This window comes from Janthinobacterium sp. JC611, assembly GCF_018682595.1.
Classification (GTDB): domain Bacteria; phylum Pseudomonadota; class Gammaproteobacteria; order Burkholderiales; family Burkholderiaceae_D; genus Janthinobacterium.
Map to the genome: position 1 here is coordinate 115,344 of NZ_JAFLJN010000037.1, position 112,031 is coordinate 227,374.

Annotated in this window: 111 protein-coding genes (2 of these 111 cut by a window edge); 75 read left to right on the top strand and 36 right to left on the bottom strand. The window is 63.2% G+C overall.

What is annotated here, in order from left to right; genetic code table 11:
* A protein-coding gene (gene gcvP / locus J0O65_RS23035; protein WP_215409529.1) for an aminomethyl-transferring glycine dehydrogenase crosses the window boundary here: on the top strand, positions 1-1,066 show its 3' end. The gene continues 1,835 nt to the left of window position 1, outside the view; only the last 1,066 of its 2,901 coding nucleotides appear in the window; its start codon lies off the left edge, out of view; it ends in the stop codon at positions 1,064-1,066.
* 79 nt (positions 1,067-1,145) lie between these two features.
* Here gcvP and J0O65_RS23040 read toward each other — a convergent pair whose 3' ends face one another.
* Positions 1,146-1,304, bottom strand: coding sequence for a hypothetical protein (locus tag J0O65_RS23040; protein ID WP_215409530.1), 159 nt, complete (start codon positions 1,302-1,304; stop codon positions 1,146-1,148).
* A gap of 147 nt (positions 1,305-1,451) precedes the next feature.
* On the opposite strand from J0O65_RS23040, the gene J0O65_RS23045 reads away from it, so the two are divergent.
* The 5 genes from J0O65_RS23045 (at position 1,452) to J0O65_RS23065 (ending at position 7,251) form a co-directional block, all read left to right on the top strand.
* Positions 1,452-2,669, top strand: coding sequence for a Bcr/CflA family efflux MFS transporter (locus J0O65_RS23045; RefSeq protein WP_215409531.1), 1,218 nt, complete (start codon positions 1,452-1,454; stop codon positions 2,667-2,669).
* A 21-nt stretch (positions 2,670-2,690) separates the two neighbouring features.
* Positions 2,691-3,302, top strand: a complete 612-nt coding sequence (locus J0O65_RS23050) for a TetR/AcrR family transcriptional regulator (protein WP_215409532.1) — start codon at positions 2,691-2,693, stop codon at positions 3,300-3,302.
* Between the two features lie 383 nt (positions 3,303-3,685).
* Positions 3,686-6,370, top strand: a complete 2,685-nt coding sequence (mgtA, locus tag J0O65_RS23055) for a magnesium-translocating P-type ATPase (RefSeq protein ID WP_215409533.1) — start codon at positions 3,686-3,688, stop codon at positions 6,368-6,370.
* Between the two features lie 36 nt (positions 6,371-6,406).
* Positions 6,407-6,748, top strand: a complete 342-nt coding sequence (locus J0O65_RS23060) for a DUF6677 family protein (RefSeq protein WP_215409534.1) — start codon at positions 6,407-6,409, stop codon at positions 6,746-6,748.
* Positions 6,745-7,251 carry a ribonuclease HI family protein gene (locus J0O65_RS23065; protein WP_215409535.1) on the top strand — a complete coding sequence of 169 codons (507 nt, stop codon included), beginning with the start codon at positions 6,745-6,747 and terminating at the stop codon, positions 7,249-7,251. The genes J0O65_RS23060 and J0O65_RS23065 overlap by 4 nt, the downstream gene beginning before the upstream one ends.
* On the opposite strand, the gene J0O65_RS23070 is transcribed toward J0O65_RS23065, so the two are convergent.
* The 3 genes from J0O65_RS23070 to J0O65_RS23080 all read right to left on the bottom strand — a co-directional run bounded on the left by J0O65_RS23070 (position 7,248) and on the right by J0O65_RS23080 (position 11,316).
* Positions 7,248-8,885: a methyl-accepting chemotaxis protein gene (locus J0O65_RS23070; RefSeq protein ID WP_215409536.1), complete on the bottom strand. Its 1,638-nt coding sequence runs from the start codon at positions 8,883-8,885 to the stop codon at positions 7,248-7,250. The genes J0O65_RS23065 and J0O65_RS23070 overlap by 4 nt on opposite strands.
* 86 nt (positions 8,886-8,971) lie before the next feature.
* On the bottom strand, positions 8,972-10,591 hold the full coding sequence (locus J0O65_RS23075) for a methyl-accepting chemotaxis protein (RefSeq protein ID WP_215409537.1): 1,620 nt from the start codon (positions 10,589-10,591) through the stop codon (positions 8,972-8,974).
* A gap of 233 nt (positions 10,592-10,824) precedes the next feature.
* A complete protein-coding gene (locus J0O65_RS23080) occupies positions 10,825-11,316 on the bottom strand; it encodes a chemotaxis protein CheW (RefSeq protein WP_034752308.1) in 492 nt (163 codons plus the stop codon).
* 328 nt (positions 11,317-11,644) lie between these two features.
* Here J0O65_RS23080 and J0O65_RS23085 point away from each other — a divergent pair, with 328 nt between their 5' ends.
* The 4 genes from J0O65_RS23085 (at position 11,645) to J0O65_RS23100 (ending at position 15,482) form a co-directional block, all read left to right on the top strand.
* A complete protein-coding gene (locus tag J0O65_RS23085) occupies positions 11,645-12,295 on the top strand; it encodes an HD domain-containing protein (protein ID WP_215409538.1) in 651 nt (216 codons plus the stop codon).
* 119 nt (positions 12,296-12,414) lie between these two features.
* Positions 12,415-13,695: a TCR/Tet family MFS transporter gene (locus tag J0O65_RS23090; RefSeq protein WP_215409539.1), complete on the top strand. Its 1,281-nt coding sequence runs from the start codon at positions 12,415-12,417 to the stop codon at positions 13,693-13,695.
* A gap of 100 nt (positions 13,696-13,795) precedes the next feature.
* Positions 13,796-14,617 carry a substrate-binding periplasmic protein gene (locus J0O65_RS23095; protein ID WP_215409540.1) on the top strand — a complete coding sequence of 274 codons (822 nt, stop codon included), beginning with the start codon at positions 13,796-13,798 and terminating at the stop codon, positions 14,615-14,617.
* A 7-nt stretch (positions 14,618-14,624) separates the two neighbouring features.
* Positions 14,625-15,482 (top strand): EamA family transporter, encoded by an 858-nt coding sequence (locus J0O65_RS23100; protein WP_215409541.1) that lies wholly within the window; start codon positions 14,625-14,627, stop codon positions 15,480-15,482.
* Here the strand turns inward: J0O65_RS23100 and J0O65_RS23105 are convergent.
* Positions 15,479-17,422: a CocE/NonD family hydrolase gene (locus J0O65_RS23105; RefSeq protein WP_215409542.1), complete on the bottom strand. Its 1,944-nt coding sequence runs from the start codon at positions 17,420-17,422 to the stop codon at positions 15,479-15,481. The genes J0O65_RS23100 and J0O65_RS23105 overlap by 4 nt on opposite strands.
* Before the next feature lie 316 nt (positions 17,423-17,738).
* Here J0O65_RS23105 and trpS point away from each other — a divergent pair, with 316 nt between their 5' ends.
* The 4 genes from trpS to J0O65_RS23125 all read left to right on the top strand — a co-directional run bounded on the left by trpS (position 17,739) and on the right by J0O65_RS23125 (position 22,545).
* Entirely contained in the window at positions 17,739-18,815 is a 1,077-nt protein-coding gene (gene trpS, locus J0O65_RS23110) for a tryptophan--tRNA ligase (protein WP_251373927.1), read from the top strand.
* A 131-nt stretch (positions 18,816-18,946) separates the two neighbouring features.
* Positions 18,947-20,536, top strand: a complete 1,590-nt coding sequence (locus J0O65_RS23115; RefSeq protein WP_215409543.1) for a pyridoxal-dependent decarboxylase — start codon at positions 18,947-18,949, stop codon at positions 20,534-20,536.
* A gap of 36 nt (positions 20,537-20,572) precedes the next feature.
* Positions 20,573-21,817 carry a voltage-gated chloride channel family protein gene (locus J0O65_RS23120; protein WP_215409544.1) on the top strand — a complete coding sequence of 415 codons (1,245 nt, stop codon included), beginning with the start codon at positions 20,573-20,575 and terminating at the stop codon, positions 21,815-21,817.
* The gene (locus tag J0O65_RS23125) at positions 21,814-22,545 is read left to right on the top strand and encodes a class I SAM-dependent methyltransferase (RefSeq protein WP_215409545.1); all 732 of its coding nucleotides are present in this window, start codon (positions 21,814-21,816) and stop codon (positions 22,543-22,545) included. Before J0O65_RS23120 ends, J0O65_RS23125 begins: the two co-directional genes overlap by 4 nt.
* A 6-nt stretch (positions 22,546-22,551) precedes the next feature.
* Here the strand turns inward: J0O65_RS23125 and J0O65_RS23130 are convergent, their stop codons facing one another.
* Positions 22,552-23,109: a helix-turn-helix domain-containing protein gene (locus J0O65_RS23130; protein WP_251373928.1), complete on the bottom strand. Its 558-nt coding sequence runs from the start codon at positions 23,107-23,109 to the stop codon at positions 22,552-22,554.
* 51 nt (positions 23,110-23,160) lie between these two features.
* On the opposite strand from J0O65_RS23130, the gene J0O65_RS23135 reads away from it, so the two are divergent.
* The gene (locus tag J0O65_RS23135; RefSeq protein ID WP_215409547.1) at positions 23,161-24,072 is read left to right on the top strand and encodes a DMT family transporter; all 912 of its coding nucleotides are present in this window, start codon (positions 23,161-23,163) and stop codon (positions 24,070-24,072) included.
* Here the strand turns inward: J0O65_RS23135 and J0O65_RS23140 are convergent.
* The 5 genes from J0O65_RS23140 to J0O65_RS23160 form a co-directional block, all read right to left on the bottom strand.
* The gene (locus J0O65_RS23140) at positions 24,069-25,016 is read right to left on the bottom strand and encodes a cupin-like domain-containing protein (protein WP_215409548.1); all 948 of its coding nucleotides are present in this window, start codon (positions 25,014-25,016) and stop codon (positions 24,069-24,071) included. The two genes, J0O65_RS23135 and J0O65_RS23140, sit on opposite strands and share 4 nt — an antisense overlap.
* A gap of 226 nt (positions 25,017-25,242) precedes the next feature.
* A complete protein-coding gene (locus J0O65_RS23145; RefSeq protein WP_215409549.1) occupies positions 25,243-25,986 on the bottom strand; it encodes a DNA-binding protein in 744 nt (247 codons plus the stop codon).
* 142 nt (positions 25,987-26,128) lie between these two features.
* Positions 26,129-26,746 carry an LON peptidase substrate-binding domain-containing protein gene (locus J0O65_RS23150; RefSeq protein ID WP_215409550.1) on the bottom strand — a complete coding sequence of 206 codons (618 nt, stop codon included), beginning with the start codon at positions 26,744-26,746 and terminating at the stop codon, positions 26,129-26,131.
* A gap of 67 nt (positions 26,747-26,813) precedes the next feature.
* A complete protein-coding gene (locus tag J0O65_RS23155) occupies positions 26,814-28,052 on the bottom strand; it encodes a DEAD/DEAH box helicase (RefSeq protein ID WP_215409551.1) in 1,239 nt (412 codons plus the stop codon).
* Positions 28,053-28,171: 119 nt separating this feature from the next.
* On the bottom strand, positions 28,172-30,253 hold the full coding sequence (locus J0O65_RS23160; RefSeq protein WP_251373929.1) for a TonB-dependent receptor plug domain-containing protein: 2,082 nt from the start codon (positions 30,251-30,253) through the stop codon (positions 28,172-28,174).
* Between the two features lie 393 nt (positions 30,254-30,646).
* Here J0O65_RS23160 and asd point away from each other — a divergent pair, with 393 nt between their 5' ends.
* Entirely contained in the window at positions 30,647-31,495 is an 849-nt protein-coding gene (gene asd, locus J0O65_RS23165) for an archaetidylserine decarboxylase (RefSeq protein WP_215409552.1), read from the top strand.
* A 17-nt stretch (positions 31,496-31,512) separates the two neighbouring features.
* On the opposite strand, the gene J0O65_RS23170 is transcribed toward asd, so the two are convergent.
* Positions 31,513-32,418 (bottom strand): LysR family transcriptional regulator, encoded by a 906-nt coding sequence (locus J0O65_RS23170; protein ID WP_215409553.1) that lies wholly within the window; start codon positions 32,416-32,418, stop codon positions 31,513-31,515.
* Between the two features lie 125 nt (positions 32,419-32,543).
* Between J0O65_RS23170 and J0O65_RS23175 the strand changes: the two genes are divergently transcribed.
* The 3 genes from J0O65_RS23175 to J0O65_RS23185 all read left to right on the top strand — a co-directional run bounded on the left by J0O65_RS23175 (position 32,544) and on the right by J0O65_RS23185 (position 35,152).
* A complete protein-coding gene (locus J0O65_RS23175; RefSeq protein WP_131685955.1) occupies positions 32,544-33,143 on the top strand; it encodes an FMN-dependent NADH-azoreductase in 600 nt (199 codons plus the stop codon).
* A gap of 57 nt (positions 33,144-33,200) precedes the next feature.
* The gene (locus J0O65_RS23180; RefSeq protein WP_215409554.1) at positions 33,201-34,076 is read left to right on the top strand and encodes a pirin family protein; all 876 of its coding nucleotides are present in this window, start codon (positions 33,201-33,203) and stop codon (positions 34,074-34,076) included.
* A gap of 119 nt (positions 34,077-34,195) precedes the next feature.
* Positions 34,196-35,152 (top strand): cation diffusion facilitator family transporter, encoded by a 957-nt coding sequence (locus tag J0O65_RS23185; protein WP_215409555.1) that lies wholly within the window; start codon positions 34,196-34,198, stop codon positions 35,150-35,152.
* A gap of 41 nt (positions 35,153-35,193) precedes the next feature.
* On the opposite strand, the gene J0O65_RS23190 is transcribed toward J0O65_RS23185, so the two are convergent.
* From J0O65_RS23190 to J0O65_RS23200, 3 genes are read right to left on the bottom strand one after another with little or no spacing between them, the layout of a single operon-like run.
* Entirely contained in the window at positions 35,194-37,446 is a 2,253-nt protein-coding gene (locus tag J0O65_RS23190; protein ID WP_215409556.1) for a RelA/SpoT family protein, read from the bottom strand.
* Between the two features lie 30 nt (positions 37,447-37,476).
* Positions 37,477-37,827: a RidA family protein gene (locus J0O65_RS23195; RefSeq protein WP_070221557.1), complete on the bottom strand. Its 351-nt coding sequence runs from the start codon at positions 37,825-37,827 to the stop codon at positions 37,477-37,479.
* A 46-nt stretch (positions 37,828-37,873) separates the two neighbouring features.
* Positions 37,874-38,755: an alpha/beta fold hydrolase gene (locus J0O65_RS23200; protein ID WP_215409557.1), complete on the bottom strand. Its 882-nt coding sequence runs from the start codon at positions 38,753-38,755 to the stop codon at positions 37,874-37,876.
* 215 nt (positions 38,756-38,970) lie between these two features.
* Between J0O65_RS23200 and J0O65_RS23205 the strand changes: the two genes are divergently transcribed.
* Both J0O65_RS23205 and J0O65_RS23210 read left to right on the top strand, forming a co-directional pair.
* Positions 38,971-40,308 (top strand): dicarboxylate/amino acid:cation symporter, encoded by a 1,338-nt coding sequence (locus J0O65_RS23205; protein WP_251373930.1) that lies wholly within the window; start codon positions 38,971-38,973, stop codon positions 40,306-40,308.
* A 235-nt stretch (positions 40,309-40,543) separates the two neighbouring features.
* Positions 40,544-40,954, top strand: coding sequence for a DoxX family protein (locus J0O65_RS23210; protein ID WP_215409559.1), 411 nt, complete (start codon positions 40,544-40,546; stop codon positions 40,952-40,954).
* Between the two features lie 49 nt (positions 40,955-41,003).
* On the opposite strand, the gene J0O65_RS23215 is transcribed toward J0O65_RS23210, so the two are convergent.
* Both J0O65_RS23215 and J0O65_RS23220 read right to left on the bottom strand, forming a co-directional pair.
* Entirely contained in the window at positions 41,004-41,654 is a 651-nt protein-coding gene (locus J0O65_RS23215; protein ID WP_077403229.1) for a CoA transferase subunit B, read from the bottom strand.
* 20 nt (positions 41,655-41,674) lie between these two features.
* A complete protein-coding gene (locus J0O65_RS23220; protein WP_215409560.1) occupies positions 41,675-42,376 on the bottom strand; it encodes a CoA transferase subunit A in 702 nt (233 codons plus the stop codon).
* Between the two features lie 147 nt (positions 42,377-42,523).
* On the opposite strand from J0O65_RS23220, the gene J0O65_RS23225 reads away from it, so the two are divergent.
* The 3 genes from J0O65_RS23225 (at position 42,524) to J0O65_RS23235 (ending at position 45,197) form a co-directional block, all read left to right on the top strand.
* Complete coding sequence (locus J0O65_RS23225; RefSeq protein WP_215409561.1) at positions 42,524-43,090, top strand: LuxR C-terminal-related transcriptional regulator; 567 nt, start codon at positions 42,524-42,526, stop codon at positions 43,088-43,090.
* A gap of 106 nt (positions 43,091-43,196) precedes the next feature.
* Positions 43,197-44,009, top strand: a complete 813-nt coding sequence (locus J0O65_RS23230; protein WP_215409562.1) for a phytanoyl-CoA dioxygenase family protein — start codon at positions 43,197-43,199, stop codon at positions 44,007-44,009.
* 132 nt (positions 44,010-44,141) lie between these two features.
* Positions 44,142-45,197, top strand: coding sequence for a class I SAM-dependent methyltransferase (locus J0O65_RS23235; protein ID WP_215409563.1), 1,056 nt, complete (start codon positions 44,142-44,144; stop codon positions 45,195-45,197).
* Between the two features lie 50 nt (positions 45,198-45,247).
* Here J0O65_RS23235 and J0O65_RS23240 read toward each other — a convergent pair whose 3' ends face one another.
* Positions 45,248-46,024, bottom strand: a complete 777-nt coding sequence (locus J0O65_RS23240) for an SDR family oxidoreductase (RefSeq protein WP_034752351.1) — start codon at positions 46,022-46,024, stop codon at positions 45,248-45,250.
* A 264-nt stretch (positions 46,025-46,288) separates the two neighbouring features.
* Here J0O65_RS23240 and J0O65_RS23245 point away from each other — a divergent pair, with 264 nt between their 5' ends.
* The 14 genes from J0O65_RS23245 (at position 46,289) to J0O65_RS23310 (ending at position 62,531) form a co-directional block, all read left to right on the top strand.
* Positions 46,289-47,965, top strand: a complete 1,677-nt coding sequence (locus J0O65_RS23245) for an electron transfer flavoprotein-ubiquinone oxidoreductase (protein ID WP_215409564.1) — start codon at positions 46,289-46,291, stop codon at positions 47,963-47,965.
* Positions 47,966-48,243: 278 nt separating this feature from the next.
* Positions 48,244-51,411 carry a tetratricopeptide repeat protein gene (locus tag J0O65_RS23250; protein WP_215409565.1) on the top strand — a complete coding sequence of 1,056 codons (3,168 nt, stop codon included), beginning with the start codon at positions 48,244-48,246 and terminating at the stop codon, positions 51,409-51,411.
* Complete coding sequence (locus tag J0O65_RS23255) at positions 51,411-52,562, top strand: DegT/DnrJ/EryC1/StrS family aminotransferase (RefSeq protein ID WP_215409566.1); 1,152 nt, start codon at positions 51,411-51,413, stop codon at positions 52,560-52,562. Before J0O65_RS23250 ends, J0O65_RS23255 begins: the two co-directional genes overlap by 1 nt.
* On the top strand, positions 52,562-53,290 hold the full coding sequence (locus J0O65_RS23260; protein WP_215409567.1) for an LbetaH domain-containing protein: 729 nt from the start codon (positions 52,562-52,564) through the stop codon (positions 53,288-53,290). The genes J0O65_RS23255 and J0O65_RS23260 overlap by 1 nt, the downstream gene beginning before the upstream one ends.
* Positions 53,291-53,349: 59 nt before the next feature.
* A complete protein-coding gene (locus tag J0O65_RS23265; RefSeq protein ID WP_215409568.1) occupies positions 53,350-54,366 on the top strand; it encodes a 3-oxoacyl-ACP synthase III family protein in 1,017 nt (338 codons plus the stop codon).
* Positions 54,367-54,433: 67 nt separating this feature from the next.
* Complete coding sequence (locus tag J0O65_RS23270; RefSeq protein WP_215409569.1) at positions 54,434-54,652, top strand: acyl carrier protein; 219 nt, start codon at positions 54,434-54,436, stop codon at positions 54,650-54,652.
* Between the two features lie 2 nt (positions 54,653-54,654).
* On the top strand, positions 54,655-55,710 hold the full coding sequence (locus J0O65_RS23275; RefSeq protein WP_215409570.1) for a ketoacyl-ACP synthase III: 1,056 nt from the start codon (positions 54,655-54,657) through the stop codon (positions 55,708-55,710).
* 7 nt (positions 55,711-55,717) lie between these two features.
* The gene (locus J0O65_RS23280) at positions 55,718-56,473 is read left to right on the top strand and encodes an SDR family NAD(P)-dependent oxidoreductase (RefSeq protein WP_215409642.1); all 756 of its coding nucleotides are present in this window, start codon (positions 55,718-55,720) and stop codon (positions 56,471-56,473) included.
* Positions 56,474-56,513: 40 nt separating this feature from the next.
* Complete coding sequence (locus tag J0O65_RS23285; protein ID WP_215409571.1) at positions 56,514-57,146, top strand: acetyltransferase; 633 nt, start codon at positions 56,514-56,516, stop codon at positions 57,144-57,146.
* 5 nt (positions 57,147-57,151) lie between these two features.
* The gene (locus tag J0O65_RS23290; protein ID WP_215409572.1) at positions 57,152-58,159 is read left to right on the top strand and encodes a Rieske 2Fe-2S domain-containing protein; all 1,008 of its coding nucleotides are present in this window, start codon (positions 57,152-57,154) and stop codon (positions 58,157-58,159) included.
* 162 nt (positions 58,160-58,321) lie between these two features.
* Complete coding sequence (locus J0O65_RS23295; RefSeq protein WP_215409573.1) at positions 58,322-59,197, top strand: flagellin N-terminal helical domain-containing protein; 876 nt, start codon at positions 58,322-58,324, stop codon at positions 59,195-59,197.
* 243 nt (positions 59,198-59,440) lie between these two features.
* On the top strand, positions 59,441-60,316 hold the full coding sequence (locus J0O65_RS23300) for a flagellin N-terminal helical domain-containing protein (RefSeq protein ID WP_215409574.1): 876 nt from the start codon (positions 59,441-59,443) through the stop codon (positions 60,314-60,316).
* Positions 60,317-60,497: 181 nt separating this feature from the next.
* On the top strand, positions 60,498-61,373 hold the full coding sequence (locus J0O65_RS23305; protein ID WP_215409575.1) for a flagellin N-terminal helical domain-containing protein: 876 nt from the start codon (positions 60,498-60,500) through the stop codon (positions 61,371-61,373).
* A gap of 57 nt (positions 61,374-61,430) precedes the next feature.
* Positions 61,431-62,531: a hypothetical protein gene (locus J0O65_RS23310; RefSeq protein WP_215409576.1), complete on the top strand. Its 1,101-nt coding sequence runs from the start codon at positions 61,431-61,433 to the stop codon at positions 62,529-62,531.
* A 63-nt stretch (positions 62,532-62,594) separates the two neighbouring features.
* Here J0O65_RS23310 and J0O65_RS23315 read toward each other — a convergent pair whose 3' ends face one another.
* The 7 genes from J0O65_RS23315 to J0O65_RS23345 all read right to left on the bottom strand — a co-directional run bounded on the left by J0O65_RS23315 (position 62,595) and on the right by J0O65_RS23345 (position 68,975).
* Positions 62,595-64,682: a flagellar biosynthesis protein FlhA gene (locus tag J0O65_RS23315; RefSeq protein ID WP_215409577.1), complete on the bottom strand. Its 2,088-nt coding sequence runs from the start codon at positions 64,680-64,682 to the stop codon at positions 62,595-62,597.
* Positions 64,679-65,818, bottom strand: a complete 1,140-nt coding sequence (locus J0O65_RS23320; protein WP_215409578.1) for an EscU/YscU/HrcU family type III secretion system export apparatus switch protein — start codon at positions 65,816-65,818, stop codon at positions 64,679-64,681. Before J0O65_RS23320 ends, J0O65_RS23315 begins: the two co-directional genes overlap by 4 nt.
* Positions 65,819-65,955: 137 nt before the next feature.
* Positions 65,956-66,753, bottom strand: coding sequence for a flagellar biosynthetic protein FliR (locus tag J0O65_RS23325; RefSeq protein ID WP_215409579.1), 798 nt, complete (start codon positions 66,751-66,753; stop codon positions 65,956-65,958).
* Between the two features lie 11 nt (positions 66,754-66,764).
* On the bottom strand, positions 66,765-67,037 hold the full coding sequence (locus J0O65_RS23330; protein WP_034757874.1) for a flagellar biosynthetic protein FliQ: 273 nt from the start codon (positions 67,035-67,037) through the stop codon (positions 66,765-66,767).
* Between the two features lie 3 nt (positions 67,038-67,040).
* The gene (gene fliP / locus J0O65_RS23335; protein WP_077403187.1) at positions 67,041-67,811 is read right to left on the bottom strand and encodes a flagellar type III secretion system pore protein FliP; all 771 of its coding nucleotides are present in this window, start codon (positions 67,809-67,811) and stop codon (positions 67,041-67,043) included.
* Complete coding sequence (locus tag J0O65_RS23340; protein WP_152252601.1) at positions 67,808-68,173, bottom strand: FliM/FliN family flagellar motor switch protein; 366 nt, start codon at positions 68,171-68,173, stop codon at positions 67,808-67,810. The genes fliP and J0O65_RS23340 overlap by 4 nt, the downstream gene beginning before the upstream one ends.
* Before the next feature lies 1 nt (position 68,174).
* Positions 68,175-68,975 (bottom strand): FliM/FliN family flagellar motor switch protein, encoded by an 801-nt coding sequence (locus J0O65_RS23345; protein ID WP_215409580.1) that lies wholly within the window; start codon positions 68,973-68,975, stop codon positions 68,175-68,177.
* Between the two features lie 628 nt (positions 68,976-69,603).
* Here J0O65_RS23345 and fliE point away from each other — a divergent pair.
* The 17 genes from fliE to J0O65_RS23430 all read left to right on the top strand — a co-directional run bounded on the left by fliE (position 69,604) and on the right by J0O65_RS23430 (position 83,280).
* A complete protein-coding gene (fliE, locus tag J0O65_RS23350) occupies positions 69,604-69,942 on the top strand; it encodes a flagellar hook-basal body complex protein FliE (protein WP_215409581.1) in 339 nt (112 codons plus the stop codon).
* A gap of 60 nt (positions 69,943-70,002) precedes the next feature.
* Positions 70,003-71,736: a flagellar basal-body MS-ring/collar protein FliF gene (fliF, locus tag J0O65_RS23355; RefSeq protein WP_215409582.1), complete on the top strand. Its 1,734-nt coding sequence runs from the start codon at positions 70,003-70,005 to the stop codon at positions 71,734-71,736.
* Positions 71,714-72,754: a flagellar motor switch protein FliG gene (locus J0O65_RS23360; RefSeq protein ID WP_215409583.1), complete on the top strand. Its 1,041-nt coding sequence runs from the start codon at positions 71,714-71,716 to the stop codon at positions 72,752-72,754. Before fliF ends, J0O65_RS23360 begins: the two co-directional genes overlap by 23 nt.
* Positions 72,751-73,440, top strand: coding sequence for a flagellar assembly protein FliH (gene fliH / locus J0O65_RS23365; protein WP_215409584.1), 690 nt, complete (start codon positions 72,751-72,753; stop codon positions 73,438-73,440). Before J0O65_RS23360 ends, fliH begins: the two co-directional genes overlap by 4 nt.
* Entirely contained in the window at positions 73,437-74,747 is a 1,311-nt protein-coding gene (gene fliI / locus J0O65_RS23370; RefSeq protein ID WP_215409585.1) for a flagellar protein export ATPase FliI, read from the top strand. The genes fliH and fliI overlap by 4 nt, the downstream gene beginning before the upstream one ends.
* Positions 74,748-74,755: 8 nt before the next feature.
* The gene (fliJ, locus tag J0O65_RS23375; RefSeq protein WP_096235040.1) at positions 74,756-75,193 is read left to right on the top strand and encodes a flagellar export protein FliJ; all 438 of its coding nucleotides are present in this window, start codon (positions 74,756-74,758) and stop codon (positions 75,191-75,193) included.
* A gap of 89 nt (positions 75,194-75,282) precedes the next feature.
* Complete coding sequence (gene fliD, locus J0O65_RS23380; protein ID WP_215409586.1) at positions 75,283-76,695, top strand: flagellar filament capping protein FliD; 1,413 nt, start codon at positions 75,283-75,285, stop codon at positions 76,693-76,695.
* A 50-nt stretch (positions 76,696-76,745) separates the two neighbouring features.
* Positions 76,746-77,135 carry a flagellar export chaperone FliS gene (gene fliS, locus J0O65_RS23385; RefSeq protein WP_034757830.1) on the top strand — a complete coding sequence of 130 codons (390 nt, stop codon included), beginning with the start codon at positions 76,746-76,748 and terminating at the stop codon, positions 77,133-77,135.
* On the top strand, positions 77,128-77,445 hold the full coding sequence (locus J0O65_RS23390) for a hypothetical protein (RefSeq protein WP_215409587.1): 318 nt from the start codon (positions 77,128-77,130) through the stop codon (positions 77,443-77,445). The genes fliS and J0O65_RS23390 overlap by 8 nt, the downstream gene beginning before the upstream one ends.
* Positions 77,442-78,587 carry a flagellar hook-length control protein FliK gene (locus J0O65_RS23395; protein ID WP_215409588.1) on the top strand — a complete coding sequence of 382 codons (1,146 nt, stop codon included), beginning with the start codon at positions 77,442-77,444 and terminating at the stop codon, positions 78,585-78,587. The genes J0O65_RS23390 and J0O65_RS23395 overlap by 4 nt, the downstream gene beginning before the upstream one ends.
* 5 nt (positions 78,588-78,592) lie before the next feature.
* Positions 78,593-79,060: a flagellar basal body-associated FliL family protein gene (locus J0O65_RS23400; RefSeq protein ID WP_251349230.1), complete on the top strand. Its 468-nt coding sequence runs from the start codon at positions 78,593-78,595 to the stop codon at positions 79,058-79,060.
* 33 nt (positions 79,061-79,093) lie between these two features.
* Positions 79,094-79,837, top strand: coding sequence for a FliA/WhiG family RNA polymerase sigma factor (locus J0O65_RS23405; protein ID WP_215409589.1), 744 nt, complete (start codon positions 79,094-79,096; stop codon positions 79,835-79,837).
* Between the two features lie 57 nt (positions 79,838-79,894).
* On the top strand, positions 79,895-80,809 hold the full coding sequence (gene motA, locus J0O65_RS23410) for a flagellar motor stator protein MotA (RefSeq protein WP_034757817.1): 915 nt from the start codon (positions 79,895-79,897) through the stop codon (positions 80,807-80,809).
* Positions 80,736-81,797 (top strand): flagellar motor protein MotB, encoded by a 1,062-nt coding sequence (locus J0O65_RS23415; RefSeq protein WP_215409590.1) that lies wholly within the window; start codon positions 80,736-80,738, stop codon positions 81,795-81,797. The genes motA and J0O65_RS23415 overlap by 74 nt, the downstream gene beginning before the upstream one ends.
* Positions 81,798-81,813: 16 nt before the next feature.
* The gene (flgM, locus tag J0O65_RS23420) at positions 81,814-82,104 is read left to right on the top strand and encodes a flagellar biosynthesis anti-sigma factor FlgM (protein WP_215409591.1); all 291 of its coding nucleotides are present in this window, start codon (positions 81,814-81,816) and stop codon (positions 82,102-82,104) included.
* A complete protein-coding gene (flgN, locus tag J0O65_RS23425; RefSeq protein WP_215409592.1) occupies positions 82,101-82,541 on the top strand; it encodes a flagellar export chaperone FlgN in 441 nt (146 codons plus the stop codon). The genes flgM and flgN overlap by 4 nt, the downstream gene beginning before the upstream one ends.
* On the top strand, positions 82,528-83,280 hold the full coding sequence (locus tag J0O65_RS23430) for a glycoside hydrolase family 73 protein (RefSeq protein WP_215409593.1): 753 nt from the start codon (positions 82,528-82,530) through the stop codon (positions 83,278-83,280). The genes flgN and J0O65_RS23430 overlap by 14 nt, the downstream gene beginning before the upstream one ends.
* A 6-nt stretch (positions 83,281-83,286) precedes the next feature.
* On the opposite strand, the gene flgA is transcribed toward J0O65_RS23430, so the two are convergent.
* On the bottom strand, positions 83,287-83,934 hold the full coding sequence (gene flgA, locus J0O65_RS23435; RefSeq protein WP_215409594.1) for a flagellar basal body P-ring formation chaperone FlgA: 648 nt from the start codon (positions 83,932-83,934) through the stop codon (positions 83,287-83,289).
* 254 nt (positions 83,935-84,188) lie between these two features.
* On the opposite strand from flgA, the gene flgB reads away from it, so the two are divergent.
* The 13 genes from flgB to J0O65_RS23500 all read left to right on the top strand — a co-directional run bounded on the left by flgB (position 84,189) and on the right by J0O65_RS23500 (position 95,425).
* Positions 84,189-84,551: a flagellar basal body rod protein FlgB gene (gene flgB, locus J0O65_RS23440; RefSeq protein WP_034758109.1), complete on the top strand. Its 363-nt coding sequence runs from the start codon at positions 84,189-84,191 to the stop codon at positions 84,549-84,551.
* A gap of 8 nt (positions 84,552-84,559) precedes the next feature.
* Positions 84,560-84,976 carry a flagellar basal body rod protein FlgC gene (gene flgC / locus J0O65_RS23445; protein WP_034757795.1) on the top strand — a complete coding sequence of 139 codons (417 nt, stop codon included), beginning with the start codon at positions 84,560-84,562 and terminating at the stop codon, positions 84,974-84,976.
* Between the two features lie 3 nt (positions 84,977-84,979).
* Positions 84,980-85,633 (top strand): flagellar hook capping FlgD N-terminal domain-containing protein, encoded by a 654-nt coding sequence (locus tag J0O65_RS23450; protein WP_215409595.1) that lies wholly within the window; start codon positions 84,980-84,982, stop codon positions 85,631-85,633.
* A 58-nt stretch (positions 85,634-85,691) separates the two neighbouring features.
* Complete coding sequence (locus J0O65_RS23455; RefSeq protein WP_215409596.1) at positions 85,692-86,882, top strand: flagellar hook protein FlgE; 1,191 nt, start codon at positions 85,692-85,694, stop codon at positions 86,880-86,882.
* 26 nt (positions 86,883-86,908) lie between these two features.
* Complete coding sequence (locus tag J0O65_RS23460; protein WP_215409597.1) at positions 86,909-87,637, top strand: flagellar basal body rod protein FlgF; 729 nt, start codon at positions 86,909-86,911, stop codon at positions 87,635-87,637.
* A 32-nt stretch (positions 87,638-87,669) separates the two neighbouring features.
* Complete coding sequence (flgG, locus tag J0O65_RS23465; protein WP_170909686.1) at positions 87,670-88,458, top strand: flagellar basal-body rod protein FlgG; 789 nt, start codon at positions 87,670-87,672, stop codon at positions 88,456-88,458.
* Between the two features lie 11 nt (positions 88,459-88,469).
* Positions 88,470-89,132, top strand: a complete 663-nt coding sequence (gene flgH, locus J0O65_RS23470; protein ID WP_215409598.1) for a flagellar basal body L-ring protein FlgH — start codon at positions 88,470-88,472, stop codon at positions 89,130-89,132.
* Positions 89,133-89,141: 9 nt separating this feature from the next.
* On the top strand, positions 89,142-90,254 hold the full coding sequence (locus tag J0O65_RS23475; protein ID WP_215409599.1) for a flagellar basal body P-ring protein FlgI: 1,113 nt from the start codon (positions 89,142-89,144) through the stop codon (positions 90,252-90,254).
* Between the two features lie 108 nt (positions 90,255-90,362).
* Positions 90,363-90,758 carry a rod-binding protein gene (locus J0O65_RS23480; protein ID WP_502793587.1) on the top strand — a complete coding sequence of 132 codons (396 nt, stop codon included), beginning with the start codon at positions 90,363-90,365 and terminating at the stop codon, positions 90,756-90,758.
* A gap of 81 nt (positions 90,759-90,839) precedes the next feature.
* Positions 90,840-92,201 (top strand): flagellar hook-associated protein FlgK, encoded by a 1,362-nt coding sequence (flgK, locus tag J0O65_RS23485; RefSeq protein ID WP_215409600.1) that lies wholly within the window; start codon positions 90,840-90,842, stop codon positions 92,199-92,201.
* A gap of 10 nt (positions 92,202-92,211) precedes the next feature.
* Complete coding sequence (gene flgL, locus J0O65_RS23490; RefSeq protein ID WP_215409601.1) at positions 92,212-93,123, top strand: flagellar hook-associated protein FlgL; 912 nt, start codon at positions 92,212-92,214, stop codon at positions 93,121-93,123.
* 5 nt (positions 93,124-93,128) lie between these two features.
* Positions 93,129-94,172: a hypothetical protein gene (locus J0O65_RS23495; RefSeq protein WP_251373932.1), complete on the top strand. Its 1,044-nt coding sequence runs from the start codon at positions 93,129-93,131 to the stop codon at positions 94,170-94,172.
* Between the two features lie 152 nt (positions 94,173-94,324).
* On the top strand, positions 94,325-95,425 hold the full coding sequence (locus J0O65_RS23500; RefSeq protein ID WP_215409602.1) for a glycosyltransferase family 9 protein: 1,101 nt from the start codon (positions 94,325-94,327) through the stop codon (positions 95,423-95,425).
* Here the strand turns inward: J0O65_RS23500 and J0O65_RS23505 are convergent.
* Together J0O65_RS23505 and J0O65_RS23510 are read right to left on the bottom strand one after the other, a co-directional pair.
* Positions 95,410-97,566 carry a putative bifunctional diguanylate cyclase/phosphodiesterase gene (locus J0O65_RS23505; protein WP_353056236.1) on the bottom strand — a complete coding sequence of 719 codons (2,157 nt, stop codon included), beginning with the start codon at positions 97,564-97,566 and terminating at the stop codon, positions 95,410-95,412. The genes J0O65_RS23500 and J0O65_RS23505 overlap by 16 nt on opposite strands.
* Positions 97,567-97,683: 117 nt before the next feature.
* Positions 97,684-98,136 carry a hypothetical protein gene (locus tag J0O65_RS23510; RefSeq protein WP_215409603.1) on the bottom strand — a complete coding sequence of 151 codons (453 nt, stop codon included), beginning with the start codon at positions 98,134-98,136 and terminating at the stop codon, positions 97,684-97,686.
* A 182-nt stretch (positions 98,137-98,318) separates the two neighbouring features.
* On the opposite strand from J0O65_RS23510, the gene J0O65_RS23515 reads away from it, so the two are divergent.
* Positions 98,319-98,786, top strand: coding sequence for a PACE efflux transporter (locus tag J0O65_RS23515; RefSeq protein WP_215409604.1), 468 nt, complete (start codon positions 98,319-98,321; stop codon positions 98,784-98,786).
* Here the strand turns inward: J0O65_RS23515 and J0O65_RS23520 are convergent.
* A complete protein-coding gene (locus J0O65_RS23520; protein ID WP_215409605.1) occupies positions 98,762-99,643 on the bottom strand; it encodes a LysR family transcriptional regulator in 882 nt (293 codons plus the stop codon). The genes J0O65_RS23515 and J0O65_RS23520 overlap by 25 nt on opposite strands.
* A 62-nt stretch (positions 99,644-99,705) precedes the next feature.
* On the opposite strand from J0O65_RS23520, the gene J0O65_RS23525 reads away from it, so the two are divergent.
* Positions 99,706-99,909 carry a DUF3460 family protein gene (locus J0O65_RS23525; protein ID WP_215409606.1) on the top strand — a complete coding sequence of 68 codons (204 nt, stop codon included), beginning with the start codon at positions 99,706-99,708 and terminating at the stop codon, positions 99,907-99,909.
* A gap of 14 nt (positions 99,910-99,923) precedes the next feature.
* Here J0O65_RS23525 and J0O65_RS23530 read toward each other — a convergent pair whose 3' ends face one another.
* On the bottom strand, positions 99,924-100,673 hold the full coding sequence (locus J0O65_RS23530; protein WP_502793588.1) for a YcbK family protein: 750 nt from the start codon (positions 100,671-100,673) through the stop codon (positions 99,924-99,926).
* 99 nt (positions 100,674-100,772) lie between these two features.
* Positions 100,773-101,609, bottom strand: a complete 837-nt coding sequence (locus tag J0O65_RS23535) for an EAL domain-containing protein (protein WP_215409607.1) — start codon at positions 101,607-101,609, stop codon at positions 100,773-100,775.
* Positions 101,610-101,841: 232 nt separating this feature from the next.
* Here J0O65_RS23535 and J0O65_RS23540 point away from each other — a divergent pair, with 232 nt between their 5' ends.
* Positions 101,842-102,654: a class II glutamine amidotransferase gene (locus tag J0O65_RS23540; RefSeq protein WP_215409608.1), complete on the top strand. Its 813-nt coding sequence runs from the start codon at positions 101,842-101,844 to the stop codon at positions 102,652-102,654.
* A 66-nt stretch (positions 102,655-102,720) separates the two neighbouring features.
* Here J0O65_RS23540 and J0O65_RS23545 read toward each other — a convergent pair whose 3' ends face one another.
* On the bottom strand, positions 102,721-103,251 hold the full coding sequence (locus J0O65_RS23545; RefSeq protein WP_215409609.1) for a GNAT family N-acetyltransferase: 531 nt from the start codon (positions 103,249-103,251) through the stop codon (positions 102,721-102,723).
* Between the two features lie 300 nt (positions 103,252-103,551).
* Here J0O65_RS23545 and J0O65_RS23550 point away from each other — a divergent pair, with 300 nt between their 5' ends.
* A complete protein-coding gene (locus J0O65_RS23550; RefSeq protein WP_285896818.1) occupies positions 103,552-104,607 on the top strand; it encodes a sulfate ABC transporter substrate-binding protein in 1,056 nt (351 codons plus the stop codon).
* A 163-nt stretch (positions 104,608-104,770) separates the two neighbouring features.
* Complete coding sequence (locus J0O65_RS23555; RefSeq protein ID WP_034757699.1) at positions 104,771-104,989, top strand: TOBE domain-containing protein; 219 nt, start codon at positions 104,771-104,773, stop codon at positions 104,987-104,989.
* Between the two features lie 56 nt (positions 104,990-105,045).
* On the opposite strand, the gene J0O65_RS23560 is transcribed toward J0O65_RS23555, so the two are convergent.
* Positions 105,046-105,795: a LytR/AlgR family response regulator transcription factor gene (locus J0O65_RS23560; protein ID WP_215409610.1), complete on the bottom strand. Its 750-nt coding sequence runs from the start codon at positions 105,793-105,795 to the stop codon at positions 105,046-105,048.
* On the bottom strand, positions 105,792-107,045 hold the full coding sequence (locus tag J0O65_RS23565; RefSeq protein ID WP_215409611.1) for a sensor histidine kinase: 1,254 nt from the start codon (positions 107,043-107,045) through the stop codon (positions 105,792-105,794). The genes J0O65_RS23560 and J0O65_RS23565 overlap by 4 nt, the downstream gene beginning before the upstream one ends.
* A gap of 427 nt (positions 107,046-107,472) precedes the next feature.
* Between J0O65_RS23565 and J0O65_RS23570 the strand changes: the two genes are divergently transcribed.
* On the top strand, positions 107,473-108,351 hold the full coding sequence (locus tag J0O65_RS23570; protein ID WP_215409612.1) for a serine hydrolase: 879 nt from the start codon (positions 107,473-107,475) through the stop codon (positions 108,349-108,351).
* Here the strand turns inward: J0O65_RS23570 and J0O65_RS23575 are convergent, their stop codons facing one another.
* Positions 108,352-109,284, bottom strand: coding sequence for a DMT family transporter (locus tag J0O65_RS23575; protein ID WP_215409613.1), 933 nt, complete (start codon positions 109,282-109,284; stop codon positions 108,352-108,354). It lies immediately after the preceding gene.
* A 109-nt stretch (positions 109,285-109,393) separates the two neighbouring features.
* Between J0O65_RS23575 and J0O65_RS23580 the strand changes: the two genes are divergently transcribed.
* Positions 109,394-110,293, top strand: coding sequence for a LysR family transcriptional regulator (locus J0O65_RS23580; protein WP_215409614.1), 900 nt, complete (start codon positions 109,394-109,396; stop codon positions 110,291-110,293).
* 14 nt (positions 110,294-110,307) lie between these two features.
* On the opposite strand, the gene J0O65_RS23585 is transcribed toward J0O65_RS23580, so the two are convergent.
* On the bottom strand, positions 110,308-112,031 hold the 3' portion of the coding sequence (locus J0O65_RS23585; RefSeq protein WP_215409615.1) for a methyl-accepting chemotaxis protein. Its footprint extends 199 nt past the window's final position; the window shows 1,724 of its 1,923 coding nt (coding positions 200-1,923); its start codon lies off the right edge, out of view; it ends in the stop codon at positions 110,308-110,310.

The following is a 112,031-nucleotide window of genomic DNA, read 5'->3' on the forward strand; positions in this document are numbered from 1 at the left end:
CCCCGCATCGGCCAATATGGTCGGCATGCAGGTGGTCGTCACCAGCTGCGACGCCAACGGCAACGTGGACCTGGCCGACCTGAAGGCGAAAGCGGAAAAACACAGCGCCAACCTGGCTTGCGTGATGGTCACCTATCCATCCACCCACGGCGTGTTTGAAGAAGGCATCCAGGAACTGTGCGAGATCATCCACTCGCACGGCGGCCAGGTCTACATCGACGGCGCCAACATGAACGCGCTGGTCGGCGTGGCCGCTCCCGGCTCGTTTGGCGGCGACGTATCGCACCTGAACCTGCACAAGACCTTCTGCATTCCGCACGGCGGCGGCGGACCGGGCGTCGGCCCGATCGGCGTGGGCGCGCACCTGGCGAAATTCCTGCCGAACCAGCGTTCCTCGGGCTACCAGCGCGACGTTGCCGGCATCGGCGCCGTCAGCGCCGCGCCATTCGGCTCGGCCAGCATCCTGCCGATTTCGTGGATGTACATCGCCATGATGGGCGCAGAGGGCTTGACGGCAGCCACCGAGACGGCGATCCTGGCGGCGAACTACATCGCGCGCCGCCTGGCGCCGCACTACCCGGTGCTGTACTCGGGCCACGACGGCCTGGTCGCGCACGAGTGCATCCTGGACCTGCGCCCGATCACGGACGCCACCGGCATCAGCAACGAAGACGTGGCCAAGCGTTTGATGGACTTCGGTTTCCATGCGCCGACCATGAGCTTCCCCGTGCCGGGCACCTTGATGATCGAGCCGACGGAAAGCGAATCGAAAGTGGAGATCGACCGCTTCATCGACGCCATGATCGCCATCCGCGCGGAAATCGCCAAGGTCGCCAGCGGTGAATTCGACCACGACGACAACCCGTTGAAAAACGCGCCGCACACGGCGCAGGTGCTGATGTCGGACAACTGGGAACGCAAGTACAGCCGCGAAATCGCCGCCTACCCGGTCGCTTCCCTGCGCCAGCGTAAATACTGGCCACCGGTCGGCCGCGCCGACAACGTGTACGGCGACCGCAACCTGTTCTGCGGTTGCGCGCCTATCAGCTCCTATGAAGAAGAGTAAACCTGATTTGCCCGGCTAGCCGCGCAAGAGGAAAACAGAACGGCAGGCCGCAAGGTCTGCCGTTTTTTCATGCGCCGCCTTATATCGCCAGCAAGACCGCGCCCGGCAATCCCAGCACGGTGCCCAGCACCGTCAGCAACGCGACATCGCGCCGCTCGCAGCGGGCGCGGTGCGAACTCCAGGCGGCGAACAACAGGGCCGCGGCCACGCCGCTGAGCGAAATGCCCACTTCTGTCATGTCAATTCTCCCGTCATTGTTTCTTTCTTCATTGCTCTCATCCTTTTCAAATGATTGAACAAGCTACCTACCGGTAGGAAGTAAGTGTACAATAAAAAACACGGTGGCGTCCATGCCCCGTTTTTTTGCCGACACGAAGGAATCGCAATGCAGCAGCAAACCCCTCTCCCCGCCGCCAGTCTCGGGCTGGCCGCTTCCCTGGCTCTGGTGGCCGTGCTCGGCCCGGCCGGCATCGACATGTACCTCGCATCCATGCCCGCCATGGCGCGCGAGCTGCACACCTCGTATGCGAACGTGCAGCTGAGCCTGACCGTCTTCCTGCTGGCCCTGGGCGGCGGGCAACTGCTGTGCGGCCCGCTCACCGACATGCTGGGCCGGCGCCGTCCGCTGCTGGCAGGCATCGCCGTGTACATCGTCGCGGCCGTGTGGGCGGCGCAGGCGGATCAACTGGCCACCCTGCTGCTGGCGCGCACCCTGCAGGGCCTGGGCGCGGCGCTGACCCTGGTCGTGGTGATGAGCATGGTGCGCGACGTGGCCGATGGCGTGCAGGCGGCGCAGCTGTTTGCCCTCTTGATGACCATCGTCGGCCTGGCGCCCGTGCTGGCGCCGGCCGTGGGCGGCTTGCTCGACGCGCATTATGGCTGGCGCGCCGTGATGCTGGCCCTGGCCGCGCTGGGCGGCGTCACCTTGCTCAATAGCGCCTTGTTGCTGCCGGAAACGCTGCCACCCGCGCGCCGGGTCTCGCCGCGCGGCATGCACCGCACGTATGCGCGCATCGCGCTGGAGCGCGCCTTCCTGCTGCCCGCGCTGGCCCTGTCGGCCACCTTCTTCTTCCTGTTCGCGTATATCGGCGGCGCGTCGCTCGTCTACCAGCGCGATTTCGGCCTGTCCGCCGGCACCTTCGGCCTCGTCTTCGGCGCCACGGGCGTGGCCGTGCTGCTGGGCGCCATGGCCAGCGGGCGTCTGGTGGAAAGGCACGGCGTGGCGCGCCTCTGCGTGACGGGCAGCATGGCCATGCTGGGCGGCGCCGCGCTGGCCCTGCTGGGCGCCTGGGCGGGAGCGGGCATCGCCGCCGTCGTGCCGGGCATGTTCCTCGCCCTGTTTGGCCTGGGCATCGCGGAAGCGGCGCTGATGGCCATGGCCATGGGTTCGCAGCAGCGCGCACTCGGCTCCACGGCCGCGCTGCTGGGCGCCATCCAGATGACCTTGTCGTCCCTGGCCACGCCGCTGGCGGCCAGCCTGTCCGAATGGGGGCCCTTGCCCTGGCTGCTGTTCTTGACCGTGGCCGGCCTGCTGGTATCATGGCTGACCCTGGCCACTGCGCGCGTCCATCCGGCACCCGCCAGCAGCCTGGGAGCGCACTGACGCCTCACCCACTCTCACCCCATGATGAAAAAACGCTCGGCCTCGGCCGATAACATCTGTGCCATCGCCGTCGTGCACTTTTCCGAACACGGCTACGACGCTTCGTCCCTCAGCGACATCGCCGCGCAGGCGGGCATGCGCAAGGCGTCGCTGTATTCCCACTTCACCGGCAAGGACGCCCTCTTCCTCGACGTGTTTGCCGACGCGCTGGCCGAAGAGCAAGCCTTCATGGACAGCTGCTTCGCCGACGAAGCGGTGCTGGCCACGCCCGGAGGCCAGCAGGCCGGCGCCCTGTACTGCGAGCGCATGGCGCAGCGCTATGCCGATTCGGCCCATTTGCGCTTCCTGCTGCGCACCGCATACTTGCCGCCCGCGCCCCTGCGCGTGGAAGTCGGCACGGGCTACGAAGCACTGCTGGCGCAACTGCAGCGTCATTACGTGCAGAGCCTGGCCCGTCTCGCGCCCACGTTATCGCCGCAGCGCATCGACCTGTACGCGCAAGCCTACCTGGGCATCGTCGACAGCCTGCACGTGGAGCTGATCTACGCGGGCGGCGCCGCACTGCAGCAGCGCCATGCGGCGCTATGGCAGATTCTTGCCGATTCGCTGGCGATGGCGGCGCAACCTGGCTGAGCATGCGGTCTGCAACAGGTAAATTACACTTTGGAAACCTAAGATTTCTTCAGTTGACACGCTTGCAGTCCATCCATAAGATGCCCTCATTATTCATTTACGGAGTCCCACGTGGGTACTTGTTCTAGTGACAGTAGCCGATCTTGTATCGGTGATTGCCTCGGCAGCTAAGCAGCAAGCAACGCGGAATTCCGTTTCCTCCGTGCCTTGCTGAGCAAGGTGCGGTGTCTCGCGCGGCCAGTCTGGCCGCACGCCTCCTCCCCCTTTCCGATCGCGACCGGCTACTGACCCGGATTGCCCGCCAGCACGATTGTGTGTTGGCGGAACGCAAGTCTTGCCTGCGGCTGCGCCGCCCGTCAACACCTCGTCGTGAAAGGAAGAGCATGAATCTCTTCACCCGCCTGTTCGAATCGTTCCTGCGCAAGCGCCATACGGCCGGCAACTTCCGCCGCCGCGCCATGCCATTGGAAAACAGCACGGCCCGTCCCGTGCCCGACCACCTGGCGCGCCAGCTGCTGGCCGCCGCCCATGAAGACCTCGATAGCGCCCTGAACCGCCTGCACACGCGCCTGGAAGGCTTGCGCGATGCCGAAGCGCAAGTGATCGGCGCGCAGACGGGGCCGAACGAGGTCGAGCATGAAAAACCGCTGGCCTGGTACCAGCACCTGTGGCTGTGCTACAAGAATCCGTTCAACCTGCTGCTGACCGTGCTGGCCATCGTTTCCTACCTGACCGAAGACCCGAAAGCGACCATCGTCATCGGCACCATGGTGATTTTGTCGACCCTGCTGCGCTTCGTGCAGGAAGGCCGCTCGAACCGGGCCGCCGAGCGCCTGAAAGCCATGGTCAGCAATACGGCCACCGTGCTGCGCAATGGCCAGCAGGTCGAGCTGCCGATCCGCCAGCTGGTGCAGGGCGACCTCATCGTGCTGTCGGCCGGCGACATGATCCCCGCCGACTGCCGCCTGCTGTCCGCGAAAGACCTGTTCGTCAGCCAGGCCGCCATGACGGGCGAATCCTTGCCAGTGGAAAAGATGGCCGAGCTGGCCGACGGCGTGGGCCGCGACCCGATGGAACTGGCCAATCTGCTGTTCATGGGCACCAACGTGATCTCGGGCGCCGCCACGGCGCTGGTGCTGGCCACCGGCAACCGCACGTATTTCGGCACCATCGCCACGCGCGTGACGGCCACCGAGCGCACGCCCACCGCGTTCGAGGCGGGCGTCAACAGCGTCAGCTGGCTCTTGATCCGCTTCGCCCTCGTGATGGCGCCGCTGGTGTTCCTGATCAACGGCTGGACCAAGGGCGACTGGATGGAAGCGTTCCTCTTCGCCCTGTCCGTGGCGGTCGGCCTGACGCCGGAAATGCTGCCCATGATCGTCACCAGCACCCTGGCCAAGGGCGCCGTGAAACTGTCGAAAAAGAAAGTCGTCGTGAAACGCCTGGACGCCATCCAGAACTTCGGCGCCATGGACGTGCTGTGCACGGACAAGACAGGCACCTTGACGCAGGACAAGATCGTGCTCGAACGCCATACCGACGTGTTCGGCCAACCGTCCGACGAAGTGCTGCAATTCGCCTACCTGAACAGCCACTACCAGACGGGCTTGAAAAACCTGCTGGACCGCGCCGTGCTCGACCATGTGGAATTGCAGACGGAAATGCAACTGGCCCGCGATTACGTGAAAGTCGATGAAATCCCGTTTGATTTCGTGCGCCGCCGCATGTCCGTCGTCGTCTCCGAAAAGAATGACCACCATGAACTGATCTGCAAGGGCGCCGTCGAGGAAATCCTCGCCGCCTGCAGCCACCTTCGCCTGGGCGGCGTGAATATTCCGCTCGACGCCGCCCTGCTGGACAAGGTGCTGGACACCACGCATGGCTTGAATGCGGAAGGCTTAAGAGTGGTGGCCGTGGCCGTCAAGGAAGTGCCGCCGCATAAAACCGTGTACGGCGTGGCCGATGAAACGGCACTGACCCTGATCGGTTATGTCGCTTTCCTCGATCCGCCGAAGGAGTCGACGGCGCCGGCCCTGCGCGCGCTGGCGGAACATGGCGTGACCGTGAAAGTGTTGACGGGCGACAACCACCTGGTAACGGCGAAGATTTGCCGCGAAGTGGGCCTGGCCGTGCACGGCGTGCTGCAAGGCCCGCAACTGGACGACATGGACGACGCCACCCTGGCCCGCGCGGCCGAAGACAACACCGTGTTTGCCAAGCTCAGCCCCCTGCACAAGGAGCGCCTCGTGCGCGCCCTGCGCGGCAACGGCCACATCGTCGGCTTCATGGGCGACGGCATCAACGACGCGCCCGCCCTGCGCGCGGCCGACATCGGCATTTCCGTCGATTCGGCCGTCGATATCGCCAAGGAAGCGGCCGACATCATCCTGCTGGAAAAGAGCCTGATGGTGCTGGAAGAAGGTGTGCTGGAAGGCCGCCGCACCTTCAGCAACATGCTGAAATATATCCGCATGACGGCCAGCTCGAACTTCGGCAATGTGTTTTCCGTGCTGGTGGCCAGCGCCTTTTTACCGTTCTTGCCCATGCTGCCGCTGCACTTGCTGGTGCAAAACCTGCTGTATGACGTGTCGCAGATCGCCATCCCGTTCGACAATGTCGACGCCGAACTGATCCAGCAACCGCTGAGCTGGAACCCGCGCGACATCGGCCGCTTCATGGTGTTTTTCGGGCCCATCAGCTCGATCTTCGACATCAGCACGTTTATTTTGATGTGGCATGTGTTCGGCGCGAATACGCCTGAGCAGCAGACCCTGTTCCAGTCCGGCTGGTTCGTCGTGGGGCTGTTGACGCAAACCCTGATCGTGCACCTGATCCGCACGCCCAGGCTGCCCTTCATCGACAGCATCGCCTCCGTGCCCCTGCTGGTGGCCACCACCGCCATCATGGCCGTGGGCGTGTTCTTGCCGATGGGTCCGCTGGCAAGCTACTTCAAGCTGCAAGCCTTGCCCTTGGGCTACTTCCCCTGGCTGCTGGGCATCCTCGTCTGCTACACCCTGCTGACGACCTTGATGAAACGCTACTATCTGCGCAAATTCGGCTGGCAATAGTATGATGGGCCGCTCTTTCCTCTACACAAGGCGCGCATGAGCGGCTCCCCTACTTCAAAACGCACGCTGGCCCTGTTGCTGTCGGCCCTCGTGTTTCCCGGCACCGGGCATTTCTTATTAAAACGCCAGGCGCGCGGCTGCCTCTTCCTCGTGCCCGCCCTCGCTGCGCTGGCGCTCGTATTGCGCCAGATCATGGCACGCTTGGACCAAATAATGGCACAGATCGACAGCGGCGCCCTGCCCCTCGACGTGCAGCTGATCATGGAAAAGGTCGATGCGCTCTCCGCCAACGACGGCCCCGCCATGACGGTGGCCGTGGGTGTGCTGGTGGCGTGCTGGATCGGCAGCCTGATCGATACCTGGCTGATCAAGCCATGACGGCGGAAGCGCAGGCGCGCAAACTGCGCAAGGAGGCCAAGATGCAGGCGCGCCGCGCGCAACTGGCGCTGAGCCGCCAGGACCACGGCGGCCCGCTGGCCTGGCGCGGCTGGTTCGACGGCTCCGCCCACCCGAACCCGGGCAAGCTGGGCATAGGCGCCCTGCTGCTGGGACCGGACGGCGAGCGCATCGAAGTGAGCGAGGCGGCCGGTTATGGCAGCAGCAGCGATGCGGAATATGCGGCCCTGACGGCCGTGCTGCGGGCGGCGCTGGGCGTGCGGCCGGTACAGCTCTTGCTGTACGGTGACAGCCAGGTGGTGATCAATGACGTGCTGGGAACGACGCCGGCCGGCGCCAAGGGGCTGGAAGTACAAAGGGCCACCGTGGTGGCCCTGTTACAACAATTTCCTGACGTCAGCCTGCGCTGGCTACCGCGCCACCGCAATGGCGAGGCGGACCGGCTGTCGCAGCTGGCGATCGCCGGCTCGGTCGAGAAAGATTAAGCGGCGCGGCCGATCTGCAAGGCAGGCTTGACTTCCTTGCTTGCAGGACGTGTTACACCTTTCAAACCGCTGACCGTGGCCTGATGGCCACTCAGTTTAAACACGCTGACCACTTGCGCCAGGTTATGTGCCTGGTGCTGCATCGATTCGGCGGCCGCCGCCGACTCTTCCACCAGGGCCGCATTTTGTTGCGTCACGGCATCCATCTGGCCAATGGCGCGGTTGATCTCGTCGATGCCCACGCTTTGTTCGCTGCTGGCCGCGGTGATTTCCGTGATGATGTCGCTCACGCGCTGCACGCTGTCGACGATGTCGTTCATGGTCGAACCGGCCTGCGCCACCAGCATGCTGCCCGCGTTGACTTGCTCCACCGACGCGCCGATCAGGGTCTTGATCTCTTTCGCGGCCGAAGCGGAACGCTGGGCCAGGTTGCGCACCTCGGACGCCACGACGGCGAAGCCGCGGCCCTGCTCGCCCGCACGCGCCGCTTCCACGGCCGCATTCAGGGCCAGGATATTCGTCTGGAAGGCGATGCCGTCGATCACGCTGATGATATCGACGATCTTGTTCGACGACGCATTGATCGATTCCATCGTGCCCACCACCTGCGCCACGACTTCGCCGCCCTTGACGGCCACTTGCGCCGCCGAGGCCGCCAACTGATTCGCCTGGCGCGCATTGTCCGCATTCTGTTTCACGGTGGAAGTCAGCTCTTCCATCGACGACGCCGTCTCTTCCAGCGAGCCGGCCTGCTCTTCCGTACGGGAAGACAGGTCCTGGTTGCCGGCGGCAATTTCCGTCGACGAGGTGGCGATGCTGTCCGTGCCCGTGCGCACTTCGCTGACGATGTTGAGCAGGCTGCTGTTCATGTCCTTCAACGCTTGCAGCAATTGACCCGTTTCATCCCTGGCGCCGGCGTCGATCTGCGCCGTCAAGTCGCCATCGGCCACCTTGCGGGCGATCTCCACGGCCGTGCGCAGGGGACGCACGATGCCCATCGTCAACAGCCAGGCACAGACGACGCCAAAGCCCAGCGCCAGCAGTGCCAGGGTCAGCAGCAAGTTGCGGCTCGTCTTGGCGACGGCGTCGATCTCGCGCGCCGTCTTGTCGATGCTGGCGCGCTGGTGCTGCAGCATGTCATTGACCACTTTCAGGTATTTCGTCGAGCCGGGCACGAAGATGCCCTGGAACGCTTGCTCCGCTTCGGCCTCGTGTCCATCCGCCTTCAGCTTCGACACTTGCGCGCGCGAGTCGAGGTAGACCTTGCGCTGCTCGCTCACCAGGCGGAACAGTTCCTTTTCTTCCGGGCTGGAAATCAAGGCTTCGATTTTCTTTTGCAATTCGCCCGAGACGACGGACGATTGCTTGGCCTCTTCCGCAAAATACGCGCCCAGTGTCGTGTCGCTGCTGCGCGCGATGGCCGTGGTGCGGCGCACGCCGCTGTCGATCTTCGCGTACCAATCGGAAATATAGCGTTCCTTCGCCAGCGGCAATTCCATCATGGTGCGCGTGGCCATGGCGACGTCGTGCAAGCGCCACACGCTGATGCCCGTGATGAGCATGGAAAACAGCAAGATCACGGCAAAACCCAGGCCGAGGCGCACACCAATACTGACGTTTCTTAACAAATTCATGTGAATATCCTAAAAAAGCGGAACCAGACTATATAAAAAGGGAATAGCGAAGGGGACAGCGGCTGCACGAGGCAGCCGCGACGGCATCAGCGCGTGCCGATGCGCAAGGCCGTTTGCGGCGCAGCCGGGCGTTTCAAGCCGCCGGCGCCTGCCTGCTGGCCATTCAATTTAAACACGCTGACGACCTGCGCCAGCTTGTGCGCCTGGTGCTGCATCGATTCGGCGGCCGCCGCCGACTCTTCCACCAGGGCCGCATTTTGTTGCGTCACGGCATCCATCTGGCCGATGGCGCGGTTGATCTCGTCGATACCCACGCTTTGCTCGCTGCTGGCCGCCGTGATTTCCGTGATGATGTCGCTCACGCGCTGCACGCTGTCGACGATGTCGTTCATGGTCGAACCGGCTTGCGCCACCAGCATGCTGCCCGCATTGACTTGTTCCACGGAAGCGCCGATCAGGGTCTTGATCTCTTTCGCGGCGCTGGCCGAACGCTGGGCCAGGTTGCGCACTTCGGACGCCACGACGGCAAAGCCACGGCCCTGCTCGCCCGCACGCGCCGCTTCCACGGCCGCGTTCAAGGCCAAAATGTTCGTCTGGAAGGCGATGCCGTCGATCACGCTGATGATGTCGACGATCTTGTTCGACGACGCATTGATCGATTCCATCGTGCCCACCACCTGCGCCACGACTTCGCCGCCCTTGACGGCCACTTGCGCCGCCGAGGCCGCCAACTGATTCGCCTGGCGCGCATTGTCCGCATTCTGCTTCACGGTGGAAGTCAGCTCTTCCATCGAGGACGCCGTCTCTTCCAGGGAACCGGCCTGCTCTTCCGTACGGGAAGACAGGTCCTGGTTGCCGGCGGCAATCTGCGTCGACGACGTGGCGATGCTGTCCGTGCCGCCACGCACTTCGCCGACGATGTTGAGCAAACTCGTGTTCATGTCCTTCAGCGCGAGTAAAAGCTGCCCGGTTTCATCCCTGGCGCTGGCGTCGATCTGCGCCGTCAAGTCGCCATCGGCCACCTTGCGGGCGATGTCCACGGCCGTGCGCAGGGGGCGCACGATGCCCATCGTCAAGACCCAGGCGCAGACGACGCCAAAAGCCAGCGCCAGCGCGGCCAGCGCCAACATCAGGTTGCGGCTGGTATTGGCGACGGCGTCGATCTCGCGCGCCGTCTTGTCGATCGTGGCGCGCTGGTGCTCCAGCAAGTCCGAGACCATCTTCTGGTATTTCGCGGCGGCCGGCACGAACGTCTTTTCAAACACCTCGTTGGCGGCCTCGACCTGCGCTTCGCCCTTCAGCTTGTAGACCTGGTCGCGCGAGCCGATGTACACCTTGCGCTGCTCCAGCAAACCGGCGAACATGGCTTTTTCCTCGGGCTTGTCGATCAGCGCCTCGATTTTCTTTTGCAGCTCCGCCGAGCTGGACGACGAGACTTTCGATTCTTCGGCGAAATAGCCACTGAGCGACGTGTCGCTGCTGCGGGCAATGGCGATGGTGCGGCGTACGGCGCTGTCGATGCGGCCATACCAGTCGGAAATATAGCGTTCCTTGGCCAGCGGTTGCTCCATCATGACGCGCGTGGCGCTGGCCACGTCGTGCAGGCGCCAGACGCTGATGCCCGTAATGAGCATGGAAAACAGCAAAATCACGGCAAAACCGAGTCCGAGGCGGACACCGATGCTGACGTTGCGTAATACATTCATGTGACTATCCTAAAGAGCCTGACGCCATGGCGACAAGCTGGCAGTTTCGCGCTGCTGCTGGCTGGCTGACGTGGCGAAACGGGCGTAAAAAGTGAAACTCAAGTGAAACTGGCGCACGGTTCGGCTGAACCGTGCGCCAGGAAATGCGCTAGCGTGCGCCTTGCAGAAAAAGCAAACAATGCTTGGGGTCAATTGTTTCCTACAAACTTGGCCGACTGACCTTCCGCAAGAATTTAAGCAGCCAATTTTTCGATCAAGCCCATGTCGGCGCTGGACATCAGCTGGTCGATATCGACCAGAATCAGCATGCGCTCGTCAATGGTGCCCAGGCCGATCACGTATTCCGTGTTGATCGAACGGCCCATGTCCGGCGCCGGCTTGATCTGTTCCGGCATCAGGGTGGTGACGTCGGAGACGCGGTCGACGACCATGCCGACGACGCGGTTGCCGATATTGAGGATGATGACGACGGTAAACTGGTCATAGCTGGGCGTGCCCAGGTTGAATTTGATGCGCATGTCGACGATGGGCACGATGATGCCGCGCAGGTTGACCACGCCCTTGACGAACTCGGGCGCGTTGGCGATGCGGGTCGGCGTTTCATAGCTGCGGATTTCGCTGACTTTCTGGATGTCGATGCCATACTCTTCCTGGCCCAGGGTAAAGGCCAGGTATTCGGCAGCCTTGGCAACGGTTGCGCCGGTGTCGCTGGAATTGGTGTTCATGATAATCCTTTCGTTAACTCGCCTGGGGCGCAGACCAAGGCACGCTGCGCGCTAGCCTTGGACGTGACGGGCCATACATGATGGAACGGCCGCCACTGGTATGTTGTGCAAATACTTTCTCGCAATTAGCTTATGCCTCTAATTTCCGTGCGGCAATGTTACCCCATGTAAATTTTACATGCACTAAAAAAGAGCGATCAGCTGACTGGATCTTTCCAAGAATGCAAGTTGTGTGGTGAATACGGCACGCAGCAGTGCCAGGCTTGCCACCGCACGCGGCGGCGTTTTATGCCACACTGGCGGCCCCTGCTTTTTACGACCTTGCACCATGCACTCTTTGCTTTCTCAATGGCAGCCACGCCTGCTGGCGCTGGCCACGGCCGGCCTGGGCGATGACGGCGCCCACGACCTCAACCACCTGCACCGTGTCTGGCGCAATGCCTGTGTCCTGCTGCAGGAGCATGTGCAGGCGGACGCCCTCACCGTGATGGCCGCCTGCTATCTGCACGACCTGGTCAACTTGCCGAAAAACCATCCCGAGCGCCACCTGGCCTCGCGCCAGGCGGCCGCGCTGGCTTGCCGCCAGCTGGCGGAACTGGATTTTCCACCAGAGAAACTGGCCGGCGTGGCCCACGCCATCGAGACGCACAGTTTTTCCGCCAACCTGCCGCCGCACACGATCGAAGCGCAAATCGTGCAGGATGCCGACCGCATCGACGCGCTGGGCGCCGTGGGGCTGGCGCGCCTGTTTTACACGGCCGCGCGCATGGAGAGCGCGCTGGCGCATGGCAGCGATCCGCTGGCCCAGCATCGCGAACTCGACGACAAGGCGTATGCGCTCGACCATATCGTCACCAAGCTCGACAAACTGCCCGGCAAGATGCAGACGGCGGCCGGCCGCGCCCTGGCCGAACAGCGGCTGGCCGTGCTGACGGATTTCCGCGCCGCCTTTGCCGACGAATGGGGCATTGCGCACTGACATGGGTGGCGATAGCCAGCATGGCCCATGCTGTCTATAATGCAAGCCTCAGCTATCGCGCCGCGCGCCAGCAGGAACCTGCAACGCGCCGGCGCTTTGCCAACGCGCCGAAAGCATGCATGTCCGATAAAACCAGCCCCGACAGCCTATCCCCGTCCGCCGCCGCGCCCGCGCGCGCCGGCAACCTCAATTTCATCCTCGTCTGCGTCTTCATCGACATGCTGGGCATCGGCCTGGTGGTGCCCGTGCTGCCCATCCTGATCGGCGACTTTGTCGGCGGCAAGGATGAGCAAGCGTTCTGGTACGGCATCATGGCGGCCGTGTTCGGCTTGCTGCAATTCATCTTCATGCCCATGCTGGGCGCCATCAGCGACCGCGTGGGACGTCGTCCCGTGCTGCTGTACTCGATGGCCGGCATGGGCATCAACTTCCTCGCCACGGGCTGGGCGCCGAACCTGGCCTGCCTGTTCATCGGCCGCATCATCGGCGGCGTCTCGTCGGCCAGCATGTCGGTCGCGTCCGCTTACGCTTCCGACGTTTCCACGCCCGACAACCGCGCCAAGAGTTTCGGCAAGATCGGCGCCGCCTTTGGCCTGGGCTTCATTTGCGGGCCCATGCTGGGCGGACTGCTGGGCGAGATCAATCTGCACCTGCCGTTTTACGTGGCGGCGGGCCTGTCGGCGGCCAATTTCATCTACGGCTATTTCTGCGTGCCCGAATCGCTGCGGCCCGGCCCCCGCGCGCCCTTCACCCTGGCGCGCATCAATCCGTTTGCCGCCCTGCTGAAGCTGGTGCGCCGCGTGGAAATCCGCGGCCTGGTGCTGGCCTTCGGCCTGATGACGTTCGCGCAAATGATGCTCAACACCACCTGGGTGCTGTACACGCATTTCCGCTTCGACTGGACGCCGCGCCAGAACGGCATCGCCCTGTTCTGCGTGGGCCTGTGCGCGGCCGTCGTGCAGGCAGGCTTGCTGGGCATACTCATCAAGCGTTTTGGCGAAGTGCGGCTGTCCTTGCTGGGCATGGCGTCGGGCGCCCTCACCTATTTGCTGTACGGCCTGGCGACGCAGGGCTGGATGATGTATGCGCTGATCCTGTGCAACCTGCTGGCCTTCGCCGCCGGACCGGCCCTGCAAGGCATCATCTCGAAGTCATCGAACGCCAGCGAACAGGGCGAACTGATGGGTTCCCTGCAATCGATCAGCAGCCTGGGCATTATCATCATGCCTTTGCTCGGCAGCATGATCCTCGGTGAAGTGAGCCATTTGCCGCCGCAGGACTGGCGCATCGGCAGCACCTTCTTCCTGTGCGCCATCATGCAAACCCTGGGCATCGTGGTGGCCTGGCGCTACTTCAAGGCGCAACGCCAGACAAGACTTGCGGTTTCCACCACAAAGTAGTCGGCAGGATAATATTGCATTTGAGAAATAAATAGGCGAGAATGGGATAATCAAGCGGACGTTGCCAACGCCCGCGATACGATGGTGAGCAAGGATGGGTATGACTGACTTTTATTCCAGCGCCTGGCGCCGAAGCGTGGCCATGCTGGCGCTGGCGCTGCCGTCGCTGGCGGGCGCACAATGCTCGCGCGACATCCAGGTACCCGTCTCGGCCATCGGCGCCAGCGTGGTGGTCACTGGCGCCACCATCAGCGGCATCTATCCCGACTTGCTGCGCAGCATGGGCGCCAAGCTGGGCTGCAATTTCATCTTCACGGCCGTGCCCCGTGCGCGCCTGGAAGCGATGTTCGAGGCGGGCAAGGCAGACTTGCTGATCCCGGCCAGCAGCACCTTGCGGCGCGACCAGCACGGCCTGTTCATTCCCATGCTGGGCAGCCGTCCGCTGCTGATTTCGCTGCAGGGCGCGCGCGCGCCCATCAACACCATGCAGGAATTGATCGAGCGGCGCGAATTGCGCGTGGCGCTCGTGCGCGGCTACGACTATGGCGCACCGTACCAGGCGCTGGCGAAGGAGCTGAGCAGCCAGGGACGCCTGTTCTACGAAGTCGACGCGCTGTCCGTGGCGCGCCTGATGCAAAGCGGCTTCATCGATGCCACCATCATGGCGCCCACCATCCTGGCCGGCGTGGCGCAGAACGATGCGCGCGTGTATGGCCTGGCCGACCGCCTGCGCCTGGAAGCCTTGCCGGAATTACCATGGGGCATGAGCGGCGTCTACCTGTCGCGCAAGTCGCTCACGGCGGAAGACCAGGCGACCCTGCGCGACCTGCTGGACAAGGCGGGCCGCTCGGGCAACGTGATGGAAGCCTTCCAGCGCCATCACCGCCAGGAATTGCTCTCGCTCAGCATCCGTCCGCGCTAAGGCTTGCATGTCCGGTTTTGTCGTCGCCGTCGTCCTGTTCGCCGCCCTGTTGCACGCCAGCTGGAACGCCATCGTCAAGTCGGGCAAGGATACCTTTCTCAGCACGGTACTCGTCTGCGTGGGCGCGGCCCTGATCTCGCTGGCCGTCTTGCCCTTTGTCGATGCTCCCGCGCCCGCCAGCTGGCCCTGGCTGGCCGCCTCGGCCGTGGCGCAGCTGGCCTATTACTCGCTGCTGGCGGCCGCCTACAAGGCGGGCGACATGAGCCATGCCTACCCCCTGATGCGCGGCAGCGCGCCGCTCATCGTGGCGCTGGCCAGCTGGCCGCTGATCGGCGAGCGGCTGTCTTCCATGCAGATGGGCGCCGTCGCCTGCATCTGCGCCGGCATCTTCGCGCTGTATTTCGCCGCGCGCCCGCCCGCCACGCCCGCCGCGCGGAAAAACACGGGACGCGCCACGGCATTCGCGCTGGGCAACGCCTGCGTCATCGCCAGCTATACCTTGATCGACGGCATCGGCGTGCGCCTGTCCGGCGCGCCTGCCGCCTACACCATGTGGATTTTTGTCTTGAACGGTACGGGGCTATTGCTGTGGACGCTGCTGCGCCGCCCCGCCGACCTGCTTGCGTATGCGCAAACGCAATGGCGGCTGGCCGCCATCGGCGGTGTCGGCACCCTCGCCTCGTATGGGCTGGCCCTGTGGGCCATGACGCAGGCAAGCGTGGCCGCCATCGCGGCCCTGCGCGAAACGTCGATTTTATTCGCCATCGCCATCGCGGCCCTGTTCCTGCGCGAAAAAATCAGCCCCCGCCGCTACCTGGCCATCGGCCTGATCGCGGCGGGGGCAGTGCTCATGCGGGCCGCCTAGCGCGCGTCGAGCGGCGCCATCGGCAACTCGATCGCGCTGGCCGCCCCTGTCGCGTGGTACACGCGCTGCGTGGCCTTTCTATAATGGCTTGGGTCGGCCAGGAAGATGTTCGGCACGTAGTTTTGCGGGTTGCGGTCGTACAGGGGGAACCAGCTCGACTGCACTTGCACGGCGATGCGGTGGCCGGGCAGGAAGACGTGATTCGCGTTCGGCAAAGCGAAGCGGTAGCGCTCCACCTTGCCCGCCGGTATAGGCGTCGGGTGCTCGAAGCTGTCGCGGTAGCGCCCGCGGAAGATATCCATCGCCACGCCCAGCTGATACCCGCCCATGGCCGGCTGCGACGGCACTTCATCCGGATACACGTCGATCAGTTTCACCACCCAGTCGGCATCCGTGCCGCTGGTGGAGGCGAACAGGTTGACCACCGGTGCGCCGGCGATCCGCACGGCCGTTTTCAAGGGCTCGGAAACATAGCTGAGCACGTCCGTGCGGTCACTGTAGCCGCGCTGGTCGCTGACCAGCCATGGCTTCCACTGATCGCCATCGCCGAGGCGCACGGGACGAGGCACGAACGGCACGGGTTTCGCGGGATCGGCCACGTATTCATCGAAGGCGCCTTCCGCCGCATCCGCAGCGCCCGATGGCGCCGCAAAGCCCAGCCTGGAACCGTCCTGCAGGTAGATCGGCGTCAGCCTGGTGTCGCAGGTCTCGCAGGCCAGCGGCCATTGCCGCAGGCGCTGCCACTGGTTCGTGCCGCTCTGGTACGACACCACGGGCGCCGTGTTCGCCTCCGGCGCGCCATCCTTCAGGTATTGGTTGAGGAACGGCTGCATGACTTTTTCACGGAACTGGCGCGCCGTATCGCCGTCGAATTTCAAGGCGCCCAGGCTGGAACCGTCATAGTTGACGCCGCTATGGCGCCACGGGCCGATGGCCAGGTAATTGAGGTTGTTGCGCTTGTCGCGTCCCTCCATCGCCGCATAGGTGGCGTAGGGGCCATAAATGTCTTCCTGGTCCCACTGCCCCACCACGTGCATGGTCGGCACGATCAAGGGGCGTTTCGCGAGGATTTTATCCAGCGCCTGTTCCTGCCAGTAACTGTCGTAGGCCGGGTGTTCGAACAGCTTTTTCGTGTAGGTCAGCTTGTCGATGCCGAATTTCTTCGCGTAATCCCCGGCCGAGCCGATGCGCAAATACGCCTCGTAATCGTCATAGACGCCCAGCGCGGGCGCTTCGCCGTTGCCGCGCACGCTCGTCTGCCACGCCAGGTAAGACAGGCTCGGCATGCGGAAGGCGCCGTTATGGAACCAGTCGTCGCCGCGCCAGCCATCGACCATGGCGCTCATGGGAATGGCCACCTTCAGCGCCGGATGCGGGTCGACCAGGGCCATCAGCACCGTATGTCCCTCGTACGAGGAACCCAGCATGCCCACCTTGCCATTGCTTTCCGGAATATTCTTCACGAGCCAGTCGATCGTGTCCCACGCATCCGTGACGTTGTCGACCTTGGTATGGTTGAGCGGGCCGCGCACCGGGCGCGTCATCACATAGTCGCCTTCCGATCCATGCTTGCCGCGCACGTCCTGGAAGACGCGGATATAGCCATTCTCCACCAGGGTGTCGTCGCCTTGCGGCAAGGTGGCCAGCATGCTGGGGCTGCTCGCGCGCTGGGCGCGGCGGGCCGCATTGTACGGCGTGCGCGTGAGCATGATCGGCGCTTTTTGCGCGTCTTTCGGTACGACGATCACCGTGTACAGCTTGACGCCGTCGCGCATGGGGATCATCACCACGCGCTTGACGTAGTCATTCATGTCGGGCATCACCAGCTTGGCGCCGATATCGGGCGCCATCGGCGGCGTTTGCGCCATCGCGGGCGCAGCAAACAGGGAACTCACAAGCAGGGCCAGGCCGGTGAGCCGGACGGGGGACGACACGCGCATACTGTTCTCCAATGATTCATGCCACGCAAAAGTGGCCGAACGGCAATAGTACCCGGAAAGCAAGTTCCGCAATAGGCCAGCTGCTGACGCGGCGCAGCAGATAAATCCGGGCGCAACTTGACAGAACGCGCACGAACTGCAACCATAACGCCATGAAATTTATCCCGTCACAACACGCCTGCTTGAATTGGTGGTCCCGCTCACTTTCGCGCGGCCACTGCATAGTGATGTGAATTTGATCCACGCCGCCTCGATCGGTGGCGTAACAGGCTCAGCCTGGATCATCCCCGATGCAGGCGGCTCAAAAGGAAACTTGATGAGCTTGCCTAACACTCCCGATACCCCCGACACCGAGAATACCCCGGCCGCGCCGCTGTCGGCTGCCGCCATCGCCTCGCAATCCGTGATCCTGACGGGCGACCGCCCCACCGGCCCCTTGCACCTGGGCCACTACGTGGGCAGCCTGCGCGACCGCGTCGCCTACCAGAACAGCTACAAGCAATTCATCATGCTGGCCGACGCCCAGGCGCTGACGGACAATATGGATGACATCGACAAGGTGCACCGCAACGTGGTCGAAGTGGCGCTCGACTACCTGGCCGTCGGCATCGACCCGAGCAAGACCACGGTCTTCATCCAGTCGCAAATCCCGGAACTGGCCGAGCTGACCTTTTACTACCTGAACATCGTCACCGTGGCGCGCCTCGAGCGCAACCCCACCGTCAAGGAAGAAATCCGTTTGCGCGGCTTCGAACGCGATATCCCGGCCGGCTTTTTGACCTACCCTGCCAGCCAGGCGGCCGACATCACGGCCTTCAAAGCCGGCGTGGTGCCCGTGGGCGAAGACCAGATCCCGATGATCGAGCAGACGAATGAAATCGTGCGCCGCTTCAACCGCATGTACAACCGCGAAGTGCTGATGGAATGCAAGGCGCTGGTGCCGGACATCGGCCGCCTGCCCGGCATCGACGGCAAGGCGAAGATGAGCAAGTCGCTGGGCAACACCATCAACCTGGGCGCGACCGCCGCCGAAATCACGGCCGCCGTGAAAAAAGTCTATACCGACCCGCTGCACCTGCGCGTGGAAGACCCGGGCCACCTGGAAGGCAACATCGCGTTTACCTACCTCGATGCGTTCGACCCGGAAAAAGCGGCGCTGGCCGACATGAAAGCCCATTACGTGCGCGGCGGCCTGGGCGACAGCATCGTCAAGAAGCGCCTGGACGTGGTCTTGCAGGAAATGCTGGCGCCGATCCGCGCCCGCCGCGAAGAGTTCGCCAAGGACAAGGGCCAGGTCATCCAGATGCTGAAGGAAGGCACCTTCAAGGCACGCGAAGTGGCGGCCCGCACGGCCGATGAAGTCAAGTCGGCGCTGGGCCTCAATTACTTCTGATCGCCAGCAGCAATAGCAAACTGATATAGCAAACTGATGCGCCCAGGCGGAGTCGGGTAAAATCCCGCTTTCGCCTGGGCGCAATTCGTTTGTCACCGTGGCATCAGCAATCCGTAGAGAGACACCGCGCCATGACCGATACCCCTGTCGAACAACTGCTGCAGCAGCATTTTTCCATCGATGCGCTGCAACAAGCCCCCGCCCCACTGCGGCAGGCGCTGGGCATGCTGGGCGGCTGGCTGGCCGCCGAACGCGACACGCCGTACCCGCACACGCCGTATGCGGAACTGCTGACGCAACTGTCCGATACCCGCCTGCCCGCGCACGGCATGGCCGTGGCGGATTTCCTGCAAGAACTCGACACCACGGTGCTGGCCAATACGGCCCAGCTGAACCATCCGCAATACATCGGCCACATGACGCAAGCCCTGCCCTGGATCAGCGTGCTGGCCGAAGCGTTTACTGCCACCCTGAACCAGAACCAGGTCAAGATCGAGACGGCGTACGTGTCGACCCTGATCGAAAAGCAGATCCTCGGCTGGCTGCACCGCCAGGTGTACCAGTTGCCGGACGCCGTCTACACGCAGGCCATGGCCGCCACCAGCGGCGCGCTGGGCAATGTCGTCAATGGCGGCACCATGGGCAATCTGACGGCGCTGGCGGTGGCCTTGGAGAAACAATTACCCGGCACGCGCAAGCGCGGTTTGTTTGCCGCCATGCAGGAATCCGCTTATGCGGGGCTGGCCGTGATCGGCTCGGCCCGCAGCCACTATTCCGTGAAAAAGGCGCTGGCGACCCTGGGCCTCGGTGAAAACGCCTTGCACCTGGTGGCCGTCGACCGCGACAACCGCATCGACGTCGCCGCGCTGGAAGCGACGATTGCCGATTTGAAATTGCGCAAGATCAAGGTCGTCGCCATGATCGGCATCGCCGGCACGACGGAAACGGGCGCCATCGACCCGCTGGCCGCCATGGCGGCCATTGCCGCGCGGGAAAGCATCTGGTTCCATGTGGACGCGGCCTGGGGCGGAGCGCTGTTGATCGCGGAACAGTACCGCGCGCTGTACGACGGGATTGCCCTGGCCGACTCCGTCGTCATCGACGGGCATAAACTGCTGTGGGTGCCGATGGCGCAAAGCATGGTGCTGTTCAAGGACGGCGCCAGCCTGAACTTGCTGAAACATAACGCCAACTACATCTTGCGCGACAACTCGGGCGACCTGGGCCAGACATCGCTGGAAGGCTCGCGCCGCTTCGACGCCTTGAAACTGTGGACCTCGTTCAAGGTGCTCGGTGTGTCCGGCTACACGACCTTGCTGCGCCAGGCGGCCACCTTGTCCGGCCAGTTGCAGCAGCTCTTGGCCGACCAGCAGGACTTTGAGCTCGTCACGCGCTCCGACACCTTCATTCTGACCTACCGCTACGTGCCCGCGCACTTGCGCCAGCGCATGGAAGCCTTGCTGGCCAGCGAGCAGGTGGACGCGGCGACCGAGCTGAACAAGCAGCTGAACACGCTCAACGCCAAGCTGCAAAACCGGCAAAAGGCGCAGGGCCACAGCTTTGTGTCGCGCACTGTGCTCGAATCGACGCGCTACCCCGGCCCGACCAACGTGTTGCGCGTGGTCATGACGAATGTCAAGACGCGCCCGCACCACCTGCGCGCCATCCTGGCCGAGCAGCGCGCCATCGGCCAGGCGCTGGTGGCCGAGCTGGGCCTGTAAGGAAACACCCAACCGTCAACCTGGACTGGATGCACTATGCACCGCCTCAGCGCCCTCGCCGATCTGTTGAAGCATCTGTTGAAATGGCTGCTGCTCGCGGCCATCGTGGCCGCGCTGGCAGGGTCGGCCTCGGCCGGCTTCCTGTTCGCCCTGGACTGGGCCACGCGCACGCGCCTGGCGCACGCCTGGCTGATCTGGCTGCTGCCCGTGGCGGGCTTTGCCGTCGGCTGGCTGTATCTGCGCTACGGCAGCAGTGTCGAAGGCGGCGCGAACCTGCTCATCGATGAAATCCACGACCCGAAAAAAATCATCCCCCTGCGCATGGCGCCGCTGGTGCTGGGCGGCACCGTCATCTCGCATGTGTTCGGCGCCTCGGTCGGGCGCGAAGGCACGGCCGTGCAGATGGGCGGCGCGCTGGCCGACCAGCTCACGCGCATGTTTCGATTGAATAATGAAGACCGCCGCATCATCCTGATGGCCGGCATCAGCGCCGGCTTCGCCTCCGTCTTCGGCACGCCGCTGGCGGGCGCCCTCTTCGGCCTGGAAGTGCTGGCCATCGGCCGCCTGCGCTATGAAGCCATGCTGCCCTGCCTGGCTGCTGCCGTCATCGCCGACCAGGTGGGCCTGCTGTGGGGCGTCCAGCATACGCATTACGCCGTGCCGCTGATTCCCGCCCTTTCAACCTGGACCTTGTGCGCCATGGTGATCGCCGGCGTGCTGTTCGGCATCACGGGCAAAGTATTCGCGCAAGCCACGCACGGCTTGAGCGGCTGGATGAAACGCAAGATCGCCTACGCCCCGCTGCGCCCGCTGGCCGGCGGTCTCATCGTCGCGCTTGCCGTATGGCTGCTGGGCACGGACAGGTATATCGGCCTGGGCATTCCCACCATCGTCGAGGCCCTGCAAGGGCCGCTGCCCGCGTATGACTTCCTCGGCAAGATGGCGTTCACCATCGTTTCACTCGGCACGGGCTTCAAGGGCGGCGAAGTGACGCCCTTGTTCTTCATCGGCGCCACCCTGGGCAATGCGCTGGGTCCGCTGCTGCACCAGCCCGTCACCCTGCTGGCCGCCATCGGTTTTGTTGCCGTGTTTGCGGGCGCCGCCAACACGCCCATCGCCTCGACCCTGATGGCGATGGAACTGTTCGGCGCCGAGATCGGTGTGTACGCGGCCATCGCCTGCGTCGTGGCCTATCTGTTTTCCGGCCACGCGGGCATTTACCGGGCGCAGCGGGGTGGGCACGCCAAGCGCGCGGCCAACAAGGATTCAGCAGACACATGACACAGAATATCTACGACAACGACGCCTTCTTCACGGCCTACAGCCAGCTGCCGCGCTCAATCGGCGGCCTCGACAGCGCGCCCGAATGGCCAGCCCTGCGCGCCATGCTGCCCGCGCTGCAAGGGAAACAAGTGCTGGATCTGGGCTGCGGCTATGGCTGGTTCTGCCGCTGGGCTGCCGAGGCTGGCGCGACATCCGTGCTGGGCGTGGACGTGTCGGAAAAGATGCTGGCGCAGGCGCGCGCCATGGGCGAGCATCTGGCCGCCAGCTATGCCCGGCTGGACCTGGAACAACTGGCCTTGCCACCCGCCAGCTACGATCTCGTCTACAGCTCGCTGGCCTTCCACTACATCGCCGGCTTTGACGCCCTGCTGGCCGCCATCCGCCACGGCCTGAAGCCGGGCGGCAAGCTGGTGTTTTCCATCGAGCACCCGATCTTCATGGCCCCGCGCCAGCCCGGCTGGCTGACGGATGCGCAAGGCCGCAAACACTGGCCCGTCGACAGTTACCAGCAGCAAGGCCCGCGCGTGTCGGACTGGCTGGCGCCCGGCGTGATCAAACAGCACCGCACGCTCGGCACGACCATCAATGCGCTGCTGCAAACGGGTTTCCAGCTGGACCATGTGGAAGAATGGGGTCCCAGCGAAGAGCAAGTCGCCCTGCAGCCGGCCCTGGCGGAAGAGCGCGAACGGCCGATGCTGCTCCTCATCGGCTGCGGCCTGGCGTAGGCTCCCTCAGCTGGCCACGTTGCGCGTAAAGCGCAAGGTGGATGTGCCAACGTTGACATAGCTGTACGCTTGCGCGCTGCTGAACACAAAGAAATCGCCCGTGGCCAGCGTTCTCGTCCCGGCCTCCAGCTGCAACTGCAGCTCTCCTTCCAGCACATACAGCATTTCGCTGAAGCCGGCCGGGTCAGGCTCGGCATCGTAGCGCTCGCCCGGCGCCAGTATCCACGACCATAGCTCCACTTGGCGGCTGGCGGGCGCCGCCCCCAGCAGCACGGCCTGGCTCGCTTGCGATACGCTTTGCCACATCAGCACGCGCAAGCTGTCGTGCGGCTGCCGCGGCGGCTGGACCAGGTCGACGAAGGCCACGTTCAAGGCGGCGGCCACGTGGTCGAGGTTGGCCAGGCTGATGTTGGTGCCGCCCGCCTCGACGCCGTTGACCATGCGCCGGCTCAGGCCCGACTTGCGCGCCAGCTCATCCTGGCTGAGGCCGGCGGCCAGGCGCAAGCGCCGCAGATTTTTAGCCAGGTGTTCCAGCACGCCACCGGCCTCGACTTGACTGCGCAATATATTGCTCCTATTATGATGGGAAATATTTTGCTCATAGCATAGCTCCCCATGAAAACACACGCAAGTCCCCTGCCCGCCCTCGGCATGCCCGAACTGGCCCTGATCGCCATCACCTTCATCTGGGGCGGCACTTTTCTCGTGGTGCAACATGCCATGACGGTCAGCGGGCCGCTGGCCTTTGTCGCCGCCCGCTTTGCCGTGGCCGCCAGCATCGGCGCCCTGATTTGCCGGGGCCAGTTGCGCCAGCTGACGAAGGCGGAGTTGCTGACGGGCATGGCCATCGGCGTGAGCATCTTCGGCGGCTATGCGCTGCAAACCTATGGCTTGATGTATATCACGAGCAGCAAGTCCGCTTTCATCACGGCCTTTTATGTGCCCATCGTCCCGCTGGTGCAATGGCTGGTCTTCAAGCAGCGGCCCCACCTTGCCATGTGGGCGGCCGTCGTGCTGGCCTTCATCGGCTTGCTGCTGCTCACGGGCACGGATGGCTTGAGCATGGGTTTTGGCACGGGTGAGCTGATCACGGCCGTGGGCGCCATCGCGATCGCCCTGGAAATCATCCTCATCAGCCGCGTCTCGCCGCAGCTGAACATCCTGCGCGTGACTATCGTGCAGCTGGCCACGGCGTCCCTGATCGCCCTGCTGCTGATGCCCGTCATGGGCGAAGCACCGCCAGCCCTGAGCAAGACGTTCATCTTCAGCGTGCTGGCCCTGGGCTGCGCCAGCGCCTTGATTCAATATGTGATGAACTGGGCGCAAAAGCGCATTTCCGCCACCAAGGCCACCTTGATCTATGCGGGCGAGCCCGTGTGGGCGGGCGTGATCGGGCGCATTGCCGGTGAACGCCTGCCCGCGCTGGCCATCGTAGGAGGGATATTGATCATCGCTGCTGGCATCCTCAGCGAGTGGCGGCCGAAGCGCCTGCGCGCCGATGGCAAGGCCATCGCGCCATCAGATTAAGCCTCGGCCCGCCGCAGCACCACGTCCCCCTGCACGGCCAGCGGCACGGCCCTGGCCCAGCGGTTCGACGACAGCGAAAACGTCAGCGCGCGCACCTGGTGGTACCAGCCGGCGGGCACGTACAGCATGTCGCCCGGCTCGACGATGCATTCGATCATGGTCGCCTGGCGCGCCAGGGGAAACCGCTCGAAATCGGGTGCTTCCGGGTCGAAAGGCGAACCGAACAGGATGGCGTTCGCTTCGCTGGGGTAGAGGAATGCGTCGTGGTGCGGCGGCGATAACATGATGCGCTTGCGGCCCCACACTTGGGCGAAGATATTGTCGTCGTAATCGCAATGCAAGGGTGTCACCGTGCCGGCCGGCCCCACCCAGAAACGCGGCGGGCCCATCTTGTCGAAATACGTGGGCCAGTGGCACAAACGGTTCAGCTCACGCAATTCCAGGTTGCCCAGGTACGGCGGCAACGCGTACTTGCCCTCCGCCACCAGGTCCAGGTATTGCCCCATTGACATATCCTGCATGGCGCGGTCGGCCGCGAACGCCGTGTTGATGTAGTCGCCCACCCGCGCGCGCACGGGCACGTGGCTGAACTGTTCGCGCAAGACGTCCGGCTCCAGCCGGGACAAGGGCCAGCGTTGCACCAGCCCGCGCATCAGGAATGGCAAGCCCAGCGCGGCGCGTGCGCGGAAGGCGGCGGCATCCAGCATGGCCAGGCGCGGCACCTCGGTGATGGCGGGCAAGTCACGCGCCGCCTGCTTGATGGCTACGCGCATGGCGTCGATGGAGGTAACGCCGCGCACCTGCGCATCCTTGGCTGCGCGCGCCAGCTTGCGCGCCAAGGCCGCTTCAGGCGAACTGAATTCAGCCGGCGGCCTGGGCGGCAGCGCGCGCGGCGATGGGGGGGCGGCCGCAAGCGGGAGCGGCACTTCTTTTTCTACGGACATAAACCTTCTTTGCGATCAAGGCGTCGCGCGGCATGGCGCGACAGTGCGCCATTTTAAGCCAGCAAGGCCCGTGCAGCACGCATGAGAGATTCCCTACGACGCATCGATACCTGGCAAAACCGTCGCGAGCGGCAGTGATTTGTGGCTAAGAAGCGCAACCGTACTCCAGTACGGTGAGCATCGCAGGCCGCAAAGCGCGACGCGCAGCAGGTTTGGTCAGGTGTCCTCAGACAGGCGTCTTGAAGATCGGATCGACGATGAACTGCTGCGCCTTGATGCGCAAGGTGCGCTCTTCGTCCAGTTCGGCACGCGTTTCGCCCAGCTCTTCGCGTTCCGCTTCCAGTTCCAGGCGCGCGGCCGCCAGTTCCGTTTCCACGCGCGTCAGGCTTTCCAGCTTCAGCTGGGCCTGGATCAGTTCGGCGCGCGCCGCTTCGGCGGCCTCTTCCAGGCGGGGGATGCCTTCGAGCTTGAATTGCGCCTTGGCCAGGTCCATGCGCGCCTGCTCGGCCGCCTCTTCCAGGCGCGGCAAGCCTTCCAGGCGCAGCTGCGCCTTGGCCAGGTCCGTGCGGGCCTGATTCGCCACTTGCCGCTCGCGTTCAAGTTCCTCGCGCAAGGTTTCCAGCTCGCCGGCCTGCTGGTCGAGCAACTCTTGCTGGCGCTCGTTCTCGCTGGCCAGGTCCATCAATTCCTGTTGATTGTCGTTCATCTCGGCTTCATGCGCGCTGTGGCTGGCGCTTAATTCCTGTCCTACATAATCGAGGATGGCTTGCTGCAGCACGGGCGACAGCTCGGCGGCGGCGGCGATCTGGCGCTGCGCGCCCGCCTTGCGGCGCTGCAAGAGCTTGCTGATGGTGCCCAGGCAGGCGCCATTGCCCAGCCTTTCGCGCAAGGCGCGCACCGTGATGGCCTGGCCTTCGCCCGCCATCGCATCCATTGCCGCATTGATCTGTTCCGCGCTTGTTTTTGCCATGTCGTCTACTCTTGAATGTTGCCCAGGGCAATCTTGCCCAGGGGCATTATCTTATGCCAGCGGCGGCAAAGCGTAAAGTATTTCTCAATAGAAATTGCTATTGCACAACGAAACCTTGTGCAAACATGCGGCATCGCGCGTTTTACTCTTCCAGCAAACCATTTTCCGTCAGCATATCCTGCACCAGTTCCAGGCGCAGTACGGGATTGTCCTGGCTCAGCAAAAGCTGTTTCTGCATGGCACTCAGCGACAGCAGCTCGCACCAGCGGTTCGCCACCCAGCCACACTCGTCGAGCCGGTATGGCGGCTGCAAGGGCATTTGTTCGGGTGGAATCTTTTGCTCCTGCAAGGTGCGGATCAGCGCGCCGAGCGCGTCGGCCACGTTCTGCTGCTCTTGCGGGATGGGGATGGTTTTATCGGGTGGCAAGGTTTCGATGCGCGCCATCCACAAGCCGTGCTTCATCTGTTCGCTGGAAACGATGTGAAAGCGCTGCTGGCCCATGCATTTGATTTGCAGCAAGCCCGACAGGGGGGCGGCCCAGTCGACGATGCGCGCCAGGGTGCCCACGGGCGCCAGGGTTTCCTGCTGGCCAGGCTTGCGCACTTCCGCACCGTCCAGCAACTGCACCACGCCGAACGGCTGCTCGCCCGTGATGCACTGACGTATCATGTCCAGATAGCGTACCTCGAATATCTGCAGGGGCAGATAGCCATCGGGATACAGCACCGTATTGAGCGGGAACAAAGGTATCGGGGTCATACGCGCATGATGGCACGAATGGCATATCCGTGCTGCGCGCCTTGCCCTGCCTGGCCAACTTCGCCGATTATTTGTAGAAGCGGCGTTTTTTCGCCCGCTCGGCCGCCTTCGGCGCCAGCACCTTCACGGCCTTCTTCTGGATCGTGCCGCCGGCGGACGTGCCCGGCACGCGGTGCTCGGCCTCGAAACCCGGCTCCTCGTTGCGTTTCAGGGTTTGCCGCGTCAGCGCTTCCACGGCCGACAGCAGTTCCACCTCGTCGGCGCAGACGAGCGAGATCGCCTCGCCCGAGGCGCCCGCGCGGCCCGTGCGGCCGATGCGGTGAATGTAATCTTCCGCCACGGTGGGCAAGTCGAAATTGACGACGACGGGCAATTGGTCGATATCGAGGCCACGGGCGGCCACGTCGGTGGCCACCAGCACCTGCACCTCGGCAGATTTGAAACGGGCCAGCGCGCGCAGGCGGTTTGGCTGGGTCTTGTCGCCATGAATCGCATCGGCGCGCACACCCTTCTCCAGCAAGGTATGCACCAGCAACTCGACACCCTTGCGCGTCTTGACGAAGACCAGGACCTGGCCCCAGCGCTTTTTCTTCAACAGGTGCAAAAACAGTTCCGGCTTGCGTTTCTTGTCGCACACGATGACCGACTGTTTCACGGCCTTGACGGTGCTGTTGCGCGCGCTGACCTCCACCGAGACGGGATCCTTCAACATGGTTTTCGCCATGGCGCGGATGGCGTCCGAGAAGGTGGCCGAGAACAGCAGCGTCTGGCGCTGCTTGGGCATGCTCATCAGCAACAAGTCCAGCTCGCGCTCGAAGCCCAGGTCCAGCATGCGGTCCGCCTCGTCCAGCACCAGGGTCTGCACCTGCTCGAACTTGACGGCGCCCTGCGTCTGCAAGTCCAGCAGGCGGCCCGGCGTGGCCACCAGCACGTCGAGGCCCTTGCGCAGCTTGCTGACCTGCGGCTCGATGGGCACGCCGCCATAGGCGACAAAGCTGCGCAGCGGCAAGTTGCCGCCATAGCTGCGGAAGCTGGCATAGACTTGCTCGGCCAGTTCGCGCGTGGGCACGAGCACCAGCACGCGCACGCACTGGGGCGCCACCACGCCTTCCAAAATCAGGCGCTGCAGCAACGGCACGGCAAAGCCGGCCGTCTTGCCCGTGCCCGTCTGGGCGGCGGCCATCAGGTCGCGCCCGGCAAGCACGGCAGGAATCGCCTGCGCCTGCACGGGCGTGGGCTTGGCATAGCCGAGCTCATCGAGTTTGCGGACCAGGGGATCGATCAGGCCGAGGGAGGAAAACGTCATGGGGAAGGCAATCTTGGCAAATGAAAAGGTGGCGCGCACGGAGGGGCCGTGCGCGCGATTGCCGAGATTATAGGCCAGCGGGGATGCCGGCCGGGGTTTTCAGCACGAAAACATCACGATCAGAACTTCATTTCCAGGGTCGCGCGCGCCTGCGGCGAACTGGGCGAAATGCTGTTGCGCTGTATCGTGCCGCTGGCGTCCGCATAGATGGTGTCGCTTTCGAAGTCTTGCGCCAGCAAGTTCGACACGGCCAGGCGCAGCTGGTTCTTCGCATCGAATTTCCACAGCGCATAAATGTCGAGGTCGCGCCGCGGCGAGGTGTACGCGCTCTGGCGCTCGGTGATGCGCACCGGGCCGCCATTGCGGAAATTAAAACTGCCGCCCGTGGTCAGCACGCCATCGGGCGTCTTGTAGTCGAGGCCGAAGTTGCCGCTGACGGGCGTTTGCTGGTCGAGCCGGTTGTCCGGCCCCGGCACCTGCTCCACCTGCGACCAGTTGCGGCTGATGCTGGCGCGCAAGTCGATGGCGGGCACGGGCGCGGCCAGCACGGCGCGCAGCGGAAACTTCGCTTCCAGTTCCAGTGTCTGCGTATTCGCGCGGCCATCGTTGACGGGCGTGGACACCCAGCGGTCATTGATGAACAGCAAGCCCTGGCGCGTGTAGCCATCGATGCGGCGGGCCGAGGCGCGCGCGCTGAGCAAGGCGCCTTCGGCCCAGTAGTGCTCGTACGAGGCGTCGATGCCCAGCGCCAGCTCCGGCTTCAAATACGGATTGCCTTCGCGGTCGGGGTCCGTCTGGCTGTTGTTGGTCGAGGTATTGCGGCGTGGAATCAGGCTCGACGTGGGCTGCGCCTTGTAGGTGCGCGTCAGGGCCAGGCGTACCTGGTCGCCCTTGGTATCAGGCAACTTCCACAGGGTTTGCAGCAGCGGACTCCACACGCTGGTGCGCTGATTCACTTCGTCATAGGTGTCGCCCGCGCTGCGCGTGTCGATGCCTTCCCAGCGCACGCCCGCATACATCGACCAGCGCGGGCTGATTTCCCAGTCGTCCTGCACAAACAGGGCCAGGCGCTCGATGGTGGCGTCGAAACCTTCGTCGCTGTTGACGGGCGCGCGTGTACCCGACGCGCCCAAGGCCGCTTCGCGCTGCCGGCGCGTTTCCTCGCGCTGCGTATAGGCGCCATCCCAGCCCATGGACAAGGCGTGGCCGGGCAGCAAGGGCGTGGAATACTTGCCGGTCGAACTGACGCCGTTTTCCGTCGCCTTCACGCCCACCTTGCGCTCGAGCGCCAGGCCGCGCCCATCGATAAAGCCTTGCTGCAGGCTGTCGGACGTGTTGCGGGCGGCCGAGGCGCCCACTTTCAATTCCAGCCGGGCACCGCCAGCCAGCTTGTGCATCCACGTCAAGTCGCTGCGGCCGAAGGCATTGTGGTTGCTGGAGCTGCCCGTGTTGCTGTCGTAGTCGGGGCGCAAGCCCTGCTCTGTTTCCGCGCGGCTGACGTTGCGGTGGTTCGAGCGCCCGCCGTTGAAAAAGAATTGCGCCGTCACGTTGTCGCCATTGGCCAGCACCCAGTTCAGGCGCGGCGACAGGTTGATGCCTTCCGGCCGGCCATCGCCCGTGCCGTTCGTGCGACGCAGCAGGTTTTGCCGGCCATCGGGCGCGTAGCCCAGTTCCAGGCCGGGATTGTCGTAATGGTAGTCATAGCGGAACAGCGAGCCGGCCAGCGAATACGAGAAATTGCCATCGCGGTCGGACAGCTGCACATTGACGCTGGGCGAAAAGCTCACGTCGCTGCCCTGCACGCCCAGCTTGAGTTCGCGCTGCGCCGTCTTGACGGCCTTTTTCAGCACCACGTTGATGGTGCCGGCGATCGACTGCGTGCTGTATTCGGCGCTGGCCGCGTGCAAAATCTCGATGCGTTCGATCACGTCGGGCGACAGGGTGTCGAGCGAAAAGCCGGCCGGCGCCCGTTCGCCATTGAGCAATATCTGCGTGTAGCCGCTGCCCAGCCCGCGCATGCGGATTTCGCCGCCCGAACGCCCGGCCGCGCCGGACACGGTAATGCCGGGCAGGCGCTTGAGCACGTCGGTGACATTCGTGTCGCCATACTTGAGGATTTCCTCGCTGCCCACGACCATCTTGCTGGCTGTATCGTCGCGGCGCGGATCGTAGCCGCTGCCCTTGACTTCGACGGTTTGCATGGTGGGCGCGGCGGATTTTTCGGCCTTCTCGGCCTTCAGCGGCGCAGCGGCGGCGTCGGCAGCGGGCGTTTCGGATTGCTGGGCCTGGGCATTCCAGGCAAGTAAAACGGCGGAACAAAGGACGGTAAGGCGAAGGCAACGGCGTGGCATCATGACCTGGCTAAAAAAAGTTGGCTGAATAAAAATGGCTAAAAGCTAAAAAACAGGCCGCCGTATTGTGCTGCAATTTTTTCCGAGTGGCACAGTTTCCTGAAAATATTTCCTACAGCAAATTAAATTCGGCGGCCGGCTGCCATATGCGCCCTTGCATACGGTGCATATCATTGCGCGCCACATCGCCGCTATAATGCGTTTTCATCATTGTTCCCATCACCCCGTCAAAGGCTTCCCATCGTGTCTGACCGTCTTGCCGTTTTGCCTCAATACCTGCTGCCCAAGGGAGCGTTGACCAATTTTGCCGGCCGGATCGCCGGCGCCAAGGGCGGCGCCATGACCACGCGTTTGATCCGCTGGTTCGTCGGCCGCTACAACGTCAACATGGATGAGGCGCTGGACCCGGACATCACGCACTACACGAGCTTCAACGATTTCTTCACGCGCGCGCTGCGCCCCGATGCGCGTCCGCTGGCCAAGGCCGACTACGTCTGCCCCGTCGATGGCCGCATCAGCCAGTTCGGCACGATCGACAAGGACCAGATCTTCCAGGCCAAGGGCCACCATTTCAGCACCACGGCCCTGGTGGGCGGCGACGCGGCCCTGGCGGCGCAGTTCGAACATGGCAGCTTCGCCAACCTGTACCTGAGCCCGCGCGACTACCACCGCATCCACATGCCGTGCGACGGCCGCTTGACGCGCATGATTTATGTTCCCGGCGAACTGTTTTCCGTCAACCCGACGACGGCGCGCGGCATTCCCGGCCTGTTCGCCCGCAACGAGCGCGTCGTCTGCGTGTTCGACACGGCCAACGGCCCCTTCGTCATGACCCTGGTCGGCGCCACCATCGTCGGCAGCATGGCCACCGTCTGGCACGGCGTCGTCAACCCGCCCCGCACGGGTGATATCCGCGACTGGAGCTATGCCAACGACAACGTCGTGCTCAAGCAAGGCGAAGAACTGGGCCGCTTCCTGCTCGGCTCCACCGTCGTCATGCTGTTCCCCAAAGACACCGTGGCATTCAATGCCGGCTGGCAGCCGGCCGGCCCCGTGCAGCTGGGCGAAGTCATGGGCAACGTGCCCAAGTAAAGTATCTGGACGCGCGCCTACACGGGCGCGTCGGTCCGATACATCTCTTCCATCAAATCGAGAAACGCGCGCGTCTTGGCCGGCATCAAGCGCCGACCGGGAAACACGGCCCAGCCCGTGACCAGCGGGAAACTCCACTCCGGCAGCACGCGTACCAATTCCCCCGTCGCCACGTAGGCCTTGGCGAAGCGGTCCGTGCTGGCCGCGATGCCCACGCCAGTGCACGCCATGCGCACCAGCAATTCCGGCGAGTTCGCCAGCAGGCGCACAGGCAAGTCCCGTTCCCACGTCGTCTTGCCGCGGATCAAAGTCCAGTGCACGAGACCATGCACGGCGCGTGGCAAGCTCAATAAATCGTGGCCGTACAGATCGTCGGGATGCTCGGGCAAGCCGTGCACGCTCGTGTATTGCGGCGAGGCATACAGAGCCAGGGTGCTGAAAGCCACGCGGCGCGCGGACAGGCTGGCGTCGTCGGGCAAGTTGCCCATGCGGATGGCCAGGTCGAAGTTCTCTTCCAGTAAATCCACGCGGCGCGCCGACAAGTCCAGTTCCAGCGAAATGGCCGGATAGCGGCGCACGAATTCGGCCAGCACCTGGCGCATCAGCGCATCGCCGAAATCGGCCGGCATGGACATGCGCAGCAAGCCGCTGGGTCCCGCCTGGCGGTGCTGCGCCAGCGCGCCGGCCGCCTCCGTTTCTTCCACCACCTTGCGCGCATGCTCGAGCAGGCTGGCGCCAAACTCCGTCAGCGCCAGCTTGCGCGTGGTGCGCAGCAGCAGCCGTTCGCCCAATTTCGCTTCCAGCTGCGAAATGCGCCGCGACAGGGTCGACTTGGGCAAGTCCACGCGCACGGCGGCGCGCGAGAAACTGCCGCATTCGACGACGCGGGCAAACAGCAGCAAATCTCCGGGATCGATATCCATATATTCCCTTTACACTCGATTGTTCCATCAGTGGATTAATGTTATCCATTTTAACGGCTTCCGGATGTTTTTTGGAATTGCTATAGTTCATCCATCGCAACACACCTGACAACGGAGAAAACAAGATGAACATCCTGCAAATCAATTCCAGCGCCCGCAGCACCGGTTCCGCCTCGACCCGCCTGGCTGACGCCATCGTCGCCCGCGTGCAAGCGGCCAACCCACAAGCAAGCCTGGTGCGCCGCGACCTGGCCGCCGCGCCGCACCCGGTGCTCGACGAGCCGACCCTGCAAGCGCTGTTCACGCCGGCCGACAAGCGCACGCCGGAGCAAGCGGCCCGCATCGCCCTGGACGATGCGCTGATTGCGCAGGTGCAAGCGGCTGACGTCATCGTCATCGGCGCGCCGATGTACAACTTCGGAATCACCGTGCAACTGAAAAGCTGGTTCGATGCGATTGCCCGCGCCAACGTCACCTTCAAGTACACGGAAAACGGCCCCGTTGGCCTCTTGACCGGCAAGAAAGTCTATGTGGGCCTGTCCCGCGGCGGCTTGCACCGCGACAGCGCCAACGATAGCCAGGTGCCTTACCTGAACACCATGTTCGGCTTCCTGGGCCTGACCGACGTGCAATACGTGTATTCGGAAGGCATGGGCATGGGCCCGGAAGCCGTGGCCAAGGCGCAAGCGCAGGCGGACGCCGAGATCAACGCCATCCTGGTGTAATCACAGTAGTGAAAAGGGGCGGCGCAGTGGCGCCGTCCTGGCCTAGAGGAGAGAACAATGAGCGATATCACCACCGTCAACAAGCCACGCGCCGTCGAGCGCGTGATCGCCGGCCAGGCCGTCATGGATGGCGCCGGCGTGAAAATCAACCGCGTGCTGACGCAGCAGTTGCAGCGCCGCCTCGACCCGTTCTTGATGCTCGACAACTTCGCCAGCGACCAGCCGAACGACTATATCGCCGGCTTCCCCGAGCATCCGCACCGCGGCTTCGAGACCGTGTCGTACATGATCACGGGGCGCATGCGCCACAAGGACAGTGCGGGCCACGAAGGCTTGCTGACGTCGGGCGGCGTGCAATGGATGACGGCCGGCAGCGGCGTGATCCACTCGGAAATGCCGGAGCAGGAAGCCGGCGTGATGGAAGGTTTCCAGCTGTGGTTGAACCTGCCCGCGCGCGACAAGATGCGCACGCCGTGGTACCGCGATTTCACGAGCGAGGAAATCCCCCGCTACACGACGGACGCGGGCGTGGCCGTGCAAGTGATCGCCGGCCAGAGCCATGGCGTGACGGGCGCCGTGCAGCGCGAACTGACGGAACCGCTGTACCTCGACATCGACTTGCCGGCCGGCGCCAGCTTCGAGCAGCCCTTGCCGCCAGGCCATAACGCTTTCCTCTACACCTTCCGTGGCGAAGTGCAGGTCGACGGCAAGGCCGTGCCGGCCCTGCGCATGGCGATCTTCGCCAACACGCCGGGCAGCGACGGCGTGCGCATTGAGGCGCCGCAAGGCGGCCGCGTGATCCTCGTCGCCGGCCAGCCCTTGAACGAGCCGATCGCACAATATGGCCCGTTTGTCATGAATACCCAGGCGGAAGTGTTCCAGGCCGTGCAGGACTTCCGCGAAGGGAAGTTTGGCGAGACGGCGACGCAGTAAGTTTGTTTGCCTTGCTAAAAAACCTGCAGCGCCTCCGGGCCTGCGGGTTTTTTTGTCGTGCCGACTACCTTGTTGCTTTTCAATTACACTGACGGCAACCTCATTCCCTAAAGCACTCCATGTCCCAGATGCACGACTCCACCGAACACGACGCCACCCATTTGCACGCCCACAGGAAAGGCGACGCCGCGCACACCCATTCCTTCGAGGGGCGCAGCCAGAGCATCCTCGCGTGGGCGCTGGGCCTGACCCTGTCGTTTGCCGGCATCGAGGTGGTCGCTGGTTTCCTGTCCAATTCGCTGGCTCTGATTTCCGACGCGGGCCACATGGTGACGGACGCGGCCGCGCTGGGCCTGGCCCTGCTGGCGCAACTCATCGCGCGCCGCCCGCCTTCGCCGCGCCACTCGTTCGGCTTTGGCCGCGCCGAGGCGCTGGCCGCCTTCGTCAACGGCCTGGCCATGCTGTGCGTGGTGGGCTGGATCTGCTATGAAGCCGTGCTGCGCTTTTCCGCCCCGCAACCCGTCAAGGGCGGCATGGTCTTCATCGTCGCCTTCATCGGCCTGGCGATCAACGTGGTGGTGGCGTGGGTCTTGTCGAAGGACAAGCAAAGCGTGAACACGCGCGCCGCCCTCGTGCACGTGATGGGCGACTTGCTCGGTTCAGTCGCCGCCATCGTCGCCGGCGCCGTGATTTACTTTACGGGCTGGATGCAGATCGACCCGCTGCTGTCCGTGCTGGTCTCGCTGCTGATTCTGAAGTCGACGTTTGGCGTGCTGCGCGAGTCCTACCACTTCCTGATGGAAGGCGTGCCCATGCACATCGACTACATCCAGGTGGGTGCGGACGTGGAACAGGTGGACGGCGTGATTTCCGTGCACGACCTGCACGTGTGGGACATGTCGCCGGGCCAGCCGGCCCTGATCGGCCACGTGGAAATTCAACACCTCGACCAGTGGCCGAAGGTCTTGCGCGCGATCAAGAAGATGCTGTTGGCCAAGCATGGCATCGACCACATCACCTTGCAGCCGGAGACGGCCACGATGGCGGGGCTGCATGCGAGCGACAAGACGCATTGACAGGGAGACGTGGGAATCCGGGCCGGATTCCCACGGATAAGCTAACTTCTTCTTGCCTCAAGCACGCCACTGACGTCCTTGATCACATTCAGCGCTTTTAACAGCTGCGCCGTCGAACTGATCTCGGCCGTAAACGTCATGCGGGCCTGGCCCTTGGCGCTTTGGGTGTTGACACCGATCACGTTGATCTTTTCGCGCGAGAAGATTTCGGAGATGTCGCGCAGCAAGCCCTGGCGGTCGCCGGCGAGAATGAAGATGTCGACCGGGTACACGGTGTCGTGCCCGCCCGTGCTGCCCCACTCCGTGAAGATCACGCGCTCGGGCGCCTTGGCGCGCATTTCCTCGAAATTCTTGCAGGTGGCGCGGTGGATCGAGACGCCCTTGCCGCGCGTCACGAAACCGACGATGCTGTCCGGCGGCGCCGGCTTGCAGCACTTGGCCAGCACCGTCATCAAGCCTTCCGTCCCCACCACCAGCACGCCGGACTTGGCGCCCTGCTCCACGCTGGAAGCGCGGCTCTTGCCGACGAGGACCGCGTCTTCCGGCACCACCACTTCGCCATTGTCGTGCAGCGCCTGCTCCACATGGCGCAGGCTGAATTCATCCTTGCCCACCGACAAGAACAGTTCGTCGACTTTCGCAAAGCCCAGCTTTTGCGCCAGCGCTTCCAGGTTGACGGCCGTCTTGCCTTCGCGCTGCAAGGACTTTTCCACCAGCGCGCGGCCGTGGGCCAGGGTTTCCTGCATGTCGATGGCGTGGAACCAGGCGCGGATCTTCGAGCGCGTGCGCGTGCTGACGGCGTAGCCGGCGCTGAGCCAGTCGCGCGACGGCCCGGCCGTGCCCGGCGCGCCCTTGGCCGTGATGATTTCGCAGGTCTGGCCGTTTTTCAGCTGGGTATTTAAGGGCACCATGATGCCGTCGACCTTGGCGCCGCGGCAGCGGTGGCCCACGTCCGTATGCAGGTGATATGCAAAATCGACGGGCGTGGCGCCCACGGGCAATTCCAGCACGCGCGCCTGCGGCGTCATGACGAAGATGCGGTCGTCCAGGGCGGCGGACTTGAGCTTTTCCACCCATTCGCGCTGGATTTCTTCCTGGCCCACGACGGCGTCCGCCACCTCGGTCTTCCAGGCCAGCAGCTGGCGCAACCAGGCGATCTTTTCGTCGTATTTCTGGCCGGCAAAGTTCGAGCCGCCCTCTTCCTTGTAGCGCCAGTGCGCGGCCACGCCGTATTCGGCAAAGCTGTGCATTTCATTCGTGCGGATTTGCACTTCCAGCGGACGGCCATCCTCGGCCGTCACCACCGTGTGCAGCGACTGATAGCCATTGGGTTTCGGCCGCGAAATGTAATCGTCAAATTCTTTCGGGATGGGGGTCCAGATATTGTGGACCACGCCCAGCACCGTGTAGCAAGTTTTCACGTCGGCAACGATGACGCGGAAGGCGCGCACGTCGTACAGGGCCGTGAAGTCCAGCTCCTTGCCGCGCATCTTGTTCCAGATGCTGTAAATGTGTTTCGGGCGGCCAAACACTTCGGCCTGGATGCCGGCCGAAGCCAGTTCCGTCTGCAGGCGCAGGATCGCCGAGGAAACAAAACCCTCGCGCATCATGCGCTTTTCTTCCAGCATCTTGGCGATGCGTTTGTACGCTTCCGGTTCGATGAAGCGGAACGACAGGTCTTCCAGTTCCCACTTCAACTGCCAGATGCCGAGGCGGTTGGCCAGCGGCGCGTACAGGTCCAAGGTTTCCTTGCCGTATTCATAGGTCATTTCGTTGAACAGCTTTAATTCAGCGAAATAGCGCAAGGTGGTGACGCAGGCGGCCAGGCGCACCAGCACGACGCGCATGTCGGAAGCCATCGCCAGCAACATCTTGCGCAAGGTTTCCACCTGGGCTACGGCTTGCTGCGCCGCATTCTTGCCACGCCCGCCAGCGCTGCCGTGCTGCGCCTGGGTCAGCGCGCGCAAGCGGATCAGCTGGCGCACGCCTGTCGCCAGGTCGCATACCTGCTTGCCGAAGCGCGGCTCGATATCGGCCGCCGTGTCCGGGGCCAACAGGGTCAGCTCGAACATCAGGCCGGCGATGCGCGTTTCCGCATCGCTGCGCAGGAAAGCAAGGGTGGTGGCCACGCCGATAGCGAACTCCAGCGCGGAGCGGCCGGCAAAGGTTTGCTTGTCGCCATAGGCTTCGGTGGCATACGCGAGCGCATCGAGCACGCGCGCGCTGTCCGGCGCACTCAAGCCCTCTACCAGTTGTTCCGAGGTGACGCTATTCGGGGCCGAGATGGAAACCATGTGATACCTTCAACTTATTAACGTGATGACTTAGCGTTCTGCGGCGATGATGACGATTTCAACCAGGCATGCCGGATTGGCCAGTTTCGCTTCCACCGTGGCGCGCGGCGGCGTGTGGCCTGATGCGACCCAGTCGTCCCACACTTCATTCATGCCGTCGAAATCCTTCATGTCGGCGATGTAGATCTGGCACGACAGGATGCACGTCTTGTCGCTGCCCGCTTCCATCAGCAAACGGTCGACGTGACCGAGCACTTCGCGCGTCTGGCCGACGATGCCTTGCGTGGTGTCTTCGGCGATCTGGCCGGCCAGATAGATGGTGTTGTTGTGTATCGCTACTTCGGAGAGGCGTTTGCCTACGTGCAGTCGTGTAATTTCCATGCTTTTACCTTCGGTTGTTTCAAAATCTGTACAGCGTTACTGATTATTATTTGCCCAGCAAAAACTTGCGGGCGATGGCGATCTGGTCGTCGTGGACGAAGGTGGGCGCATGGCCCACGCCGGCGATTTCCACCAGTTCCGCCTTCGGACCACGGCCCAGCATGCGCGTGGCCGTCTCGTGCGACAGCAGATCGGATTCCGATCCGCGCACCAGCAAGGTGGGGCAGCGCACGGCGTCATACGCGGCCCACAGCATGGCTTCGTCGCTGGCCGCCGATTCCGGCGTGGCCGAGCGGAACGGCATGGCCAGACCCATATCGTAGTGGCGGCGCCAGTGGCCGTCCTTGTCTTGCCGCAACACATCGACCGCCAGTTTATGCCATTCTGCGTCCGTGTGCGGGCCGAAGCTGGCGGACACGTCGCGCACAAACCTGGCGCCCTGCTCGAACGTTTCGAAACGCAGGTCCTGGCCGATGTAGTCGCCGATGCGCTGCAAGGCTTCCGGCGCCAGGGTCGGACCGATATCGTTCAGCACCAGCTTGCTGATCGGGCTGTTCGGCAACGATGCCAGGCCCAGGCCGATCAAGCCGCCCATCGAGGTGCCGAACCAGTCCACCGTCTGGCGCTCGCCGTTGGCCAGCACGCGCGCCAGCAGGGTCACCATGTCGCTCACATATTGCGGCACGCGGTAAAACTGCGGGTTGGCCAGCCAGCCCGAGCGCCCGCGCCCGACCACGTCGGGGCAGATCACGCGGTAATCGCTGGCCATGGCGCGCGCCAGGCTGTCGAAGTCGTCGGCCACGCGCGTCACGCCGTGCGCGCAGACGAGCACGTTCGGATTGTCCGCCGCGCCCCACTCCTTGTACGACATGGTGTGCAAGCCTGCGGGGGAGATACATTGCACTGACTTGATGCTCGCTTCGATCATGCGATTTCCTTATTCGATATAAAAAGAGCACCGCTTCCTGCCTGCCATGGGGTGTCCCGCGCGCGACGCTACGGCAGTGTAGCGCAGCGCGGGCAATGCTCCAAGCGCACGGCTGAAATGCTGCGCCGCAACACGTCCAGCATGGCGCAATACCCGATATAGCGAAAATGCATATCTGCGGTTATCCACAATTGAGCCAGCCCAGCAATGGGCGGATGATCGCAGCATCAACCCGCAAGAGGAGACCACTCGTGAAAAAACCATTCTATAAAATCCTGTACGTACAGGTGCTGTTCGCCATCGTGGCTGGCGTGCTGCTGGGGGTGTTCTACCCCTCGAACGCCGTCGACATGAAACCATTGGGCGACGGCTTTATCAAACTGATCAAGATGATCATCGCCCCGGTGATCTTCTGTACCGTGGTCTCCGGCATTGCCGGCATGCAGGACGTCAAGAAAATCGGCCGCGTCGGCGGCAAGGCGCTGCTGTACTTCGAAGTGGTCTCCACCTTCGCGCTGGCCATCGGCTTGCTGGTTGCTAACATCCTGAAACCGGGCGCCGGCTTCAACGCCGACCCGGCTCACCTGGACGCCAAGTCGATCGCGCAATACACGCACGCCGAAGGCATGAGCACCGTCGACTTCGTGATGAACATCATCCCGAAGACCTTCGTCGACGCCTTCGCCAAGGGCGACATCCTGCAAGTGCTGTTGATCGCCATCCTGTTCGGCTTCTCGCTGTCCCTGCTGGGCGAACGCGGCCGTCCCGTCACCAAGCTGATCGACGAGCTGTCGCATGCCATCTTCGGCATGGTCAACATCATCATGAAAGTCGCTCCGATCGGCGCGTTCGGCGCGATGGCCTTTACCATCGGTAAATATGGCCTGGCTTCGCTGATTCCGCTGGCGAAACTGATGGGTTCGTTCTACCTGACCTGCTTCCTGTTCGTCTTCGTCGTGCTGGGCCTGATCGCCAAGTACACGGGCTTCTCCATCGGCCGCTTCTTGCTGTACATCAAGGAAGAACTGCTGATCGTGCTGGGCACGAGCTCGTCGGAATCGGCGCTGCCGGCGCTGATGAAGAAACTCGAGCGCCTGGGCTGCTCGAAACCGGTGGTCGGCCTGGTCGTGCCTACCGGCTATTCGTTCAACCTGGATGGCACCAACATCTACATGACCATGGCGGCCCTGTTCGTGGCGCAAGCCACCAACACGGAACTGACCATCTGGCAGGAACTGACCATCCTCGGCGTGGCGATGCTGACCTCGAAAGGCGCCTCCGGCATCACGGGCGCCGGCTTCATCACCCTGGCGGCCACCCTGGCCGTGGTGCCGACCATCCCCGTGGCCGGCATGGCGCTGATCCTGGGCATCGACCGCTTCATGAGCGAATGCCGCGCGCTGACCAATTTCGTGGGCAATGGCGTGGCCACCATCGTCGTGTCGAAATGGGAAAAGGAACTGGACATGGACAAGCTGCATAGCGAACTGGCCCATCCGACCCATCCAACCGACGATGCCTATGTCGCCCCGAGCGTGAATATCGTCAAGTAAGCGAGACATCATCCTGAAAAGCCCCGCGGAGCGATCCGCGGGGCTTTTTGCATTGCGCGCAGCCTTCGCGCCATCATCAACAAATGGTAAATCATCCATCAATATTTCATTGGATGATCAATGAATGAAAAACCTTTACAGTACTGTCACCTGTTAGCCGCCAGGCTCGCGCATAATGACATTGCGTTAATGCAAGCCTGACACCGAAGCATCCACCTTTTGAATGGAGTCCCTCATGTCCCTCTCGCCCGCCTTCTACGCCACCTGGAGCCCACGCCTGCTGGGCCTGCTGCGCATCATCCTCGGCTTCCTCTTCCTGCAACACGGCACGGCAAAACTGTTCGGCGCGCCGCACGTGGCCATGTTCGACGGCTTGCAACTGCTGTCCGTGATGGGCGCGGCCGGCGTCATCGAACTCGTCGGCGGGGTCTTGCTGCTGGTGGGCCTGTTCACGCGCCCCGTCGCCTTCATCCTGTCGGGCCAGATGGCGGCCGCCTATTTCATGGCGCACGCGCCAGGCGGCTTTCTGCCCATCCTGAACGGCGGCGAAATGGCCGTCATGTACTGCTTCACCTTCCTGTACTTCGCGGCGGCGGGCGCCGGCGCCTATAGCCTGGACGGCTTGCGCGGCAAGGCCGGCGCATAAAAAAAAGGCGGACATCGCTGTCCGCCCTTTGATTCAAGCAACGAGCCGTTTATACGGCGGAGACGTCCAGTTCCGCGCCCGTGGCTGCCTGCACCTGTTCCTTGGTCACGCCCGGCGCCAGTTCCACCAGCTTCAAGCCGTTTTCCGTCACATCGATGACGCCCAGGTCGCTGATGATGACGTCGACCACGCCCACGCCCGTCAGCGGCAGGTCGCACTGTTTCAACAGCTTGTGCGACGTCGTGCCATCCTTGGCCGTGGCCACGTGTTCCATCAGCACGACGACTCTCTTGACGCCGGCGACGAGGTCCATCGCGCCGCCCATGCCCTTGACCATCTTGCCTGGAATCATCCAGTTCGCCAGGTCGCCCTTTTCCGACACTTGCATGGCGCCCAGGATGGCCAGGTTGATCTTGCCACCGCGGATCATGCCGAAGGAATCGGCCGAGCTGAAGTAGGCGGCGCCCGGCAAGGCCGTCACCGTCTGCTTGCCCGCGTTGATCAGGTCGGCATCGACCTCATCGTCCGTGGGGAACGGGCCGATGCCCAGCAAGCCGTTTTCCGACTGCAGGAATACCTCGATGTTCTCCGGCACATAGTTCGCCACCAAGGTCGGCAAGCCGATGCCCAGGTTCACATAAAAGCCATCCTGCAATTCTTTCGCCGCGCGCGCGGCCATCTCATCACGTGTCCAAGCCATCATAATCTCCGTATTCTTTTTTATGCTTCAGTGCGCACGGTGCGCTGCTCGATGCGTTTTTCCGGGTGCGCGTTGACCACGATGCGGTGCACGAAGATGCTCGGCGTATGCACCTGGTCCGGGTCGATCTCGCCCACTTCGACGAGTTTTTCCACTTCGACGATGGTGATCTTGCCGGCCATGGCCACGTTCGGGTTGAAATTGCGCGCCGTCTTGCGGTAAACCAAATTGCCGGCGCGGTCGGCCATGTAGGCTTTCACCAGCGCCACGTCGGCCACCAGGCTGCGTTCCATCACGTATTGCTCGCCGTCGAATTCGCGCAGTTCCTTGCCGTCCGCGACGATGGTGCCCACGCCCGTCTTGGTGAAGAAGGCGGGAATGCCGGCGCCGCCGGCGCGCAGTTTCTCGGCCAGGGTGCCTTGCGGCGTGAATTCCAGCTCCAGTTCGCCAGCCAGGTACTGGCGCGCGAATTCCTTGTTTTCTCCCACATAGGAGGCGATCATTTTCTTGATCTGCCGCGTAGTGAGCAACTGGCCCAGGCCGAAGCCGTCGACGCCGGCGTTGTTGGAAATGGCCGTCAGGCCCGTCACGCCCGAATCGCGCAAGGCGCCGATCAAGGCTTCGGGTATGCCGCACAGGCCAAAGCCGCCGACGGCGATGGTCTGGCCATCTTGGACGATACCGGCCAGCGCCGAGGCGGCGTCAGGATAAACTTTATTCATGGGTGTCCCTCTATCTTTTGTTAAGCTTAGCGCTGGAGTCCATGACTCAGGCAGCGACTCAGCATAAAATACGCGAGTGGAAAGTACAATACCGTAGAACTACCGGCGCCGTGCCGGCCATCCCCCTGTGAGAGTGATACGTATCAGATGAACGCCGCGTCAGCCATCGATTATGAAAGCATCTTCCTGCACGCGCCCGTGGGCATGTGCATGTCGGAAAACCGTATCATGCGCAGCTGCAACGAAGCGCTGGCGGCCATGTTCGGCTATGCGCGCGCCCAGCTGGACGACCAGTCGTTCGAAGTACTCTACCCCACGCACGACGAATTCCTGCGCACGGGTGACCGCATCATCCCCATCATGAACGCCAGGGGCCGCTATTCGGACGAGCGCATCATGCGCCGCAGCAATGGGGAATTGTTCTGGTGCCACGTCACGGGCCACGCCATGCTGCCGAACGAACCGCTGGGAGCGGGCATCTGGACGTTCGAGGACGTCAGCGAGAAGCGTCCCGTGACGGCGGAGCTGACCCCGCGCGAGCGCGAAATCGCCGCCCTGCTGGTGGAGGGCAAGACGAGCAAGGTCATCGCCCGCCAGATCGACCTCAGCCCCCGCACGGTGGAGATGCACCGTGCCAAGCTGATGCGCAAGTTCGCCGCATCGACTTCGTCCGAGCTGGTGCACAAGCTGGTGGGACTGCAGCTGCAGCGCTAGGGACGGGCTCAAAGCGAACAGCAAACGTTGCCCACAGGAAAAATACAAGTTATGATGAAGAGTCAGCAAACCCTGCCTCTCAGGCTTGCCTATTCAAGTCGTTCCAATGAAAAAAATTTCCGTTCCCTCGACCGCCATCCTCGATCAACTGTCTGGCCCCGTTTTCAATCCCGACATCTTCCGCAAGGCAGGCGTATTTATCATGCGCAATGCGATCCCTGCGGATGCGATTGAGCAATGGCAAGCAAGCTGGCTTGAATTCCAGGCAACGCAGCTGCAGGAAAGCCGCGATGTGAACCAGGCCAATCCTGTTGCACTATCAGAACAGTTGCCGCCACCACTGGCGACCATGTACCGGCACCCTGTTTTCGCGGAAACCATGCGGCCAGTACTGGGCGAGCATATCGCACTGTACAACCATCGCTTTGTCATCAAGGATCGCTTCAGCACGGGCAAGGTGTTCTTGCATCAAGACAGTTGCTACCATGTGGGCAACCTCAATAAATGCAGCCTGTTCGTGCCGCTCAGCAAGGCAAACCGCGACAATGGCGGCATGACATTCCATGTCGGCTCGCATCAACTCGGTTTTCTCGGCGATGCCGGTGAAATCAACCCGGAGAAATTCGACGTGCAGTGGCCCACGGTCACGCCGGAACTACAGCCGGGCGATTTTGTCATCATGCACAGTTCCCTGTGGCACGAATCCGGCCCGAACACCTCCGGCATCGACCGCATCCTGGCCGATACCATCGTGCAGGCGGCCGATGACCCCACGGGCAAGGAACTGCTGTGCGGTGAATGGCAGACGGACATCTTCTATTCGCCCGTGAACTACATCCGCTATTTCGTCAATTCGCGCGTCCTCAAAATTATCAAGTATGAAAAAGAGCGTGCCGAGGCCCTGCACACGGGGTATTGACGCGCCACCTGACCGCATTCCCCCCCTTCCCTCAATACCCTCTTTAAAGTTGACAATATGCCATCCACAAGTGCTCATGCATGCCCGATTTGCCATGGCCCGATGCAGGCGGTCACGAATGCCTCCTGTGCGATGCATGCCAGCCTGTTGCATCCAGCCACCGAGCTGGCACAATATCTGTGCCAGGATTGCGGGCATGGCCGGCTGACACACAGCATTCCCGCCGAGGTACTGTACAACTCGAATGTCGCCATTCCAACCGATCACTCGGCCGGAGACGTGCGCTTTGCCTTCATACAAAATGCGGCCGACTTGACGCAGGTCAATGGCACGATTGTGGAATTTGGCGGTGGCCCCGGCGAACTGGCTGAGCAGGCCCGGCAGGCGCTGGGGCGCCCGCGTGCGACCGTCATGGACTTTGTCGACCGCGTCGCCTTCCCCTCGCTTGATTTCATGAAAATGGATTTGAATGTGGATGGCGCCAGGATCGCGCAACGGCTGGAAGAGCAGTTGCATGACAAAAACCTGTTCCTGCTGTCCCACGTCGTCGAGCACCTGAACGATCCCCGCGCGCTGCTGCAGGAACTTCACCGCTTCAGCAACAGCCTGGTCTACATCGAAGTGCCCGATTTTGGCACGGCACATCCGGCCAGCACCCTCAAATTCTCATTGAATTGCCTGGAACACTACCACTATTTTACCGACCGCTCCCTGCTGGACATGGTGCACAAGGCGGGTTTCCGCGTCATTGCCTTCGAAACCCAGGGCGCGCCGCGCATGCCGGCCATACGCGTGCTGTGCACTCCCCGTCCACAGCTGAGCAATGCCGTACTGAACTACAACGACCATTTCGATGTCATTGCGGAGCGGCTGCGGCAAAAAATATTGTCCGCGCCAAAAGACCAGGAAATCTGGTGCTGGGGGCTGTCCGCATTCATGGCCGAAGCGCTGGACAAGCTGGGGGCCGAACGCCATCGCGTGAAAGGTATCCTGGATACTCGCTATCCGGGCGCGGACTTCCTGGGGATACCGGTCCAGCGCGAAGCTGCCGCACGGGCTGATGCAGCGCCGCCACAAAACATCTTGCTGGTGTGCGGCTCCACTTACTCGGCAGTACAGGCAATTATCCAGGCCAAAGCCCACGCGAGCTATCCGGACGCCGAGTTCTTTACCGTATCAATTGATTAAACAAGCAACTGCGATGGGCGGCTCAGGCAACGACGCCGCCCATCGCACGATCAGAAAGTGCTCATGCCGCCATCGGCGGAGATGATGGCGCCATTGATGAAATGCGAATCCTCGCCCGCCAGCAACAGCAGCAGGCCGTCGAGGTCTTCCGGCTTGCCCGGGCGTTTATTGGGCAGCATCTCGATCAATTTCTTGCCCTGCTCGGTGGCGAAATAATCTTCATTGATTTCCGTGGAAATGTAGCCGGGGCAGATGGCGTTGGTGTTGATGCCATACTTGCCCCACTCCACGGCCATGGCGCGCGTCATGTGCACCATGCCCGCCTTGCTCATGCAATACACGCCGATCTGCGGCAGCACCTGCAAGCCCGCCATCGAGGCGATGTTGATGATGCGGTGCTGTTTCTTCGGGTCGCCCTTGGCGCGCGCGATCATGCGCTTGGCCGTCTGCTGGGCCACGAAGAAGGAGCCGCGCAGGTTGGTGTCCATCACGAACGAGTAATCTTCGGGCGTGACGTCGACCAGGCGTTGCGTGGTGGAGACACCGGAATTGTTGACGAGGATGTCGATGGGGCCCGCTTCCGTTTCCGCATGCGCGATGGCCGACTTGATGCTGGCGAAGTCGGTCACGTCGAGCGACACCACGTGCGCGGCGCCGCCGTCCGCTTCGATTTCGGCGCGCAATTCCTTCAGGCGTTCGGTGCGGCGCGACGCCAGCACGACTTGCGCGCCGGCCTGGGCCAGCACTTTCGCAAAGCGCGCGCCGAGGCCGCTCGATGCGCCGGTAATCAGGGCAATCTTGCCCTCGAAATTGACTTCTATGCCCACGAGCTACTCCTGTTTTATTTTAGACAACACTTTACGCCGTGCCTATGGCAATCGGGCACATTCCCCCGCAGCGCACTCGAGCAAAAGTAAACGCCATCATTACACAAAATGGCCGGATTTAGATTGCGGCGAGGGGCAATGTCACGCAAAATGGCGCCAAAGTTGCAATCCTCGTCAAAAACAAGCACACTCGTGCTTAAATTTCCCCGATGATGCTTTATTCCCTATCCTTGCTACCTAATTGAGTGACTAACAATCGAGACCATGACACAGCCTAATAACTTAGTTGAACAGTACGGACCGCGCGAGACCATGGAGTATGACGTGGTGATCGTCGGCGGTGGCCCCGCAGGCTTGGCGGCGGCGATCCGCCTGAAGCAGCTGGCCGCTGAAAAGAACCAGGAAGTGTCCGTCTGCGTGCTGGAAAAAGGCGGCGAACTGGGCGCGCATATCCTGTCGGGCGCCATCATGGACCCGAAAGCGCTGACGGAACTGATTCCGAACTGGAAAGAACTGGGCGCGCCCCTGAACACCGAGGTGACGGAAGACCGTATCCTGTTCCTGACCGAAACGAAAGCCTATAAAACGCCAGGCTTCGCCGTGCCGGCCTGCTTTGAAAACCACGGCAACTACATCGTCTCCTTGGGCAATGTGGTGCGCTGGATGGGCCAGCAGGCGGAAAACCTGGGCGTGGAAATCTTCCCCGGCTTCCCTGCCGCGGAAATCCTCTACAACGATGGCGGTTCCGTGAAAGGCGTGGCGACCGGCAACATGGGCGTCAAGCGCGACGGCGAGCCGGGCCCGGACTTCCAGCTGGGCATGGAATTGCACGCCAAGTACACCCTGTTCGCCGAAGGCGCGCGCGGCCACCTGGGCAAGCAATTGATGGCCAAGTATGACTTGAACGCCGGCAAGGACCCGCAATCGTACGGCATCGGCATCAAGGAATTGTGGGAAATCGACCCGGCCCAGCACAAGCCGGGCCTGGTGATCCACTCGAGCGGCTGGCCTCTCGACACGAAAACCTATGGCGGCTCCTTCCTGTACCACCTGGAAAATAACCAGGTGATGGTCGGCTATGTCGTCGGCCTGAACTACGAAAACCCCTACCTGTCGCCGTACGAGGAATTCCAGCGCTACAAGACGCATCCGGAAATCCGCAAGTTCTTCGAAGGCGGCAAGCGCATCTCGTACGGCGCGCGGGCGATCGCGGCCGGCGGCCTGCAATCGTTGCCGAAACTGGTGTTCGCCGGCGGCGCGCTGATCGGCTGCGATGCGGGCTTCCTGAACATGAGCCGCATCAAGGGCAGCCACGCGGCCATCAAGAGCGGCATGCTGGCGGCGGACGCGGCCTTCGGCGCGCTGGGCGAACAGCGCCAGCACGACGAACTGACGAGCTACCCTGTCGCCTTCGAACAATCGTGGCTGCATGAAGAGCTGCACGTGGCGCGCAACGTCAAGCCCTGGCTGTCGAAAGGTTTGTACCTGGGCAGCCTGATGACGGGCATCGACCAGCTGATCTTCCGCGGCAAGGCGCCGTGGACCCTGCACCACTCGCATGGCGACCATGAATGCCTGAAACCGGCGGCCCAGTCGAAAAAGATCGTGTATCCGAAACCGGATGGCAAGCTGACCTTCGACAAGATGTCGTCCGTGTTCATTTCGAACACGAACCATGCGGAAGACCAGCCTATCCACCTGACGCTGAAGAACGCCAGCGTGCCCGTCGACGTCAACCTGGCCACGTATGCGGGTCCGGAAGCGCGTTACTGTCCCGCCGGCGTGTACGAATTCGTGAAAAACGACGACGGCGCCGAACGCCTGCAGATCAATGCGCAAAACTGCGTGCACTGCAAGACCTGCGACATCAAGGACCCGACGCAGAACATCGTGTGGGTGACACCGGAAGGCGGCGGCGGGCCGAACTATCCGAATATGTAAGCTCGGCCCCGATGCATGGCGGCCACGTCGCCAGCTGGCAGGAAGACAGCGCGCTCCCCCACGGTAGCGCGCTGTTTTTTATTAAAAACATCATATTCCTCCGCGCTTTGACCGGGCAGCAACACCAAGTTTGCATTACGACAGCGTTCCTGGATAAATTCCACCCGGAAAGTTTCTCAGAAGCACTTCAAGCAGTTACAATTCCCTCTGCTAATTATTTCGCCTTCCCCCCGCCCATGAACGCAAACGCCCTCCCAGCAGTTCCCCTCGACGCCGAATTGCAACAGGCAATTATCGAACACCAGGCTGGCCGTTATGCCGAGGCGGAAGAGCTTTACCTGGCGATTTTGCAGGTACAGCCGTATCACGCCATTGCCAACCACAATATGGGCTTGCTAGCGGGACAGGTCGGGCAATACCAGGCCGGCTTGCCGTATCTGCACAAGGCGCTATCCGTCAACCCCGATGAAGGTCAGTTCTGGCTGTCGTATGCGGATGGCTTGCTCAAGGCAGGCGAACGCGAACAGGCGCTGGAGATCGTCACGGCAGCCATCGCGCGCGGCCTCGACAACGAACAATCGCAGGGCTTGCGCAGCCGCATCGAAACGGCTATCGCAAGTACGCCGACAGCGCAGGAAACGCAGCACGTCATTGATCTGTATCAAGCCGGCCACCATGCCGAGCTGGAAGCGGCCAGCCACGTCCTGACGCAGCGCTACCCCGACTCGGACTTTGCCTGGAGCGTCCTGGGCACCGCCCTGCAATTACAGGGCAAGGATGCCTTCGAAGCCCTGCAAAAGACCGCGCAACTGGCACCCAACGATGCCGAAGCGCATGGCAACCTAGGCACCGCCTGGCAAGCACGGGGCATGTACGAGCAAGCGGTCGACAGCTATACGCAGGCACTGGAATTGAATCCGGACTTTGTCGAGGCGCATGGCAACCTGGCGGCGGCGCTGCAGGCGCAAGGCAAGCTGGAGCAGGCCGAACAGGCATACCGGCGAGCGCTGGCGCTGCGTCCCGACTACGCCAAAGGCCATTTCAATCTCGGCAATACTTTGCACGCGATGCAGCGCAGCGCCGAAGCTGTCGGCTGCTATCAGCGCGCGCTGGCCTTGCTGCCGGGCGACGCGGAGATCTATCTGAACCTGGGCAATGCCCAGCAAGAGCTGCAGCAATGGCAGGCGGCCATCGTCAGCTACCGGGCCGTGCTGCAACTGGCGCCGCAGACCACGGCGGCGCATGCCAATTTGGCCGCGGCGCTGCACGAGGCCGAAGACTACGCGGGCGCCGTGGCAAGCTACCGGCGCGCCATCGCATTGCATGGCGGCGACGCCAAGCTGCACAACAACCTGGGACGCGCCCTGCAGTCACTGGACCAGACGGAGGAAGCCATCGCCGCATATGCACAGGCGATCGCGCTCGATGGCGATTTCACCCAGGCGCTGAGCAATCTGGGTTTGCTTCAATGCAAACAAAAGAATTATGCGGCGGCGCTTGAGCACTGTGCTCGCGTACTGCAACTGCAGCCCGGAGATGCGCAAGCCAGTATCCAGCTCGCCATCGTCCATGGCGCGGCCGAGGACAAGGACAATGCGCTGAAGTATTTCCAGCAAGCCACCGAGTTGGCGCCCAACAGCACCGAGACACACAGGCAACTGGCGGACTACTACAACACCATCAAGCGTTTTGATGCGGCCGTTGCCGCCTACAACCGCGTGCTAGAACTGGATCCCGATAATAGCGAAGCGCATAACCATGTCGGCGTCGCACTGCAGGAGCTGAGGCGCTACGACGAAGCCAGTGCGGCCTATGCGCGGGCGCTCGAACTGGACCCGAAAAATATGTCGGCGCTGTGCAACCGGGGCTCGGCGCACCAGGCTCAGCAACAACTGGAGCAAGCCAGGCAGTCATACCTAGCGGCCCTCGACATCGACCCGCAATTCGCACGCGGTCACTTTGCGTTAGGCAATTGCTATGTGCTCATGAACGATAGACTGAAAGCGCTGGAATGCTACGAGCGGGTGCTGGAGCTCCAGCCCGACTATCGCGACGCCTACGTCAATATCAGTGCCACCTTGAGCAATATCGGCCGCATAGACGAAGCGCTTGCGGCCTGCCGCAAGGGTCTCGATCTCTGTCCGCTGTGGGAAACCCTGTTCAGCAACTACCTGTTCCTGCTGTCGCATAGCGCCGACATCGATGCCGAGACGCTGTTTGCCGAACACCGGCGCTTTAGCGATACGTTCGAGAAGCACATCGCCGAGACGCGCAGCGGGCATGAGAATACCCGCGATCCGCTGCGCACGCTGAAAGTCGGCTTTGTCTCGGGCGACCTGCATAACCATCCGATACCGCATTTCCTCATTCCCATACTGGAAAACCTCGTCGATGGCGTCAAGCTGTCACTGCATGCCTACCATAACAATGCGCAAAACGACGACGTTACGCAACGCCTGCGCGAACTGATTCCCCACTGGCGCCAAGTGGAGCACCTGTCCGACCCGGACCTGGCGCAGCTGATCCGCGACGATGGCATCGACATCCTGATCGACCTGTCCGGCCACACGGGCAAGAACCGCCTGCTGATGTTTGCCGCCAAGCCAGCGCCGCTCCAGGCGAGCTGGATCGGCTATCCGCTCACCACGGGCCTGGAAGCGATGGATTACTATCTGAGCGATCCATTCTTTTCGCCGCCCGGCAAATTCGACAGCCAGTTCACTGAAAAACTGCTGCTGCTACCTGCCTGCGCACCGTTTCTGCCATCGCAATATGCGCCCGGCATCGAGCCCGCGCCCGCGCTGAGCAATGGATACCTCACCTTCGGCAGCTTCAATCGTTTGAGCAAAATCAACCGGCAGGTAGTCGCGCGCTGGTCCAGGCTGCTGCGCGCACTGCCCGATTCCCGCATGCTGCTCGCCGCCATGCCCACGTCGGCGGCGCCGGCGCAGCTAAGGGACTGGTTCAACGAAGAAGGCATTGCGCCGGAGCGGCTCACCTTTGAAGGCCGCACCGGCATGAGCCAGTTCATGGCCATGCACCACCGCGTCGACCTGTGCCTCGACACCTTCCCGTATGGCGGCGGCACGACCACCTTCCACGCACTGTGGATGGGCGTGCCGACGCTCACCGTGGCAGGGCCGACGTTGCCCAGCTGCGCCGGCACGTCCATCCTGCGCCAGGTCGAGCTGGAAGAGTTCATCGCCACCGATGACGACGATTTCGTACGCAAGGGCGTGGCCATCGCGGCCAATCCCTTGCTGCTGGGCGCGTACCGCCTCAGCGTGCGGCACCGCTTGGAACGTTCGACCATGGGCAAGCCGAAACTGATCGCTGAAGGATTCGAGAACGCCATGCGCATCGCCTGGCAACGCTGGTGCGATGGTTTGCCACCAGTGTCGTTCGAAGCCCCCGTGGCCGTGCCCAACCCGCCGATCGGATTATGATGAGCAATCAACAAAACAAGCCGGTCTATGTGACCCAGCCCCTGCTGCCACCGCTGGAAGACTTCCTGCCGTATCTGCAGACGATTTGGGACAACAAGATCCTGACCAATGGTGGCCCCTTCCACCAGCAACTGGAACAGGCGCTGTGCGACTACCTGGGCGTCAAACACATCTGCCTGTTCGCCAATGGCACGCTGGCCTTGATGACGGCCTTGCAGGCGCTGCGCATCAACGGTGAAGTCATCACGACGCCGTATTCGTTTGTCGCCACCGCTCATTCATTGCTGTGGAATAACATCAAACCTGTCTTTGCCGACATCGAGCCGCACAGCCTGAATCTCGATCCGGGCAAAATCGAGGCAGCCATCACGCCGCAGACCACCGCCATCATGCCCGTGCACTGCTACGGCCGGCCGTGCGACATCGAAGCCATCGAGAAAATCGCCGACAACTACAACCTGAAGGTGATCTACGATGCGGCGCATGCGTTCGGCGTGCGCCACCGCGGCGGCAGCGTGCTCAATCACGGCGACCTGTCCGTCATCAGCTTTCACGCCACGAAGATCTTCAACACCTTCGAAGGTGGCGCCATCGTCTGCCCTGACGCCAAGACCAAGCAGCGCATCGACCACCTGAAAAACTTCGGCTTCGTCGATGAAGTCACGGTCGTGGCCGCCGGCATCAATGGCAAGATGAGCGAGATCAATGCCGCCTTCGGCTTGCTGCAGCTCAAGGGCATCGACGGCGCGCGCCAGAAGCGCAAGGCCATCGATGCACATTATCGCCAGCAGCTGGCCGGCATCGACGGCATCACCTGCGTGCAGCAAGGCGAAGGCGAGGCGGCCAACCACGCCTATTTCCCGATCCTGGTCGGCCCCGATTACCCGCTGTCGCGCGATGCCCTGTTCCAGCTGCTGCGCGACCAGGAAATCTACGCGCGCCGCTACTTTTACCCATTGATCAGCGACTTTCCGATGTACCGCGGGATGCCGTCTGCAGCGCATGGCAACCTGCCAGTGGCGCGACTGGCAGCATCGCAAGTGATCTGCCTGCCGATCTATCCGGACCTGGAGATGGCAAGCGTGGACGCCATTATTGCCATGATCGCCGCCCCCGCACGGGAACAAGAACTGATACGGAACGTCGCCTGATGAACATTTCCACCGAAACCAATTTTTCCGGTGTGACGGAAAACCATCCGTGGTCGGCCCAATTCACGGTACTGGGCTACGACGATGGCGCCATCAGCACCTTGCCCCACCAATTTTTCCGCGACTGGCTGGACCAGGAACCGACAAGCGGGCACTTCTACATCGGACGCGGCTCCGGTTTTGGCATCGGTTCGCTGGTGAAATACGACAGCGGGCGGCAAAGCCTGTGCGTGGGACGGTACGTGGCCGGTGGTTCACGCCTGCGCTTCCTGCTCAATGGCCAGCACGAGATGCGCACGATCTCGACATACATGCTGTCGATCCTCGGCGGCGGCTTGAAAAATGCGCCACAGCCGCAGTATGCCGATACGGTGATCAAGAACGATATCTGGATCGGCGACGAAGTGATGGTGCTGGGCGGCAGCGTGATCGAAAACGGCTGCGTCATCGGCGCCCGTTCGCTGTTGCCACCGAATTTCCGCTCAGAACCCTATGGAATTTATGCCGGCTCGCCGGCGCGCCTGATACGCTACCGTTTCACGGAAAAAGTGCGCGCCGCACTGCTGGAACTTGCCTGGTGGGAAATGCCACTGACCTGGGTACGCGACAACAATGCCATGTTCCTGGAAGATATGTGCACGGACGAGGCAAAGGCCCTGCTGATCATCGACATCCTGAAAAACAGCCGCCAGCAATGGGAACAAGCGCACGGCCAGGCATCCGCCTGAAGATAGCCAGCTTCGCCTTTCCATCCTGACGCCACCGACACCTGACCCAACGGCCACGCATGCAGAACCACGCCCAACTTACCGCCATCGCCTATCACCTGCCGCAGGCCACCTTGACCAACGACGCCCTAGCGCAGGAATTGGGTGAGTGGTCGGCGCAAAAGATTTTCGACAAGACCGGCATCGCCGAGCGGCATATCGCCGCAGCCGATGAAACGGCAAGCGACCTGGCCTTCCATGCGGCAGAAAAGCTGTTCAGCGAGCATGCTATCGAGCGCGACGGTATCGACTTCCTGATCCTGTGCACGCAGGCGCCCGACCATTTTCTGCCCAGCAGCGCCTGCGTCCTGCAGCAGCGCCTTCGCCTGCCCACCTCGTGCGGCGCACTGGACATCAACCTCGGCTGCTCTGGCTACGTGTATGCGCTGGCGATGGCCAAGGGCCTGATCGAAGCCGGCATCCGCAAGCAGGTGCTGATCCTGACGGCCGATACATATTCCAAGTTCATCAACCCGCGCGACCGCAGCGTGCGCACCCTATTTGGCGATGCGGCGGCGGCCAGCCTGGTGTCCGGCGGCGCAACGCAGCAGGGATTGGGGCCTTTCGTGCTGGGCACGGACGGCAGCGGCGCGAAGAATCTGATCGTCCCGGCCGGCGCCATGCGCCTGCCGCGCAGCGCGGCCACGGCGGTGGAAAGCGAAGATGCCTCGGGCAACTGGCGCAGCCAGGACGACCTGTTCATGGACGGCGCCGAGATCGTCCAGTTCACACTGGGCGCGGTGCCGCGTACAATGCAGGAATTGCTCGATGCCGCAGGAAAGACGCTGGATGATATCGACCACGTGATCTTCCATCAGGCAAATAAATTCATGCTCGACGCCTTGCGCCGCAAGATCCGCATCCCGGAAGCCAAATTCGTGATTGAAATCGATACCGTCGGCAATACCGTCTCCTCGACCATACCGATTGCCATCGCGCGGGCGCGCCAGTCGGGCCGCATCCGTCCTGGCGACACCGCCCTGCTGCTGGGCTTTGGCGTCGGCTATTCGTGGGGCGGCACCTTGGCGCATCTGTAGCGCTGCCAGGCCATCCATGGACGCCCCCCTGCTCACTGACCAGTTATTTATTCCGAAAGAAATGATTATGCAAGAATTTTTCAACGGCATGGCCGACATCTTGGAAATCGACGCCGACAAGATCGGGCCGCAACTGAACCTGGGCGACTACGCCTGGGATTCGCTGGCCATCATTTCCACCATCGCGCTGGTCGATGACCTGTTCGACCAGATGCTCGATGGCCAGGCCCTGGCGCAGTGCGTCACCCTGGCCGACGTACTGGCATTGATCACCGTCAAGGCCTGAACATGTCCAGCCTGCGCCTCGCTTCGGGCTTGCCGTTTACCTCCGCACACCTGGCCTTGCGCGGCGTCGTCTGCGCCTTGCCGCGCACGGAAATTCATAATGCCGCGTTCGAGGAGCGCTTTGGCGCCGCCGGCGTGGCCGACGTAAGCAAGATGATCGGCGTGCAGTCGCGCCGACGCGCGCCGGAAGGACAAACCACGGCCGACCTGTGCCAGGCGGCGGCGGAAACCCTGCTGGCAGACCTGGGCTGGGAACGCGACAGTGTCGATGCGCTGATTTTCATCTCGCAGACACCCGACTATGTGCTGCCGGCCACGGCCTGCGCGCTACACGGCCGCCTGGGCCTGCACAAGGCTTGCGTGGCGTTCGACGTCAACCTGGGTTGCTCCGCCTACGCCTACGGCCTGTGGCTGGCGTCGAAAATGCTCGATGGCCAGGCCATCGGGCGCGTGCTGTTACTGGTAGGCGACACCATCAGCAAGACGGTCGACGACAGCGACCGCGCCACGGCACTGCTGTTTGGCGACGCGGGCACGGCCAGCGCGCTGGAATTCGACCCCGCGGCAGCGGCCAGCTACTTCATCCTGGGCAGCGACGGCAGCGGCGAGCGCCACTTGATGATGGCCGCCAGCGCCTGCCGCCCCTACCTGGGCGACGATGCGCGCCTGGCGCAGCGCGATGCGGCCAAGCTGTACATGGATGGCGGCGAAATCTTCAATTTCACGCTGAAGAACATCCCGCCGCTGGTGGCCGACCTGCTGCATTTTTCCGGACGCGACGCGGAACAGATCGATGCTTTCCTGTTCCATCAGGCCAATACCTTCATGCTCAAGCACATCATCAAGAAAACCAAGCTGCCGCCCGAGCGGGCGCCCATCAATATGGACCGCTACGGCAATACCTCGAGCGCCTCGATTCCATTGCTGATCTGCACCAGCCTCGGAGAGCAGGCGCACGGCAAGAACGTGGCCATGTTCGGCTTCGGCGTCGGCTATTCCTGGTCGGCCGCCATGCTGCATCTCGGCTCGCTGCGCGTCAACCGCCTGATAGAAATCTGATCCCATGATATTTACTTCCGACATGCTCGCTGGCCAGCGCATTCTTGTCACCGGCGCCTCGTCCGGCATCGGCCGCGATACGGCACTGCTGCTGGCGCGCTGTGGCGCCCAGTTGCTGATCACGGGCCGAGATGCGCAGCGCCTGGAGCAAACTTTGCAGGCCCTGCCCGGCGACGGCCACCTGGCTGAAACGCTGACGCTCGATGGCGGCGACCACATCGTCGACTTCATGAAGCGGGTCAGTGCAGACCGGCCCTTTTCCGGCCTCTTCCACGCCGCAGGCGTGGAACTGCTGCGTCCCGTCAAGCTATCGAAATCACAACAGTTTGACGACGTCTTCGAGTCCAGCGTGAAAACCGCACTGGCATTAGGCCGCGCGGCCGCGCTGCGCGGCGTGATGCGCGATGGCGCGGCGCTGCTGTTCATGTCCTCGGTGGCAGGTCAGAGCGGCCAATCCGGCATGAGTGTCTATTCGGCGGCCAAAGCCGCCATTGACGGCCTGGTGCGCGCGCTGGCCGTGGAACTGGCGTCGCGCGCGATGCGCGTCAACAGCATTGCCTCCGGCGCCGTCGCCACTGAAATGCATGCGCGCCTGACGCGCGGCCTGCCCGATGAAGCGATGCAAGCCTATCAGCTGCGCCATCCGCTGGGCTTTGGCAGCAGCGACGATATCGCGCAAACGGCGGCCTTCCTGCTGTCCCCGGCGGGACGCTGGGTCAGCGGCGCCACCTGGGCCGTCGACGGCGGCTACCTGGCACGCTGACGCGCCACGCCCATCCGTCCGATCACCTACTGGAAATCGCATGAAAAATATCATCGTCGTCGGCGCCGGCCGCTTTGCCCGTGAACTGCTGTGCTGGCTGGAAGACAGTCTCGATCCGGCCAGCGAGCGCATCGTTGGCTTGCTGGACGACACCATGCCAGCCATGCCCGCGCTGGACGCCCACTATGCCTACCCCGTGCTCGGCAGCATCAGCGACTATGAGCCGGCGTCCGACGACGCGCTGCTGCTGGCGATCGGCGCACCGCAAGCCAAGCTGCGTATCGCGGAGGAACTGGCGGCGCGCGGCGCGCGCTTCCACACACTGGTCCACCCGAGCGCCATCGTGGCCCGCACGGCCCGCCTGGGCCAAGGCGCCGTCATCTGTCCATTCGCCCTGGTCTCGGCCGGCAGCGACGTGGGGGATTTCGTCACCATCAACAGCTACTCCAGCGTCGGCCATGACGCCGTGCTAGGCAAGGGCTGCACGCTCAGTTCGCACGTGGACATCACGGGCGCCGTGCGCCTGGGCGCGGCCGTCATGGTGGGATCGGGCGCCTCCATCCTGCCGCGCGTCGCCATCGGCGAGCGCGCCACCGTCGGCGCCGGCGCAGTGGTGATGCGCCGCGTTGCCGATGGCGCCACCGTGTATGCCCAACCGGCCAAGACCTTATGAATGCCATGCAACAAGCACAACAACTACGCGACGGTTTCTGGCACCTGCTGTGCCATCGCAGCGAACTGCCATCCAGCGGCGACTATCTCAAACTGGAATGGCTGGGCGAGGAAGTGGTCGTATATAACGACCAGGGCAATCTGCTCGCCTTCGACAATCTGTGCCCGCACCGCGGCACGCGTTTTTTCACCGAGACACACGGCAACGCGCCGCTGGTCTGCCCCTACCATGGCTGGTCCTACCGCGCTGGCACCATGCATATCCCATGCCGCGAACGGTATGCGCAAGCCGACCTGGAGAACGCAAAGCTGTATACCCTGCAACTGGACTGGTGTGCCGACTTCCTGTTCGCCGCGCCAGCGCCACGCATGACGCTGGACGAGCAGTTGGGCGACACCTACGCGCTGCTGGCCGATATCTCCTTCAATATCGCGGGGCGCAGCGACCTCAACGCCTATACCTACGAATGCGACTGGCGCCTCGCGCTGGAAAATGCGCTGGAACCGCTGCACGTGCCCTTCGTCCATCCGGAATCGCTGGCCGAATTGCAGCTTGGCGATGGCAGCAATCAGTTTACGCCGTGGACCTCCGTGTGGCAGGCGGAACTGGGCAACGCGCCCATGGCAAAAAAATTACGTTCCATCAAACGCCTGTTCCAGCTAGACCAGCAATACGAAGGTTATCAGAGCCTGTACCTGTTTCCATTTACCATGCTCTCGTCGACCTATTCGTATTCCTATTCGCTGCAACACTTCTTCCCGTCCGCGCAGCCATGGCGCACGCACTTTTCCAGCCGCCTGCTCAATGGCGCCGCCAGTGCATCCAGTGCGGCCGCGCTGCAAGGCTTTTTCGATTCCAGCGCGCGCATGAACCGCCAGGTATTTGAGGAGGATCATGCCATCTGCAAACGCATCGCCAAAGATGCGGCCGACAACCCCCGCTTTGGCATACTGTCCAGCGACGAAGAGAAAATTGCCCACTTCCGCGCTTGCCTTCTTGCCGCCAGCAACTAGGCCGCAGTACTGGGGGCATGCCCCCTTCCTGTGGCAAGGCCGAAAAACAATTCAAAATTTTTCCTCAAAGCATTTAATTAAGGTGTCGGTGCGGTCGTCTTGTACTGGTAGGAGCAGCTAAAAGTCGCTCCTCACCGCAACCACCCAATTAGGAATGACACCATGCTGAGCCTTCACACCAACGCTGCCTCCCTGTCGGCACAAAATTCGATCACCAACACCCAGTCCAAACTGTCGACTTCGATGACGCGCCTGTCCACCGGCTTCCGCATCAACTCGGCCATGGACGATGCTGCCGGCCTGCAAATCGCCACCCGCCTGAAAGCACAAACCAGCGGCATGACCGTTGCGATGAACAACACGCAAAACAGCACCTCGCTGCTGCAAACGGCTGAAGGCGCATTCGCCGAAGTGACCAACATGCTGGTGCGCATGAAAGACTTGGCGACCCAGGCAGCCGATGCTTCGTCGACCGCCAACGACAAGACCGCCATGCAAGCGGAATACAATGCACTGGGCCAGGAACTGTACAACGTGATGACCAACACCACGTTCGGCGGCACCAAGCTGCTGGGCAACGGCACCGCCGGCTCGGGCGCCACCCTGTCGGCGTCGATGACGTTCCAGATCGGCGCCAGCTCGACGGAAAAAATGAGCTTTGACGTCTCCGCCAATCTGAGCGCGCTGAATACGGCCCTGGGCGGCCTGAGCACGAATTTCTCCTCGGCAGGCACGACGACTTCCTCGGAACTGACGACTTCCGCCAACACCACCATCGGCCTGCTGGCTGACGCCATCGACAGCGTCAGCACCGTGCGTTCGGCACTGGGCGCGACGGCCAACCGTCTGGACCACGTCAACACCAACTTGTCGAACATCGCCACCAACACCAAAGCCGCTACCGGCCGCATCATGGACACCGACTTCGCCACCGAAAGCTCGAACATGACGTCGTCGCAAATGCTGCTGCAAGCTGGCACCGCGATGCTGAAACAAAGCAACAGCATGTCCTCGATGGTCATGTCCCTGCTGCAATAATATGGACTTGGCCCCCTGCGGCCATTCCATCGAAGCCAGACTGCGGTCTGGCTTTTTTTTCGTACGCACCTTGCGCAGGCATGCCGCAACACCGGCCGGACAGGCCGGCGGAGCAAGAAATACCATTTATTTTAAAAAATTTCCTTAAAGCATTTAATCAAGGTGGCGGCACGGTCGTCTTGTACTGGTAGGAGCAGATAAACCGTCGCTCCTCACCGCAACCACCCAATTAGGAATGACACCATGCTGAGTCTTCACACCAACGCTGCCTCCCTGTCGGCACAAAATTCGATCACGAACACCCAGTCCAAACTGTCGACTTCGATGACGCGCCTCTCGACCGGCTTCCGTATCAACTCGGCCATGGACGACGCTGCCGGCCTGCAAATCGCCACCCGCCTGAAAGCACAAACCAGCGGCATGACCGTTGCGATGAACAACACGCAAAACAGCACCTCGCTGCTGCAAACGGCTGAAGGCGCATTCGCCGAAGTGACCAACATGCTGGTGCGCATGAAAGACTTGGCGACCCAGGCAGCCGATGCCTCGTCGACCGCCAACGACAAGACCGCCATGCAAGCTGAATACAACGCATTGGGCCAGGAACTGTACAACGTGATGACCAACACCACGTTCGGCGGCACCAAGCTGCTGGGCGACGGTTCGGCAGCTACGGCTGGCACGCTGTCGGCATCGATGACGTTCCAGATCGGCGCCAGCTCGACCGAAAAAATGAGCTTCGACGTTTCCGGCAACCTGACCTCGCTGAACGCTGCCCTGACCGGCCTGAGCACAAACTTCGCCGCAGCCGCATCGACCGGCGCCACGGAACTGACCGCTTCCGCCAACGCCACCATCGGCAAGCTGGCCGCCGCCATCGACAGCGTCAGCACCGTGCGTTCGGCACTGGGCGCGACGGCTAACCGTCTGGACCACGTCAACACCAACTTGTCGAACATCGCCACCAACACCAAAGCCGCTACCGGCCGCATCATGGACACCGACTTCGCCACCGAAAGCTCGAACATGACGTCGTCGCAAATGCTGCTGCAAGCTGGCACCGCGATGCTGAAACAAAGCAACAGCATGTCCTCGATGGTCATGTCCCTGCTGCAATAATAGGAACTCGGCCGCTTGCGGCCAGCCTCTCGAAGCCAGACTCCGGTCTGGCTTTTTTTTCGCCTGCAATCGCAGGCCTTCCTTGCATGTTGAACTAAATTGCCGTCACATTTAACGATGTTGCCGGCATAGTCGCCTATACAAGGTAGAACACCGAACAATCGTCCACTGGAGCCGCCGCGTGCTGAGCATTCATACCAATACTGCCGCACTGTCAGCCCAGCGGGCCATGGGCTGGGCACAGCAAATGCTGTCGACGTCGATGACGCGCCTCGCCACCGGTTTTCGCATCAACTCGGCCATGGATGATGCGGCCGGCTTGCAGATCGCCACCAGGCTGAGCGCCCAGACCAGCGGCATGGCAGTAGCCATGCGCAACACGCAGAACAGCACTTCCCTGCTGCAAACGGCCGAAGGCGCATTTGGCGAAGTCACCGCCATGCTGGTGCGCATGAAGGACCTGGCCACCCAGGCAGCGGACGCCTCGTCGAACCAGAAGGACCGCGACGCCATGCAGGGCGAATACGATGCGCTGGGCGCCGAACTGTACAACGTGATGACGAATACCCGCTATGGCGGCACTTTATTGCTGGGCAACGGCAGCGCCGGCCAAGGCACCTTGTCGCAGGCGATGACGTTCCAGATCGGCGCCACCGGCAGCGAGACCATGCAGTTCAACGTGGCGGGCGACATGGCCGGCCTCGATGCGGCGCTGCGGGCGATCTCCGTCAATTTCGCACCGGGCGCCACGGCCGGCAGCGAATTTGCCAGCAACGGCAGCGCCAACGGCATGATCGACCTGCTGGCGGCGGCCGTCGACAAGGTCGGCAGCCTGCGCTCGGCGCTGGGCGCCACCGCGAACCGGCTCGGCCACATCTACAATAACCTGTCCAACATGGTCACCAACACCAGGACCGCCATCGGCCGCATCATGGATGTCGATTACGCGGCCGAAAGCGCCAACATGACCTCGGCGCAAATGCTGCTGCAGGCCAGCACGGCCATGCTCAAGCAAAGCCAGAGCATGAGCAAGCTGATTCTCTCTCTACTACAATAGTTACCGGCAGGGCGCGATGGCGGATCGGATTAATATGGACCAGCAGGAAACAATGGCATGGCGATAGACCGCATTTCATCGGGCAACCCGGTGCCCCTGATTACCCAGCGCTTCGACGTCAGCCCCGCCACGCCGATGGTGCCGGGCGTGGTACAGCCGCTGGTGCCCATCGGCCCCTACATGGCGCCCGCGCCGGACGCCGGCACCCTGCCCGCCCAGCTGCAACAGCAGGGGCAGGACAGCCTGGCGTCCCTCATCAAGCCGAATGCCGACGGCACGGGCGGCGCCATGCCGCGCGACAGCAGCGCCATGCAGGTCAATCAGCTGTTCTTCACGCGCCAGCTGGTCTGGCAGCCGCCCGACGCGGCGCAGCTGGCCGCCTCGTGGCGCGTGATGGTCAAGACGTATGGCGAGCAATATGCGGCCCTGCAGGAACAGGCGCGCGGCCAGCACGTGCCGGGCAGCCTCTTCATGGCCGAGCAGCAACCGGCCCTGCTGCGCGAAGGCGCTCGCCCTCCACTGACGGTCGACAGCGAAGCGTGGCGCTTCGCCGTGTATGGCTGGGGCGGTCAACGCCTGCTGCTGCGCGTGCTGGCCAGCGACGAGGAAGACGAGGCAACGCCCAGGCGGCGCGGCAAGGTGGCGCTGCGCGTCGAACTGATCATCATCGGCATCGGCCGGGTCGTGATCCAGATGGAGCCGGCCGGCGACGGCGTGCTGCTGGAGCTGGCCGCCGACGAGGAAGCCGCATCGCGCCATGTGCGCCTGGCCCTGCCCGAGATCGCCGGCGCCGTGCGGCGCGCCGGCCTGCGCGTGGTGCGCTGCCGCCTGAACCGCCAGCTGCACGCGCAGCGCGTGCATGGCAATTACCCGATGCAGGCGGGCGCCGCCTCGCTGTCGCTGGCCCTGTTCCGCGCCATGGCCGAAGTGGCGCTGCTGCTGACGCAGCCGGAAGCGGAAGCGGCGGCCGACCCCGACGCGCCCGCGGCCCCCGCGGCAGAAGCCGAAGAGGAAACCATCGCCGTTTCGAAGGAAGTGGCGGCGCCGCTCGCTTACGACTATGGCGACGACGAAGACACGGCGCAAGGCGGCACCGTGCTGCTGCTGGCCGACGGCCAGGAGCACGAGCTGCTGCCGCCCATCGACGAGCAGGATTGACGCGGCAAGATTGATACTGCATAAAGAAAACGGCGCCCGCAGCGCCGTTTTCATTTCACCGTACTACCCCACCGTGCCGATGATGCTCACTTCGCGGTTCTCCGGGATTTCGTTGTACGACAGCACGTGCAGGCCCGGCGCGAACAGGCGCGCATAGCGGGCCAGCAACGGGCGGATCTGCGGCAGCACCAGCAGCAGCGGCGGCGTGGCTTGCTGCTTCATCTGCTCGCGCGCCACCGGCATGTTCACTTGCAGCTGCGACAGCAGGTGCGGATCGATCGGATAGTTATCCAGCGTCACCTTGCCCGCCTGGCGCGCCTGGTTCAGCGAACCGAGCAGCATGTTTTCCAGCTCGCCGCCCAGGTTGAATGCCTGCATTTCCATCTTCTGGCCGAACAGGCCGCTGACGATCTGGCGCCGCAGCGCACAGCGCACTTCGGCGGCCAGCAGGATCGGGTCCTTGGTCGTTTCCGAGCTGTCGAGCAAGGTGGTGGCGATGGGCACGATATCCTTCAGCGACACATTTTCCGCCAGCAAGACGCGGAACACGCGCAGCAACTGCGTGTGCGTGAGCGCCTTGTCCAGCGCGCCGGCCAGCTTCGGCGACAGGGCCGTCAGGCGTTCCATCATGTTCGACACGTCTTCGTGGCGGAACAGTTCCGGCAAGTATTCGCGCACCATCTTCGACAAGTGCGTGGCAATCACGCTGGGCGCCTCGATGACCTGGTAACCGAGGCCCAGCGCATGCGCCTTTTCACTCGGCTCGATCCACGTGACGGGCATGCCGTAGGCCGGCTCGATGCCGGGAATGCCGTCCAGCTGGCCATACACGTTCGGCGACGGGATCGCCATCAGCCGGTCGGCCTGCACTTCCGCCTGCGCCACCACGGTGCCCGACAGCACGATGGCGTACTGCGACGGCTTCAGGGCCAGGTCGTCGCGCACGCCGATATTCGGCAGCAGCAAGCCCATGGCCTCGGACAGGCTCTGGCGCACGCCCTTGACGCGCTTGGTCAACGGTTCGCCTTGCGTCTTGTCGACCATGCCGACCAGCTTGTAGCCGAGCATCACCATCAGCGGCTGCACGGCGGGCAATTGCTGCCACTCCAGCTCGGCCGGGCGCTCGTCGCGCAAGGCCGCCTCGATGGCCGCCATGCCGGCCGCGTCGGGCCCCTTCACGCGCTTGGTCAGGCGCCAGGCCACGAAGGCCAGCACGGCCGCAAAGGTCATGAACATGAACCACGGCATGCCCGGGATCAAGGCCAGCGCCACCATCATGCCGGCCGCGCTGAAGATCACCGTTGGCGAGGTCAGCACCTGGCCAGCCACCTGCTGTTCGAAGTCGCCCGAATCGCTGATGCGCGTGACCAGGATGGCGGCGGCGGCCGACAGCAGCAGCGCCGGAATCTGCGCCACCAGGCCATCGCCGATGGTCAGCAATGCGTACTGGCGGAAGGCGTCGCCGAACGACAGGTCGTGCATCAGCGAGCCGATGGCCACGCCGCCCACCATATTGATGATCAGGATCAGGATACTGGCGACGGCGTCGCCGCGCACGAACTTCGAGGCGCCGTCCATGGCGCCGTAGAAATCCGCCTCGGCGGCCACGTCCTTGCGGCGGATCTGGGCTTTTTCCTGGTTGATCAGACCGGCGTTCAGGTCGGCGTCGATGGCCATCTGCTTGCCCGGCAAGGCATCGAGGGTAAAGCGCGCGGACACTTCGGAAATACGCTCGGCGCCCTTGGTGACGACGGCGAAGTTGATGATCATCAAGATCACGAAGACCACGATACCGACGACGAAGTTACCACCAATCACGACGTTACCAAACGCCTCGATCACCTTACCGGCCGCGTCCGCGCCCGTATGGCCGTGCAGCAGCACCACGCGCGTCGATGCCACGTTGAGGGTCAGCCTGAGCATGGTGGTGGCCAGGATCACCGTCGGGAAGACGGAGAAATCGAGCGGCCGCTTGGCCGAGACGCTGACGAGGATGACGATCAGTGCCAGCACGATATTGAAAGTGAACAAGATATCGAGCAGCACCGGTGGCAGCGGCAGGATGATCATCGCCAGGATCACCAGCAGGAACAGCGGCGTGGCGAACTTGTGGCGGCGCATTTCAGCAACCACGCGGTTCAGGAAATTCATGAAGGTACTACCTCGCTCAAATGAGATGGCACGACCACCTCGGTGGGAAATGGGGGCTGGGCGGCACGCTGCCCAGTACGGAATGCTTTCAGCTGGAGTATGTAGTTGAGCACCTGCGACACGGCCTGGTACAGCTGCACGGGAATCTGCTGCTGCACCTGGCTGGTGTTGTAGATGGCGCGCGCCAGCGGCGGCAACTCCAGCGTTTCAATATCGTGTTCCTTCGCCACTTGGCGGATGTACAGCGCCATCTCGTCGACGCCCTTGGCGACGACGAACGGCGCCTCGGCGCGGTCCTGGTCATATTTGAGCGCGACGGCGTAATGCTCGGGATTGACGATCACCACGTCGGCGTCCGGCACGGTCTTGCGCACGCTGCGCCGGCCGATCTGCTGCTGCAACTGGCGGATGCGCTGGCGCACTTCGGGGCGGCCTTCGCTGCTCTTGTGCTCTTCCTTGACATCCTGCTTGCTCATGCGCTGGTTACGGGCAAAGAAAAACGCCTGCGCCGGCACGTCGATGATGGCAAACAGGACGAAGACGGAAATGAGCGCCATCAGGCCGTCGAGCATCAGCGCCGAGCCATCGAGCATGGCTTGCTGCAGGGGCCGGTGTTGCAAGTCCACGTACTGCGTCAGGCTGGCGCGGCTCACGTGCACGAGCACCATGCCCAGCACGGCGGCCTTGGCGATGGACAGGCCGAATTCAAACGCATGCTTGGGCGCGAACAGGCGCCCCAGGTTCTTGGCCGGGCTCAGGCGCTCCATCTTCGGCATCCAGTTCTTCGTGCTGATGACCCAGCCGCCAGGGATCAATGAGCCGAGCACCACAAACAGGGGCACGCAGAACAGCGGCACGATCATCTTGATCAGCAAGCCCACCGACGTCGTGAACGCCATCGACATGGCATTGTCCAGCGCGCCCTTGCTGTCGAGCGGCATGAAGGCCATGGCGAACAGCTCGCGAAAGCTTTGCAGGTAGCCCGGCAGCAGGTAAATGAAGACCTTCATGCTGATCAGGATGCCCAGCGCCGTCGACAGGTCGCGCGAACGCACCACCTGCCCTTCCTGGCGCGACTTCTTCAGCTTTTGCTGTGACGCCTTTTCTGTCTTGTCGCCCGTGCTGCTATCCGCCATGGGCCACCCCTTTCCGCACGTGCCCGACAAGCGTAGCGAGCAAGTTCAATGCCGGGTTGAGTAGCGCAGCTGTACGGAGGTACAGCGAGCAACGGATGCCCGGAAGTGGACTGCGCAGTAGCTTGTTGGCACGTGCGCTATCCATGGGCCACCCGCATCTGTTCGGCGATCATGTCGAGCACGCGATTGGTCATGGCGACATAGTGTTCCGGGATGAAGCGCACGATCTGGATCAGCATCAAGAGGCCGAACATGGTGATCATGGAAAAACCCAGCGAAAACAGGTTCAGCGACGGCGCCACCCGGTTCAGGAAGCCGAAACCCAGCTGCACCACCATGGTGGAAAAGACGATGGGCAAGGCCAGCAGCATGGCGGCGGCGAAGATCCACGCCACGTTATACGCCACCGTCTGCAGCAACATCGGCCCGTAGCCCTGCCCCACCGGCCAGGCCGTGAAACTGGCGCCGATCACGCCCGTCAGCACGAGGTGGCCGTCGATGGCGAAAAACACGATCATGCACATGATGGTCAGCAGCCCCGAGATCACGTCCGACGAGGTGCCGTTGAGCGGATCGTTCATGACGGCCATGGAAAAGCCCACCTGGCTCGACACCAGGTAACCGAGCACCGACATGACGGACATGGCGAAGTGGAAGGCCAGGCCCAGGATGAAGCCGATGATGGCCTGCTCCAGGGTGGCGACGGCGGCGTGCAGGGAAAACGGATCGATCTTCAGCAACTCCTGCGACACGCCCGACGCCTGCATCACGGGCAGCATCAGGATCGCCAGCACCAGCGACAGCAGCACCCGCACGGGGACGGGCACCATCGCGTCGCCGATCACGGGCGAGGCGCTGAGCATGGCCAGGATGCGGCAGAACGGCCACCACACGGCCAGCAGAAACGGCAGCACCTGATTGAAGATCTGATCCATGGCGCGCGGCGCTATCCGACCAGGGTGGCGGCGCGCTGAAAAATGGACACGCAATAATCCATCAGGTAACCGGCCATCCAGCGTCCGGCCAGGATCAGGGCCAGCAAGGTGACCAGCAGGCGCGGCAGGAAACTCATGGTCTGTTCATTGATCGAGGTGGCCGCCTGCACCAGCGCGACCAGCAAGCCCATGAGCAAACCGGGCACGACCAGGATCACCACCAGCAGCATCACGACATGCAGCGCTTCGATGATCAGGTCGACGGCGACTTCAGGGGTAAACATCGGTCAATATCCCTGTATGCTGGTAACCAAGGTGTTGACGGTCAGGGTCCAGCCATCGACCAGCACGAACAGCAACAGCTTGAACGGCAGCGAGATGACGAGCGGCGACAGCATCATCATGCCCATGGCCATCAGCACGGACGCCACCACCAGGTCGATGATGAGGAAGGGGATGAACAGCATGCAGCCGATCTGGAACGCCGTCTTGAGTTCGGACAAGACAAACGCCGCCAGCTTGACCGTGAAACTGTGGTCTTGCGGGCGCATGCTGGACGGCTCGCCGGCCAGGTGCGCGATCTGCGCCAGCGCGGCCTTGCTCGTCTGGGCCAGCATGAAGCGCGAAATCGGCACTTCGGCGATCTTCAGCGCTTCCTGCATGCCGATCTGGTCGCGGTCGTAAGGCACGAACGCTTCCTTCCACACCTGGTCGCCGATGGGGCGCATGACCAGCAAGGTGAGGATCAGGGCGATGCCCGTGACGATGCGGTTGGGCAAACCCTGCTGCAGGCCCAGGGCCTGGCGCAGCAGGGACAGCACGATGACGAAGCGGGTAAAGCTGGTCATCATCATGACCATCACGGGCAGCAGCCCGAGCAGGGTCATGACGACCAGGATCTGCATCTTCACCGACAGGTCGGTCTTCGCGCCCGGCACCACGCCGGACAGCAGGTCCTGCGCGCCGGCGGCGTTGCAGCACAGCATCAGAACGGGAACAGCCAGCGCGGCGGCCAGCGCGCCGCGGCGCCGGCTCAAACCGGGTACCGCCAGCTTCATGCTGTCATCAGGTCGAGATTGAGGCCGTCGAGGTCGATGACTTTCAGGCCATAGTTCTCGCCGGCCACCACCACTTCGGCACGGCCGATCGGCGTGCCGTTGACCTTGATCACCAGCGGTTCGCCGGCCAGCATGTCGAGTTCGATCACGCTTTCCGGGCCGATGGCCATCAACTCTTCCAGCGATATGCGGGCCGAGCCCACTTCCAGGGTCAGGGTGACGGGAATCTTGCGCATCATCTGCGGAATGTCGCGCCGCGCGCGGCCGCTGGCCACTTCGGACACGTCGCCCTGGTCGATGATCATGTCATCGCCCAGGTCTTCCAGCAGGGTTTCGCTCTGGTTGGTATCGGTCATATTCATATTATTCGACATCTTCAAAGGAGGTTAAACAGAGCTTGCCCTTGTGTTCGGAAACAGCAGCTGTAAATAAACGGGAATCGTCGAGCATGACGTCGGTACGGCTGAGGCTAACGGGAATCACGTCGCCCACGCGCAGGTCGAACAAGGCGCCCAGTTGCACCTGTTTGCTGACGAGCCGGCCTTCCAGCGTCACTTGCAAACGCGACGCCAGCGGGCGCACGCTGCCACGCAAGGCTTTCTTCGCCTGCGCGCGCTCGGGCAGCAGCCCGCGCAACACGTCGGCCATCAGGCGCTTGTCCAGCGAGAACCAGAACTGACCGCTCTGCCCCGCTTCGACGTCGCTCAGCGCCACGGTGACGATCCAGCTGCCGCGCGCCGGATGCACGCCCGACTGCGCGGCGACCTCGGCACTGGTGTCGATGTCGCTGCTCTTGCCCAGGGTTTGCAGGTTCTTGTGGACGCGGGCGAACAAACTGTTCACCAACTGTTGTCCAAGCACCACAGCGAGGCGCTCCTCCGTGGCGGTCACGCGCACCTGCGCCGGATCGGGCAGCGCCCCCTTGGCGCCGGCACTACCATAGCGATAGTTCAGCACGCTCAAGAGTATCTGCCGTTCGAGGGCAAAGCCCGTCTGGCCGGCCGGCGTGGAAAAACTCAGCCAGCGGTTCACGCTGTCTTCGTTCTCCACGCGCGACAAGGTCACGGCATCGATCTGGAAGTTGCCCCAGTAGCGACGACTCATCGGCTGGCGCAAGGCCACGGCCAGGTCGTCGCGTAGCTGGGCGCCGAATACATGCAGCAAATGAACAGGACGTCCAAGCAGACAGGAATCGAGGACTTGATGGCGCACAGTTTGATCTGTCTTGGTAATGATTGTCATGTAGTGGTCATGTCGGTATTGCGGTGGCAGAACAAATTATACGGATCGCCCGAAATTAAATACAGCGTCATCTTGCCCTGGCGAACTGGTCCGCAAGCAAACGATTGCGCATCGTATCGCATGCTAGATGACTACGGTGCTGAACAATACATGAAAAAGCCAAATATTGCCATGTATCAATATTCCTTGAGGCAATCCTCTCTTTACTTTATAGTTGCCTACAGGTAAGCTTATGGCGACCAAATGTCGATTTGCAGTGCGCCATTCCGCTTACCTGATTCCGGTTTTATGGCAGTTTCCAGTTCTTCTTATTGCCATCAGCAGAAACCATTATCAGATAAATATTAGTTGTCATGGCCATGTAAATCACGTCGGCATGGGTTTGCCGGGGTTGTTTGAATCTGCTTGAGCGGATGGTGTGGCAACTGATAAAACTGATGGGCCCTGCACATCGGGCCGGGCACGATGGCATTGAATCTAATGTCTGCCGGAATGGCAACACCAGTAATTCTGATTGATACGTCACCGCATATTGAAAGTAGAGGGCACGATGAGCAACGAACTCGCAGGTCTGATCAAGGCCGATCTGGCAGCACTGAGCAATGACGCGCGCGCCCTGGGCGCCAGCATCGCGCCGGCCGCCCAGTTCGGCGCACCGGAAGCATCCGGCTTCTCCTTCGCGCAAAGCATGCAAGACGCCATCGGCAAGGTCAACGGCGATGACCGCCTGGCCGCGCAAAAAATGAGCGACGTCGACAGCGGCAAGAGCGACGACATGGTCGGCGCCATGCTGGCCAGCCAGGAAGCGAGCCTGTCCTTCTCCATGTTGATGCAAGTGCGCAACAAAGTCATGGGCGCCGTCGACGAACTCATCAAACTGCCTCTGTAATCTTCACGTCCTGATCCACGCCCAGCCTCCCAGCGAAAGTTACCCCAAGTGATTACCACCATGAAGTCCGCATTTGCGCGCTGGCGCCCTGGCGCCCAGCCCGCCATCCCGCCCGCCCTGCTGAAAAACCTGGTTCCCATCGTCGTGCTGGCCATCGGCATCACCGCCATGGTGACCATGTATGCCTGGCGCGACCAGGCCAACTACAAGCCGGTGTTTGGCGCGCGCGAAAAAGTGGCCGTGACGGACATGATGGCCACGCTGGACGCCGAGCACATCCCCTACCGCCTGCATCCGGACAGCGGCCAGGTGCTGGTGCCCGACGCCATGTTGGGCAAGGTGCGCATGCTGCTCGCCTCGAAGGGCGTGACGGCGCAACTGCCGGCCGGCCTGGAACTGATGGACAAGAATGACCCGCTGGGTGTGTCCCAGTTCGTGCAGGACGTGCGCTTCCGCCGCGGCCTGGAAGGCGAACTGGCGCAAAGCATCATGACGATGGACGCGATCGCTTCGGCGCGCGTCCATCTGTCGATTGCCAAGTCGACGTCGTTCGTCGCCAGCGACGGCGACAAATCGTCCGCCTCGATCGTGGTGGCGCTGAAACCGGGCCGCACCCTGGCGCCGGAACAGATCGCCGCCGTCATCAACATGGTGGCCGGCAGCGTCGCCAGCCTGGCGCCCACGCGCGTGAGCCTGGTCGACCAGGGCGGCAACCTGCTGTCCGCGCACGTCGACCTGACGGACGGCTTCGATGCCTCGGCCGCCGGCAATGAAGGCGCCAAGCGCTTCCAGGATGAGATCCGCCGCAACGTCACGGGCTTGCTCGGTCCCGTCATCGGCGAAGACAACTTCAAGCTCAGCGTGACGGCCGCCGTGAACAACGACCGCGTGGACGAAACGCTGGAAAAATACGGCGAAGCCCCGAAAGTGACGAGCGAAGCGATGCGCGAAGAACAGGAACGCAACCGCACCGTGGCCGGCATCCCGGGCAGCCTGTCGAACCGTCCGCCGGCGGCCGCCGTGCCGGCACCGACCGACGCCGCCGGCGCCGCCCCTGCCGATGGCGCGCCGAAGCCGTCCGACGACGGCACGGCCCGCAAGAACGCCACCACGCGCCAGTACGCCTACGACCGCAGCATCACGCAGATCAAGCGCAGCCGTGGCCGCCTGGAAAAACTCAGCGTCGCCGTCGTCCTCAACAGCGCCGCCGCACCGAATCCGAAAACCGGCTGGACTCCTGCCGAACTGGGCAATATTGAAAAAATGCTCAACAGCGGCCTCGGCATCAACGCCCAGCGCGGCGACAGCCTGAGCCTGACGGCGCTGCCCTTCCCGGCCAAGCCGCCCGTGGCGCAGTGGTGGGAAGAGCGCGACACCGTCGTCGATTTCAGCAGCTGGCTGCTGTACGCCCTGGGCGCCGTGCTCGGCTACTTCCTGATCCTGCGTCCGCTGCTGCGCCTGTTGACCACGCGCCTGGCGCCGCCGACGCTGAAACAGCTCGACCCGGCCCTGGCACTGGGCGGCAGCAACGCCGCCGGCGCGAATGGCGCGGCCGTTGCCGGCGCGCCTGCCCTGGGCGTGAATGGCACACCGCTGGCGCTCGAAGGCGAAGCCGCCGCCGGCGGCAGCATGCCGGTCGTGCCGCTGCTGGAAAATTATGACTTGCCGCCACCCGGCTCGGCGGTCGACGTGATGGTCGACCACCTGAAAGTGCTGGCGGAAAAAGAACCCGAGCGTGTCGCCGAAGTCGTCAAACAATGGATGCAGAAAAATGGCCGAACTCAACAACAATAATTTCCCTGACGACGCAGAAGTCGAGAGCGTCAATCTGAGCCCTGTGGAACAGGCCGCCATCGTGCTGCTGAGCATCGGCGAAGAACAGGCGGCCAATGTGCTGCGCTGCCTGTCGCGTGAAGAATTGCTGGAAGTCACGCAGGTGATGTCGCGCATGAGCGGCATCAAGGTCGAATCCGTGAAAACGGCCATGCAGACCTTCTTCGACGACTACCGCCAGCAAAGCGGCGTGCACGGCGCCTCGCGCAGCTACCTGAAGCGCTCGCTGGACATGGCGCTGGGCAGCGATATCGCAAATAGCGTGCTGAACAACATTTACGGCGACGCGATCCGCCCGAAAATGGCGCGCCTGCAGTGGGCCTCGCCAAAATGGCTGGCCGAATACATCGTCAACGAGCACGTGCAGATGCAAGCCGTGTTCCTGGCCTTTTTGCCGCCCGCGCTGGCCGGCCAGATCCTCGACGCCCTGCCCGTCGAAGGCCGCGACCTGGTCTTGCTGAACCTGGCGCGCCTGGACGAGATCGACCGCGACCTGCTGGTCGAGCTCGACGAACTGGTGGGCCGCTGCCTGGGTACGCTCGACACGCAGAGCACCAGCGTGGAAGGCATCCGCCAGGCCGCCGAGATCCTCAACCGCATGCCGGGCAACCGCGCCGCGCTGGTCGAGCTGCTGCGCGCGCACGACCCGGAAGTGGTCTCGGAAATCGAACTGAGCATGTACGACTTCCTGATCCTCGCCACGCAGAGCGACGTCACGCTCACGCGCATCCTGGAAGACGTGCCGATGGAACAGTGGGCCATCGCCCTCAAGGGCGCGGAACCGTCGATCCGCGAAGCCGTGCTGAAAACCATGCCGCGCCGCCAGGCGCAGAGCTTCGAGGACATGATGCGCCGCTCCGGCCCCGTGCCATTGAGCCGCATCGAACAGACGCGCCAGGAAATCATGGCCACCGTCAAGGGTCTCGCCGATGCGGGCGAGATCGAAGTGCAATTGTTTGCCGAAGCGGTGATCGAATGAAACACTTCCGCTCGTATCGTTTCCCGCCGCTGTCGCAATTCATCGCCGCCGGCCAGCGCGCCTCCAACGAGGATGCCGATGGCCAGTGGCAGGCGTCCGTCTCGGAAGGCTTCGAGCAGGGCCAGCGCGACGGCTACGAAGTGGGCCTGGTGCAAGGCCAGCAGGACGGCTACGACGCCGGACGCAGCGATGGCGTGGCGCAGGGCCGCGAAGAAGGCCGCAATGAAACCCTGGTGGCGCTGGACCGCCTGGCGCGCCCCGTCGACGCCATTTTGCGCGACCTGAAAAAAGTGCGCGCCGATTACCGCGAAGCGCAGCGCAAGGAAGTGGTCGACCTGGTGGCCAAGGTGGCGCGCCAGGTGATCCGCGCCGAACTGGCGCTGCAGCCGGTGCAATTGCTGGCCCTGGTCGACGAGACCCTGGCCTCGATGCCGCCCACGCGCGAGGAAATCGACGTCTTCCTCAATCCGGAAGAATTGAAACGCATCAGCGAGCTCGATCCGAAACGCGCCAAGCGCTGGAACCTGATCGCCGACGCGCGCCTCGACGCGGGCGAATGCCGCATCAAGGCGGGCGACAATGAAGTCGACGCGGGCTGCCACCAGCGCCTGTCGGCTTGCATGGAACAAGTCAGCAGCCACCTGGCGCTGGCCGCCGAACACGCGGACCAGGGCGCGCCTGCATGATCGCCGACACGCTGCGCAGCTTCGAGATCGGCGACATTCCGGTCGCGACACCCACCGGCCGCCTGGTCGGCGCTTCCGGCCTGCTGCTGGAAAGCGCCGGCTGCCGCCTGCACACGGGCCAGCGTTGTCAGATTGAAACTGTGAACGGCGAATGGCTCGATGCGCAAGTCGTGGGTTTTCGCGAAAAACTCTCCTACCTGATGCCGTTCAAGAAGGCCACGGGCCTGACCACGGGCGCGCGCGTCCTGCCCCTGCCCGACAAGGCCAGCCTGCAGATCGGCCCGTCGTGGCTGGGCCGCATGGTCAATGGCCTGGGCGAACCGATCGACGACCTGGGCCGCCTCGGCGGCGAACACGTCCTGGAAGTGACGCCGCCGAAGATCAATCCCCTGAAGAAACAACCGGTGGTCGAGCCGCTGGACGTGGGCGTGCGGGCCATCAACAGCATGCTGACCCTGGGCAAGGGCCAGCGCGTGGGCCTGATGGCCGGCTCCGGCGTGGGCAAGAGCGTGCTGCTGGGTCTGATCACGCGCCAGACGGTGGCCGACGTGGTCGTCGTCGGCCTGATCGGCGAACGGGGCCGTGAAGTGCGCGAATTCGTGGAAAAGTCGCTGGGCGCCGAAGGCTTGAAAAAGGCCGTGCTGGTGATCGCGCCCGCCGATGAATCGCCCCTGATGCGCATCATGGCCACCGAGTTATGCCATTCGATCGCCGCGCATTACCGCGACCAGGGCAAGCACGTGCTGCTGCTGGTCGATTCGCTGACGCGCTACGCGATGGCCTTGCGCGAAGTGGCGCTGGCCTTGGGCGAGCCGCCGGCCACGCGCGGCTACCCGCCGTCCGTGTTTTCGAACCTGCCGCAGCTGGTGGAAAGCGCCGGCAATGGCGCCCACCCGGAAGGCAGCATGAGCGCCATCTACACGGTGCTGGCCGAAGGCGACGACCAGCAGGACCCGGTGGTCGACACGGCGCGCGCGATTCTCGACGGCCACATCGTGCTCACGCGCGAACTGGCCGAGCGGGGCCACTACCCCGCCATCGACATCGCCGCCTCGATCAGCCGCTGCATGGCGCAGGTGATCACGCCCACCCACATGCAGGCGGCGCGCGCGCTGAAGGCGTCGATGGCGCGCCACGCGCGCGTGCGCGACCTGATCCCGCTGGGCGCCTACGTGCCCGGCGCCGACCCGATCACCGACCGCGCCGTCCAGCTGCACGCGCCCATCGAAGCCTTCCTGTGCCAGGGCACCAAGGAAGAGGCGCCGATGGGACCGTGCATCGAACAACTTGAACAGATCATGGCCTAGGAGCATACGTGAGCGACGCGCATACCATCCGCAACCTGACCACCCTGGTCGGCCTGCGCAGCACCGAAGTGGAACGCCTGCAGAGTGACATGGCGGCGCAGACGGCCGTGCGCGAGCGCTACCAGAAAAACCTGGAGCGCCTGACGGGTCTGTACACGGATAGCGGCCCCAGCGGCGCCCTGCCCCTGGCCCTGTCCGTCAACTGCGGCAACTTCAAGCAAGCCGTGATGCAGATGGCCGACCAGCACCGTACCGATTTGCATTTGCACGAAGCCAACATGGCCGTTTCGCAACGCGCCCTGAATACGGCCTGGGCCAAGCGCGAGGTGCTGGACCAGGTGCTGACGCAAAAACAGAAACATGTTGCAAATGAGCAACAACGTGTCGATGCCAAGCGGCAAGACGAGCTGGCGACCCAATTCTGGTTCCGCGGGCAGGTAAAATGAGGTTTGTGTAAGTTTCTTTCAGGAAAACTTCACGAAACGGGAATGGGGGTCGCCTTGTACCGGTATATCCCTTTATTCAGGAGTCTGGCATGGCAAACGCAATTACCGCACCACGATACGATCCGCTCGTCACAGCAGAACAACTGGCTACCAAATCGGTGGCGGCGCAAAAAGCAGCCCTGGCGGCTCAGACCACGCTTGCCAACAATACCACTAGCGCGCTGAGCAACCTGAAATCGGCCATCTCGGCATTCCAGCTGGCGATGACGAACATGACGTCCAGCAAGTCCGTGCTGAGCCAGTCCGCCACCTTCAGCAACACCGCGTATGGCACGGCCACGGCCGGCATCAAGGCGGCGCCGGGCAGCTACGCGTTCTTTGTAGAACAACTGGCCACGGCCAGCCAGACTTCGTACGGCGGCTTGAGCAGCACTACGCCCGCCAACGGCGGCAACATGACCATCCGCATCGGCGATCCGCTGGCCGCTGTCACCGCCGACAACGCCTTCGACATCGACCTGGCCGCCGCCAACAAGGATGGCGACGCCTACCTGACGCCACAGGAACTCGCCGCCGCCATCAATGGCAACAGCAAGAATAACGCGCGCGTCACCGCTTCCGTCATCAATATCGGCAACCAGGCGCAACTGGTGCTGACGTCGAATCTCACCGGCGTCGCCAATGCCGTCTCGATCGACACGGGCAGCGTGACGGATCCGACGCTGCAGACAGCGTTGCAGAGCGACAAGAAGACCCTCGTGGCGCCCAAGGATGCCATCGTCTGGCTGGGCGCGCAGGGTTCCGGCACCAAGATCACCCAGGCGTCGAATACCTTCACCAACGTGCCCGACGTGAAAATGACGTTCACCAAGGCCATGACGGCCGGCGAGAATCCGATGACCGTGACCGTCGGCACCGACAGCGCCGGCACCATTGCCAATGTGCAGGCTTTCGTCGATGCCTACAACAAGCTGAAAAGCGTGATGGATGGCCTGGCCAGCCCCGGCAATCCGGAGAAAAATATCGCCGCCGGCATCTTTGCCCACGACTCCGGCCTGAACGCCCTGCGCAGCAGCATGGGCGACGCCTTGCGCCTGACCGTCGACGGCGTGTCGCTGGTGGCGTATGGCATTACCGCCCAGCGCGACGGCACGATCAGCCTGAATACCGCCAAGCTGACGGCCAAGCTGGCGGACAATCCTGGCGGCCTGGACAAACTGTTCGGCAATAACAGCCTGTCGGCGCCTGCCGGCGTGCTCGGCGGCCTGGACAAGGTGCTGGGCCAGTGGAGCAATGTCACCAAAGGCCAGATCACCCAACGCATGGCAGCGACGGACAAGTTGCAGAAAAGCCTGGCCAAGAGCAGCGAACGCCTGACCACGCAATACAACACGGCGTACAGCCGTTTCCTGGATCAATATTCCCGCCTGCAGGTATTGCAGGAGCAAATGATCCGGAATTCCGACATGTTCGATGCCATGTTTAATAACAGCAAATCCTAAGGCGCACGTGCCCGCCGCGCCGCCACAGTTAACATAGCGAGAAAATAATCATGTTGAACAATGAAGCTTACGGCAGCTACCACGCCGTCAACCTGGACTCCCAGACCGCCCGTGCCACACCGGTCGAGCTGGTACTGGTGCTGACGGACGGCCTGCTGGAAGAACTGGCGCGCGCGCGCGGGCATATCGTGGGCAAGCGCTACGAACAAAAGGCCATCAGCCTGGATAAATGCACGCAGATCATCAACGGTCTGTCGAGCTCGCTCGATTTCGACAATGGCGGCGAAGTGGTGGTCAACCTGGCGCGCCTGTACGACTACTGCGTGGCGCGCCTGTACACGGCCGGCATCAAGCTCGACCCGACCCTGATCGACGAAGTGACGACCTTGATGACCACCATCAAGCGCGGCTGGGTGGGCGTGCAGGCCAACAATGCCTAGGCGCGCCGCGCTGCAGCAGCTGAGCCGGCAACTGAGCGCGGCCATCGCGCAGCCGGACTGGGACGCGATGGAGAAACTCTCGGCCAGCCTGGCGAAAAACATCCCGCTGCTGGCCGAACGGGGCGCATGGAATGCGCTGGAACAAACAGAATTGTTGCAATTGCGCAAAATTCACGCGCAAGCGGTTAAAATTTGCTCTGAGGAAAAAGAACGCCTGGGCTTACACCTGGGTGCATTACAGGCAAATAAGGAAGGTTGGGTCGCCTACGCCGCGCTCGGCGAATACGACTCGGACGGGAATCAAGCATGATCATGAACTTCAACACGGCGCCGGCCGCTCCGGCACCCGCGGCATCCGCAGCGACGCCAGCGACGTCAGCGCCACTTCAGACGGCCACTTTGCCCGGCACGCCAGGCTATGCCAGCTATGCCGCCGCGCCCTCCGCCCTGCCCCTGTTTGCGCAGGTGCTCGACGTGACCGCCGTGGAAACGGCCGACGCCGGCACGCCCGCGCCCGCCAAGGACGGCGACAGCGACAGCCAGGCCGACAGCGGCCTGCCGGCCATGGCCGCGCCCGTCATCGGCTTGCCGGTGACGATGCTGCCGCCAACGGACGCGGCCGCAGCCGAGGCACGCGCCGCCGCCCAGGCGCAAGCACAGACACCGGTGCAGGCGAACGTGGCGCAAGCCAACCCGGCACTCAACATCAGCCTGCATCCCGCGGCCGTCACCCTCACCGCGTCAGCGCCGGCGACGGCGCCAGCGCCAGGGCGCGACACGCGCGAACCGCTGGCCGCCGCCAACCCGGCGACGCTTGTCAAAGGCGGCGCGCCGGCACAGCCGTTCGAAGCGCTGCCGCAGCAAGCCGCGCCGGCGACGGCCGCCGCCGCGCCTGCCGCGCGCGAAGGCGAACGCGGCACCGCGGCGCCGGCCCCCGCCACGCCCAACCTGGGCTTGACGGGCGCGGTCGGCAATACGGCCACGGCGGCGCCGAACGGCGACACCATCAAGCTCAACGGCCCTGCCCAGCAATGGCAGGAACCGCTGCGCGAAGCGCTGGGCGAACGCCTGCAGACGCAGATCGGCCGCAACAGCGAACACGCGACGATCCGCCTCGACCCGCCCATGCTGGGCCGCATTGACATTTCCATCCGTCACACGGCCGGCGCGCTGCAGGTGAACGTCACGGCGTCGAACTCGGAAGTATTGCGCCAGTTGCAAGGCATCGGCGACAACATGCGCAACGACCTGGCGCAGCGCCAGTACACCGAGGTGGCCGTGAATATCAGCGCCACGCCGCGCAGCCCCGCCGCGCAGGCGTTTGCCGAAGGCGATGCGCGCGGCCAGCGCCAACCTGGACGCCAGCAGGACGATGCCGAGCCGGGCCGCGCCCTGTCCGACGGCAGCCCTGCCGCTACCACTTACGCCATGCATGAGCGAGAGATTGCCTGATGAATATGAAAATGAAACTGATAGGCGGCTTTGTCGCCGTGGCCGTCCTGGCCGCCGGCGCGGCTGGCGGCGCCATGTGGTACCTGGCCAAGCCGGTTGCCGGCCATGCCGAGGTCGCCGAAGCAAAAACCCCGCCGCCCGCCACGGGCAAGAAGGCGCGCAAGTTCCTCACCCTGGACAAGGTCATCGTGATGCTGCGCCGCGGCCCCGGCGAAGGTGAAACGCACTACCTGTCGGCCGACCTGGTGATCGCCACCACCGAGGAAAAGGAAAAGCTGACCAAGGACCACTTGCCGCTGATGCGCTCGATCGCCGTCAGCACCCTGTCGAGCTTCCCGATGGACAAGGCGCAGACCATGACGGTGGAGCAATTCGCCGAACAGATCAACAAGGCCTTCAATGTCAGCTACGAGCGCGAACAGATGGAAAAACCGTTCACCGAAGTCATGGTCGGCAAGCTGATCATTGAATAAGCCAACACGCCAGCCGACCTAGTGGGAGATCCCTTGGCCTATGTAGAGCAATACCAGGAAGCCTATGGCGCCGGCGACTATGCCGCCGCCAGCGCTTGCGCGGCCGTGCTCAGCGTTGCTGAAGAGCAACAACATCTGGTGGCGTACTCCCCTCTGGTGAAACGCATCGTGCGCCAGCTCAATTCGCAGGTGTCGGGCGCCATCGACCGCGACGACATGGAACAGATTGGCCTGATGGGCTTGCTCGAAGCCTTGCGCCGCTACGGCGTGCCAGACCAGTCTTTCGGCAGCTATGCCAGCCTGCGCATCCGCGGCGCCATCCTCGATGAATTGCGGCGCCAGGACTGGCGTCCGCGCGCCGTGCGTCAGGAAAGCCACCGTCTGCGCGACAGCGTGCGCGCCCTGACCCGGCGTCTGGGGCGCGAACCGCTGGAAGCGGAAATCATGGCGGCCCTGAAACTGACGCCGGAAGCCTTCCAGGAATACCAGCTGGCGGAAAACGCCGAGCTGATCGCCAGTTTTGACGAAGTGCTGCAGGAAAGCCTGGGGCAAGCCGACAGCGCACCGAGTCCGGAAGAGCAATTGATGGTGCGGCGCAGCCTGGAACAGGCGCTGCGCACGCTGGATGAACGGGAACAGCGCGTGATCCAGATGTATTACGAATTCGAACTGAGCTATAAAGAAATTGCCGCCGTGCTGGACCTGAGCGACGCCCGCGTCTGCCAATTGAACAAGACGGCGCTGGGCAAAATGAAAGCCATGCTGCAAGACGCATAAGTATCAAGCACTATCCATCAAATTGACGCAGCACAATGACGCAGAAAGGCAGTTGACATGGTAATTATCGGTATCTTAATCGTGATGGGGTGTGTATTCGGAGGCTTCGCCCTGATGGGCGGCACCGTCCACGCGATCTGGCAACCGGTCGAGTTGATCATCATCATCGGCGCCGCCGTCGGCGCGCTGGTGCTGGGCAACCCCAAGCATGTACTCGGTGAAATGCTGCACCAGATGCGCAAAATCGTCACGCACAAGAAACAAGGTTCGGAATTCCAGCGCCAGTTGCTGCTGCTGATGTATGAACTGCTGCAAACGGCCGCCGGCGGCCTGAAGGCGCTCGACGCCCACGTCGAGGCGCCGCGCGAAAGCGCCCTGTTCCAGCGCTATCCGCTGGTGCTGGAAGAGCCGAAGCTGCTGGCCTTCATCGTCGACAACTTCCGTTTGATGGCGATGGGCAAGATCAACGCGCATGAGCTCGAAGGCGTGCTGGAGCAGGAACTGGAAGCCATCCACGACGAATTGCTGCAACCGTCGAAGTCGCTGCACAAGATCGCCGAAGCCATGCCCGGCTTCGGTATTCTGGCCGCCGTGCTGGGTATCGTGATGGCAATGAATTCCGTGGCCGACGGCGCCGATGCGGCGGAAATTTCGGAAAAAGTGGGCGCCGCCATGGTCGGTACCTTCATCGGCATCTTCTTTTGCTACGGCGTGCTCGATCCGATGTGCAATATGATGAAACAGCTGGTGGGCGAGGAAGGCTCGACCATGGAATGCGTGAAGGTCGTGCTGGTCACGCACGTGGCGGGCAAGCCGCCGCTGCTGGCCATCGATGCGGGCCGCCGCCTGGTGCAGCTGAACATCAAGCCGAGCTTCGCCCAGCTGGAGAGCTGGATCAATGCGCTGGAAGATGGCGGCGCCGAACAAGAGCAAGGCCAAGGCCGGGGAGGCCGCCGTGCTAAAGCCGCATGAGAAACATGAACAGGCCATCATCAAGCGCGCCGGACGCAAGCATGACGACGATGGCCATGGCGGTGCCTGGAAAGTAGCGTTCGCCGACTTTTGCCTGGCCCTGCTGTCGCTGTTCCTCGTGCTGTGGCTGATGGCCGCGCGCGAACAGCAGGCGATGAAGGAAATCATGATGGATGCGTCGGCAGGCAGCCGCCAGGGCGAAGGTCAGGGCGTCATGCCGGAACAGAAAGGCGGCCCGCGCGGCAGCCTGATCGAGCGCTTCCCCATGCCCCGCAAGGGCACGGGCGACACGCGCACGGAAGGCAAGCAGGCGCAGGACGGCAAGGCCGGCAGCGCGCCGCAAAACCAGACCAAGGTCAGCTACCAGTCGCCGGAAGACTTGCTGGCCCTGTCGCGCGCGCTCGACAAGCTCAGCGACGAAGCGGGACTGAAGAGCAATCTGCAGTCCGTGATCACGCCGTACGGCTTGCGCGTCATGCTGCACGATACGGACAAGCAAGGTATGTTCGTGCGCGGCAGCGCCGTGCCGACCGACCGTTTCCGCAAGCTGCTGCGCCAGATGGGCCCCGTGTTTGCGCAAATGGAGAACCAGATGCTGATCGTCGGCCACACCGACTCGATGCAATACGCCAATACCGGCTATGAAGGGTTCTCGAACTGGACCCTGTCGGCCAACCGCGCCATGTCGGCGCGCGCGCAATTGCTGATCGGCAGCATGAGCCCGGACAGCGTGCTGCAAGTGGTGGGCATGGCCGACCGCGCGCCGCTGGACGTAAAAAATGCCAGCGCCGGCATCAACCGCCGCATCGAACTGTTAATATTGACGCGTGGCCAGGCCGACAGCATCGCCGCCATGTTCGGCATGGCCGGACAAAAGCCGCAAGGCGACGAGCTGCAGGTGGGTGAACCGGACTCGGGTACTTTGCAACGCCTGCGCGAGAAACTGGGCTTGCCCGCAAAGAAGGAGCGCGATGAGCATGCAAATTAAGGGCAAGGGACAACGTATGAAAATCTCCTCCGGCAATACCGGCGCTGCCGTACGCAGCAGCGCCGTCGCGCCGGCCGAGGCGATCGCCGAGAACGCGGGCGCCGGTGCGGTGACGCCGGGCTCGGCCGCTGGCGAGCAGATGCAGTCGGCCGTGCTGCAACCGGCCATGGCCGCCCTGCGCGCCATGCCCGAGATCGACCACGAAAGAGTCGCCATGTTGCGCGATGCCTTGGCCAAGGGCGAACTGCCGTTCGACCCCTCGAAACTGGCAGGCTTGATCCAGCGCTTCCACGGCGGTGAGTCGTGACCGCGCCGCGCAAGGGCATCACGCGCCAGGAAGCCGTGCGCCGCGTACTGCAAGGCATGACGGATGACCGCGCCGGCTATGCCGCCCTGCAAACCTTACTGGAAGAGCAGTTCCAGGCCACCTTGCACCACCAGAGCGCGCGCTTGACGGCGCTGGCCGACCAGGTCGTCGCCGCCGTCGAACCGCTCGACGCGCGCCGCCGCCAGCGGGTCAGCCTCGTCACTGCCCTGCTGGGCCCGCAAGGCGATATGCCACAATTGTTTGCGCTGTTGCAAGAAGACGCGCGCGCCACCGCCGAGCGGGACTGGGCGGCGCTCGAACAGATGGTGCTGGAATGCAAGCGCCTGAATGCCCGCAACAGCGATTTATTAACAGAGCAGTACAGCATCATGCAGCGCGTGCTGCATGGCGAGGAAGATACGTATGCGCCAGGCTGATTTCCTGACCACCCGCGCCACGGCGGCGACGCCATCGACGATGGCCACGGCCGCGGTGCAGAGCAATATGCGCGCCACCGACGCCACCGGCTCGACCGGCAACTTCAGCAGTGTGTTCCGTCAAGTGCAGGGCGAAGTGGCACGCTTCATCGAACAAGGTGGCGGCAACGCCACCAGCCTGAATCCGCAAGGCCGCGCCTACCTGGAACAGAGCCAGCCCGTGAATGTGCTGGGCAGCATCAACCAGGGCGGCGAGATCGGCGAAACGCAGCAGCAATTTCTTGCCTCGATCAAGCCATGGACGCAAGAAACGGGCGCGCGCCTGGGCGTGGCGCCGGAAATCGTCGCCGCCCACGCGGCGCTGGAATCGGGCTGGGGCCAGCGTCCGCTGCGCCAGGGCACGGGCGCGGACACGAACAATCTGTTCGGCATCAAGGCCGGTGGAAAATGGCAGGGCGACGTGGCCAGCAACGTCACCACCGAATACGAGGCGGGCAGCGGCACGGCCCTGAAGAAAACCGAACGCTTCCGCAGCTACCCGGACCAGGCCAGCGCCTTCCGCGACTATGCGCAGGTATTGCTCGACAATCCGCGCTACCGCGCCGCCCTGAACACGGGCACCGATGCGGGCGCTTTCGCGCAAGGCCTGGCCCGTGGCGGCTACGCCACCGACCCCAACTACGCCGCCAAGCTGACGCAGCTGGCGACACGTTTGCAGCGCACGGCCGCCGCGGACTGATTCTCCTTAACGGCCGGGAATGTCGGCCGGCTCCACCACGCCCGCATCGACCACCCTGGCACGTATCACCGTGCCGCTGGTGGCGTTGCGCACGCGAATCACCTCGCCCAGCGCGCCCGGATCCATCGCTTCGCCGGCCGTGCTCACTTCCACCTGCTCCTTGCGCGCCACGATATTCACCGCACTGCCCCGCTTGATCAACACGGGCGACGCCAGTTGACTTTGCCGCAGCACTTCGCCGGCGCGCAAGCTGCGCCGGCTCGACAGGCCTACGGCGGCGGGCAAGGAAGCAATACTGTCGGGCACCATCGTCACGTCGCGCCGGGCCAGGGTCACGTCGGCCGCCTGCAGCGGCGTATTCGCCGTCACGGGCGCGCTGGTGACGGCCACCTGGGCCGTGATGCTGCCGCGCGCCAGCATTTCATAGCGCCAACTGTTGCTCCCAGGACACACTGCGACAAAGCGCATGCGCTGCGCCGAGCGGCTGTCCGCCGATTCCAGCACGACGGGCGCCGCGCAGGCGGGAATGGGGCGCGTGCTTTTCACGACCGCCACTTGAAACTGCGGTTCCAGCAGTCCCGCAGAGGCCGCCTGCTGCGCCAATTGCTCGCGCGCCAATTGTTCCACACGCGAAAATATATTGTCGGCTGGCAATTCTGCGCGTCCTGCACTACTATATAGGCTGGTCAGTAAAAATAGGCTTGGCAGCAGTACGCGACGACATTGCGCCTTGTTCCACATCACGGAATAGTTCTCAAAATAAATCATTGCTAACCTTAATCAAAGATACTGAAGCGGCATGACCTTACCATGCGTCAACATGACCAGGCTGGGATTTTACCTCCGCACTCGCTATTTTCTGGCCCGAACCGCGAAAAGCACGATCGAATTCAACACAAAGGATGACCATGGGGATTAATTTCAAGGATGCGCTGGGCGTGCACGCCGATGCACTCGCGCTGCGTGCCGACCGTACACGCGTACTGGCCGCCAACATCGCCAATGAAAACACGCCCGGCTTCCAGGCCATGGACATGGATTTCGGCAGCGCCCTGCAACAGTTGCAGGACAACGAGGCCGGCCTGCTGTCGACCGATGACGATGCCAGCGCCCTGTACCGCGTCCCCTATCACCCCAGCCGCGACGGCAACACCGTCGAGATCGGCGTGGAGCAGGCGGCGTTCTCGCAGAATGCCACCGACTTCCAGACCAGCCTGACTTTCGTCAACATGAAACTGAAGGGTCTGTCCAAGGCCATTTCCGGACAATAAGGATCAGCATGAGCTTCCAGGATATTTCCAAGATCGCCGGTTCGGCGATGGCGGCGCAAACCGTGCGCCTCAATACCATCGCCAGCAACCTGGCCAATGCCGATTCCGTTGCCGGTTCCGAAGGCGAAACCTACCGTGCGCGCAAACCCGTGTTCGCGGCCGTGATGGACGGCCCTGGCGCCAGCGGCGCAGGTGGGCGGGTGCAGGTACTCGACGTGGTGCAAAGCGATGAGCCGCTGCGCAAGGTGTATGAACCGGGCCACCCGATGGCCAATGCCGATGGCATGGTGTTCTACCCCAACGTCAATCAGGTGGCCGAGATGACCGACATGATGTCGGCGTCGCGCGCGTTTGAAACCAATGTCGAAGTTCTGGGCCGCATCAAGTCGATGCAGCAATCGCTCCTCAAATTAGGTGAAGCATAATCCATGGAAACCAATCTCTTTACAAATAACACCAGCGGCAGCAACACCAACGGCAATGCCGTCAAGTCGCAAAGCAATGCCACCCAGGATATGTTCACCAAATTGCTGGTCGCGCAGATCAAGAACCAGGATCCCCTCGCGCCGACCGATCCGAGCCAGTTCGTCAATCAATTGACGCAGCAGGCGCAGACGGAAGCGATGCAAAACCTGTCGGCGCTGACCAGCGCCAATGCCAGCGTGCTGCAATCGATGCAGGTGCTGGCCCTGGGCGCGCAGGTGGGCTCCGAAGTCATGGTCAACAGTGAAACGGTGCAGCTCGACAAGAGCAAGGTCAGCGGCACCATCGCGCTGGCCGCCGGCACCACCAAGACCACCGTGACCCTGAAAGGCCTGGACGACAAGGAATACAAGATCGAACTGGGCGCCAAGGCGGCCGGTACCGTTCCCTTCACCATCGATCCCGTGGCCTTGGGCTTGCCTGCCGGCACCTACAGCATGGCGGTCAGCACCGGCGGCACTGAAAAACCAACGGTCGATATCGCAGGCAAACTCAACAGCGTGCGCCTGTCGTCCGGCGGCAGCATGATTTTGAGCGTGTCGAACCTGGGCGAAGTCAACCCTGGCGCGATCACCGGCTTCAATGGCAAGACGGCCTGATCCGCTCGCCCCTTCGTTTCCTGCACACTAATCTCGTCCTTCACTAAAGGAAGTCAACATGAGTTTCGACATCGCCCTGTCCGGTATCCAGTCCATCAACCAACAGTTGAACAGCACCAGTAACAATATCGCCAATGCCGGCACCTATGGTTTCAAGAGCAGCCGCGCCAACTTTTCGGCCATGTACGCCGGTTCGCGCGCCACGGGCACGGAAATCGGCTCGATCACGCAAAGCATGTCGCTCAATGGCGGCGTCCTGAACACGGGCCGCGCGCTCGACGCGGCCATCGATGGCCGCGGCTATTTCGTCGCGCGCGATGCGCAGAACACCATGAGCTACAGCCGCGTCGGCATCTTCTCGGCCAGCAACGAAGGCAAGCTGATCGACTCGAACGGCCGCCTGGTGCAGGGCTACGCCGCCGTCAAGGGCAGCACCACCCTGGGCGCCATGGGCGACATGAACATTCCGACGGGCCAGATTCCCGCCGTGGCGTCGACCAAGCTGGCGTATGCCGCCAACATGTCGTCCGAATGGACCATCAAGGCGGTGCCCTTCGACAAGACCAATGAACTGAGCTACAACAGCGCCAAGTCGTCGATCATCTACGACTCGCTGGGCGCCAAGCACTCGCTGGGCCAGTACTTCGTCAAGACGGCAGCGGGCGTGGACGTTTATTGCACCTTAGATAATGTTGATTTGACAACTCCGGCGGCGCCGTCGGCGACGCTAAAATTCGACACGAAAGGCCAGCTGACGACGACCGCGCCGGTCGCGCTGACGCTGGGTACGCCGGCAGGCGCCGCGCCGCTGTCGATCGCCATCGACTACACGGGCAGCACCCAGTTCGCCGGCGAAGCGACCACCTCGACCGACCGCGCCGACGGCTATGCCTCGGGCACCTACACGGGCGTGGAACTGGCCAATGACGGCTCCGTCATGGCGAAATACACGAACGGCCAAAAACAAAGCATCGGCGTGATCGCCGTGGCCACCTTCCCCGACGAAGGCGCGTTGACGGCCGTCAACGATACCAGCTGGGTCGCCTCGACCACGTCCGGCACCGCCATGTATGACCGTCCGGGCGTCGGCATGGCCGGCAAACTGGTGACGAGCTCGCTGGAACAGTCGAACGTCGACATTACCTCCGAACTGGTGGGCCTGATGACGTCGCAGCGCAATTACCAGGCGAACTCGAAGGTCATCTCGACCGAGAACGCCATGCTGCAATCGCTGATGCAAGCGCTGTAATCCACGATACGCAAAGGTAAAGAGCAATGGATGCGCTGATTTATACCGCCATGAGCGGAGCCGACCGGGCCCTGCGGGCACAGCAGGTACACGCCAACAACCTGGCCAACATCGAGACGGGCGGCTTTCGCGCCAACCTGGAAGTGTCCACCGCCCAGCCGTTGCAAAACGGCTATGGCTACGACGACCGCCACATGACGCAGACACAGTCGAGCGCCGTGGGCACGCGCACGGGCGCCATCAAGGAAACGGGACGCGAACTCGACGTGGCCGTCACGGGCAACGGTTTTCTCGCGGTACAGTGGCAAAACGGCGAAGCCTACACGCGTGCCGGCGCCATGGACCTCGATGAAACGGGCGCGCTGACCATCAATGGCCGGCCCGTGCTGGGCGAAGGCGGGCCGATCACGATTCCCGAGCACACCAGCCTGTCGATCGGCGCCGACGGCACGATTTCCATCCAGGTGCCGGGCACCGCGCAAATGCAGACGGTCGACAAGCTCAAGCTGGTCAACGCGGAGGCGGGCGAGCTGACCAAGAACGAAGCGGGCCTGATCGTGGCGCGCGGCGGCGAAGACTTGCAAGCCGATCCGACGGTACGCATCCGCGACCGCCACCTGGAAGGCAGCAACGTCTCGGCCGTCGAGGAAATGGTCGCCACCATGAGCCTGAACCGCAGTTTCGAGATGCAAATGAAAGTCTTCAAGGCCAGCGATTCCATGACGGAATCGGGCAACCGCCTGCTGGGCGCTTGAGCCCCACGCCAATCTATTACTAGGAGCAACACATGAATCCAGCAATGTGGATCAGCAAGACCGGCGTGCAGGCACAAGATGCCAAACTGCAAGCCATCGCGAACAACCTGGCCAACGTCAACACCGTCGGCTTCAAGCGCGACCGCGTCGTTTTCGAAGACCTGTTTTACCAGGTCGAGCAGCAGCCGGGCACGCAACGCGCCGACAACACCCTGTCGCCCTCGGGTGTACAGCTGGGTAACGGCACGCATATGGTCGGCACGCAAAAGGTGTTTACCACCGGCAGCCTGCAAACGACGAGCCGCGAATTCGACGTCGCCATCACGGGCAACGGCTTCCTGCAAGTGCTGCGCCCGAACGGCGAAGCGGCCTACACGCGCGCCGGCCAGCTGGGTATCAATGAAAATGGCGTGATGGTCAATGCCCAGGGCTTGCCGCTGGTGCCGCAAATCACCGTGCCGAACAATGCCACGGCGATCACCATCGGCGAAAACGGCATGGTCACGGCCACCGTGCCGGGCAATGTCAACGGCACCCAGCTGGGCCAGCTGAACCTGACCAGCTTCGTCAACCCGACGGGCCTGCTGGCGCTCGGTGAAAACCTGTTCCAGGAAACGGCATCGAGCGGCACGCCGACGGAAGGCCGTCCCGGCGAAGGCGCCCTGGGCAAGCTGAAGCAGTTCGCGCTGGAAGGCTCGAACGTCCAGGTGGTGGAAGAAATGGTCGACATGATCGCTGCCCAGCGCACCTATGAAATGAACACCAAGGTGCTGTCGGCCGCCGACAATATGCTGCAATACCTGGCGCAAGCGGCACGCTGATGACAGTCGCCATGAAAGCCACGGCGGCCTTGCTGCTGGTGTTGATGGCCGGTTGCGCCAGCCGGCCGCCCGCGCCGGTGGTGCCCAGCTTTTCCGACACGCCGCTGCCCGTGGCGCCGCGCAGCGCGGCGCGCGGCGGCGTGGCCGGCGGCGTCTTCAATCCCGACGCGGGCCTGGACCTGATCTCCGACAGCCGCGCCTTCCGCATCGGCGACGTCGTCACGGTGGCCCTGCAGGAAACCACGCAGGCCAGCAAGAAGGCCGGCACCTCGTTCAACAAGGGTTCGTCCGTCGGCGTGAATGCGGCCAATATCCTCGGCAAGACCTTCCCGAAGACGGGCATCGACCTGTCGGCCGACCGCAACTTCGCCGGCGACTCGACCAGCACGCAGCAAAACGCGCTGTCCGGCGCCATCACCGTGATCGTGCAGGAAGTGTTGCCGAACGGCTTGCTGCGCGTACAGGGCGAGAAAACGCTGACCCTGAACCAGGGCGAGGAATTCGTGCGCCTGCGCGGCTATCTGCGCGCGGCCGACATCGACTCCAACAACCAGGTCTCGTCCTTGCGCATCGCCAATGCACAGATCGCCTATTCCGGCCAGGGCACCCTGGCCGAAGCCAATACGCCAGGCTGGCTGACGCGCTTCTTCGTCGGCCCATGGATGCCGTTTTAAGGTGACCTCATGAAATTTCGTTCCGCCCTGCCCCTGGCAGCCATGCTGGCCGCGCTGTCCGGCCTTGCCCTGCCCGCCAGCGCCGCACAAGTGCTGCGCAACCTGGTCAGCATCGAGGGCGTGCGCGACAACCCGCTGGTCGGCTATGGCCTCGTCGTGGGCCTGAACGGCAGCGGCGACACCACCCAGGTGAAGTTTTCCAGCCAGTCCGTGGTCAACATGCTCAAGCAGTTCGGCGTGAAGATGCCGGACGGCGCCGAAGCGAAAAGCAAGAACGTCGCCACCGTCATGGTCAGCGCAGTGTTTCCACCAGGATACCGCCGTGGCCAGGCCATCGACGTCACCGTCTCGTCCCTGGGCGATGCGAAAAGCTTGCGCGGCGGCACCTTGCTGCTGACGCAATTGCGCGCGGCCGACAATGAAACGTATGCACTGGCGCAAGGCAACGTGGTCGTCGGCGGCCTCAACGCCACCGGCAAGAGCGGCTCGTCCGTCACCGTCAATACGCCCACCTCGGGCCGCATCCCCAACGGCGCCAACATCGAGCGCGAGATTCTCAGCGATTTCTCGACGAAACCGACCGTCACCCTGAATCTGCGCCACCCGCATTTCGAGACGGCCATCAATATCGTCGAAGCCGTCAACCGCCGCTTTGGCGCCGTCGCCACCACGCGCGACGCCACCAGCGTGGAAGTGCTGGCGCCGGAAAACCCGACCCAGCGCGTGGCCTTCATGGCCAAGCTGGAAGCGCTGAGCGTCGACGTGGGCGTCGATACGCCGAAAGTGGTGTTCAATTCGCGTACCGGCACCGTTGTCATCGCCGAAGGCTTGCGCGTGAAGGCGGCCGCCGTCACGCACGGCTCGCTCAAGGTCGTCATTTCCGAAAGCTCGGCAGTGAGCCAGCCGGCGCCGTTCGGCCGCGGCCAGACCACCGTCACGCCGCAATCCAAAGTGTCCGTCGACCAGGGCAACGGCAATATGTTCAAATGGCCGGCCGGCGCCAAGCTGCAATCGATCATCGACGTGGTCAACAGCCTGGGCGCCTCGCCCGATGACATCATGGCAATCTTACAAGCCCTCGACCAGGCTGGAGCCATCGAAGGCGAACTGGTGGTGATCTAACGTGCCCGTCAAAAAGCCCAGGACTGCGTTGCACTGCCTCGTCGTACATTCGTACTGCCTTCGGCAATGCGCCTTGCCCTGAACATTTTGACGAACACTGAAAGCTGAATGGAAATGAATATCAACGACAGCAGCAGCGCCCTGCCCTCGGCGCTGGACGACCGCTCTCCCGCCGCCGCCACGCCGGCCGATCCCCGCTACGCGGCCAAGGCCACCGAGGCGGCCGTGAAGTTCGAGGCGTTCTTCATCTCGCACATGCTGCGCCAGATGCGTTCGGGCACGCGCGAGATGGCGGGCGAGGACAGCGTCTTCAAGGACCCCATCAACAGCGACATGCTGGAAATGGCCGACAACCTGGTGGCCGACAAGATGGCCGGCCAGCGCGCCTTCGGCATCGCCGACGCCATCCTGCGCCAGCTGCTGCCGGCGGCCGGCGCTCCCGTGACAGCCAGCAGCGCTGTCAAGACCGACAATATTGCGGCGCCGCTTAATAAATTGGTCTGAAGCGTCGCCTGTACAAGGTAACAACGATTCAAGGCCTGCCCACCCGCACGCACCCCACTCTTCACGAAAGAAACTTGCCCAATGAGCATCATCAGCAATGCATTGTCAGGCAGCATCGCCGCCCAGGCCGCACTCAACGCGGCCAGCCAGAACATCGCCAACCTGCAAACGGCGGGCTATACCCGTCAAGGCGTGCTGTTGTCTTCGCTTGGCGCCGGCGTGGGCGTGCGCTCGGCCGGCAATGGCGTGGAAGTGTCCGCCCTGCTGCGCTTTGCCGATGCCTACAAAAGCCAGCAAATGTGGCGCGCCGCGTCCGACCAGGGCGCCCGTTCGCAGACCCAGCCTTACCTGACGCAGCTCGAGCGCGTGATGGGTGACGATGCCTCCAGCATCAGCAACGGCATCGACGGCTTTTTCGCCGCCCTCAACGCCTCGGCCGTCGACCCGACGTCGACGCCGCTGCGCCAGCAGATCGTCACCTCGGCCGACGCCATGGCGCAGCGCTTCAACAGCATCAGCACCGTCATGGCCAACCAGTTGCTGTCGGTGCAGCAGCAACGCACGGCGATCGTGCCGCAAGCCAATACCACCTTGGCCAATATCGCCGCGCTGAACCAGCGCATCAGCACCTCCACGGCCGCGGGCACGAACGTGTCGTCGCTGATGGATGCGCGCGATCAGCTGATCGACGGCCTGGCCGCGCAAATGGGCATCGACGTCCTCGACCAGCCGGACGGCTCGCGCAATATCGCGCTGAAGTCGGGCCAGCCGCTGGTCATCGGCAGCATTGCCGGCACCTTGAGCAGCAACATGACGAACACGGGCGACCAAACCCTGACCCTCGATTTCGCCAAGTCCTCGTACAACCTCGACCTGTCAGCCATCGGCGGTCAGATGGGCGGCCTGGGCGAGTTCGAGAAAAATACCCTGAAGCCGCTGCAACAGTCGCTGCAAGACCTGGCCACGCAGCTGACCAACAAGGTCAACGCACAGCTGGCACTGGGGCAAACCATGGCCGGCGCCGCCGGCGGTCCCCTGCTGGTCTACGCGAATGGCAAGCTGAGCATTACTCCCGGCTTCAACGCCAAGGATCTGGCCCTGTCGCTGACGGGTGCGGCCGGCGACAGCGGCAACTTGCAGAAATTAATCGAGATCAAGAATCAGCCGATCACCGTGAGCTGGGTCGGCTCCGTGCTGATGAGCGATGCGGACACGCAACTGGTCGGCAAGCTGGGCATCTACAGCCAGCAGAACCAGGCCTTGCTGAAAACGGCCAACACGGTGCGCGCGCAAGCCATCGATGACTGGAAGTCCACCAGCGGCGTGAACAAGGACGAGGAAGCGATGAATCTCGTCGAATTCCAGAATATGTACCAGGCAAACATGAAAGTCATTTCCGTGGCGAACAGCTTGTTTGACGCCACTTTGCAAATGATGGGTTAAGGAGAAGAGCATGCGTGTCGCCAGCAGCCAGTACCAATCGCTGATCAATATTTCGCTTCAGCAAAACCAGGAACGCATCAACTTCCTGACCCAGCAGATGTCTTCGGGTTTGCGCATCCAGCTGCCATCGGACGATCCGATCGGCAACGTGCGCATTTCGCGCCTGACGCGCGAGCAAGCCATGGTCACGCAATACCAGGACAATATCGCCACGGTGAAAGTGCGCCTGCTGAAGAATGAAAACTACCTGTCGAGCATGGTCACCGACATGGGCCAGGCGCGCGACCTGCTGGTGTGGGCCGCCGACGGCAGCAATACGCCTGGCGACCTGAATGCGATGACGCAATCGCTGACGGCCATGCGCGACAGCGTGCTGTACACGGCCAACCTGAAGGACCAGGAGGGCCGCTACATGTTTTCCGGCACCGCTACCGACCAGCCCGCGATCAAATACGACCCGACGGCAGCCGTCGGCTCGCGCTACAGCTACATCGGCAATACCGATACGCAGACCGTCGTGGTGGGCAATGGCGTGACGCAGGCGGCCAACGTCGACGTGAAGAACCTGGAAGTGTGGCTCAACAAGATCGACCAGGTCGTCACCACCCTCGGCACGCCGGGCGTCAACCCCAACGATCCGGCCGTGCGCGCCATCGTCAACGATGGCCTCGGCGGCACCGATGATGGCATGGATTTGCTCTCCGGCAAGATCGCCATCTTCGGCGGCGCGCAAAACATCCTCACCACGCTCTCCGGCAACCTGGCCAATGTGTCGCTGTCGAACAATTCGGCCCTGCTGGACTTGAAAAAGACCGACATGGGTGCGGCAGCGATTGAACTGACCGGCTACCAGACGGCCTTGCAGGCAACCTATAAAGCCTACACCAAGGTTGGCACCATTTCCCTGTTTGATCTTCTCTGACCATCATGCAAATCGTTCAGACTTCCTCCTCTTCCGGCGTCAATGCCAAAGGCGCCGGCACAGCCCGCGTCGTCGATGACGCGTCCGCCGCGGTCAAGGGCGGCGCCAGCGCGCGCAGCGAAGCGCCGGCGGCGAGAAGTTCGACGGCGAGCTTGCAGCGTGGCCTGAGCAACTGGGATCACCAGTTGCAGGGGGAAATTTCTAACGCGCAGCAAACCCTGGACTACCTGGAGCGCAGCAGCAGCCAGTTGCAAGCGCTGAAAAGCGAACTGGCGGCCAAGCTGGCCGCGCGCCAGGGCCGTGAAGGACAAGTCGAGGCCAGGGTGCGCCAGTTCAGCAATACCTGGCGCCAGCGCGCCAGCGCCTCGGGCGGCACGCTCGACGCACAGCTCAGCTATACCAGCCCGCAAGCGGCGCAGCAAAACTTCAGCATCCGCGGCCTGACCATGGCCAGCCTGCAGGAAGGCCCGCAGGAAGTGCTGGCCTTCTCCGTCGGCGGCGCCAACCAGGCCTTGCGCTCGGTAAATATCGAACCTGGCCTGAGCGAGAACGAAATCGTTTCCCGCTTCGACCGCGCACTGATGCCGTCTGGCATAGGCGTCAAGCTGGGCGAGAATGGCGAACTGGTGTTCAGCACGTCGGAAGCGGCCTGGGCCAACGTGCGCGACAGCCTGTCCGTGCGCGGCAGCGGCATCCGCTACCCGACCGGCCAGATGAGCCGCGTGCGCACGGATGCGGAACCGGCCGCCATTGCCCCTGAAGAATGGCATACCGGCGACACGGAAGCCCTGCGCGCCACCTTGCAGCAGGTGGTGCAGGCGCTGGCGCAGTTGCAAGCGGCGCGCAGCGCCGTCAGCCTGGCCCTGGCGCAAGCGACGGGACGGGTGGCCCGCGCGCAGCCAGTGCAAGTGAAAGTCAGCATGGATACGCTGGCGGAAAACTTCACGGAAAAGGCCAGCCAGCCCGGCTATGAATCGCTGCTGGCGATCAGCTCGGCGCTGGTCGGCATCAGCCGCGAGCGCGTCGTCGCCCTGCTGGGACTGGAATAACCGTTCTCCTCCCGCGTGCGCTGCCATGGCGCACGCGACATTAAATGGGGCGCGCCCCCTAGCTCAGGACGGTGGAAATCCGTAAGATGCTGCTGTCGCTTGCTTGTTCACCAATACGCCGGCGCCTTCCGTCATCGACTTCCGGAGTTCCCTTGATAAAAACCGCCGCCCGGCTGATCAGCTATGCCCTGCTGGGCAAATCCGGCAAGCAGCCCCTCGATATCGCCAAGGTGCGCAAGGTATTGATTTTGCGCAACGACAAGATCGGCGACATGATCGTCACCTCGGCCCTGCTGCGCGAACTGAAGAAAAACTATCCGCACTGGCAGATCGACGTGGCCGCCAGCAGCGCCAACGTCGATGTCATCGCCGGCAACCCGCATGTGAACGATATCCTCATCTGGGATAAGCAGCCGCTGCTGCGCGACTTGCGCACCACCGTCGCCGACCTGCGCCGGCGCCGCTACGACGTCATCTTCAACCCCTACAACCGCTTTTCGATTCCCTTGTTGCTGCGCATTAAATGGCTGGGGGCGCGCTATCTGACGGGCTTTGCCATTCCAAAGTACGGCACCTCGACGGCGAACCTGGGCATGTTCGACCATACGGTGCCGTGCGACCGCAGCCGCCACATCCTACACAGCTTTTTCGCCACCTTCGGGCAATTTGGCCTGCGCGACATCGATATGCGCTATGAACTGTTCGGCGTGGACGCGCATGCGGCCAAGGTCGATGCCGCCTGCGACACCCTGCTGCGCACGCATGCAGGCTTGTTCTGCCTCAATTTCCAAGGCAGCAATGCGCAACGCACGGTCAGCGTGGCCGACGCCCAGCGCTGCTGCGCCGCCCTGGCGGCGCGCTATCCGCGCCACGCGCTGCTGGTGATCGCCGCGCCAGGCACCGAGGCGCGCACCGCCGAGATCGTGCAGGGCGCCGGCCATGCCAACGTGATGAGCGCGCCACCCACCGGCCACATCCTGGAACTGGCGGCCCTGATCCGCCGCTGCGAACTGGTGCTCTCGCCGGACACGTCGGTGATCCACATCGCTTCGGCGTATGACAGGAAGATCGTCGGCTACTACATCCGCACCGACAACTACCGCTGGTTCTATCCGGCCAGCCGCCATTACCGTGTCATCCTGGCCCCCGGCCTGACCCTGGCCTCGGTCAGCGAGGCCGACACCGTGGCCGCCGTGGAGCAGCTGATGGAGGGCGCTGGACAGGCGCAGGAAACGCTTCAGGCCGCCGGCTGAGCCGCCAGCAGGCGGTCCATCTGCCCTGCCGGCAGCGCGCCTGAAAAGACATAACCCTGCGCATAGTCGCAGCCGGCGGCGCGCAGCAGATCGCGCTGCGTCGCCGTCTCCACGCCTTCGGCCACGACTTTCACGCCCAGCCGCTGCGCCAGCGCAATAATCGCCTCGCACAGGCCCAGCCCCGCATCGTCGCGTCCCAGCTGGCCCACCAGCGACCGGTCGAGCTTGAGAAAGTCGATATCGGTCTTCCGGATGCACGCGAGCGACACCTGGCCGCTGCCGAAATCGTCGAGCGCCAGCGCCAGGCCCATGGCGCGGAACTGGCGCAGGCGCTCGCCCACCTGGCGCGCCTCGTCGAGCAGCACCGCTTCCGTTGTTTCGATGACGATGGCGCCCGGCGCCAGGCCCGCCCGCGTCAGCGCATGGCCCCAATCCTGGTACAGCGCGGCGTCGCAGCGAAATTCCACGGCCGACTTGTTGATGCCGATCTGGAACGCGGCGCCGTGCGCGTCCTGCCACTGGCGCGCCTGGCGCACGACCTGGCGAAAGACCCACTCGCCGATATCGATGATCAGCCCGTTCGCCTCGGCAAAGGCGATGAAATCGGCGGGCATGAGCAAGCCGCGCAGCGGATGGCGCCAGCGCAGCAGCGCCTCGGCCCGCTCGATGGCCCCATCGCACAGGCGGACGATGGGCTGGTAATGCACTTCGAACTGGTCCTGCGCCAGCGCCAGGCGCATCTCGCGCACCGTGGCGCGGCGCAAGTCGGCCGCCTGCTGCAGGGCCGGCGTGAAATAGCTATGGCCGTTGCGCCCTGCGCTCTTGGCCGCATACATGGCCTCGTCGGCATGCCGCAGCAAGGTGTCCGTCGCCTCCGCGTCGGCCGGATACAGCGCCACGCCCACGCTGGCCGACACTTGCGCCGTCTCGCCGTCGAGCACGAAAGGCAGGGCCAGCGCCGTCTTCAATTCCTGCAGCACGCGCTCGATGCCGGCGAGCTGCCCCACGCCGGCCAGGATGACGCTGAACTCGTCGCCACCCAGGCGTGCCACCGTGTCGGAGGCGCGCACGCGCTCGCTGATGCGCAGCGCCGCCTGGCGCAGCAGCATGTCACCCTTCTCGTGGCCGAGGCGGTCATTCACCTGCTTGAAATGGTCGAGGTCGATGAACAGCAGGGCCAGGCAACCGCCTGCGCGGCTGGCGTGGCGCGCCTCGTGCTGCAAGCGGTCGAGAAACATATGCCGATTCGGCAAGCCCGTCAGCGGATCGAAATTGGCTTGCCGCCAGATGCGCTCGGACGCCGCGCGCTGCGCCGTGATGTCGCTGACCAGCGCCAGCGCGCCCAGGTAGGCGCCGCCGGAGTCGAAGATGGGATTGGTGGCCAGCGTGGCCCACAAGGTGCCGCCGTCACGCCGCAGGAACTTGAATTCGTGGCGCTCGGCGATGCCGTCCTGGCGCCGCGCGATATTGCGCTCCAGGATGGCGCGCCCCTCGTCATCCATGAAGGCGGCCAGCGGCTGGCCCAGCATGTCCTCGATCTGGTAACCGAGCATGTGCGCCATCTTCGGATTGACAAAGCTGGTCAGCGCCCGCGCATCGATTTCCCAGATACCCTCCTCGGCGCTGTGCACGATGCGCCGGAAGCGCTCTTCGCTGCGTTCGAGCGCGGCCAGCTTGCCCTCGGCCTGCTCCAGCACCAGGCGCAGCGCCTGGCCGTTCGGATCGGCGCTGCCCAGCAGGCTGACGGGAAAGCCGGCCTCGCCCGCGTCAGGACGCAGACGCACCTGCAGCTGGATGCGCTCGGGCTCGCTGCTATTGAGTACGCGCTGCACGAACCGCTCGTAATCGTGGCGGAACGCCTCGTGCACATAGGAACGGAACAGCACGTGGCCAAGGCGCTCGCGCACCAGGCCGAACAATTCGGCCGCCACCAGGTTGACCTGCACGATCACGCCATCGAGACCGAGCACGAAATAGGCGACGGGCGCCAGCAGGTATAGATCGTTGAAATAGGCTTGCTCGCGTTCGGCCTTCATCCGTTCCGGACTGAAAACGCCGTCGTCAAGCAGGGGCGCGGCCACCCCATCGTGGCCGCGCGGGGAGGAATCCGGAGCAGGTAGCGCTAGCGGTGGCGTATCCATGGCTGTCCTTTGCACCGCCGCCCAGGCAACAAGGTGGGTGCAGTAGCGAGACTAGCATGCGCCACGCGCAGTGTCGAGCCATGCCTGCCACGGATGTCATTGCTACAACAGGGTGCTTCAGCGCCCCATGCCGCGCCGGCGCAAGCCGAAATCATGGCCCACCACCAGCAAGGTGCTGGCCACCAGGCTCGACAGCCCCACGATCAGCTGGATCAATTTATCGTCCGGCAAGATCCACAGCGAGGAATCCGGCGTCTCGCAGCCCGTGGCCGCGCTGATCAGGGGAGACACCCAGGCCGCGTCCGGCGTCACGTCGAGCACGACGGCGCCGTCGGCGCTCGTCTGCATATAAATATCGCCGCCTTCGGCCAGGGTAAAGCAGATGCCCACGCCCGTTTCCGTGGCGCGGATATTGTCCTGCATGCTGCGGTTATGTTCCTCGATCCACACTTCCACGTCGTACGGCGTTTCCAGGTGCTCCCACGGACGGGGACGGAAACGCGGACGTTCGTCCGCGCCGGCGGCTGTGTTGGAAGTGTCGGGGGTGTTGCTGTCTGCTGCGCCTTGCATGCTCGTTGACCTTTTCTGCGGTGATGCGGCGGGACCGGTTGCCTGCCAGCCGCCATTATCCACCGTTCACGGTACGCAGGGTATTCCCATCGTGAATCCATCAGAAAAACTGACAGCTATTGACTTTAAACATCAGTAAGCCTGACTTAAAATACGCGCCATCTCTTCTTTACAGGCTTTACATGCAAGGCATCAAACGCAAAATCGTCTACGTCATCGCCTTTGAAATCATCGGCATGGCCATTTCCACGGCCTGGCTGACCCTGCTTTCGGGCGAGTCGCCCACCAGCACAGGGCCGCTGGCCATCATGATCACCAGCATCGCCGTGATCTGGAATCTGCTCTACAACACGGCCTTCGAATACTGGGAAATCCGCCAGGTGTCGCGCACGCGCACCGTCTGGCGCCGCATCCTGCATGCGATCGGCTTCCAGATCACCCTGGTGATCTACCTGATCCCGCTGATCGCCTGGTGGCTAGCCATCAGCCTGTGGCAAGCGTTCGTGCTGGACTTCGCGCTGATGCTGATCATCCCCTGCTACAGTTTCATCTTCAATTACTTCTTCGACGGCCTGTTCGGCGTGCCCCTGTCGGCGCAGCAGCCGAAGGAAGACGCCACCGACGTTCAGGCCGCTTCACTGAGCAACTGAAGAAAGGACCGCGCCGCCATGCCCAGCGGCCGGTCCTTCATCCACACCAGGTGGATGGGCACGACCAGGCCATTGCCCGTATTCTTGAACGCCACGCAGCGCACCCGCCCCGCCGCCAGCGAGTCCTGGATGGCCGACGCGGCAAAGTTGCCCCAGCCTAGTCCCGCCTCCACCATGGCCAGCGCCATCGGCAAACTGTCCGTGCGCCAGTAGGACAAGCCCACCACGGGGCGCGCATCGGCCAGGTCGAGTTCGCGGCTGGCGACGATGATCTGGCGCAAATTCACCAATTCCTCGATATACAGGGGCTGGCCCGCCGCGCTGGGCGGATGCTGGGTGGAGATAATCGCCAGCAAGGCATCGCTGCCCACCAGCTGGAACTGTTCCTCGTGATTGATGCGCCCGCCCGCGAAGGCCATGCAGGCGCTGATGCGGCCCCGGTGCAGCATGTCGAGCACGTCATCCTGCGGCGCCGTCAGCACCTCGATGTCGAGCAGCGGATGGCGCAGCGACAGCGCGCGCACGGCGGCCAGGAAGGGCGTATGGTCGAGTTCGGCCGCGATACCCAGCGAAATGCGGCTTTCCAGTCCCTGCGACAATTCCTGCACGTGCAGGTGCAACTGTTTCAACTGCTCGGCGATCAGCCGCGCATGCGGCAGCAGGGCCGTGGCGGCCGGCGTGGGCACGGCTTCGCGCGCGCCGCGGTCGAACAGCGCGATGCCCAGTTCCGCCTCGATATTGGCCATCGCCATGCTGACGGCCGACGGCGCCCGCCGCAGGGCGCGCGCGGCGGCCGAGAACGAGCCGCCGTCGACGACGGCCAGGAACAGTTCGATGTTATGGCTGGACAGTTTCATGGGTTCCAAAAAGGCGGCACTTTCCGGCGCGCCGGCGGTCGAATGGTCCAAAGGGAGGCCATATGCGCCATCGACTATCCTGCCGCTGCGGCGGCTATGTCTCGGAATTCACGCGCTTCATCGACGCCTATCTGCGCGAGCATCCCGAGGCGCAAACGAGCCAGCGCCTGGGCTGGCGCATTTATTGGGAACGGCCCGTGAATTTCGACGCCTGGCGGCGCGCCAGCAACGATAGCGTGCCGGAGCCGCCCTACCACTACAGCTAGTCAAAAACGCCTGACTAGCCTTTCCAGGTGCGTTGCAGACCGGTATCCGCATGGATCCAGCCGCCACGCGGGCCGGAGCGGTAATAGAAGCCCACACCGCCCTGCTTGAAGCTGCGCACGAGCGAACCGAGCACTTCCGCGTTCAGATTCGCCACGCGGATGTCGGCGGCGCGGCCCGAGATGTGCAGCGACTGGCGCGCGGCCGGCACGCCCGCTTCGCGCAGCTTGCCGTTCGACTCGGCCGTGCGGTAGCCAGACAGGATCTCCAGCGGCTGCTCGATGCCGTAGCGGGCCACAAACGCTTGCGTGCCCCACAGGGTTTCCAGCAGTTTCGGGTCGATGGGCGCCGTCTTCTTGCCGTTCACGTCGCGCAGCAGGTGGCACAGTTCCTGGTAGGCCGAATCGATGACTTCGCCATCTTTCCAGTACAACAGCTTCGCCTTTTCATTGCTGGCCGGGCGCACCACTTCCAGGGTGCGGGGCTTGAGCCAGAATTCCAGGTCCAGCGCCTGCGCATCAAAAATGTCGGGAGGCGGTTCCAGTTCCGTGATGGCCTGGCGCGACTGCGACGTGATCGAGCGGTCGACGCTGGCCAGTTGCGTCGGCTGGGGCGGCACGGCCGTACGCGGCGCGCGCGGCTTGGCGCCGGCCGAAGCGGAGGCGGGAGCGGCCGTGCGCGAGGCGCAGCCGATGAGCGGGGTGGCAACCAGGCCCAGCGCGGCCAGGCCCATACCGTGATGTAGAAAATTTCTGCGCGATGCCATAGTCAGTCCAATGTAACGATGGGAATACTATAGCGTATTGTGCTGCGAAGAAAAACCCTCAATGCCTATCGTGCCGCCCTCATTTCAGCATCCGGCGCCTTACGCGGCGGCCGCGCTGGCCGCGACGTCCCGCTTTGCCTGCGCCAGCGCCGTCAATGGTTTATCCAGCAAATAGCCCTGGGCCACGATGGGCAAGCCCGTGGCGGCGGCGATGCGCCGCAGCGCGGCCAGCGCGGCCGGCGTGTCGAGGCGCTTGAAGATGACGCGGATGTTTGCCGCATGGCACACGGTGACGAAGCTGGCGACGGCCTGCTCGTCGCTGAGGTTGCCCGCGTCGAGCTTGAACGCATGCGGGTGCAAGCGCTCCAGCATGCCCGTGGCCTCCTGCACGCCGGCCACGTTGATGGCCAGGCGGAAACCGTTGCGCCGGTAATTGTCGGCCACGTAGTTGAGCAGCCAACCCTGGTTCGGCGTGACCGTCGGCAATTGCAGCACGATGCGCTCGATGGGCAAGCCCAGCGCGTCGAGGATGCGCTGGAAGGCGTGGCCGTGATTGCTGCTGACGGCGCTCAGCAGGCGGTCATGCACGTTCAGGTACAGGTCCGACTGCTCCGCTTCGCTCTGGCGGAAGAAATTAATCGCGTGCAGCATGCGGCACAGCCGGTCCAGCTCCACGGATTCGTCGTCGCTGGCCGCATGGTCAAGCAAACGCCACAGCGACAAGCCCTCGTCCGCCTTCGATACGCTGCGCGCCAGGCCCTCGAACGCCACCAGCTTGCCGCTGTCCAGTTCGCGCAGCGGCTGGAAGGCGCTGGTCATGGTGCAATTGAAAAAGCGCCCCAGCGCCCTGCCCTCGCCGTCGAGCCAGACACTGGTGCCGGCCTGGGTTTGGTGCGACAAACGGGCCAGGTAATTTTTCAGGACGGGAAATGGCATACGTGCTCCTTCATCGGGCTGCGCCAGCTGCCCGCACGGGGAAGACGGCGCCAAAGTGTGCAGAGTAAGGCCGCGCCAAGCAAAGGAGAACGAATGGTTTCGCCATTTGATATGCGCCCAGCAGATAAGGGATGCGACGGCCGGCGCATAACGATAGTCGGAAACATTCCTTCCAGCGCCCCGCCCCGGCCTTTACTGTGGGCAGGTACCGTTACCATCAGGAAGGGCCGCCATGTGCCAGTTACTCGCAATGAACAGCAGCAAGCCGGCGGCGCTGGGATTTTCCTTTGCCGGCTTTGCCGAACGGGGCGGACGCACGGACGAGCACCGCGACGGCTGGGGCATCGCCTATCATTCCAGTAGCGGCTGCACCTTGCTGACGGATCACCTGGCGGCCATCGATTCGCCGCTGGCGGCCCAAGTGCAGCGGCATCCCGTGAAGGCGAAAAACATCGTCGCGCACATCCGCAAGGCCACGCAGGGCCGCATCGCGCCGGAAAACACCCACCCGTTCGCCCGCGAACTGTGGGGCAAGACCTGGTCCTTCGCCCACAATGGCGACCTCAAAACGTGGCGCGCACCCGCCAATGCCCACTACCAGGCCAGCGGCGACACCGACAGCGAACAGGCGTTCTGCCACCTGCTGGCGCAGTTGCGCACGCGCTTTCCCCTGGGCCAACCCGCGCGCGCCGACCTGCGCGCCGCCATCGGCGAGGTGGCGCGCGAGATTGCCGCGCACGGCAGCTTCAATTTCATCCTGTCGGACGGCGAACTGCTGTTCGCCCACTGTTCCACGCATTTGCACTATGTGATACGCGAATACCCGTTTTCCGTGGCGCAACTCATCGACTGCGAGCGCAGCATCGACTTTCGCCAGCACAACCACCTGGACGACCGCATCGCCGTCATCGCCACGCATCCATTGACGCAAAACGAAGACTGGCTGGCGTTCGCGCCCGGCGAACTGAAACTGTTCGCCGGCGGCGCCCTGCTGCCGGCCATCGAGAGCGCACAGCCGGGCGTGTATATCCAGATCAGTTACTGAGGGAAGATATGCAAAGGAAGGGAAAGGCCCGCCGCCGGATGGGCGGGCAGAGGAGCCGGAGGGCCGTCAGGCCGAATTGCAGTTGCAAAAGCGCTTGCGCTTGGGGTCGCCGCTGGCGATACCGGCGGGATCAATCTGTTTCCAGCAAAAAATCGTTTCCACGCCATACGGCGAACGCACATTGCCCGCCTCGATATAGCCCTGCTTGACGAAAAAGGCCTGGCTGCTGGCCGTGCTGTGCAGCTGCAAGGCCTTGATGCCCCACTCGCGCGCCTGCGCCTCCAGCCGCTCCACCAGCGCCTTGCCGGCGCCGCGGCCTTGCGCCTCGGGCAGCAGGTAGCACAGGGCCAGCTTGCCGGCGCGCGTCAGCAAGCCGACGCCGACGACGGCGCCATGCTCGACGGCGACCAGCGAAAAATTGGTCGGCGACGCGAACCAGCACGCCACCATCTGCGGTGTTTTATTGCCCAGCCAGGCTTCCAGGATGGCCGGATCGTCCCGATGATCGAGGCTGCAGCATTCGACGATGGAGCGTCGTAATACGTTGCACGCCTCGAAAGCGTCGGTCGATGTTGCAATACGAATTTCAAGACTCATGTACGCTCACAAAATATTCCAGTTGCCGATGCAGGCGCTCTCGCCCTGTATCGTGCGATTCGACTATACACCAAGCGGCGCAATCGGGTTTTTTGCCGCACGCGACGGACCGGTTTTGCCTATGGCGCGATGCCTGCAGACTAAGTGCTGATGCGCATCTTGCCCACGAATGTTTCCAGAAATCGATATATGTTTTTTAGCGCAAACGGAAATCAAGTCTAAGCATATTACGAAAAATTCGTTTCTTTTCCGGCCGGAATTTTAGACTATGTCTGTCTATTCTCACAACAAGAGTTCAACATGACCCATTCCAACGCCGTCTCGACTGCCGCAGCAACGCTCACCCAACGCTCGCGCCGCTGGTTCCTGGCCAGCGCCCTGGCCGCTTCCGCTGCCGCCATGAGCCTGCCGATGGCCGCCAGCGCCGCCGAACCGGTGGTCTTGCTGAACGCCTCATACGACGTGATGCGCGAACTGTTCAAGGATGTGAATCCCGCATTTATTGCAGATTGGAAAGCCAAAACGGGCGAAACCATCACCATCAAGCAATCGCACGGCGGCTCCAGCAAGCAGGCGCGTTCCGTCGCCGATGGCCTGGAAGCGTCCGTCGTGACCATGAACCAGGCCAATGACATCGACATCCTCGTCGACCGCGGCCTCGTGACGCCGGACTGGGCCAGGAAATTCCCGAACAACGCGGCGCCGTTTTACTCGACCATGGTGTACCTGGTGCGCAAAGGCAACCCGAAGCACATCAAGGATTGGGACGACCTGGCCAAGCCCGGCATCAAGGTCATCGTGCCGAATCCGAAAACCTCGGGCAATGGCCGCTACACCTACCTGGCGGCATGGGGCTATGCCGTGAAAAAGGGCGGCAGCGAAGCGCAGGCGCGCGAACTGGTAAGCAAGCTGTTCAAGAACGTGCCCGTGCTCGATGGCGGCGGCCGCGGCGCCACCACCACGTTTACCCAGCGTGAAATCGGCGACGTGCTGGTGACGTTTGAAAATGAAGTACAACTGGTGCGCGCCGAATTCGGCGACAACTTCGAGGTGGTGTATCCAAGCATCTCCATCCTGGCCGAGTCGCCGGTGGCCGTCGTCGACAAGGTCGTCGACCGCCGCGACATCCGCAAGGAAGCCACGGCCTACCTGCAATACCTGTACTCGGAACCGGGCCAGGAGCTGGTCGCCAAGCACTATTTGCGCCCCCGCTCGGCAGCAGTGGCCAAGAAATACGCGGCCAGCTTCAAGCCGATCACCCTGTTCACCATCGATGACGTCTTTGGCGGCTGGAAACAAGCGCAAAAGAAGCACTTTGACGACGGCGGCGAGTTCGACAAGATTTATCAGAAGTAAGCTTGCGCCATATCAACAAAAACCGGGACTTGTCCCGGTTTTTTCATGTCCGCGCCTATTTGCGCATATCGATATGCGCATCGATTCGTAGTCAAACCGCCGCGCGCGCCGTACTCTGGCCTTGTCGCGCCGCACGGCGTCTCAAGGGTAAAAAGGAAACATCATGGCTATCTCGGAAGTGAATGTACGCAACCAGTTTCGCGGCAAGATCAAGGAAATCATCTTTGGCCCCGTGGTGTCGGAAGTGGATGTGGAAACGCCGCACGGCATCGTCACCTCGGTGATCACCTCGCGCTCGATCAAGGACCTGGACTTGAAAGTGGGCAGCGAAGTCATCGCCCTGGTGAAATCGACGGAGGTGTCGATCGCCAAGATCCAGTAAGCGCAGCGCCACCCTTGGCCGCCACGCCCCGCCACGCGGGGCGTTTTTCTTGCAGGCTAATCGCGAAACAGATACGTAAACGTGCGGCTGACGGGCAGCTTTTCCGCGCTGCCGCGCACCAGCACCTGCATGCGCTCGGCGTCGATGCGCTCGGCCGCCTCGATGGCTTTCACGTTGACCATGGTGCCGCGGTGGATTTGCCAGAACTGTTCCGGATCGAGGCCGCCCAGCAAATCCTTCAGCGGCGTGCGCACCAGCGCTTCCGAGCCGGCCAGCACCACGCGCGTGTACTTGGTGTCGGCCTGGAAGAACAGCACGTCGTCGATGTCGATCAGGCGGATCTGCTTGCCCACGCTGGCCCTGATCCATTTCAGCTTGTCACGCGGCGGCGCCGGCAGCGCGGCGCGCAGCGACTGCAGCAGGTGCGCCATGTCGGCCGGCTGCGCACCGAGCTTGTCGCGCAAACGGGCCAGCGCGCGCTGCAAGCGTTCGGCCTGGACGGGTTTCAACAGGTAATCGACGGCGCCCGCGTCGAAGGCATCGACGGCGTACTGGTCATAGGCAGTGACGAACACGACGTGGGCGCGCTTGCCGATGCGCTCGGCCACTTCCAGGCCCGACAGGCCAGGCATGCGGATGTCGAGAAAGACCACGTCCGGCTCGTGCTCGAGGAAACCGTCCCAGGCATCGTTGCCGTTTTCCGCCACCTGCACGACCTGTGCTTCGGGCCAGGCTTGCGCCAGCAGCGTTTGCAGGCGTTCGCGCATCAAGGGTTCGTCTTCGGCGATCAGGATGGTGGTGTTCATGCGGCAGGCTCTTTCAGGTTGGATGCAATGGTAATGGGCAGCCATATTTCAGCGATCACGCCGCCCTCGTCGCCGTCGCGCAGACTCAGGCTGGCGGACGGATCGAACAGCAACAGCCGGCTGCGCACGTTTTCCAGGCCCAGGCCGCTTCCAGGCGCGCTGCCCGCGCCGCTGGCCGGCAAGCCCATGCCCGTGTCCTGCACGCGCAGGCACAGCATGCCGTCGGCTTGCTCAGCCAAAATAGTGATTTCGCCGCCTCGCAAGGCCGGTTCGATGCCGTGCTTGATGGCATTTTCCGCCAGGGTCAGCAAGATCATGCTGGGTATCGTCGCGTGCGCAAACTCGGCCGGCAAGTCCAGCGCATAGTGCAGGCGCGAACCCATGCGCGCCTGCATCACGCGCAAATATGCGGCAACCATGTCGAACTCGCTTTGCAGCGGCACCTGCTCGCTGCGCATCTCGGCCAGGCTGGCGCGCAAAAACGCGATCAGGTCGGCCGTCAATGCCGCGGCCCGGGGCGCTCCCTGCTCGGCCAGTTGCTGCACGGCGCCCAGGGTATTGAACAGGAAATGCGGCTCGATCTGCGCGCGCAGCAGGCGCAGCTGCGATTCGCTCAGTTCGCGCGCCAGCCGGTCGCGCTCGGCATCCTGCTGCAGTTGCAAGGTCAGCGCCTCGAACTGGCGGTTGCGCCAGATGGCGACGATGCCCAGGGGAACGATGTACAGCAGGCTCACCACCAGCATGGCAATGCCCACGGTGCGGGCGATTTTTTCCGGCGAAATCACGACCGGCTTGTCGCTGAAAATGGCGGACGCTCCCATGCCAACGACGAGTCCGCCCATGCACGACAAGAGGATGCGCAGCAGGGGCTTGACCGACTTGCTGGCCACCAGCTTGCGGTAATTGAACCACACGCCCATCAGGCCGCAGGCCAGCGAAAAACCGATCAGGTTGCTCAACACCAAGGATTCGATCCAGCTCAACTTTTCCGGCCACAGCACATGCTGCAGCACACCCAGCGCGCTGAAGGGAATGAGCAGCGCGGCTGCCGCCTTGTAGAAACGCGCGCCGCGGTATTTCAGCAGGAAATCGCGGAATTGCTGGCGTTCGATCGGCGACAAGCTCGCCAGGCGCTTGCCGATAAAGCGCCGGTGGCCGGCCGGCAAGGAGGTGGCGGCCTCCGGCATTTCCAGCACCAGCATGGCGTCGTCGTCCATCTGCTGGTGCCACTGGCTGATTTTTCCCCACATGCTGCGTTCTCCTTGGCAAATTGTTCATGCATGAACGCAGTCTGGGGGTACGGCGGCGCCAAGTACAGGGGCAAGCGACCGGACACGATTTTGCGGGTGCCGGCGACGATCGGTCGACAGTCTGTTGTACATCTATCGGCAAGATTGTAGAAAGAATATTAGATTTCCTGAGTGAAATCAAGAATACGGCGACAATTTTCACATCGGCAATAGTTAAACGCCGGATCGCGCTTTTTTTCACCTTTTGCGCCGCAAAGCGGCTGGCGGGGCCAGCGTGCCGTAGACATCGCAATATTTTTAATGGTATTGTCTACGCTTGGCAAATATTGCCTCCGAGATACACGCCGCGTCCCCGCGCGGCCCGCTTCCGGATTTGCGCGCAGCGCCCTCGATGGCGCCCCAAAACTGCTTTCCCACATACAATCCCATGCTCAAAAAAATGTTCGCCGCGGTGCTGATGACGCTTTCGACAGCGGCCATCGCCGTGCCCTTCGGTTCCCAGTCGATACTGGTGGTCGAAGACGGCACAGGTAAAGTCTTGCTTGAAAAAAATTCCAACGTGGTGGTGCCCATCGCCTCGCTGACCAAACTCATGACGGCCATGGTCGTGCTCGACTCCAAGGCGAACATGCAGGAAGAGATCAGCATCGACCGCGAGGATGTCGATACCCTGAAGCACAGCACCTCGCGCGTGCCGGTGGGCGCCACCCTGAGCCGCCACGACGTGCTGCAACTGGCGCTGATGTCATCCGACAACCGCGCCGCCGCCTCGCTGGCGCGCACCTTCCCCGGCGGCCCGACGGCGTTTGCCGTGGCCGTCAACGCCAAGATCAAGGCCCTGGGCATGCACCAGACCGTCATCGAAGAGCCGACGGGCCTGTCGCCGAACAACCAGTCGACGGCGGCGGACCTCGTCAAGATGGCCGTGGCCGCTTCGCGCTACCCGGAAATCAGCCGCATCACCACCGATTCGAAGGACGTGATCCAGATCAAGGGCCGCGACGTGGAATACCACAACACCAACCGCCTGGTGGGCGCCAAGGGCTGGGACATCGGCCTGTCGAAGACGGGCTATACGAATGAAGCGGGGCGTTGCCTGATCATGCGCATCAAGTCGGCCGGCAAGTTCGCCACCATGATTTTGCTCAACGCGCGCGCCAATTCCGTGCGCGCCATGGACGCCGTCAACATCCGCCGCCTGCTGGCGGCCGAGAACGGCATCGAAGAGCCGAAAGTGATGCGCGCCTCCGTCAGCCGGCATAAAAAAGCGCCAGCGAAACCGAGCAAGCGCCGCCGCGCCAAGTAATCATTTCGCTTGCCGGTTGGTCATGATGACGCCGGCAATCGTCACCGCGCCGCCCACCAGCATCGAGACGAGCACCGGCTCGCCCAGCAGCGCCGCCGCCAGCACGATGCCGAACACGGGCACGAGGTTGTTGAACACGGCCGTGCGCGACGGGCCCAGCGCTTTCACGCCCTCGTAATACCAGACAAAGCCGATCACCGTGCCGAACACGCCCAGGTAGGCGATGGCGGCCCACACTTGCCAGCCAAAGCTGTGCCACGGCACGCTGGGAAATTCCACCGCCGCCCCCACCAGCAGGAAGGCCAGGCCCCACATCGCCGCATACGTGGTGGCGGCGATCGGGCTCAGGCCCTTCAGCGCCACGCGGCCGATCAGGGTATAGGCGGCCCAGCTGGAAATGCCGCAGAACATGAACACCTCGCCCATGCCGATGCCGCCGCCCGTGCCGTGCAGCACGCCGGCCAGATCGCCGCGCGTGATGACGATGGCCGTGCCGCAAAACGCCAGCACGATGCCCAGCCATTTGAAGGAGCCGAGCCGTTCGCGGAACAGCATGGCCGAGGCCAGCGCCGTAACGATGGGGTTCAGGGCGACAAATAAAGCCGTGCGCCCCGCCGGCATGCGCGACAGGGCCGCCAGGAAGCACAGGTTATAGAGGAAAATGCCGGTCAGGCCCAGCGCCGCCGTCGTCATCAATTGCTTGCGGTCCAGGCGCGGCAAGCCCCCTTCCAGTTTCCACGCCAGCGCGACGAGCAGCAGCACGGCCACGCCGAAGCGTCCGCTGGCCGCCGTCATGGGCGGCATCTGCTGCGCCAGCACGCGCCCGGCGATGAAGGTGCCGCCCCAGAACAGGGCGACGAAAATGAGTTTGAGGTAAACGAGCGGCGACTGCACGGAAGGCAAGGCGGCGGAAGGTACGGCGGAAGTAGACATGGGATATCCTGTTTGGCCGCTTGCGCGGCGGGTGGTATGGATATATATTAATACTAATATAAACTCATGAAATAATGAGTAAATACTCATAACTCAACAAAACCACACCATGACCTTCACGCAACTGGAAATTTTTACGCTGGTGGCCGAACTGCACGGCTTTTCCGCCGCCGCCGCGCAGCTGGGCATCAGCCAGTCGGCCGTCTCGCATGCGCTGAAAGCGCTGGAAAAGGAGATGGGCGTGGACCTGATCGTGCGCCACCAGGCGTCGGCCGAACTGACGGACGTGGGCCGCCAGCTGCTCGTGCGCGCGCGCGAAATCCTCGGCCTGTCGGAAGCCATGCGGCAGGAGGCGGCCGACGTGCTGGGCCAGCGCCAGGGCACGCTGCGCATCGGCTCTTTCGGTCCCACCTCGTCGTTGAACCTGCTGCCGGCCATCACGGCGCAGTTTCGCTTGCGCTATCCGGGCATCGACCTGCGCATCGACGAAGGCGCCGACCATGAAGTGCTGCAGTGGATACGCGAACGCCGCGTCGATGTGGGCTTCGTCGTGTTGCCCGACGAGCGTTTCGATACGGCGCCGCTGGTGGAAGACCAGATGATGGCGCTGGTGCCGCGCAGCCATGCGCTGTCCGGCGAAAGCGCCATCACCCTGGCCCAATTGTGCGAAGGGCCGTTCATCATGTCCGAGGCGGGCTGCGCCTGCCTGATCGAACCGCTGTTCGCCAACGCGGGCTTGCAGCCGCAGGTGCCCTACCGCATCAGCCAGGTGATCACCATCCTCGACATGGTCAGCCGTGGGGATGGCCTGTCCATCGTCGCCGAACTGGCGCTGCCGCAGCGCCTGCGCGAGCAGTACCCGGAGCTGGTGGCGCTGCCGCTGAATCCCCCCGTCAGCCGCAAGGTGGGCCTGGCCGTGCGCGACCGGCGCCAGAACACGCCCGCCACCAACGCTTTTTTCGAGGTGGCGAAGCAGATGGCGCCGACCCTGGCGCCCCGGCGCGCCTGAGCGTTGACAAGCGCTTAAAACGTCTCCCACTCCTCGGACTGTTCCGCCTTGCGGGCAGCCGCTTTGGCGACCGGACGGCTGGCGATGCGCTGCACGGCAGGTGCGCGCGCCGCCGGTTTGACCGGCGGCGGCGCCTGCCCCTCATCGAGCTTGAACACGCCCACCACCTGCGCCAGGGTGCTGGCCTGGTCTTGCAGGCTTTCCGCCGCGGCGGCAGCCTGCTCCACCAGGGCCGCGTTCTGCTGCGTCACCTGGTCCATCTGCGCGATGGCCTGGTTCACCTGCTCGATGCCCGAACTTTGCTCGACGCTGGCGGCCGTGATCTCGCCCATGATGTCGGTCACGCGGCGCACGCTGTCGACGATTTCCTGCATCGTCGCGCCGGCCTCGTCGACCAGGCGCGCGCCCGAATCGACCTTGCCCACCGAATCGTCGATCAGCAGCTTGATTTCCTTCGCTGCGCCGGCGGAGCGTTGCGCCAGGCTGCGCACTTCCGTCGCCACGACGGCAAAACCGCGTCCCTGCTCGCCCGCGCGCGCCGCTTCCACGGCCGCATTGAGCGCGAGGATATTCGTCTGGAAGGCGATGCCGTCGATGACGCTGATGATGTCGACGATCTTCTTCGACGAATCGTTGATCGAGGCCATGGTATCGACCACCTGCGCCACCACTTGACCGCCCTTGCTGGCCACGCCAGATGCCGATTGCGCCATCTGGTTGGCCTGGCGCGCATTGTCCGCGTTCTGTTTCACGGTGCTGGTCAGCTCTTCCATCGAGGCCGCCGTCTCTTCCAGCGAACTGGCCTGCTGTTCCGTGCGTGACGACAGATCCTGGTTACCGGCGGCGATTTCCATTGATGACACCTTGACCGATTCGCTGGCCGTACGGATTTTCACGAGCACGGCGGCGATCTTGTCGATGAAACGGTTGAAGGCGCCGGCGATCTGCGCCAGTTCATCCACGCCGGAAGCGTCGAGGCGGCGCGTCAGATCGCCCTCGCCCGAGGCGATGTCGTCGAGCGCGTCGCGCACCAGTTCCAGGCGCTTGAGCATCTTGAACACCAGCAGCGACAGCAGCAGCGCCGCCAGCCCGGTCAGCAGCGCGGCCGTGACGGTGGCCGTCGTCAGCATCGTCTGCAAGGCTTGCATGGCTTCCTGCTGGTCCAGCACGACGGCCAGCAGCCAGTCGGTGCCAGCCACGCGCGTGACGTACAGCATGCCGTCGCGTTCATTCAGGCGCACGGCCTCGCTCGTGCGCGTGCTTTCCAGCCGGTTGACCTGCGCGGCCGACAGCGCCGCATCGATCTTGCCCACCGGCTGCAGGCTCAGGTCCTTGTTCGCGTGGGCGATGATGGTGCCGCCTTGGTCGACGAGGAAGGCAAAGCTGTGCGGCGTCGGCTTGATCGCCACCACGTTGGCGATCACCGTATCGAGCAGCACGTCCGCGCCGGCCACGCCGACCAGCGCCTCTTTCGGGCCGACGGGCGCCGTGAACGACACCACCAGCTTGTGGCTGGCCGCGTCCACATACGGCGGCGTGAGCATCGGCACGCCGGCCTTCACGGTGTCCGTGTACCAGGCGCGCGCCGTGGGATCGAAATCGGCAGGACGGCCCGGATGGGTAAACACGGAGCGCTTGTCCGCGTAGCCGATGAACACTTCCGCGAAATCGCCGGCCTTTTCCGCGATCTGGAAGGCGCGCAGCGGATCGGGCGTCTCGGCCGACATGACGACGGACG

What these genes read in the sequence shown, in the direction of transcription:
- J0O65_RS23090 (WP_215409539.1), top strand. Translation starts at nt 12,415, where the DNA reads ATGTCCGATAAAACCAGCCCCGACAGCCTATCCCCGTCCGCCGCCGCG.
- J0O65_RS23330 (WP_034757874.1), bottom strand. Translation starts at nt 67,037, where the DNA reads ATGTTTACCCCTGAAGTCGCCGTCGACCTGATCATCGAAGCGCTGCAT.
- fliE (WP_215409581.1), top strand. Translation starts at nt 69,604, where the DNA reads ATGAGCAACGAACTCGCAGGTCTGATCAAGGCCGATCTGGCAGCACTG.
- J0O65_RS23155 (WP_215409551.1), bottom strand. Translation starts at nt 28,052, where the DNA reads ATGACGTTTTCCTCCCTCGGCCTGATCGATCCCCTGGTCCGCAAACTC.
- J0O65_RS23390 (WP_215409587.1), top strand. Translation starts at nt 77,128, where the DNA reads ATGCCTAGGCGCGCCGCGCTGCAGCAGCTGAGCCGGCAACTGAGCGCG.
- J0O65_RS23400 (WP_251349230.1), top strand. Translation starts at nt 78,593, where the DNA reads ATGAAAATGAAACTGATAGGCGGCTTTGTCGCCGTGGCCGTCCTGGCC.
- fliF (WP_215409582.1), top strand. Translation starts at nt 70,003, where the DNA reads ATGAAGTCCGCATTTGCGCGCTGGCGCCCTGGCGCCCAGCCCGCCATC.
- J0O65_RS23060 (WP_215409534.1), top strand. Translation starts at nt 6,407, where the DNA reads ATGAGCGGCTCCCCTACTTCAAAACGCACGCTGGCCCTGTTGCTGTCG.
- fliP (WP_077403187.1), bottom strand. Translation starts at nt 67,811, where the DNA reads ATGAAGCTGGCGGTACCCGGTTTGAGCCGGCGCCGCGGCGCGCTGGCC.
- J0O65_RS23315 (WP_215409577.1), bottom strand. Translation starts at nt 64,682, where the DNA reads ATGAATTTCCTGAACCGCGTGGTTGCTGAAATGCGCCGCCACAAGTTC.
- motA (WP_034757817.1), top strand. Translation starts at nt 79,895, where the DNA reads ATGGTAATTATCGGTATCTTAATCGTGATGGGGTGTGTATTCGGAGGC.
- J0O65_RS23550 (WP_285896818.1), top strand. Translation starts at nt 103,552, where the DNA reads ATGACCCATTCCAACGCCGTCTCGACTGCCGCAGCAACGCTCACCCAA.
- fliS (WP_034757830.1), top strand. Translation starts at nt 76,746, where the DNA reads ATGTTGAACAATGAAGCTTACGGCAGCTACCACGCCGTCAACCTGGAC.
- J0O65_RS23450 (WP_215409595.1), top strand. Translation starts at nt 84,980, where the DNA reads ATGGAAACCAATCTCTTTACAAATAACACCAGCGGCAGCAACACCAAC.
- J0O65_RS23460 (WP_215409597.1), top strand. Translation starts at nt 86,909, where the DNA reads ATGGATGCGCTGATTTATACCGCCATGAGCGGAGCCGACCGGGCCCTG.
- J0O65_RS23290 (WP_215409572.1), top strand. Translation starts at nt 57,152, where the DNA reads ATGCAACAAGCACAACAACTACGCGACGGTTTCTGGCACCTGCTGTGC.
- J0O65_RS23245 (WP_215409564.1), top strand. Translation starts at nt 46,289, where the DNA reads ATGACACAGCCTAATAACTTAGTTGAACAGTACGGACCGCGCGAGACC.
- flgH (WP_215409598.1), top strand. Translation starts at nt 88,470, where the DNA reads ATGAAAGCCACGGCGGCCTTGCTGCTGGTGTTGATGGCCGGTTGCGCC.
- J0O65_RS23115 (WP_215409543.1), top strand. Translation starts at nt 18,947, where the DNA reads ATGACCGATACCCCTGTCGAACAACTGCTGCAGCAGCATTTTTCCATC.
- J0O65_RS23360 (WP_215409583.1), top strand. Translation starts at nt 71,714, where the DNA reads ATGGCCGAACTCAACAACAATAATTTCCCTGACGACGCAGAAGTCGAG.
- J0O65_RS23320 (WP_215409578.1), bottom strand. Translation starts at nt 65,818, where the DNA reads ATGGCGGATAGCAGCACGGGCGACAAGACAGAAAAGGCGTCACAGCAA.
- J0O65_RS23555 (WP_034757699.1), top strand. Translation starts at nt 104,771, where the DNA reads ATGGCTATCTCGGAAGTGAATGTACGCAACCAGTTTCGCGGCAAGATC.
- J0O65_RS23065 (WP_215409535.1), top strand. Translation starts at nt 6,745, where the DNA reads ATGACGGCGGAAGCGCAGGCGCGCAAACTGCGCAAGGAGGCCAAGATG.
- J0O65_RS23475 (WP_215409599.1), top strand. Translation starts at nt 89,142, where the DNA reads ATGAAATTTCGTTCCGCCCTGCCCCTGGCAGCCATGCTGGCCGCGCTG.
- J0O65_RS23430 (WP_215409593.1), top strand. Translation starts at nt 82,528, where the DNA reads ATGCGCCAGGCTGATTTCCTGACCACCCGCGCCACGGCGGCGACGCCA.
- J0O65_RS23340 (WP_152252601.1), bottom strand. Translation starts at nt 68,173, where the DNA reads ATGAATATGACCGATACCAACCAGAGCGAAACCCTGCTGGAAGACCTG.
- J0O65_RS23190 (WP_215409556.1), bottom strand. Translation starts at nt 37,446, where the DNA reads ATGGTTTCCATCTCGGCCCCGAATAGCGTCACCTCGGAACAACTGGTA.
- J0O65_RS23160 (WP_251373929.1), bottom strand. Translation starts at nt 30,253, where the DNA reads ATGCAAACCGTCGAAGTCAAGGGCAGCGGCTACGATCCGCGCCGCGAC.
- J0O65_RS23515 (WP_215409604.1), top strand. Translation starts at nt 98,319, where the DNA reads ATGCAAGGCATCAAACGCAAAATCGTCTACGTCATCGCCTTTGAAATC.
- flgK (WP_215409600.1), top strand. Translation starts at nt 90,840, where the DNA reads ATGAGCATCATCAGCAATGCATTGTCAGGCAGCATCGCCGCCCAGGCC.
- flgC (WP_034757795.1), top strand. Translation starts at nt 84,560, where the DNA reads ATGAGCTTCCAGGATATTTCCAAGATCGCCGGTTCGGCGATGGCGGCG.
- J0O65_RS23200 (WP_215409557.1), bottom strand. Translation starts at nt 38,755, where the DNA reads ATGATCGAAGCGAGCATCAAGTCAGTGCAATGTATCTCCCCCGCAGGC.
- fliH (WP_215409584.1), top strand. Translation starts at nt 72,751, where the DNA reads ATGAAACACTTCCGCTCGTATCGTTTCCCGCCGCTGTCGCAATTCATC.
- J0O65_RS23080 (WP_034752308.1), bottom strand. Translation starts at nt 11,316, where the DNA reads ATGAACACCAATTCCAGCGACACCGGCGCAACCGTTGCCAAGGCTGCC.
- fliD (WP_215409586.1), top strand. Translation starts at nt 75,283, where the DNA reads ATGGCAAACGCAATTACCGCACCACGATACGATCCGCTCGTCACAGCA.
- J0O65_RS23260 (WP_215409567.1), top strand. Translation starts at nt 52,562, where the DNA reads ATGAACATTTCCACCGAAACCAATTTTTCCGGTGTGACGGAAAACCAT.
- J0O65_RS23230 (WP_215409562.1), top strand. Translation starts at nt 43,197, where the DNA reads ATGAAAAAAATTTCCGTTCCCTCGACCGCCATCCTCGATCAACTGTCT.
- flgM (WP_215409591.1), top strand. Translation starts at nt 81,814, where the DNA reads ATGAAAATCTCCTCCGGCAATACCGGCGCTGCCGTACGCAGCAGCGCC.
- J0O65_RS23075 (WP_215409537.1), bottom strand. Translation starts at nt 10,591, where the DNA reads ATGAATGTATTACGCAACGTCAGCATCGGTGTCCGCCTCGGACTCGGT.
- J0O65_RS23100 (WP_215409541.1), top strand. Translation starts at nt 14,625, where the DNA reads ATGTCCGGTTTTGTCGTCGCCGTCGTCCTGTTCGCCGCCCTGTTGCAC.
- J0O65_RS23205 (WP_251373930.1), top strand. Translation starts at nt 38,971, where the DNA reads ATGATCGCAGCATCAACCCGCAAGAGGAGACCACTCGTGAAAAAACCA.
- J0O65_RS23070 (WP_215409536.1), bottom strand. Translation starts at nt 8,885, where the DNA reads ATGAATTTGTTAAGAAACGTCAGTATTGGTGTGCGCCTCGGCCTGGGT.
- mgtA (WP_215409533.1), top strand. Translation starts at nt 3,686, where the DNA reads ATGAATCTCTTCACCCGCCTGTTCGAATCGTTCCTGCGCAAGCGCCAT.
- J0O65_RS23170 (WP_215409553.1), bottom strand. Translation starts at nt 32,418, where the DNA reads ATGGATATCGATCCCGGAGATTTGCTGCTGTTTGCCCGCGTCGTCGAA.
- J0O65_RS23215 (WP_077403229.1), bottom strand. Translation starts at nt 41,654, where the DNA reads ATGGCTTGGACACGTGATGAGATGGCCGCGCGCGCGGCGAAAGAATTG.
- J0O65_RS23570 (WP_215409612.1), top strand. Translation starts at nt 107,473, where the DNA reads ATGCTCAAAAAAATGTTCGCCGCGGTGCTGATGACGCTTTCGACAGCG.
- J0O65_RS23510 (WP_215409603.1), bottom strand. Translation starts at nt 98,136, where the DNA reads ATGCAAGGCGCAGCAGACAGCAACACCCCCGACACTTCCAACACAGCC.
- J0O65_RS23140 (WP_215409548.1), bottom strand. Translation starts at nt 25,016, where the DNA reads ATGTCCGTAGAAAAAGAAGTGCCGCTCCCGCTTGCGGCCGCCCCCCCA.
- J0O65_RS23480 (WP_502793587.1), top strand. Translation starts at nt 90,363, where the DNA reads ATGGAAATGAATATCAACGACAGCAGCAGCGCCCTGCCCTCGGCGCTG.
- J0O65_RS23195 (WP_070221557.1), bottom strand. Translation starts at nt 37,827, where the DNA reads ATGGAAATTACACGACTGCACGTAGGCAAACGCCTCTCCGAAGTAGCG.
- J0O65_RS23580 (WP_215409614.1), top strand. Translation starts at nt 109,394, where the DNA reads ATGACCTTCACGCAACTGGAAATTTTTACGCTGGTGGCCGAACTGCAC.
- J0O65_RS23565 (WP_215409611.1), bottom strand. Translation starts at nt 107,045, where the DNA reads ATGTGGGGAAAAATCAGCCAGTGGCACCAGCAGATGGACGACGACGCC.
- J0O65_RS23180 (WP_215409554.1), top strand. Translation starts at nt 33,201, where the DNA reads ATGAGCGATATCACCACCGTCAACAAGCCACGCGCCGTCGAGCGCGTG.
- J0O65_RS23310 (WP_215409576.1), top strand. Translation starts at nt 61,431, where the DNA reads ATGGCGATAGACCGCATTTCATCGGGCAACCCGGTGCCCCTGATTACC.
- flgL (WP_215409601.1), top strand. Translation starts at nt 92,212, where the DNA reads ATGCGTGTCGCCAGCAGCCAGTACCAATCGCTGATCAATATTTCGCTT.
- trpS (WP_251373927.1), top strand. Translation starts at nt 17,739, where the DNA reads ATGAGCTTGCCTAACACTCCCGATACCCCCGACACCGAGAATACCCCG.
- J0O65_RS23265 (WP_215409568.1), top strand. Translation starts at nt 53,350, where the DNA reads ATGCAGAACCACGCCCAACTTACCGCCATCGCCTATCACCTGCCGCAG.
- J0O65_RS23095 (WP_215409540.1), top strand. Translation starts at nt 13,796, where the DNA reads ATGACTGACTTTTATTCCAGCGCCTGGCGCCGAAGCGTGGCCATGCTG.
- J0O65_RS23210 (WP_215409559.1), top strand. Translation starts at nt 40,544, where the DNA reads ATGTCCCTCTCGCCCGCCTTCTACGCCACCTGGAGCCCACGCCTGCTG.
- fliI (WP_215409585.1), top strand. Translation starts at nt 73,437, where the DNA reads ATGATCGCCGACACGCTGCGCAGCTTCGAGATCGGCGACATTCCGGTC.
- J0O65_RS23150 (WP_215409550.1), bottom strand. Translation starts at nt 26,746, where the DNA reads ATGACCCCGATACCTTTGTTCCCGCTCAATACGGTGCTGTATCCCGAT.
- J0O65_RS23270 (WP_215409569.1), top strand. Translation starts at nt 54,434, where the DNA reads ATGCAAGAATTTTTCAACGGCATGGCCGACATCTTGGAAATCGACGCC.
- J0O65_RS23415 (WP_215409590.1), top strand. Translation starts at nt 80,736, where the DNA reads ATGCGCTGGAAGATGGCGGCGCCGAACAAGAGCAAGGCCAAGGCCGGG.
- J0O65_RS23545 (WP_215409609.1), bottom strand. Translation starts at nt 103,251, where the DNA reads ATGAGTCTTGAAATTCGTATTGCAACATCGACCGACGCTTTCGAGGCG.
- J0O65_RS23285 (WP_215409571.1), top strand. Translation starts at nt 56,514, where the DNA reads ATGAAAAATATCATCGTCGTCGGCGCCGGCCGCTTTGCCCGTGAACTG.
- J0O65_RS23185 (WP_215409555.1), top strand. Translation starts at nt 34,196, where the DNA reads ATGTCCCAGATGCACGACTCCACCGAACACGACGCCACCCATTTGCAC.
- J0O65_RS23295 (WP_215409573.1), top strand. Translation starts at nt 58,322, where the DNA reads ATGCTGAGCCTTCACACCAACGCTGCCTCCCTGTCGGCACAAAATTCG.
- J0O65_RS23495 (WP_251373932.1), top strand. Translation starts at nt 93,129, where the DNA reads ATGCAAATCGTTCAGACTTCCTCCTCTTCCGGCGTCAATGCCAAAGGC.
- J0O65_RS23300 (WP_215409574.1), top strand. Translation starts at nt 59,441, where the DNA reads ATGCTGAGTCTTCACACCAACGCTGCCTCCCTGTCGGCACAAAATTCG.
- flgB (WP_034758109.1), top strand. Translation starts at nt 84,189, where the DNA reads ATGGGGATTAATTTCAAGGATGCGCTGGGCGTGCACGCCGATGCACTC.
- J0O65_RS23535 (WP_215409607.1), bottom strand. Translation starts at nt 101,609, where the DNA reads ATGCCATTTCCCGTCCTGAAAAATTACCTGGCCCGTTTGTCGCACCAA.
- J0O65_RS23105 (WP_215409542.1), bottom strand. Translation starts at nt 17,422, where the DNA reads ATGCGCGTGTCGTCCCCCGTCCGGCTCACCGGCCTGGCCCTGCTTGTG.
- J0O65_RS23505 (WP_353056236.1), bottom strand. Translation starts at nt 97,566, where the DNA reads ATGGATACGCCACCGCTAGCGCTACCTGCTCCGGATTCCTCCCCGCGC.
- J0O65_RS23275 (WP_215409570.1), top strand. Translation starts at nt 54,655, where the DNA reads ATGTCCAGCCTGCGCCTCGCTTCGGGCTTGCCGTTTACCTCCGCACAC.
- J0O65_RS23395 (WP_215409588.1), top strand. Translation starts at nt 77,442, where the DNA reads ATGATCATGAACTTCAACACGGCGCCGGCCGCTCCGGCACCCGCGGCA.
- J0O65_RS23455 (WP_215409596.1), top strand. Translation starts at nt 85,692, where the DNA reads ATGAGTTTCGACATCGCCCTGTCCGGTATCCAGTCCATCAACCAACAG.
- J0O65_RS23125 (WP_215409545.1), top strand. Translation starts at nt 21,814, where the DNA reads ATGACACAGAATATCTACGACAACGACGCCTTCTTCACGGCCTACAGC.
- J0O65_RS23540 (WP_215409608.1), top strand. Translation starts at nt 101,842, where the DNA reads ATGTGCCAGTTACTCGCAATGAACAGCAGCAAGCCGGCGGCGCTGGGA.
- J0O65_RS23085 (WP_215409538.1), top strand. Translation starts at nt 11,645, where the DNA reads ATGCACTCTTTGCTTTCTCAATGGCAGCCACGCCTGCTGGCGCTGGCC.
- J0O65_RS23560 (WP_215409610.1), bottom strand. Translation starts at nt 105,795, where the DNA reads ATGAACACCACCATCCTGATCGCCGAAGACGAACCCTTGATGCGCGAA.
- J0O65_RS23040 (WP_215409530.1), bottom strand. Translation starts at nt 1,304, where the DNA reads ATGACAGAAGTGGGCATTTCGCTCAGCGGCGTGGCCGCGGCCCTGTTG.
- J0O65_RS23135 (WP_215409547.1), top strand. Translation starts at nt 23,161, where the DNA reads ATGAAAACACACGCAAGTCCCCTGCCCGCCCTCGGCATGCCCGAACTG.
- J0O65_RS23045 (WP_215409531.1), top strand. Translation starts at nt 1,452, where the DNA reads ATGCAGCAGCAAACCCCTCTCCCCGCCGCCAGTCTCGGGCTGGCCGCT.
- J0O65_RS23145 (WP_215409549.1), bottom strand. Translation starts at nt 25,986, where the DNA reads ATGGCAAAAACAAGCGCGGAACAGATCAATGCGGCAATGGATGCGATG.
- J0O65_RS23525 (WP_215409606.1), top strand. Translation starts at nt 99,706, where the DNA reads ATGCGCCATCGACTATCCTGCCGCTGCGGCGGCTATGTCTCGGAATTC.
- J0O65_RS23175 (WP_131685955.1), top strand. Translation starts at nt 32,544, where the DNA reads ATGAACATCCTGCAAATCAATTCCAGCGCCCGCAGCACCGGTTCCGCC.
- J0O65_RS23120 (WP_215409544.1), top strand. Translation starts at nt 20,573, where the DNA reads ATGCACCGCCTCAGCGCCCTCGCCGATCTGTTGAAGCATCTGTTGAAA.
- J0O65_RS23520 (WP_215409605.1), bottom strand. Translation starts at nt 99,643, where the DNA reads ATGAAACTGTCCAGCCATAACATCGAACTGTTCCTGGCCGTCGTCGAC.
- J0O65_RS23050 (WP_215409532.1), top strand. Translation starts at nt 2,691, where the DNA reads ATGATGAAAAAACGCTCGGCCTCGGCCGATAACATCTGTGCCATCGCC.
- J0O65_RS23225 (WP_215409561.1), top strand. Translation starts at nt 42,524, where the DNA reads ATGAACGCCGCGTCAGCCATCGATTATGAAAGCATCTTCCTGCACGCG.
- J0O65_RS23325 (WP_215409579.1), bottom strand. Translation starts at nt 66,753, where the DNA reads ATGGATCAGATCTTCAATCAGGTGCTGCCGTTTCTGCTGGCCGTGTGG.
- J0O65_RS23220 (WP_215409560.1), bottom strand. Translation starts at nt 42,376, where the DNA reads ATGAATAAAGTTTATCCTGACGCCGCCTCGGCGCTGGCCGGTATCGTC.
- J0O65_RS23575 (WP_215409613.1), bottom strand. Translation starts at nt 109,284, where the DNA reads ATGTCTACTTCCGCCGTACCTTCCGCCGCCTTGCCTTCCGTGCAGTCG.
- flgG (WP_170909686.1), top strand. Translation starts at nt 87,670, where the DNA reads ATGAATCCAGCAATGTGGATCAGCAAGACCGGCGTGCAGGCACAAGAT.
- J0O65_RS23235 (WP_215409563.1), top strand. Translation starts at nt 44,142, where the DNA reads ATGCATGCCAGCCTGTTGCATCCAGCCACCGAGCTGGCACAATATCTG.
- J0O65_RS23255 (WP_215409566.1), top strand. Translation starts at nt 51,411, where the DNA reads ATGAGCAATCAACAAAACAAGCCGGTCTATGTGACCCAGCCCCTGCTG.
- J0O65_RS23530 (WP_502793588.1), bottom strand. Translation starts at nt 100,673, where the DNA reads ATGGCATCGCGCAGAAATTTTCTACATCACGGTATGGGCCTGGCCGCG.